We start from the raw sequence: 112384 nt of genomic DNA on the forward strand, positions 1-112384 counted from the left end.
AGCGTGAGGGGACGAGCAGAATGCCAAACGGTGACCGGATCGATGTGATGGATGCCCGCCTGCTTCTGGCGCTGATCGAACGCCCGCGTTCCACCACCGTCGCGCTGGCGGACCAGACCGGCCTCTCACGCAACACCGTGCAGGCCAGACTGGCGAAGCTGGAGGAGGGCGGCGGTCTGGAGTCCTTCGAACGCCGGATCAGCCCCCGGCGGCTCGGCCACCCGCTGACGGTCTTCGCCGCCGTACAGGTGGTGCAACGCATGCTCGACGAGGTCGCGGAGGCCCTGGCCGACATCCCGGAAGTGCTCCAGGTCTACAGCGTGAGCGGCCCGACCGACCTGATGGTGCAGGCCGTCGCGGCCGACGCCGATGACCTGTACCGGATCGCCGGGATGATGCTCGCCATCCCTGGCGTCGAACGCACCACAACGTCACTGGTCACCCGCGAGATCGTCGCCTACCGGACCACTCCTCTGCTCCGACGGCTGCTACAGACGCCCACGTCCTAGACCACTCCACGAAGCCTTCGCCTATCGTGCAAGCGCCCCGCGACGCCGACCGCCACGCCCGGCACCTGCCTCACCGGGCCGGGCCACAGGCACTCCAGGACGCCGCCGAACCCTCCGGGGACCGCCAGCCGCTGAGCCGTGACCGGTGGCGACCCGAACGTCCAGGTACGAGCGGGGGCACGGCCGGGCTCAGCATCGGCCTGTGAGCACCGACCCTCCGACCGCGGCCGGCGCGGCTGACCGGGTCGCCGCGGCGTTGTCCGGCCGCAATCCGGTCCTCGATGAGCGGCGGCGGACGCTGCTGCCCGGTCTGCCAATTCCCGTGGTCGCGCTCACGGTGACCCGGCGTTATGGGGTTGCTTGCAGTGAGATTTGGATATTCCTGGTTCCGTACTTGTGCGCCCTACCGCCGGCCCTCGTCCGTACTCGTGTGCAAATCGTGAAGGTCGTGGATTTGCCGAGAGTGCGGAGGTTGTTGAGCGGGGTGTGCTGACGGCTTCGGAGGGGGTGTGGTTGTCCCCGTGCGCTCTCCGAGAGGGACGAGTCCGACTGCTCACCCCCTCGGGGATGACCCGTGCGATGGCGCCTTCCATCCCAGACCTCCAGACCGACGTGGGCCGCGAATTCGGTGACCACCGATAATGCAAATATGACTCAAAAGAGAAAGGACCGTTCCCGGCGGACCGCATTCGGTCATGGGAATGACGGCGCCATCCCGCCGGACTGGGTGGATACAAGCCGCACGGGTCCACAAGTGGACACCATGGATGCTCATCAATGAAACCGTCTATTGCGCATCCTCCTTTGATCGTTGAGCATTCGGTGCGGTGCCGCCCCCGGAGACGCCGGGGGCCACCCGGACGAGGAGGATCTTCATGCGTCGCCTGATGATCAGGGCCACGATCATGGTGGCCGCCCTTGGACTGCTGGGCTCCGTCACGACCACCGGTGCGTCCGCCGCCACCAAGGACCGCCTCGTGCTGGTGACCGCGGCGAATTCGCCTTTCGGCAAGAGACTCGCCGGCTCCACCATCACGTCCAACGCCAATGGCAGGCTCGTGTCGGCCGAGCTCAACTATGGTCGCGGCGACTACGGCATGCTCCGCGCGCGGGCGGACGTCGCCGCCGAGTGGGAGCGGTTCGATCTGTCCGCGTCCGGCGCGGTCTGGATGATCAAGTCGGATGCCAACCAGAAATTTGTCTCGGCCGAGCTCAACTATGATTGGAAAAACTACGCGATGCTCCGCGCGCGGGCGGACGTGGTCGCCGAATGGGAGAAGTTCAACCTGTACTACAGCCCGTCCCGGGACCTCTACGCGTTCAAGTCGCAGGCCAACGGCAAGTTCGTGTCGGCCGAGCTGAACTACGATGGCGACCGCAACGGGATGCTCCGCGCACGCGCGACCGAGATCGGGCCGTGGGAGTGGTTCCGACTGAACCACCTGTAGCCCTTCGTGTGATGTAATGCGACCAAGCCGAGGAATTCCGTCACCAAATCCGACCAACATCAAATGACCCGAGCAACCCACGGCCCCGGCTCACCTACTCGGTCTGGTGCCCTGCCGAGGGCGACAGCGGGCGTGATTCGGGGGTGGGGTTCGGCCCGAGACCAGCAGTGCCCTCACGAGTCTCCGGACGGCTGGCCGGGCCCGGGTCCCCTGCGGCGCGGCGCGTTCGGCGCCCCACATCCCATGTGCCCGCGCCGAATCAGTGAAGTAGCGGGCCTGGAGTTCGGGAGTCGGCAGCGCCTGGGGTCGCACCGTGCCGACCGCCCGACGGTGATCCCGCCCCCGCCGAGCGCCATATCTGACCGGTCCACCAAGCCGAGGCCCGGAAGCAGCGTCGACGGCCCCCGGCCGCAGTCATGGCTGGCCAGCGAACCCGGCGTAGGCAGAAAGACGGGCTGAGGCGATGGGCTGTGCCGTCGAATCCTGCGCATCGCCAAACCAGCCGAGCAGGGCCTGACCAGCGTGGTCGGCCGCTCCGGGCCCGCCGGTGGCAGTTCTTCCCGCTGTTCGACGTCGTTGCGCTCGACGCCGTCACGGCGGAATGTCCAAGCTCGACGGCCTCCGAGTTCGATCCGGTGCCTGAGGCCCTGGACCCAGGCGGAATCAGATCAATCGGCGGCCAGCACTGCCGCGAGGCCTTCTTGCAGATCCTTGACCCAGTACTCGGGAACCTCCAGCGATGGGAAATGTCCCCCGGTTTCGGGCGACCTCCATCGGATGATATTTCGGTACCGCTCCTGCGCCCAGGCGCGCGGAGACTTCTCGATGTCGTGGAGGTAGACGCTGATTGCCGACGGGACGTCGACCCGAAGCTCGGGGTCGAGCGAAAGGTGGCTTTCATAATAAATGCGAGCCGCCGACGCGCCGGTCCGCGTCAGCCAGTACAGCGTGACGTCGTCGAGGATTCGGTCCCTGGAAATTCTCTCGAACGGGCTATCTTCGGTATCCGTCCAGTCGGCGAACTTGTCAAGGATCCAGGCGAGCAGCCCGACCGGTGAGTCGACGAGCGAGTAGCCGATGGTCTGCGGTCGAGACGCCTGCTGCTTCGCGTACGCCGCGCTGGGCCCGGCCCAGAAATCGCGGGTTTCCTCAGCCCATTTGCGCTCGACCGCCGTCAGCCCGCCCGTCGCCAACCCGGGCGGTGCCTGCGCGGTCGTTGTGTGAATGCCGAGAACGTGCGCCGGGAACCTGCCGCCGAGGACCGTAGTGATCACACCTCCCCAGTCGCCGCCGTGGGCTACGAACTTGCCGTAGCCGAGCCTTCCCATCAGTTCCACCCAAGCGGCCGCGATCTTTTCGATCCCCCACCCGGTGGTTGCCGGTTTGTCGCTGTACCCGAAGCCTGGCAGCGACGGGACCACGACGTGGAACGCCGGCGTGTCGACATCCTTCGGATCCGCCAACTCGTCCACCACATCGACGAACTCAGCAACGCTGCCCGGCCAACCGTGCGTCAAGATCAGAGGAGTGGCCTCCGCGCGCGCGGATCGGCGGTGCAGGAAATGGATTCCCAAACCGTCAATGGTCGTACGGAACTGGCCGATCCGGTTAAGGCGCGTTTCGAACGCCCGCCAATTGTAGCCGGTGCGCCAGTAGTTCACGACATCGACGAGGTCGGCGAGAGGGACGCCCTGGTCCCATCGGCGAGGGCCGGACGCGGCGTGATGGACCGTCTCGGCTTCCGGCAGTCGCGCCGCGGCCAGTCGCGCACGCAGATCCTCAAGTTCGGCTTCAGGCGCATGGGCTTCAAATGCGTGCACGTCGCTGGTTGGACGGTTCATGGACATGAGACCTCCTGATCATCGGAGAACCGGCTTGGACTCGCGAGCCGACCAGGCCCGCTAGGCGGCCATCGCCGAGGATGGCCGTCCAGGCGACGCACCTGGCCGCAGCTACGACCAGTCGGCCCGCGGGATCTAGGTACAGGAGGGCCTTATCTCGGTCACTGCGCTGTCCTTAACTCGGCGGCAGAACAGCGTAACCCGGACACACCCCCCGCTACTTCCCAGGCCAGGCGCCTCCTACCTGGCGACTGAGTCCCTAAGCCCGCTGCCGCGGGTCTGCGCCGGTACCTGCGGACGCGATGCATTGCCGCGCCCAGCACTCGGCCCACCGGACTCGAACGACTCACCCGCGCCCCATCGCCGCCGCCCGCGAACACGGCGTCGCCGTCCGCGCGGCCATCATGCCCAGCCGCACCGGTGGCCGGCCACCAGGACACCCGGGCCTTGGAACTGCCCGTCGCCCTCCACATGCCGGGCAGGGTGACTTCCTGCGCCCCGCCGAAGTGAACAGCGCCGAACCGACCACGCGTGGCCGTAGAGCGCGGCCAGGAGGGCCGGAATCCGCTATGGCCTGGGGCAGTGGAAACGGCGTCGCCCTGCCCCTCGTCGCAGTGAACGGCCTCCGACCTGGTGTCCGAGCGTGGAAGGCGCGGTGGACGGGGCGACGGCGCTGTCGGCCTGGTCCTCCTCGTGACCGCGTCAGCGGCACGACGGCGTCACGACACAACGGCGCGGTACGGTCCCGGAAAGGGTGCTCGCCCAGAAGGGTGGGGTCGGGAAGACGACCAAAACCCTGGAGTCGGCCGCCAAGGCGCCCGAGCCGTGCATGCGGCCTGAGGAGCCGCCCGGGACGGTCGCCGCACGCCGCTAGAGAGTCGATCCTTCTAGCGCGTCAAGCGGCGACAGGGAGCCGGGGTCCGAAGGGGCGGTGAGGGGAGCCAGGAGGGGGAGGTCCTCGCGGCGCTGGACGACGCAGTGCAGCAGATACCGGCTCAGCGCGTCGCGGGCGGGGGCGTTAGCGGGTGCGATCAGGTGCAGGGTGCCGCGGGCGGCGCGGACGGCGAACTGGGTCTTGGTCAGCAGATGCGCGCCGTGCAGGTCGACCACGTCGAGCTCGGACAGGTCCAGCGCCAGGTGCGGTGAGGGGTCGAGGACGATCGTGGTGAGGATCTGGGCCTCGGCGGTCACGGCGGTGTCGGCGGTCAGGCGGCCCGACATCTGCAGCAGCGTGTAGCGGCCGTGGCGACCGGCCTGCACCCTCAGCGCCCTGGCCCCGGAAGGCGCCGTAGGGGCACCCGCGGGAGGGGTGGGGCTGGAGGTCGCCTCCAGCGGCGGTTCGGTCGGTCGCACCAGCATGGAACACCCTCCCAGCGGTGATGAGGCAGCGGACGAGTCGGACACCCCAAGAGTGTTACATGAAATACTATTCGTCAAATTTTTCTCATAGAATCTTGGGTGAACAAGCTCCGCACCTGCCGGGAAGCACACTCTGTCGCCTCCCGGCGGGCAGAGGGGGCCGGGTGCGTACAGGAGGAGTGAGCGGATGGACAGGACGCCGACCCGGCCGGACGCCAAGCCCTGGACGTTCCTGACCAACCACGCGCGAGTACTGATCCAGATCGCCCGCGACCCCGACCTGCGGGTCCGGGAGGTGGCCCAAGAGATCGGGATCACCGAACGCGCGGCGCAGCTCATCATCAACGACCTGGAAGAGGCGGACTACCTCACCCGCACCCGCGTCGGACGCCGCAACACCTACACCATCAACGCCCACCGCCCCTTCCGCTACCCGACCGAGGCCAACCACGACGTCGAAGACCTCATCGACCTGTTCGCCGACCGCGGCACCCCCTGACCACACCCACGCGTGCGGCGGTTCCGGGAGGAGCGCCACCACCTGTGTCGCCAACCCCCGTCGCCGAGCCGCCAGAGCAGGCACGTGACGCGCAGGTCGTCCCCGACGGCAGTCCCCGGCTTCGGGGTCGTCTGGACAGGCGCCAACGACGCGCTCCGAGGGGCCCGACCGGTCTCCCGGAGCGTCCGCGTCCAGGCGAGACCGGACGGCACGCGCCGGTCAGTCGAGGAGGGCGGTCGCCTCGACCTCGACGAGTACATCCGGTTCGAAGAGGTACTCGACGCCGATCAGGGAGGCCGGTGGCGTGGGAAACCGGAGTCCGATCTCCTCGGCGACGCTCTCCACCCCGGCCATGAAGTCGTCGATCTTCTCCGGACTCCACCGGGTCACGTAGAACGTCAGGCGCAGCACGTCCGCGAACGACGCGCCCGCGCCCGCCAGTCCGACGGAGGTGTTGCGCAGCGCCTGGGCGACCTGCCCTGCCAGATCGCCGGGCGCGACCGGTGTCCCGTCGGCCTTGCGTGCGACCTGACCGCTGATGTGGACGTGCTTCGTCCCGGTGCCCACGGCGACGTGGTGGTACGGGACGGGCTGCAGCATGCCTTCCGGCGTGAAGTGCTGAACGGTCATGGCCTTCTCCCTCTCAGAGTAAGTATCTGTAAGCTACCTAGTAGAAGAAAGACACTTCAACGAGACCAGGTTTCGCCATGGATACCGCCGACGAACTCCGCATCGACGCCCCGCACCGCGAGCTGCTCGACCAGGTCCTCGACAAGTGGTCGCTCAGCGTCCTCAACGAGCTCTGTGAACGCCCGTGCCGCTTCAACGAACTGCGCCGAGCGATCCCCCAGGTCACGCAGAAGTCGCTGACCGCGACGCTTCGGCGGCTCGAACGGAACGGCGTGGTCGAGCGCGAGGTCGTCTCCACCCGCCCCGTGGCGATCAGGTATCAGATCACGCCTCTCGGCAAGACCTTCCGGCAGCCCATCGATGTGCTGCTGGCATGGGCCTCGCAGCACATGCCCGCGGTCGAACGCGCACGCGAAGGCTTCGACAAGCGGGAGGAGGCGGGCCTATGACCCGGGGCGACCACCGAGCGCCCACCCGATCCCTCCGCTGGGGCGACACATGCCGCCACGCACCGTCGGACGGCGCAGGTCGGTGTGCTGCGTGGTAAGGGTCGTCCTCAGGATGCCCGGGGATCCGTGGCGGCGTGGGCCTGGCCGCCGCGCGACGCCGGTTCACCTGCCGCGACTGGGTGAACCGCAGGATGTTGCCGGACGGATCGAGGAACGCGCAGTCGCGGACGTCGTCGGGCCGGTCGATCGGTTCCTGGACCACCTCGGCGCCCGCGGCCTCGATGTGCTCGAAGGTGGCGTCGCAGTCGTCGGTCACGAAGACGAGGCATCCCAGCAGGCTCCTGGGGCCGCCAGATCGACGATCGCCCGCCGATCGGCCGGTGAGATCACCGGGTCCGCGCCGGGAAACTGGAGGAGGATCCGCACCTCAGGCTGCGAAGGCGGGCCCACGCTCACCCGCCGCCGCCCTTGGAGATCCGCGTCGGCGCGCACCTCGAAGCCGAGCACGTCACGGTAGAAGCCGAGTGCCTCGTCCAGGTCGCGGACGGCCAAGGCGCACGACGAGAACGTTAACTCCGCGCGGGTCAACGCCGGTCCTGGCCGTCGGCGGGCAGGACCACGATGTCGAGGTCCCGGATCCGATCCGGATCGGTGTCGACGTCGATGCGGGTGATCTTGCCGCCGCCGACGGTGAAGGTGATGACCGCCTTGGGGCGGCCCAGATGTGACCAGACGGCCGCCGGAACACCGTCCACCAGCGCGAGGCGGGCGCCCTGAGCCCGTCCGGCGAAGAAGTCCGCCACCTCCCGGCCACCGCGCAGCTCCCCGACGACGGCGTCCGGATCGAGCAGCTCCAGCAGGGCGGTGAAGTCCCCGCCCCGGGAGGCGGCCAGGAAGGCTTCGACGATCTCCCGCTTCGCGGACCGCGCGGCGCCGGTCGCGCCCGCCGCTCCCTGCACCCGCCGCCGTGCCCGGCTGGCGAGCTGCCGGGCCGCCGCCGGGGAACGGTCGAGGATGGTGCCGATCTCCGCGAACGACAGGGCGAACACATCGTGCAGGACGAACGCCAGCCGCTCGGCCGGAGCCAGCGCGTCCAGCACCACCATCAGCGCGACGCCGACCGAATCGGCCAGTAGCGCCTCATCCTCCGGGTCGTCCTGTCCGGTCGGGCGGATGCTCACGTGCCGCTCCTGGGGCTCGGCCGGTAGCGCTCCGGCCGCGTCCTCACGCCGGTTCCGGCGTGCTTCGAGCATGTTCAGGCAGACCCGGGCGACGATCGTGGTCAGCCACCCTCCCGGGTTCTCCACCTGGCCGGTGTCGGCACGGCTGACCCGCAGCCACGCCTCCTGCACCGCGTCCTCGGCCTCGCCGGACGAGCCGAGCATCCGGTAGGCCATCGCACGCAGGCGGTCCTGATGCTCGGCGAACCGCTCGCCCACCCAATCCCGCTCGACCATCTGTCACATTCCTCCGTCCGGCCGGTCATTACTGATTGACCGGCGAACCCACGCCGATGTGACGACCGGGCCCAGCCCTGGCCGTCCGGCCCGCCGGTCCAGACGACACGAACACCTCAAGTATCAAGGAGACAGACATGAAAGCGCACGTCAGCTCGATCCTCCTCGGCGTCCGGGACATGGAGGCGGCCAAGCGCTTCTACACCGAAGGGCTCGGCTGGACGATCAAGGACGACTACGGCATCTCGGTGTTCTTCGAGTCGGACGGCGCCTCCCCCGTCGGCTTCTACGGCCGTGACGGCCTGGCCGACCAGGTGGGCGTGAGCCCGGAAGGCAGTGGCTTCAGCGGACTCGTCCTCACCTACGTCGTCCGCAGCGAGGCGCGGGTGGACGAGATCATCGCCGAGGCGGAGAAGGCCGGCGCCACGATCCTCAAGCCCGCCGCCGCCCTGCCGTGGGGCGGGTACGGGGGCACCTTCGCGGACCCGGACGGCTACATCTGGAGCCTCGCCTACAGCGCCCAGGGAACCGACCAGCCATACGCGGAATAGCCGTCCAGGAAAGGCGAGAGCGCCGGGCGGCCACCACCGCGTGACCGGCGCGCACGAGCAGGTTCGGCGTCGACACGGAATCGTGCCGGCGCCGAACCGTCCCCCGAAACCACAGGAGAGAACCGTGTCACTTCAGGTGAGCACCATCATGCTCGGCGTCGACGACCTGGTCCGCGCCAAGAGGTTCTACGAGCGCCTGGGCTGCGAGATCGACAAGGACACCCGCCACTTCGTCTCGTTCGTCCTGGGCGAGGGTTCCTCGCGGCTGGCCCTTTACGAATGGGAGGCAGCGGCACAGGACGCCGGCGTCTCTCCGCGGGGATCCGGATTCCGTGGGGTCTCTTTGCACTTCAACCCCGATTCCAGGGAAGTTGTGGACGAGATGATGCACAACGCGGTGGCCGCCGGCGGCAGCGTGGTCAAGGAAGCGGCCGCCGCCCCGTGGGGCGGGTACTTCGGCTACTTCAGCGACCCGGACGGCTACCTGTGGAAGGTCACCACCTATGCGTCCTGAACAACACCGATCGGCAAGGAGCCCATTGTGAAGTTCCGCACCCTCGTCGAGCCGCCCGAGCCCATGCGAGGACTGGAAATCCCACCCGAGGTGGTGGACGCGCTCGGCGGGGGCGCGCGTCCGCCGGTGACGATCACCATCAACGGGCACTCCTGGAAGAGCCGCGTGGCGATCATGCGGGGGCGCCACCTGCTCGGCCTCAGCAACGCCAACCGAGCGGCGGCGGGGGTCGCGGTCGGTGACGAGGTCGAGGTCGACCTGGAGCTCGACACCGAACCGCGCGTCGTCGTCGAACCCGCGGACTTCGCCCGCGCCCTCGACGAGGACCCGTCCGCGCGCGCCGCCTACGACGCTCTCGCGCCGAGCCACAAGCGCAAGCACGTCCACGCCATCGAAAGCGCGAAGAAGCCCGAGACGCGTCAGCGGCGTATCGAGAAGGCCATCGCCGCCCTGCGAAGCTGAAACCCGAGGCGACGACTCCGTCACCATGAGATTCGCCGCGCGGGGGCCCTGCTCAAGCTCCAGAAAGGCGCCACGCATCCCCGCGCACGCAACCGGCGAGGGCGGTCCGCGAGGCACATCTGCGGGCCGCAGAGAACCGTGCGCAAGGAGCGACCGCAGGACGTGATCCAGTCCGCTGCGTCATGTCCCGGACGCTCCGACGAAGGTGTTCAGAAAGCAGCTGCGCTCGCCACGGTCCGGGAGAAGGGCGTGAGCGACACCGCCGCCCAGGCGTCCTGCCGGTCGCTGGGCCAGACGGCCCTTGCCACGGCGTTCCTCATGGCTCAACTCGACGTCCGGTTCGATGCGGACGCCCCCACGGCGACGGCCACCGCGCTGTTCCCGTCCCAGGAACCGCGGCGTGGATGGGTGGGCTCGGGCGGAGATGTTGGACGATCAAGCGGACCGGTCAGGTCGTCGAGCAGGGCCTGGGGTCCTCGATGACCGACCGGACCGAGCATCTCGTCCGCGCGCCCACGGTGCCGGCGCCGTCGACCCCACGCACCAGCTGTTCGGGAATGATCGCGTGTTCCAGCCTTCCGAGGGACGCGCCGTCGCCATCGCTGCCGGACGGCACGTCGCCCCGGGCTCGACGAGCAACCTCGTGCGGTAGTCCAAGCGAACCTCAAGGGCCTCAGCGGCGCGAAATCGGTCAAGACCGACGCTAGCCACCTGGAACAAGCACTCATCGGGCATGAGGGCGCTGACGCCGCATGGCGCAACTCCCGTGGGCTACTCGTCTTTAGCGATGAGCTGGTGAAACAGTAGGAGCCCTGCCGCTGCTGCGGCGCAGCCACTCAAAACGGACTCGGGAAGTCCGCGTCCAGCAGCGCCCGCAAGCAGGCCCGCGCCGACACCGACCAGCACACCGAGCGTGAGCACCAGCGCGGCCCGGACGGTCACCAGGGGCTTGTCAGATTCGGGTGTGGTCATGAACGGCTCCTTCAGGTCGAGGGTCGGTGCCTTCCTGTTGAACGCATAGGACCGTTCGACACCGTGAGCCCATGCGCTGGCCGTGTTGGGACGACTTTCCGCGATGGCGTGGGGTCGGTGCTCGCTGACGCCTATGACTGGAGGAGGCAGAGGGCTGGTGTAGCGGCTCGCGGAAGGCCCCGTGCAGCGGCTCGCGGGTTGCCCCGGGCCCCGGTCGGGTGGATGAGGTGTCGATGGGTGATGTCCCCGAGGACGACGACGGTGCGCGCCACAAAGCCGATCAAGAACTGGTGGAGTTCCTGGCCGCCCACGGTTTCGCGGGGCCGGTGTACACCCGATTCGCCGAGGAGATGGCGGCCTACGCGATCGCCGTCCTCACTGCCTGGCTGCACACGGGGATGATCTTTGTGCGATGCGCCGAGAAAGGGATCAAGTTACCGCGTCCCCCCATGAGCGCCTGGTCGAAGGACGACCAACTGGAGTTGGCCCTGGAGACCGTCGCGGTCGCGACCCGCTCGTTCCAGCAGCGCCTGCGAAGCGGCCATTGGGATCCGGGAAAGGGGGCGAGCCTGCGCACCTATTTCATCGGCCACTGCACTTATCAGTTCCCCGATACCTACAAGAAGTGGCTGCGAGCCTCCGAAGGGTTACGATCCTGCGCCGACGAACTCGACGAACGCTGGCCGGACACCCGCCCGGGGCCTGAGGACCTCATGGCCGACCGCGACCATGCCGACCGTGCGCTGGCGAGCCTGCCAGACCACAACCTGCGAGCCGCTCTCGTCCTGACCACCCTGGGCTACAACCACGCCGAGATCGCCGAGCTGATCGGAGAGGGCGCCACAGCCCGCTCCGTCGAGGGCGCGCTGTATCGCTTCCGTCGGAAGAGGGGAGAGCGATCATGAGCGATGGCCTGGACCTGGAACGGCTCAACGCCTTGCTGGAGGCAAGTTCCCTGGGCGATCCGGCAGCGGCCAAGCTGCGGAAACGCACCTCCGGTGACCTCGCCGAGGCAGCGGTCCAGCGCGCCGACCTCCGCACCGGCGCCGGCGGGCCGGCACCTGAGCAGAGGGGTGTCGAGCGCCCGCCCGACGGGCAAGGAGCCCACCGCTCGCCCGAGAAGCGAGCACGCACGCACCGGCAACAGGTGGATCTGCACGTACACGACCGCATCGCACTGGACGAGATCGAACTCTATGCCGCACTTCTCATCCGCGCGGCGGCGGCCGAGCGGCCGCTGACCCAGAGTGAGATCGACACCGTGCTCGGTGTGGGTTCCGGCGAAGTCGAGGATCCCTCAGGAGTCGGCAGCCCGGACTTTGGCCTCTCCGCGGCGGCCGCGGCGCCCCCCGCGGCGGCCGCGCGGGGCGGCTCCCGCTCATTGGTAGCGGTGGGCGACTCCACCGAAGCCACGCTGGTGCGCCCCTACGTGATCGCCGGCGGCCGGGTCAGGCCCCGCGTTGACCTGGCACTCGAAGCCCTGGTGACCGCAGTGCCCTCCAGTGAGGTCTCCCAGATGACGCCCGAGTACCGGGCGATCATGGATTTGTGCGGGTCGGCGCATTCGGTCGCGGAGGTGTCGGCCCTGCTCCGGCTCCCCCTCGGGGTCACCCGCGTCCTCGTCGCCGACATGATCTTTGAAGGGCTCCTGCGACTGCACCAGTCGGGAACCCCTGGTGTGCAGCCGGACTTCGGCCTGCTCGAAAGGGTGCTCGGTGGACTTCGCAAACTCTGAACGCCCACCGGCGCCAGGGCCAGGGCCGCAGGACCCGGACCTGGTCTCGGTGAAGATCGTCATCGGCGGCGGCCTCGGCGTCGGCAAGACGACCTTCGTCGGGTCGGTGTCGGAGATCATTCCGCTCACGACCGAGGCCGTCATGACCACCGCGAGCGCGGACATGGACGGGCTGCCGGCGGCGCCCGACAAGACCACGGTCACCGTCGACTTCGGCCGCGTGGCGTTGGGCCGTGAGCTGATTCTCTACCTGTTCGGCACGCCCGGCCGGCACCGGTTCTGGTTCATGTGGGACGACCTGGTCAGCGGCGCGATCGGCGCGGTCGTGCTGGTCGACACCCGCCGCCTGGCCGACAGCTTCGCCACGCTCGACTACATCGAACGCGCAGGACTCCCGTTCATCGTCGCCGTCAACGGGTTCCACGGCCAGTTCCAGCACCCGGAAGATGACATCCGTGACGCCCTGGCCCTCGGCCAGCACGTGCCGATCGTCGAGTGCGACGCGCGCAACCGCGAGTCGGCCAAGCAGGTCCTCATCGCCCTCGCCCAGCACGTCATGTCGCTGCATGCCTCGGTGTCACCTTAGAGATCGTTTCCTTTGGCGAACCGGCGGCGGGTGAGCCTTGCCGACCAAGGACAGGACGTGTTCGGCCTTGCGCTGGCAGAAGGCCGCGGTCGGCCAGGCACGCCGCGATCGCTCGACCGCCCAGCGGCGACGTCCCCACGGCCGGGGTGATGCGCTGCCGCGCGTGCGCGATCTGGCCACGTCGTGGCGCGTTGGTGCCGTTTCCCGTAGGCGGCGGACCAGGTCGCAGGAGCAGGTGAGGGCGGTCAGGGCACGGGAGGCGTCAAGGGCCTTGAGCTGAGTGAGTCACAAGGGCCGCCCTCGCAGGAGCGACTCGGGTAGACCTCGCCAGTTGTCGCGCTGATCATCCGGCGGCGATGCGGGCGGAGGTTGGTGTGCGCCGACGTGCTCGAACGGCGTGCCGCGGCCCTCGCCGTTTCATACCGAGGTCCGGTCGGCTCAGATCACGGTGAGGACCTGGTCGGGGTGGACGTAGTAGACGTTGGGGTTGTGATTGTGGGGCCCGTAGCCCGTGGTGCCGGCCAAGAGCAGGTAGGCCCCGACGGGGATGCCGGGCCAGTCGTGGAACCAGGCGTCCTGCGAGGTGCCGTTGGCGTCCCAGACGATGATCGCCTTGGCGCCGGTCCTGGCGCGTTGGTAGACCTGCTCGACGCAGGCGAGGTGGCCGTCTTGCCCGTCGAAACGGCGGAGTTCCGCCACGGCCTGTTGCCGGAGGGCCTCGCGGGCCGCATGCTGTGCCGCCCGCTCGCGGCGTATCCTTCTGACGCCCCAGACGAGGAATGCGATGATCCCGATCCAGGCCAGCGGGGCGATGAGCTCTTTCATGGCGCAGGCCTCCCGGGGCCGCGATCGACTGACTCCGAAATACAACCGCCGATGCGGTCTCATGCGCGGCCAAAGACCTAAACCGGCCGTCTAGATCCAGCGCAAGTCCGCAGCGGGGCCGCCCTGGTATAGAACATTGCTGTTGCTGAAGACGTATCGCAAGGTGAGAAGCCCGTTGTGCCGTACACGCAGCAAGCGCGTGGCAAGGTGAAGCGGTGGTACGAACCAGGAGCGATGGGGTCGACCGGCGTTCGACAGGTGAGCGCATCCATGGGCCAATATTGTTACCAAAACGGGGGGCATCGGCGTAGTCCAAACTCGCCCCGGTGCATTTGCCCGCCCTATCGGGCCGGGGCCCGCTAGGCTTCCTGGCCGGGCTTGGGGTAGTCAGCGCATTGTCCCAGTACTCGTCACCAAGGTGAAAACCGGGCTGGATACCGCCGTGGGTCGAAGGGTTCCCTCCGCGCCACAAGCACCGAGCGCCCGATCCACTGCGCATCCCCCCGAGGAATACCCCTACCTGCGTCGACAGATGCGCGAGGCGGAAGGAAATCTAGCCCAGGCGCCGCTGAAGCGTACCCTCCACCCCGGGCAGGTCGACGCCGTCTGCCATTGTTAAGTGACGCGCTATATCCATACGCTGCCGGGCGAGGACCATTGGCCAGTTCTCCTACTACCCGCTGATAGAAATCCGCAAGGATGCGCGGCGAGCCCTGCGAGAGGAATTGAAAAGCTGGAGACGTTACCCGCAGGTGGATGGCCGGGGGCTGGACCACCCGCCGGGCGGATCGGTGACTGGTGGCGTCGAACTACTGCGGGATGGCAGGACGCCTGTTGTTGCGTCGGCGAAGGCGTCCGGCCGTTTGCCAGATCGTGCACCGGTGCAGGATTTGCGCTGCTCAGGGTCCTGCTGTGCTGTGAGGAATCGGTGGAGGCGAGCCATGTACTCGTCGCGTTCACGTAGGGCATCGACACCGACGAGTAGATGGCGGAGGTGGGCGAGGGGGGATGATTCGGCGAACGAACGCTGGCTCCGGATACGGGTGTGAGTTGACCCCACTTAGCGAGGTTGTACGTGAACTGGCCCTGCCGTAGAGATCGACTCGATCTCGCGTGTTGACCGGCGGGTCGGTTGGCTCGGTGTTTCAGCTCGCATAGTGGGGCGTCTTCAGGATTGAAGGATGGTGTGTTCGCCTTCGTCGCGAGGTTCTTCGAAGCTCATGAGGTAGCGGTCGAGGAGCTCGGGGGAAACGGTGACGCTGCTCGGGCCGTCTTGGGCGTTGCGAATGGCCAGGCGCCGTCGGAGTGTGTCGGGGTCGGCCTTGAGATAGACCAGGATCCAGGTGCTGCCGTGTCCTTCGATCAAGGCCTTGTAGCGGTCGCGGGTGGCTCGGTTCCAAAAGCTCTTGTCCAGGACGACGGGTTGTCTGGCCGCCATGAGCCGGATGAGTTCTTCCTGGAGCTCTTGGTCGGCGGTGGCCTGGTGCTGTTCGTGCTCGGTGGGGTCGAGTAGCGCGGCGTCGTGGCCGATGCGCCGCCAGATGATCTCATCGACCGACAAACGTATGTAGCCGCGGGCTTCCAGGCGACGCGCGTAGGTGGTCTTCCCGGATCCGGCCAGACCGCACATCATGACGACGACGCCGGGTTTGGGTGCCGGGAGCGACCCGATGGGATCGTCTGAGTTCTCGGGCACGGCCATGTAAAGGAGGCTATCTGTCTGGGTGTTGGTCTGGTCGAGCTGTCAACGGTCAGCCGCTGTCCGGCCGGGTACGTGCGCCCATGCCGGTCGGCTCCAGGCGTCGATGGAGGTGGTCGTGGCGGTGCGGCGTCGGCTCGGTGAGCGCCGTCCTTGCCCGGTCGGCAATAGAACGCTTCCAGGCCCTGACAGCAGAACTCGAACCAAATCGACCTCGGCCTCAACAGCGGGCCGGTGGACCTGATTGATCAGCACCTCGGGCGGCGGCCCTCGGCCCGCCTCCGCCATGATCTGCGACGGCGCCAGGCGACTTAGTTGCAGACGGTGGGGTGGGAGGCACTCTCCATCACCTGCTCGGCGACCAGCCGGTTGAAGATCTACCGGACCGTATGCCGCTGCTTGCGCGGGGCATCCGGATCCGCCCGCAGAATCTGGTCGATCACCGGCTTGAACGGATCCAACCGCGACGACCGCAGAGGCGGCTTCTTATGCGGCCCCGACCACGCCGACGCCTCACGCACCGTCCGGCGATACACCCCGTACTTGCGGTCCAGCGCCTGCACCGACAGGCCCCGGCTACACAGCGGGGCCACCACTAACTCGCTCCTCAGCGCCTTTTCCAGAACACGCCCCCTGCCGGCGAGGGCCTACTCGGACTCGGCCTTGACGAGATGCTCCACGACCGTGTCGCTCAGCGCGGCGAGGGCTTGGACCTGCGCGGGCGTCAGCAGGTCGATGAAGTGGCGGCGGACGGACTCGACGTGCCGCGGCGCGGCGGCCTCGATCGTCCGCCGTCCTTCGTCGCTGAGGACGATGACCGACCCGCGGCCGTCGTCCGGGCTGGTTTCACGGGTGACCAGGCCGCGTTGCCGCATCCGTGCCACTTGGTGCGACAGGCGGCTCGGCGACCAGCGCATGTGCGCGGCCAGGTCGGTCAGCCTGATCCGCCCGCCCGGCGTCTCGCCGAGGTTGGACAGGACGTCGTAGTCGGCCTCCGAGAGCTGGGAGTCGGCGGCCAGGTCCCGGGCGAGTTGCCGACCGAGCAGCAGCGACAGGCGCCGGTAGCCGCGCCAGGCGCGGTCCTCGTCGGAATTGAGCCAGCGTGTTTCGTCCATGCCGGACACTCTAGTTGACATGTCACATACTTGGCTCGTAACTTTCTTGACATGTCAAATAGATGGCGGAGGTTGAGCCACCTGTACGGCGGGCTCGCCCTCTTCGGCGTCAGCATCGGGCTGATGGTGCGCGCCGACCTCGGGCTCGCCCCGTGGGACGTCCTGCACCAGGGCCTCGCCGCACGGACGGGGCTCCCGCTCGGCTGGATCGTCAACCTCACCGCCGCCGCCGTCCTGCTGCTCTGGGTCCCGCTGCGCCAGCGGCCCGGCCTCGGCACGGTCAGCAACGTCCTCGTCGTCGGCCTCGCCGCCGACGCGGCGCTGGCGGTCGTCGCCGAGCCGTCCGGGCTCGGCTGGCAGATCTCGCTGCTGGCCGTCGCGATCATCGGCAACGGCGCGGCGACCGGCCTCTACATCGGCGCCGGGTTCGGTCCCGGACCGCGCGACGGCCTCATGACCGGCCTCGCCGCGCGCGGCCACTCCATCCGGGCCGTGCGCACCGCGATCGAGGCGGCCGCGCTCCTGCTCGGCTGGCTCCTCGGCGGGACGGTCGGGATCGGGACCGTCCTGTACGCGGTCGGCATCGGCCCGATCGCGCAGTTCTTCGTTTCCAAGCTGGAGGTACGACCATGCGTTGCGGCCTGAACGTCTCCACGTCGGCGGCGCCCGGCGCCGACCCCGTCGCCCGCGCACGCGAGGCCGAACGGCTCGGCTTCGACTTCGTGTCCGCCTCCGATCATCCGTGCACCGCGCACCCGACCATGGAGACCTGGACGATGCTGTCCTGGATCGCCGCCACGACCAGCACGATCACGATCGCGACCCGCGTCCTCGGCGTCCCGTACCGCAACCCGGCCATGGTCGCGAAGATGGCCGAGACGTTCGACCGGCTCTCAGGCGGGCGTCTGATCCTCGGGCTCGGCGGCGGCTACTCCGACGAGGAGTTCCGCTCCTTCGGCATTCCCGTCCCGACGCCGCGGGAGAAGGTCGACGGCCTGGAGGACGCGATCCGCATCGCCCGCGGCCTGTGGAGCGAGCCGGTCTTCACCCACGCCGGCCGCGTCCACCACGTCGACGCCGCCGACCTCGAACCCAAGCCCGAGCGCGACATCCCGATCTGGCTCGGCACGTTCGGCCCGCGCGCGCTCGACCTCACCGGACGGCTCGCCGACGGCTGGATCCCATCGCTGGGCTTCGCTCCGCCCGAGAGGGCACGGGTCATGTTGGAGCGCATCGCGGCCGCCGCCGAGGACGCCGGACGCGACCCGGCCGACATCACCCGCGCCTACAACGTCGGCGTCCGGATCAGCGAGCGGGTCGAGGACGATCCGGGCCTGGTGAGCGGGCCACCGGACGCCGTCATCGAGCGGCTCCTCGGCTTCGTGGGGATCGGCTTCAACGCCTTCAACTTCATGCCCGCCGGTCCCGGCATGGCCGAACAGGTCGAGCGGCTCGCGCACGAGGTCCTGCCCCCGCTGCGCCAGGAGACCGCCGCGTCCGCGTGGCCCTTCGCCTAACCGTCCATGCGACGGGCCGCACTCCTTGTCAACTACCGGAATTGTAGCCCGGTATGTCATGGGGCTCGATCTCTTTCCAAGGCTTCTTGTAGACGTCGAGGGCGTCAATGATGGCGGCGTAATTGATCGAATCGAGATCGGAGCCGATGGCGTTGAGGACGACGTGCGTGTCGGTGGCCGTCTGCAAGGCGTGAGACGTCGGCGAGAACTCTTCGAGCCTGCACAGTACCTCTGGCCAGCGATCATGTGCGGCGATCCCGATCTCGAACCGGGCCCGTCCGGCTGCGGTCCGCAGTGTTTCCGAGGTCACTTCCCCAAAGCAACCCAGCATGGCTCCGGCGGCCTGGCTCCCGCCGCCACTCCGGTCGGCCGGTCCGACGACCGCGACGGAGCCGATCTCGCGTTCGGCGAGTTCCGCGGCGAGAAACATCCCCAGGGTTCCATTGCCGATGATTAACACATCGACTTGCTTTGTCCCTGAGCTCTGTCGGTCTCATGCTGGCCATCGAGGACGGCTTCGCCATCGAGTTCCCCGAAAGCCACCTCAACGAGGCCACCTTCCGCAGTGTCGAGACCATCGCCGCAGCCGTCGAGCACGCCCTCGCCGAGACCAGCTCACCGGCCTGACGCCCGATGCCCCAACACGAACGCCCGGCGAACCCCCATCCGATCGTTCACTCCCCCAGGCCCCCCGAGTTCCCTCTGTCGGCGGGGCAGGAGCGCCTGTGGTGGCATGACCGGTTCGATGCCACCGGTAAGCGCCAGGATCACGTGACCGAAGGTTGGCGGGTTCCCGGGCCCGTGGACCACCAGGTGCTTTCCACGGCGCTCGCCGGTCTGGTCCAGCGGCACGAGATCCTGCGGACGAGATTCGTCCGGCGGCCCGACGGCACCCCCGCGCAGCGGGTCGACAAGGACGCGACCGTTCCCGTCATCCGGGCGGGCGCACACCCGGAGGACGCCGTTCGGCAGGCCACGGCCGAGCCGTTCGACCTGTCGGCTCCGCCGCTTCTGCGGGTGGTCATCGCCGAGTTGGACGATCACGACACCGGTGTCCTGCTGGTGTTGCACCACATCATCACCGACCGCTGGTCGATGGACGTGATCGCCCGTGACCTCTTCGAGCTCTACGCCGCCGCGCGCGCCGAGCGGACTCCGCGACTGCCCGCCCTCGCGGTCCAGTACGGGGACTACGCGCTGTGGCAGCGGCGGCTCCTGGAAAGCGATCTCGTGCGACCGCGATCGCTCTACTGGAAGCGGGCGCTGGCGGGGTACCGGCGCCCCGGCCCGCCCGCCGATCGGTCGCACCCGGCGGCGAACGAAACGCTGGGCCGGGAAACGACGGTGGAACTGTCGGCCGAGTCCAATGCGGCGTTGACGAGGATGGCCTGGCGAGCCCGTGCGAGTCCGGCCATCGTCGTCACCGCGGCCCTGTGCGCGGCACTGGGCGCCATGACGGACCGAACGGACGTCGTCATCGGCGCGATCGTCTCCGACCGTCCACGACCAGACCTGCAAGAAGTGGTCGGTTGCTTCCTCAACACCGTCGCCCTGAGGGTGGACCTTTCACCGAACACCCTCAGTTTTTGTGAACTCGTCCAGCGCACCCGCGACGTCTGGGGGAGCGCGCACGCCAACCAGGACGTCCCCTTCGAACACCTGGCGGCCGCACTCGAAGTCGGCCCGAACGCTGAGCACGATCCGATCTTCGAGATGCTGGTGAATCACGGAGGCGGCCGGCCCGGCGCCGATCGTCAACCCAATGTGCCGCCGCCGTGGGACCCCGTCGTCCAGGACACAGCGACCTTCGAGTTGTCGCTCTGCACACTGATGGTCAATACCCTGGTCACCGAGAACGGCGGCCTGCGGGTGGCCTTCGTCCACCGGCCGTCATCGTTCGACGACTCCACGACCACCTCCGTCGCCGCGTATTACGTCGACCTGCTCGAACGCGGCGTGACCGCCCCCGACTCGCCCTTTCCGCGCCGTCTTTGACCGCCCTCATGCGTCCGATCCACCGGTCACTGAGACCCGCTCGCCCGCGGTCGCGGTGGTCCCGCCGTCGGGATGAGCTGCCGATCATGGGGTAGGCAGCTCAGATGGCTGTTCTCGCTGTCAACCTACCGGTGCGACGGGTCCTCGCCGTGGCGGTGATTGCGGTGATGGTCTGCGGGGCCTGCGATCGTACCGGTGACAACCGCGATCTACGCCAGGCCGTGCAGACCTTCGTCAGCGCGGTTCAGCGACACGATGGACCTGGCGTGTGCGGGGCCTTGGCACCCGACGCCGCCGAGAGCCTGGAATCGGGCGGAAAGCAGTGTGCCGCACAGGTCACGGGCCTGGATCTGGGATCAGGGGCGATCACGGGTGTTCAGGTATGGGGCGAACGGGCGCAGGCACATCTGAGCGACGACACCGTTTTCCTGGCGCGTTTTCCTGGCGGCTGGAAGGTGACCGCGGCCGGGTGCGAGCCGCAGCCGAAGGGCCCCTACGACTGCGAGGTGGAAGCCTGATGCGCGCCGTCTTCGCTCTCACCATGCTCATCATCGTCAGCGGGCTGGCGTACGTGATGGCCATCGGGCTGATGGGGCGGTGACGACGATGCGCCGGTTCGTTCGCGACAACTCGCTCACCCTGTTCTTCCTGGGCATCCTGCTGCTCGCGCTCGTCGGGCAGGCGCTGTCAGGATGGCACGAGTACAACAACCAGGCGCTCGTCCAGTCCGGGGCCGAGATCTCGCTGCTGCGCTACCTCTCGTCGTCCCAGTTCGGAGTCGACGTCGCTGAGAACTGGCAATCGGAGTACCTGCAGTTCTTCCTCTACATCTTCATGACCGTCTGGCTGCTCCAACGCGGCTCACCCGAGTCCAAGTCACCCGGCAGGGCAGGCGAGGAGTCCGACCAGGACCAGCACGTCGGCCGTCACGCCACCGGCGGCTCGCCCCGCTGGGCGGCCATCGGTGGACTGCGTGGCGCGGTCTTCGCCCGTTCCCTCGGCCTGGCGATGGGGCTGATCTTCCTGGCGTCGTGGCTGGCCCAATCGATCGCCGGTCGCGTCGCCTACAACGCCGAACAGCTCGCCGACTACCAAGACCCGGTCTCCTGGACGGGCTACGTGACCTCTGCCGACTTCTGGAACCGGACCTTGCAGAACTGGCAGTCGGAGTTCCTGGCCGTCGCCTCCATGGCCGCCTTCAGCATCTACCTGCGCCAACGCGGCTCACCCGAGTCCAAGCCCGTCGGAACCTCCCACGAGGCCACCGGTATCGAAGGCTGACCCCGGCAGGTGGCCGCGAAGCATCGGCCACCAGGCGGCCACTTCGACGTGCGCGGACTCCTCCCCCACGGCCGCCTGAAGATCGGACACGCCCGCCTGGACGGCACCCGCACCCTCACCGTCTTCACCGAGGCGCTGACCAGCCACGAAGTCGACTACCTCCACACCGACCGCATGGAACCCGGGGTCATCCGCTCAGCGTCGAAGAGCACAAGGGCCGGCACCCGGGTGCTCCGCAAGGGGATCCCCCACTTCGTCTCGCGGGCCGCTCGGCAGGCCCGACTGGTACCGCCTCCAAGTCCACACCGTCGGCGCGCGAGCTGCTGCGGGCCCATATCCCTTCCCCCGCCTCAGTGATCTTCGACACCTCGGTGCGGTTCCTGTTGAGGATCTGGCTGGTCTGACAGCTGGGTCGGGTGGCGAGGAATCCGCGCCGACCAGCCGTTTGTGGACCTTCCTGTGGGCGGTCACCGACCACGTCAACCAAGCCAAGAAGGACAAGGCCCGGCCCAGTAGAAGCGATCGCTGGTCTCCTTCCACTGCGTCTACGCGCGCTCCTGGGGCGATGTGAAGCACCGCCGGCTGCACCTCGACCAGGCCGAGGAGAGCGCCCTGCAGGACATGCTCCGCTCGTGCTGACCAGAGGGCCCGGCGATAGCCGTCGTTTATTGCCGTGACCTGCGGTGGTGCCTCAGGAAAGGTGCGACAACGGCGTGACTGGTGTCAGTGGGTGCTTGATCACTCGACGTGACCCGAACCGCTCGCTGCTCGGGCCGAACGCCTCCCAACAGCGAGTGCCGGGGAGCCTACGTCTACGGCGCCTGGACGGTGCTGGTGGTTGCGGTATCGCGTGCTCGGCGGCCAGCGCTCAGTACAGAGTCGAGCAGGCCGGGGAACAGTGCGTCGAGGTCCTCTCGGCGCAGCCGTACCAGCCGAGATCGACCCTGCACCTTCGTCCACGTCACGCCGGCCTCGCGCAGCACCCGGTAGTGGTGCGACAGCGTCGTCTGATGCACGTCGATTTCGGCGCCGATCGCGTTGCAGAAGTCCTCGCCCATCCGGTCGAGCCGCAGGACGAGGTCCAGCCGCACCGGATCGGCCAGAGCACGCAGCACCTCCACCAGCCGGATGGCCTCGGTCGCCGGCTGTGACACCTCACGCATCGCCGCCTCCTGGGTTCCGCACACCCGCACGCTACCAACTAATGGATATATGGACAAGTATCCATGTATCGCCTAGGGTTCCGCTCGGTACTTCTGAGGTTCCTCTGGAAAGGCGGCACCGCCCGGTGTTGAAACGACTACTTCCGCTGGCCCTGGCGACATTCGCCGTCGGCACCGACAGCTACGTCATCGCCGGTTTGCTCCCGGCCATCGCCACCGACCTGCAGGTCTCCACTCCCGCCGCCGGGCAACTGGTCACGGTGTTCGCCTTGGTGATGGCCCTGTCGGCGCCCGTCATGGGCGCGCTCACCAGTGGACTGGACAGGCGGTCCGCGCTGCTGGTCGCGTTGAGCATCTTCGTGGTCGGCAACGCTGCCACCGCCCTGGGGACCAGCTACGAGGTAGTGATGATCGCTCGCGTCGTGACCGCGGTCGGGGCCGGGATGATCAACTCCGCCGCCTCCAGCACTGCGGGGGCCATCGCGCCCCCTGAACGCCGCGGCAGGGCCCTGGCCTTCGTGTTGGGCGGCCTCACGCTGGCGACGGCGTTGGGCCTCCCCCTCGGCATGCTGATCGGCCGTACCGACTGGCACATCACCCTGTGGGCCGTCGCCGGGATCGGCCTCGCCGCGCTCCTCGGAATCGCCATAGGACTGCCCAAGGTGACGCTCCCCGCCGCCACACTGGGCGACCGGCTGCGCCCGCTCAAGCAGGGCCGGGTCCTCGCGCTGCTGGCCGTCACCTCACTGGTCTTCCTCGGCGCCTACACCCTCTACACCTACATCGGCCCGGCCCTGGAGGATGCGACCGACGGCTCCGAATCGCTGCTCACCGTCATCCTGCTGACCTGGGGAATCGGCATCCTGGTCGGAAACATCATCGCCGGACGACTGGTCGACCGGTACGACCCCGCACAGGTGTTGACCGGGCCCCTCATCGTCGCCGCCATCGCCCTTGGCCTCACTTCGGTGGCGACCGCCACGCTCGTGTCCACCCTGGTATGGGCCGCGATCTGGGGCGCGGCCCTGGGCGTCGTCGTCGTTCCCCAACAGCACCGACTCATCGCCCTCAGCCCGGCCGCGGCACCGGTTCTCCTCGGCCTCAACTCCTCGGCCATCTACCTCGGGATCGCCCTTGGCGGTGGCTTGGGCGGACTGGCCCAGGAGTGGTTTGCCATGGTGCCCGCCGCGCTGGGTCTGCCCGCCGCCGGCGTCACGATCCTGGCGCTGCTCTACCATCTGACAACCACACGCCACCGTGCCCCCGCAGCACCCCAGCCGACCCCCTCCACCCCGGAGAAGGCCCAGGCGTAACGCCCGACCCCGACCCGGTGGTGCTGGTCGCAGAGTGAGGTCGAGCTGGCACATCGCCGCAGGTAGCGGCCTTATCCGACCGAGATTTCGTCAGTACCACCGGGATCCCGACAAAGGGCGCCCTGATACCACCACGCCATCAACCATTGAAGGTCACAGCTTCCGCCCCGCGCGCGGCCGGATCCGCGGTCCACGCCAGATGCGAGGTCGCCGCGTACAAGGTCAAGGAGTGGTAGGTCAGCAGGCGGTCCAGGGCCCCGTCGCGGTGGTCGGTACCGGCGTGCTACTCGCCCATGATGGTGGCGTACTGGCGGACCAGATCGTGCATGCGCCGCCAGCCGTAGGGGTCACCGGGTTCGATCAGGTGCGCCTCGGCGAGCCGTTCCAGCAGGCGGTGGCCCTCGGGCTCTAGCAGTCACGCGGTCGTGGTGGCCGCAGCGGTGGAGACCTGGGGACCGGGGTTGCAAGTGAGCAGCCGGAACATGCGCTGCTGGTCGACGGAAAGCGCCTGGTAGGACAGGGTGAAGGCGGTGCGCAGGCCCGGCCGATCGTTGTCGATGCGCTCCAAACGGGTGGCCTCGTCGCGCAGCCGCTCGGCCATCACCGCCAGCGGCATGCCCGGATGGGTGGCCAGCAGCGCGGCGACCAGGTGGATCGCCAGGGGCAGACCTGCGCAGGCAGCGGCGGCGTGGTCGGGGTGCTCGGCGGCGCGGGTGTCGCGGGGGCGTTTGGCCGCCAGCAACCGAGCCAGCAGCTCGGCGGTATCGGCGTCGGACAGGACCTCCAAGTCCAGGAGCAGGGCGGGCAGGTCACCGAGGGTGTGGCGGGAGGTCAAGATCGCATGCCCCGCTCCGGGCAGCAGCGCTTGGACGTCGGTCTGGGGCGAGGCGTTGTCCAGCACCAGCAGGACCGGAGCGCCCGCGGCGGTGTAGGCGGTCAGGACCGCTCGGTACATCCGCACCCGCTCATCGAAGGCGGCCGGAACCACCTCATCGGGGACGCCCGGCCCGCGCAGCAGGTTCGCGATCGCCTGCTGGGCGGTGAGCCGGTGGGTGGTGTCGGGTGCGTAGCCGTGCAGGTCGATCGGCAGCACCCACCGGCGAACCAGCCCCTGCCCACCGCGATGTGGTCCGCCTGCACAGCCAGCTCGGTCTTGCCGATCCCGCCCAAGCCCGCCACCGCCGCGGCCACCAGCGTCACCCGCGCCTCGGCACCTGCGCCAGCCACCGACACTCCGCCTGACCCGCCGCCGGTAGGGATGGGCGCGAGGACCTCCAGCAGATCGGCCAAGGCGTCGGCGCGGCCGACGAACTCCGGCGCAGAAGCACGCCAGCCGTTCAGCCCGGAAGGCACCTGAGGCGGGAGTTGCACGATGATATCGCGGCCCTGCACCACCATCCCCGATACCGAACTCACCACCCAACCCGGCCCACCCCGGTGCCCGCCCCGCCGTTCACCCGCCATGACGCGACAGTACGGACACCACCACCCCGCCCGCGCGCCGCCAGCGCGGATCAGCGAGACGGTGACCGGCCCCGGCCACACCGCCCCTGAGCAGGCTCGGGGAGCGGCCGCGTGTGGACGCAGAGGCCCAAGGAGTGCCTTCCGGGCGGACCGGCCCGAACCGATCGCATTCCCCCACCACGCCCGCTCTCTGCTGACCGCGCCTGGCCCACCGCCTGCGGTGAGGCCGCAGCGATCGCGGCGATCATCGCGCGACCGCACGGCGCACACGGTGGTCAAGTCGTTGCGGACCAGGTCGACGATCATGAGGTTCTCGGTGCGGTCCTTCTCGCTCACCGCCAGCTCGCGGCGGAGCGCCGCGTCCCGCCTGGGGCGTCGCACTGCGCGGGCCGCCACCACGCGATCATCATAGTGGCCAGCATGACCGTCCTACCGACCACGGGACGGCGGATGGAACGACTCACCGGGAGCCTGTCATGACCACAGCACTGATCATCGGAGACGTCCAGCGGGGCATCACGAACGGCTACCCGTTCGCCCGGCAGGTCGTACCGCCGCTCACGGAGCTGCTCCCGCGCGCTCGCGCGGCCGGTGCGCTCGTCGCCTTCGTGCACTTCGCCTTCCGCCCCAACGGGGCCGACCTCCCGCCGGGCAATGCCATGTTCAGGTCGTTCTACGAGGCCGGGGACGCCTTCCTGGAGGGATCGGCCGGAGCGGAGATCGATCTGCCGGTCACCGAGGAAGACGTCGTCGTGCTCAAGCGCCGCGCCAGCGCGTTCGCCGGCACGGACCTCGACCTCGTGCTCCGCGCCGGCGGCGTCGACACGATCCTGGTCGCCGGGGTCGCGACCAGCGCGATGGTGGCCGCGACGTGCTACGACGCGGCGGACCGCGGCTACCGGGTGACCGTCCTGCGCGACGGCTGCGCCGATGGCGACGCGGTGATGCACGACTTCTTCATGGACGCCGTGTTCCCCAGTCGCGGGTTCGAGGTCATCACCTGCGCCGACTGGCAAGAGGTACGGGAAGAGTGAACGGCACGGTTCGTGGACCGGGCGGTCCGAGTATTGGCGGCGGTCAGGCTTGCGGGATGGCGGTCAGCCTCCTCCGGCGGTGGCGGTCAGGAACTCGACATGGTCATTGCCGGTCAGGGGTGTACTGCCGTCGCCCTGCGTGAGCCAGCCGCCGATGAAGATCGCATCCCACAGGTCCTCGATCGCGATCATCACCATGGCCTCCTGGTAGTCGACTTGGCGGCCCTCTTCCGAAGCGCCAGCACCTGGTCCCAACACCCCTCGCCAGGACGCACCCTGACCTCGCGCCCGGGAGCTCGCCGCCACGTCGTCATCCACGCGATGCTCGCGGCGGGACGGCCTCACATCCACATGCGGCGGAGCGCCTCCATCCGACTCTCCGCGGCCAACGGTGCCACCACGATCCGACACTCAGCCCTGATGTGGCTCAAAAGCCGAGCGGGGATGGTCCTCGCCGCCGCCGCGGGCAGGCTGAGGCTGATCATCGCGCTCTGAATCAGTGCCGTCACAGGCCCTCCATTCTATTCGCCTCCCCTCCCTACTGATGGACGGACCCGCAACGCATGATCGTCCGGCGGCTCCAGGTCGCGCGCCGAGCTGCGAGCGTCTCCTGATGGCCCACGCGCGTGAGCACGGGCACGGTGGCGGCCGGGCCGGTTCGAGCCGCGCCAGGACCGCTGCCGAGTTAGGCGGGGGACGGATAGGTGGCGGCGAGGTGGTCGTGGAGTTCGGCGTGGCGGAACTGGTAGATCGGGCCGACCGCGCGCAGCAGGCCGAGGCGGCGGCAGTCGTCCAGGAAGGGCATCAGTCGGCGTGGCAGGCGGCGGGTCCGTGCGAGCTGGTAGGTGGCGACCAGGTATGCCAGCCACGCCCGGTGCTCACCATCGGTGATCCCGACCGCGAGGCCGGCTAGGAGCCCGAGCGTAGACCCGAACCCGAGTCCGGCCGCGGGCTCGTACAGGAGCCCGACTGTGAGCCCGACCCCGAGTCCGGTCATGAGCCCGCTGTTGGCGGCGCGGAACAGGTTCAGGGTCCGGTCGGCGTGCCAGTTGCCCATGGGGTCTGGGCGTGACGTGTGTGCGCAGGTGTCTGTGCCCACTGAGTGAGCCCGTCAGCGAGCACGGTCGCGAGCGCGCCGGCGAGCCCGTCTTTGACCGGGGTCGCGAGCCCGCCGGCGAGGTCAGTCCCGAGCATGGCCGCAAGCCCGACTGCGAGCCCTAGCACGAGCCCGAGCAGGAGCCCGCCTACGAGCCTGGCTGCGAGTTCGCGTAGGAGTTCGGTGGTGCGTTGCCGGACGCGCAGGTTGGCATAGCCCGGTCGATCGTGTGCCCAGGTCCGGGCGGTGGCAAAGATGAACAGCCCGCCCATGAGCCCTAGCACGAGCCCGAACGGGAGCCCGAATGCGAGCCCGAGCGGGGACCCGAGCGCGAGCTCGACCGTGAGTTCGCCCGCGGTGGGCAGGAGGGCGAGGGTGATTCGGGTGGTGGGGGTGGTGGCGGCCAGGCGCCACCAGGCCAGGTCGCGGGTTCCGGTGCCGGTTCCCGCGGGGCCGGGTTGGTGGGTGAGGTGGTGGGCCAGGTAGCCCAGCCAGCGGCGGGCCTTTGCGGGGTCGTGTCGGCGGCGGGGGCGGAAGGGGTCGGCGGGGTTGCCTGAGGGTGGGCGGGTGGTGATGAGGGCGGGGACGAGCTGGTCGAGCAGGTGGGCCTTCAGGGCGTCGGCGGTGGGGAAGCGGGCCGGGTCGGTGAGCGGGCTGGGGTCGGTGCGGGGGGTGAGGTAGACGGCGCGCAGCAGCCACAGTCCCAGCGGGGTCTGGGTGACCTCGGCCAGCGCCGCTGCCGGATGGCCGGGGGGACGCTGGCCGGGCGGCGGCGCGTGGCGCAGCGCGGTCAGGGTGTGCTGCCAGGTCGGGCCGGGTGCGGGGGGCAGGCAGGTTTCCAGGTGCTCGGCGGCGGCCGCGGGGTCGAGTGGGCGGGGCTCCAGCACGGCCGCAGAGGTGATCACGTCTCCGGCCTGGGTGACCGCCTGGGTGAACTCGGCGGTGCGGCTGGTGAGGATGAGCTGGTCCTCGCCGCCCAGCGACCGGTTCAGCGCGCCGATGACGGCGGCCTGGGCGGGTAAAGGGAGTTCGTCCATGCCGTCCAGGACGGGCAGCAGATGGCCGCGGGCGGCCAGTGCCCGCACCACCTCCTCGCCGAGTCCGGGTGCGCGCAGCGCGGGATAGTCGGCCAGGAGCCGTTCGGTGAGCCAGTCGTGCAGGCGGGGGTGCCGTTCGGTGTCCCAGCCGGCGATCGGGAGTAGGACGGGAACCGGTTCGCCGGGGTGCTGCGGGCGGGTGGCCAGCAGGTGCAGCAGCAACTGCACCGCCAGGGTGGTCTTGCCCGCCCCCGGGCCGCCCAGGATGACCAGGCGCCGCCGCCGGGTTCGCCGGAACCGGGTGGTGAGCGCGGCGATGTCGGCGCTGGAGGCCGTCCACCACAACCCGCCCCCGGGCGTACTCGCGGCGGTGGGGTCGATGAGGGCGGGATGGTCCATGATCGCCGGGGTGTGCTCGCTGGACGCGGGCGCGCGCCAGCGCACCGGGATCGGATCAGGATCGTCCAACGATCGCAGCCGCGCCTCGTCCTTCCATTGCTCGGCCACCAGCTCGGCCAGCAGCTCCTTGGCGCTCATCAGCGCGTCGGGGGCGGGGACGGCCCGCGCGGCCAGCTCGCGGGTACGCCGCCGGGCCCACCACCATACCGAGATCAGCGGCACCGCGGCGGCCAGCACGAACCCTCCGGTGAGCTGCGCGCGGTTCGCCGAGACCTGCAACCCGTCCCTGCCGGTCAACGGAGCGAACGTCACCGCTGCCAGAACCAGCACCCCCGCCACCGCCGCCAGGAGAACCAGCCACGGCCACCAGGCCCTGCCATTGCGCATGCCCGCCATCCTGGGCTCCTCGCCCGCGACCACGGGCACCACGTCCACAAACGGCCTCAGCCGACCGGGCCGCAGCCCGATCATCAATCATCATTTCCGTGGCCGCCGGTCACCCGATCTTGGCCGCCCGCCGCCGAAGTTCATTTGACCGTCAGCAACGCGAACCAACGTTCCGGCTTCTCACGGTCACAATAACGACTTGATGTCGTGGCCGAGGGCGAGAAAGCGGCGCGGTCCGCGACATCGGGCCGCCCATCTCAGGGCCAAGTCGCCGACCACCAGCACGGCGGAGGGACCGGTGTCTCGTGCCGATCTCCAGCACCAGGGCGCCTCCGCAGGCTCCGACGACCTCCACTTGAACGGCCGGTCTGCGGCCGGGCCGGGCGGCGCCCCGCGGGCCGGTGATAGCCACCCGAGCGTGAACGCAACCCCGGTAGGTCCGGGTGGGCAATGGTCTGGCGCCCGTGGTCGATGCGCATACGGAAGGTCTCGGGGCCCGGCCCGCCCGCGCCGGCGAACGTGCCGCGCCGCTCGTCGCGCGGCGAGGCTCAGCAGTGCTTGGCGGGGCGGCCCCGGGTGGCCCTGATGTAGTAGGCCGACACCCACCCGGATGGTTTGGCGATGCGGTACCACCGCCGGTTTCCGTGGACCCGCCCGCCCTCATCCCAGCACCTGATGCTGATGATCTGGCCCGACTTCAGCCACCCGGCGATCCCGGACTTGGTCGTGGGGCGTTTGTAGACCGCCAGCCGCCCCCGCGAGATCACCTTCTCCATCGCGTGGGCGGCCTGGATGCCCGCGGCGTGCTGCGCGGCCGCCGGCCGCTCCGTGGCCGACGCGGCGGGCACGCTGATCGCTCCGACGCCGACGATCCCGGACGCGATCACCGCCGCGACTATGTGGTGCTGTTTCATGGATTCTCCTCCTGGCGAATGGTGGTGTCCCTTCTAAGGTGAGTCGCGGCGAGAGGGCAAAGCGTTCGCCAAGGCTTTCCCTCTTTCGTGGCGATTGCGCCGGGCGGAATCGGCGACAGTCAAGGCGACGGCAAGGAGCCCCGGGCGATCAAAGGCGCATAACGCCCAAAGGGGGTGGCGGCCTTGGTTCGTGCGGCGCCTCGGGGGGACATTCGTCGTGAATGCGAATGCCAGGGGCGTCAAATCGCCATCAATGCCACAGATCCCAGCGACGCCGGGATGATGGCCGCAGCACGGCGACCAAGCCGCCCGCGGAGCCGTCCGTTCCATCGTCGAGGTGTTCCACCGGGCCCCGGTCGGCGGCGACTTCTGGAGCTCTGCCCGACCGCCGCCCCGCCGGGGCGGCAGGCGACCACCAGGTCGACCCTGCGGCCCGAGCGGGTGCCGGCGTCGAATCGCCGCATGAACTGCTCAACGGAGTCGACCTCATCCCCCGAGGCGGTCTCCGCGGCGTAGGCGTCGAAGTAGAGACTCGACCAGGCCATCGATGGCGCGTGTCCGCGCTGGTTCCAGGCGTCGGAAGGTCAGCTCAGGCCAAGGTGTCATGGCGGGCACCGTATTCGCGGCTCATCGCGGCTGCCACGTCGACGAGTCGACCGGCGAATTCCTCATCACCGGTCTCGCCGAGCGGCCCAGGAGGTTGAGGACCCGGAGGGAAGACACGAGGCCCTCCCACAACCGCAGCGGTCCGGCTTGGCGGACGCGCCAGCCCCGCCCTTCCGACGGCCCGCCCGAAGTGCCGCCAGGAGCGCTGTCGGGGGTGAGGGTGACGGACGACCCGGTGGTGACGTCAACCAAATGCACGGTGTTGCCGTCGGGGTCGGTGAGCTGCTGGGTGTTCGGGGCGGCGAGTTGGGCCAGGAAGCGTGCGAAGAAGCCCTCGTCGGTCGCCTCGTCCATGCGGCCGGGGCTGTGGCGGGCGGGGCGATCTGGGGCGTCGGCGGTGAGGGCGTTCCAGTCGGCGGGGTTGCCGGGTGCGGGTCGTTCCTACAGCGCGGGCCCTTCGGCGGTGCCGGTGGTGGTGAGCAGGACGCGGGCGTAGCCGTACAGCCACCCCGCCAAGGGGGTGAGGATCTTCCCGCCCGGCCCGGTCTGCGCAAGCCACGCCTCCGGAACGGTCCGGACCGAGCAGGCGGCGACGATGCGGTCGTAGGGGGCGTGCGGCCAATACCCGTACAGCCCGTTAGCGACCGCCAGCCCCACCCGTGCCCTCACCACTGCCATGGACGCCCCCGTCACGCTCCTCACCCACCGCCGCACCCCCGAGCGTGCTGGTCGGGCTACGTTGCCTTCCGGTGGCGGTGATCGTCCCACCGTCCGGTGAGATCGGCGTGAGGTGCACCCAGGAGTCCTCCTGCGTCCGGCTCGCAGTTCGCCGCTTGACGGCGAACCCCGCCGCAAGCAGTCAATGGCGGCCGCCCTGCTCTGCTCCCAGGACGGGCAACGGGCCGCCCTTCGCCACCGACCCGCACGAACACCAGGCTCAGGCGAGGTACCGGCGGCGAGACTGGAGCTCGACTGCGGCTTGCCGGCAACTACACAAGGGCACCGGAGATCTCGGAAACGAGGCGGGCACGTGCCCAACTTCCAGTGATTGCATCTTGCCCCTGAGATGATCTCTACGCTACGGCGCCTCGCCACAGGAGCATGACCTTGGCTTCTGCGGCCCGACACGGGCCGCGGAAGCCGAGCCTTGACCAAGGACTTCGAAATGCTGGAAGCGATTACGCTTGAAGTGGGAGTCAACTACCACGCGTTCTTCCTGATCGAAGAGGGATGCAACCCCATCCTGGCAGGCAAGGAAGGGACCGTCAGAATCGGAATCGCCGAGTCCGCCGCACAACGCGCAAACTTTGTCACCGGGAGGAATGACGGCACCGTCCGTCTCGCCGTGGAGATGTCCTCCTCCGACCCGGGCGCACGACTGCACGAATACGAAGATGTTGTCGAACTTCCCTTCGAATCACGTGACGGAGTCATCGCTCTGCACAGCCATTGGGGACTCGGATACCTCAAGATCCTCCCTCCCCTCCCCGACGGCCCCGGCCATTACCGCATCCGCTACCATGCCAAGAACATGGACGAAGCCGAAGCGGACGGCTTTGGGGGTGACGTCATCGACAGCTACTTGATTCAAATATGGCCGAAGCGAACACGCCATGCGAAAATCCTACAAGTGCGCAGCCGCTATGCGCGTACCTGCATTGAGGCCGACTTTCGCCGGTCCTGACAAGCAGGACGCGAAAAGGACGGATGCGCCATGCGACCGTCGCGACCGAGAAACAGGGAAGACCCGGAGCAACCGTGACCCGGCTGGCGAGAGCGGCCGCTGCGGACCAGGCCTGTGCGGTTAGGAGCAGGCGTTGGACCTGGCTCGACAATCGGCGGCCCCCCTGAATGAGCGCACAGGCGGGAGAGAATCACCCGCGCCCCGCCCGCGCTTCTCTGCCGACGCCCAGGACCGCTGGTATCTGCCCAGGGAGATCGACCGCTACAACACCGACATCACCCACATGCAGCAGGCCTTGGCTCTGCAGCACGGCAGAGCCTTGGCCATCAGCACCCCGGGCACCGCCGCGCACATCAGCACGGCAACCCAGTTCCGTGCCGCACGCGCCGGGGTGGACCAACGCTCCCGACAAAGGCGAACCGGTTCTGTGCGTGCGCACTGGAAGCCAGCACCCGACTGCAGGCCGACGACGAGCTGACCCGGCTGCACCACCGGATAGGCCAGGCGGTCCGCCGCCACGAGTTGTTCCCTGGCTGGTCACCTCCGCCTTCGGCTCCGACTTCGGTAAGCCGGACGGCGAGGGCCCCCTGCCCGCTCCACGTGCCGGTACGAGGAGAACCCTCGGCCCGAAGCCGCCTCAGTAGTTCCTCGTTCGGATTCGCCGGAATCTCTGTGCCCCGGTGGCGGGTTTCCCTTGTGGAGCACCGACCATTTTTGGTCGTATTGCTCCTATGAGTGATTTCGCCATGCCGCTCCTCGGCTTGTCGATGTTGGACGGCTCCGCCCTCGTTCTGGTCCTCTCCACCTGATCCGGAACTCCGATGGGCGAGTACGCCGAGGTCCCAGCCGACCCGCCCGCCCTCCGGGCGGCGCTCGGCGCGGCCGACCACGCCGAGGCGCGGACGCCACCTCCTTTAGATAAACGCACGAGGAGACAGCGATGAATCCCTTTCAGAATGACTCGATCTCCGGCACCCCGAACGCCGCACCGCCCGACCACGCACCCCCGCCCGAGCCCCCGGACGGGAGGTTCATTCCTTGCAAGGCCTTGCTGGCTGGTAGCTGCACCAGCGGCGGGCTGGGCGTGATGGTGCTGGTCCTGCAAATTCCGCAGATCGGGATAGCAGTTGGCTCCGGTCTCGCCGCCGCCGGACTGATCTTCACGATCATCACCGGAGGAAAGGATCTCCACTGATCCGAGCGGTCGGAGCGAAAGCCCCCACCTCTGCGCTGCGAGGCCGCGCGATCATGCGGCTGCTCATCGAGACCCTCGACGACGGGCCCGGCGCCGACGCCCGCGCGCAGGTCTGCGGCTGGGCCGAGAGGTACGCCGCGGCTCATGCCGGCGATGTCGACCCGGCCGCAGCCGAGTGGGTCGAGGCGCTGAAGTGGTTCGCCAAGCGGACCAAGGGCGGCAGTCTCAGCATGCTGGTCCACCACACCTTCGTCCGCCGGTCCGGCGTCGCCCCCTACGCCGCGGACGCCTCCGCCAGTTCCAGCATCCTTCACTGACCTGTGACCGCGCAGATCGTCCCGATCCGGGCGGTCACGCTCGGGCGGGCCGCCCGGGAGTTCCCGGCCCGCCGCGACCTCGACGGCGACATCGTGCGCTCCTGCGGTCAGACCATGCGTCGGTAGCCATCGGGGCACCTCCCGACGCTGCTGTCTTCAGCCATGGCCGGACGTGGCCACAGAACTATGCCCGCCACCTTTACCGAAGATCAACTTCACTTTGACCTCGGTAAGTATTCACTTACTGCGCAGGCCGGGACACCCAGTCCTGCGGCGCGCTCCGCATATTGCCCCGGCTGCAGGCTCCGGTCTGTGTCGTAGGGCACAAAGCGCCGAAGTTTCGCACTTGGATCGGGCTTGCCAAAATCCAAAGGTCGACGCGGAAGACGACGCACGTCCTCTATTCCAGGAAACTGAGTCCGGAAATGGAGGCGACTCCCGGCGCCGGCAGGGAGCCACCTCAAGCCGAACCGAGTCCCTTCCACAGAAGTCGGGTTCTCCCATGAGCGCACGTCCGGTCGTGGGCGGTGCACAGCCGCCCGAACAGCTGCCGATCAACAACTCAACCTTGTTGATCATGTTCATCTTGATCGTGGTCGCATTCGCGGCCTATCGGGACCCCAAGCTCGCGACGGCGATCGGCGCGGCGTGTGCTGTCGGCGCGCTGCTGGTCGTCGTCCTGATCGTGTAGGCCTGGATGCAGGGGTTCGGCTCGGGCCGGGCCCCGGGTGTCGCCTGGACATGGCGAGGGCCCGCCGCGCAAGGGGTAGCGGCGGGCCCGTACGCTGCCCTGCTTCAGGACATACCGAACACGTGTTCGATCATCGGTTATCCGCAGACTCGATGTCGAGCCAGGTCACGGGGAGCGCGGAAGTTGAGGACGGCCAACACCATGACAACCGGTGGTCGCCTCTCGACCGGGGTTGAGGCCGGCGAGGAGGTCGGCTGCGGCCCGGGCGGGGGGGTGGGGGCACCGCCGCGGCCGGTCGCGCCACGGTCCCGCCCTGCGACCGGCGAGCCGGGCGTCACAGCGTTCGCCACCACCATCAAGGAGTAGACACGATGCCCGTCCTCGAAATGGTGGAGACCACCACCGACACTACGGTAGAGGAGTTCCTCGCCCAGGTGACCGCCACCGGCCCAGACCTCCCAGCGAGCTGGGACAACCGGCCCACCTGGGACAACTGGACCAAGAGGTAGCCAAGGGGTAGGCCACAACCCGCCGGGCGCACCCCGGGCCGCTCCTCGGGCGGAGGGGTGCGCCCCGGCCCATCCCTGAAGGGTTCGGTATGGACGTCCGGCAGATCCGCCACGCCACGATCCTGCTGCCCTCCGACGACCCTGGCCAACGCACCCGGGGCGACCAGCCGCCCGCCCGGGGCGACATCACCGACCTGCATGTCCACGGCGCCGACTGGTCCCGCCTGCAGGCCACCGAACGCCGAATCTCCGGCTGCCACCTCACCAACGTGAGCCTGGCCCAGGCGCATCTGGAGGACGCCCGGGTCACCAACACCCGCTTCACCGACTGCGACTTGGCCTCGGCCCGCTGGACCAACCTCAAACTCGACCGGTGCGCCTTCAGCGGCACCCGCCTCACCGGCCTGCACGCCACCGGCTCCCTCGCCTTCCTGGACTGCACGCTCCGCGAAGCCACCATCGAAGACTCCCGCCTGGACGGCGCGGTGTTCGCCGACTGCCCCATGCCCCAAACCCAGCTCGCCCGTACCACGATGCGCGGAGCCGATCTGCGCGGCAGCGGCCTCACCGGCCTCGCCGGGGCCGCCTGCCTGGCCGGAGCGATCATCGAGGGCTCCCAGATCCCCCAACTCACCGAGGCGTTCCTGGCCGACCTCGACATCAAGGTTGAACCCTGATGTCGAGGTCACCGCGACCGCCCATCGCACCAACTCACCTCGATCGGCGGCCCTCGCGGCGGATAAGAGCCGCCGTGGCGGCCGTGAAAGGCGTGGCATCCTCGGCGGCGCCAGAACCGGCGGCCGAAGGGGACCAACCGCCACGCGCCACGACCAGTGCGACATCATCACCTGGCTGTGCGGCCGGCTCGACCCACCCATTGATCGACCGGTTCGCTCTGGTCGTTGACCCTGCGGTCGACCGGCGGGTCGGGCGGACGCCTGAGCGCTTGCCTACGTGAGCCTCAGCTCACCGGCATCGCTGTCTGTGCTGAGTGTCCCGGCGTGGGCGGCAGGGGTCAGGGAAGGTGCTCTTGGGCCCAGTCGTCCAGATGGAGCAGTCTGGCCAGGTTCTTCAGCTGCGGGGACATCGTACGGAGGGTGGCAGGACGCGGAGGCGGGTCGAAGACGTGAGCGTGGCGCGCGTCGCCGCTGATGACCGCGCCGGTACCGGTGGCGCCGTGCTCTTGGGCGTGGTCGAGTTTGGCGCGGGCCAAGGTGGCCCAGCGTGACTCCAACTCGATCCCGACCGCCGTGCGGCCCAGATGTGTTCGTCGAGGGCCCTCGGCCGCGCTGGTCCAGCACGGTGCGGACGTCGGTCACCGCCTGGGCGATGGTGTAGCGCGCCGCGCGGGTGCCCTGCCGCAGGTCCTCTGCACCGCCTTCGGCGACTCGGGCGTCGACCGGGCGTGCGGGAGGGTGCGCACGTCATGGCCGACGGCGGTTGCCAGGGCAACCCAGGCGTGATCATGCCGTACCGAAAACTCCGCGACGGCAGCGAGCTGCCCTCGTGGAAGCAGCAGATCAATACCGTTCACAAGCACGTCCGCGCCCGGGTCGAGCACGCGTTCGCGCACATGAACAGCTGGGCCCTCCTGCGCAACTGCCGCCGCAAATGCAGCGGCGTCCACCACGCGACTCGCGGCATCGCCCTCATATCAAGGAACGGGCACTGAGGGTGAGAGCCAGACGACAGCCGGGCCCGAGCCCGATCCTTGTCATTCGAGGTAGAGATGCGATAGCCGGGGCAGGTGGCGGCGCATCTCCTCGGTGTCCTCGAAATCCCAACCGAAGGTGATAGGAGGATAGTTGATCGTGAACGCTTCGGCGGGGAGTTGCTCGCCGGTCTTCTGCCGATAGGCGTTCCAGGCAATGCCCAGCACGGGCTCTCCATCCAGGTCCTCGCCCTTCTCGGCGGCCGCCATCACCGCGGGCATGCCAGCCAGGGCGTCCGGGTCGGCGACGGCCTGGTCGAAGACCTCCCGCCCCTGGCTGATCAACCAGCCGCGGAAATATTCAAAGCCGTCGTCGGAGGCCCCTCCGTTGATCAGATAGGCAGCCGCCCACAGCTCAGCCCGATAGGACTCGGCCATCAGCTCCCACAACGGCTGCGCCGCCCGCACGATCTCCGCAGCAGGCCGCCGGACAAGGACGGCCGACGCACTCTCGGCAACGTTGTCTGCACTCGGCTCCGCTAGGCCCACCCGTGCCTCAGCGATGAGGCTCCAGAACTGATCACGATTCATGGCGCGCAGCGTCCCAGGCTCGCCACGCCCAAGGCAAGCCTTCACGGCGCCCGGAACGGAACAGAGAGTTCGAGAACGGACTTTAGACCGGACCAGCGTCCGAGGCGGCCTTCGGGCCGGTGGGGGCCTGGCCACTATGACTCAGTTGCTCACCCGCCGTGCCCGCGCCGCGCAGTACCGCCAGCAGGTCGCTGCCCCTGGTCGGCGGGCTGCTGAAGGCGGTGAGGACCTACCGCGAGCTGTATTGGCTGGGGATCGCCACGTTCGGCGGCTGCCTGCGCGATCCTTCGCAGGCCCCTTGCGCGCCGTGCCAGCCGGGGTGTCGTGAGCAGCAGAGGTTCCTACGGTCCGCCTCGCAGGGGCGGCTCGTGCCAGAGGTCGGTTTCGGCGGCCGGCCCGAAGGGTCTCCTCAAGGGCGCGGCGTGCGGTGGCCTCGCTGTCCCCCTCGCCGATGTCGGCGAGGATGCCGAGAGTCGCTCTGCCTGCCGCTGCCGCCTCCTCCCACCGCCGTGCCTGCCATAGCACGATTCCCAGATGGGTCAACGCCTCGCCTTCGAAATGGCGCTCGCCGATTTCGCGGGAGACGGCGATCGCGTCAGTGCACGCGGCGATGGCCTCGTCCAGCCGCTGTACCTGCTGTAATGCGCGCCAGAATGGCCAAGGCCGCGCTTTCGACGTTCTGGCCCGTCCGAAGAGTGGGTGTGCACCCGGGGCCCTCGATGGCGCTTTCGCGGAGCGTGCAGTCCAGGAAGGCGACCGAGCCGGTGGCGTGCAGGCCGGTGAGGTTGGCGTAGTCGAGGCGGCACTCCCACAGCCAGCCCTCCCTTTTCTCTCTCTGGTCAAGATCACCCAGGATGTCACTCCGTGACACATAACACAGAGTGATGGACAGGCTCAATCATCCGTCGTGATCGTCATTACTCTGCGCAATGCCACTCGCTGTGATACTCCAGAAGCCTTTCGGGCCCACCCTCACGTGCTGGTGCGCGGGCCCGAAGAAATCACTACCTTCCCGGGACAGTCGCAGTTATATTCCAGACTTGGTTCGGTGCCGGTTTGCCGTCGATCGAGTAGCAGTCCCAGACATGGATCGTGGTGCCGTTGTCCTCTCTGGGCCCCTCGATGTCGAGGCAGCGGCCGCCAGCGAAGTTCTTGAGTTGCCAATACCCGTAGTCGCCGCTAGGAATTGCCTCCCATAGCTGGTTGAAGTGGTAGTTGCACTCGAACTGGTAGACCAGGTTGCCGTTGCCGTTGGGACTGTCCTCGGATTTGTCGAGGCACTTTCCAGAGTGCGCGTTAATAAATCTGTAGACAGGATTACCGCTGGCACTGTGACCCATTAACTCGCGCGACCACCTCTGGTTCCACACGTACGTTTCAGGCGAGAAGTTTCTCCACTCCCACAGGTGCACTCGGCCTCTGTCGCCGGTCGAAAAGTTCGCTACGTCCAGGACCTTGTATGGACGCCACAGGCTTTTAATTCCGAAGCCAAGATCCGCCGCATGCGCGGACGTGGCAGTGCACGTAAGCATCCCCATGACCGCGACTCCAGCCATCGAACCTGCCGCGATACATCTCGCTCTTTTCCGCTTCCACATTCCTGTTACTCTCTCCCGCAAAGTGGGTTGGTCACTGGTAAGGATGCCCAAAATCTCTTCTTGCCCTGCGCACAACGTTGACCTGTGTTGGTCTTAGATGCTTCAAGCGTCACCATTGACGGATACCAATCTTTCGTCTATGTGAGGAAAATTGGCTCGCCGGAGTGAGTAAATCGGCTCGCCCCGAACAGCGAGGTGCCATGGCTGATCGCGAGATGAGTGATCTTGAGACGGCTCTGCGCGCCGCTCTTGAACGGTGGGGCCCGGAGATCGCCGACACGGCGCCGGCCGCCGCGCTGGACACCGCCCGCCGCTTGGACGGCCCGAAGGTCAGCCCGTCGGCTGCGTCGCTGCTGCACGGCCAGCTCCGCCAGTACCTGGCTGACCTGCGGGAACTCGCCCCATCCGGTGAGGAGGGCGACGAGATCGACGAGCTGACCGAGCGCCGCCGCAAGCGCCGGGCCGCGGGCGAGTGATCCCCACCCTCGACAGCGTGGTCGAGGGTGAGGATCTGCACGGTGCCCGACTTCGCCGCCTCGGCCGGTCAGGAGTGCATCGACCTCGCCGCGAAGGCGGGCCTGCATCTCGATCCTTGGCAAACATGGGTCCTACATCGGGCCCTCGGCGAGCGCGACGACGGCCGTTGGAGCGCTTTCGAGGCGGGGCTGATAGCGCCGAGGCAGAACGGGAAAGCCCTCGCTAGGGAAACACCGACCCTGACCGCGAATCGCGGCTGGATCACCATGGCGGACGCCCGCGTCGGCGACAAAGTCTGGCACCCAACTGGGCAGGCCACGGCCGTTACGCACCTCCATGCGGTCCAGACGAACCGCGAGTGCTATCGCGTGACCACGACGGATGGCCGGTCTGTCATCGCCGACGCGGAACACCTGTGGACCGTGACCGACCGGCGGCGGGAGCGGTCCTCAGGGGCGCGGTCGCAGCGGCGGCGATGGTTCGAAACCCGCACACTGAGCACGCGCGAGATGCTCGCCGAGGGGCTCTCGCGGTCCGCCTCCGGCAGTCGTACGTCCACGACGGCCGGCAAGGCGTACCTCACCAATGAGTACCGATTCGGCCTCCCCGTCCAGGAGCCGCTGAGGCCGCCGGACGTCAACCTGCCGCTCGATCCGCACCTGCTCGGTGCCTGGCTCGGGGACGGGCGTTCGGCTTGCGGGGCGCTTACCTGCGACGATGGGGACGCGGCCCACTGGCGCGCGGCGATCCGTGAGGCGGGGTTCATTCCGACCGACTGCGTGTCGCAGAACGCGTGCCAGACCGGCATCACCACATCTCTCGGGCCCGGACGACAGAGCCGCTCGTTCGACGGGCACCTGCGACGCCTCGGCCTGCTACGCAACAAGCACGTCCCGGACCTGTACCTCACCGCCGGGACGGCGCAGCGTGAAGCGCTGCTGCAAGGGCTGATGGACACCAACGGCACGATCGGCGCACGGCGCGGGCAGGCCGAATTCTGCTCGACCAATCGGCGGCTGGCCAACGGCGTGCTGTTCCTGGCGCGCTCGATCGGCTGGCGAGCGACGATGAGGGAGGGCCGCGCGAGCCTGAGCGGTCGCGACTGCGGCCCCAAGTACCGCGTGTGCTTCACGCCCACCCGGCAGGACCCGTTCACGCCGGTCCGGATGCCGCGCAAGGCAGAGCGCATCAGAGCGGCCGATGGCGGCAAGGGTCGGGCTGCGGTCAGCGTCGCGAGCATCGAGCGAGTGGAGTCGGTGCCCGTCTGGTGCATCACCGTCGCCTCGCCGGACGGCCTCTACCTGGCCGGACGGGACCTGATCGCGACGCACAACAGCGCGATCTTCGAGGCGCGCACCCTCGCTGGCTTGTTCCTCTTCCACGAGGAACTGATCATCTACAGCGCCCATGAGTTCAAGACCAGCCAGGAGATCTTCCGGCGCATCCTGGCGCTGATGCAGCGCCGCGCGGCCTTCCGCAAGCGGATCAAGGCCGTGAGCAGGAGTAAGGGCGACGAGGGCATTGAGCTGTGGCCGACCGAGGAGTGCCCGAACGGGCAGCGGTTGCGGTTCGTGGCCCGTTCCGGTGGCTCGGGCCGCGGCTTCAGCGGCGACACGGTGTTCTGGGACGAGTGCCAGAACCTCAGTGACGCCCCAGTGGACGCCCTCATACCGACGATGCTGGCGCGCGAGAACCCCCAACTCTGGTACGGCGGGTCCGCGCCGGACAAGGACATCGCCCCGTGCGAGCAGATCGCCAGGGTCCGCAACCGGGCGCTCACGGGCGGGGAGACGGCCCGCAAGCTGGCCTACTTCGAGTGGTCGGTCGAGGTGCACACCTCCGACTGCGAGAGCGGGTGCGCCGAGCACGATGACCGCGACGATCCCGCCACCTGGGCGAAGACCAACCCCGGCCTGCACGTCCGCGTGTCGCTGGAGATGATCCAGCACCTGCACGACTCCATGTCGATGAAGGGCTTCGACCGAGAGATCCTCTCGGTCGGCAACTACCCGGCGGTCGACGGCGGCTGGCAGGTCATCTCCCAGGCCGCGTTCGAGGCGGTCGAGGACGCCGAGTCCCGCGCGCTCGACCCGATCGCGTTCGCGATCGAGGTCGCCCCGGACCGGCAGGCCGCGTCCGTCGCCGCGGTCGGGCTGCGCGAGGACGGCCTGCTGCACGGCGAGATCGTCGCCTATGAGGCTGGCACGGCGTGGGTTGCCCCGTGGATCGAGGCACGGGTTCGCAGGTTGCGGCCGCTGGCGGTGGCGATCGCCCCGGCCGGCCCGACCGGGAGCCTGGAACCGGACCTGGACGACGCGCTCGCCGAGGCCCAGGAGGACCTGGACGAGGGCGCCCGGATCGAACTGACGCTTGTCAGGGGGATGGACACGGACGCGGCATGCGGTGGCCTGTATGACGCGATCGTCCGGCCTCGTAACGCGCCCCCCGACTGGGAGCCCAGCGTCCGCATCCGTCCGCACCCGGCGCTCACGGCGGCCGTGGCGGGCGCTACCAAGCGATACATCGGCGACGCGTGGGTGTGGGATCGGCGCGACACGAGTGTGGACCCGTCACCGGTGATCGCGCTGACCGTCGGCCGGTGGGTGTTCCTGACCCGCCCGCCTGAGGAGAACAAGTCCGCGCAGCCGTGGGCTATGTATGTGAGAAGCGGGCAACTCAGGGAGACGTACGTTACTCAGGGCGGCGCTCCGAAGACCGACCTTGACCCCGACCGCTCCTTCTCAATGCGAGCAAGGCCACGATTGTCGCACCAGCGGTCCCGATTAGACTATTCACCCAGGTGATTTGATTCTTCAAAAACAGGCCGACTTTCGAAGCGCCTTGCGCATTACCCACCGACTTTTCTTTGATGGTCAGTGAGATCGGGAATTCGAGGGTAGGCCCCGTTGCCTCATTTGACCTGCGTTCAAGCGGCGTCAACGTTAAAACAGCGAGATAGTGTCCCGCCTTGCTAGACCTCACCGTCCAGTACCACTGAAGGTATTCGGTCTCTTCGTTGATAACCTCGACCGGCTCCCCATAGCTACTCACCACCACCGCGGGCGAATCGACCTTTAAGTCTGCTTTCACCCTGGCACTGACTCCCACTAGGCTACCCCACCTGGGGCGCGATGTAGCGCCAGGATACGTAGGCGGCCCTGACCAGCGCGGCGGACACGAATCCGCCAAAATAGCTGCAGCCGGACAAACATACGCGCGAATAATTGAACTCTCCAGCACTTCTTGACTTTCACCTGAAAGTATAACCACGTTGGAACGGGCGAATTCGCCCTTTTTTCCAGGTAGTTCTAGGCGCGGAACTGACGGCGACATTCCACCAGGCGGTGGAGGCGCAGACGCCTTATCCGCCGGGGACTTTTGAAGAATCGCCGTCATCACTCCAGCCACCAAGGAGAGAACCGTCATCACTAAGTAAAATATTAGCATCTTGTGGAACCCTGAGACTCTTGAGGGCTCTGTTTGCTGCGGGTTTTTCACTCTTTATTTGTAGCTCAGATCAATAGATCAGAATGCCCCTCCGCGCAACTTGCTTTGGCCGTCACCGGACATCGAGCGCAGGAGATCGCGACAGCAAGAGCTTGGAGGGGGAAAGTGACGATTGTCCTATTCAGCCGTGCAGGCCGGATGGCCGGCCATGTGCGCGAGGAGGCCAGGCGGCTCGACCCGGTAAGGGCCGCGCGGTCCGCCCGGTAGCTCTTAGGGGCACAGACGAAAGTCGTAGCCCACAGTGACGAAACGACCCCGGAGCTGGCAAGCTTCGGGTCTTTGTCCTTACGGGGGCTGTGATCGCCGGAACCAAGGGGACAGGCACGCGGGAGAGCGCCTCAACCCTTGGGCCTGGTCTGTGGTGGTGTGGCAGCGGGGTGAGCGCCGGTCGTAGGTGGGCCGGTAGCCGAGCCTGCGCAGAGGGATCTGCCAGTCGGCGGCGATCGAGTTGTTGCAGGCGGTGTCGGCGGCCAGTCTCCTCGCGACTTCGTCCAGGTAGGCCAGTGGCCGCACGCCGTCCGCGCCGATCACTACGCCGCAGCGGTCGCACAGTCGAGCGCCTGGCGGTTGGCCGAGGCTATGGCGGACTGGCGGCTGAGAGCGAACCGCCTGGCGCGTGCGAGCGGGGTGTCGAGGACGTCGCGAGAGCGGAAGAGGTCGTTGACCAGGCGGTTGATGCGGTCGCGTTCCACGGCGAGCTCTCCGACGAGCTTCGGAGTGGCGGTCTCGCTCGGAGGGCACCCTCGCTGCGCCGCGCCAGTTCGCCGATCCGCGTTCCGCGCCCCGTCTGGAGGACGACTTGAATCTGACACTGGTGTGAACTCCTACCTTGCCATCGCGACGAGCGGATCGTCCATGGAGGGGGAGGGCTCATGAGTGATCTAACGGGCAAGGTGGCGCTGGTGACCGGAGGCAGCCGCGGAATCGGCGCGGCGGTGGCGCGGCGGCTGGCCGGCGCGGGCGCGGCGGTAGCGGTGACCTACGTCAAGGGGGCGGACCAGGCGCGGGAGGTGGCCGAGGGGATCGAGGCGGACGGCGGCAGGGCCGTGGTCCTCCAGGCCGACCTCACCCGACCCGACGCCGCGGCGCGGGCCGTGGAGCGGACGGTGCGGGAACTGGGCCGCATCGACATCCTGGTGAACAACGCGGGGTTCCTCGCCTACGGCCCGCTGGCGGAGGTGACGGCGGCGGAACTGGACCGGGTCCTTGCCGTGGACGTCCGGTCGGTCTTCCTGGCAGCCCAGGCGGCCGCGCGCCACATGGGCGAAGGCGGGCGGATCATCAGTATCGGGTCGTGCTTCAACGGGCGTGTTCCCGGCGCGAACTTCGTCCTGCAGGCGACGGCCAAGTCCGCTCTCGTCGGATTGACGAAGGGGCTCGCGCGGGAGCTGGGGCCGCGCGGGATCACCGCCACCGTCGTGGACCCGGGGCCGATCGACACCGACATGAACCCGGCCGGCGGCGAGACCGCCGACTTCCAGCGCTCCCTCACCGCGCTGGGGCGGTACGGGGAGGCCGAGGACATCGCCACCGCTGTGGTCTACCTGGCCGGGCCGGGCGGCCGCTACGTCACCGGCACCGCCCTGGCCGTGGACGGCGGCTACACCGTCTGACGACCGTCCGGTGCCGGCACGTCAGCCGGCCGTGTCGAAGACTTCGCGGTTGGCGGCGATGGCGGGCTGGTGGGCCCGCACCCAGAGGACGAGGTGGTCGACGGCCTGCGCGAGCGAGCGGCCGAGCGCGGTGAGTTCGTACTCGACCCGTGGGGGGACCTCGGGGTAGGCGGTCCGGGTGACCAGGCCGTCGCGGTGCAGCGCGCGCAGGGTGTGTCCGAGCATGCGCTGGGAGATGCCGCTGACCTTCTCGTGCAGGGCGGTGTAGCGCATCGGGCCGGACGCCAGCTCCGTGACGATGAGGACGGTCCATTTGTCACCGACGCGGGCCAGGACGTCGCGGACGAGCCCGATGGTCTCGACGCAGTCGGGCGCGATCCCTCGGGCGGTCAGTTCGGCGCGGAGCACGGTGTCCATGCGATTGGGCCTTCCCGGTGCGTGGCGTACTTCAAAGTGCGTATCGGCTAGGGGGATTTAAGCCCTGTCAGGCCGCGTTTCCTACCGATCGTAGGCGCCGTGGTCCGCTGCGGCGGCCATCGAACGGAGGACACGGATGAGCGATCAGGACAGCACACGGGGGCATCCGGCCGGAGGAGGCGACGTTCGGCACGACACCTTCACGATCGCCCGGCGCCTGGACGCGCCCCTGGCCGAAGTCTTCGCCGCCTTCGCCGACACCCACGTCCGGCGCCGCTGGGCCAGGCTTCCCGGGTCGGGGTCGGCATACCACCACGAGTTTCGCGTCGGTGGCGGCGAGACCGCCCGGAGCACCTTCACCGTTCTGGACGCGCCCCCGGAGCATCTCGACTACCGGTCGCGCTATCTCGACATCGTGCCAGACCGCCGCATCGTCTACGTCTACGCATCCACGGTCAACGACGTGCTGCGCTGGACTTCCCTCGTGACGGTCCAGTTGGACGGCGGCGCCGGATCGACCGACCTGGCCTGGACCGAGCAGGTCGCCTTCCTCGCCCGCACCGGCGACGGCTCGGCGGACCTTCCGCACCTGCGCGGCGCCACGGCGCTTCGCCTGAACGGCCTGGCGGTGACGCTCCGGCCGCCGGAAAGGCCCGGTGCCCCCACTTCCTTCACCCATGTCCTCGACCAAAGGAGCACATCATGACCAGAATCGGTATCGTCCTCGGCACCACGCGCCCGGGGCGTGTGGGTCCGCAGGTGGCGAACTGGGTCCAGCGGACGGCGCGCGAACACTCCGGCACCGAGTGGGAGACCGTGGACATCGCCGACTACGACCTTCCCCTGTTCGACGAGCCGCGCTCTCCGCTCATGGGCGACTACGAGCATCCTCACACGCGCAAGTGGAGCGCGAAGATCGCCGAGTTCGACGGTTTCGTGTTCGTCACCCCGGAGTACAACCGCTCGATCCCGTCCGCGCTGAAGAACGCCATCGACTACCTCTATGCCGAGTGGACCAACAAGGCCGCCGGCTTCGTCGCCTATGGCAGCAACGTCGGCGGCGCCCGCGCCGCCGAGCATCTGCGCCTCATCGCCGCGGGCCTGCATATCGCGACGGTCCGCACTCAGCTCAACCTCTCGCTGATCAGCGATTTCGAGTCCTTCACCACTTTCGTCCCTACCGACCGCCACACCGCGACCCTCCACCAGATGCTGACCGAGGTCATCGCCTGGAGCGGGGCTCTCGCGCCATTGCGCGCCGCCTGAAGGAGCCCACATGCCGAGCTCGACGTCCTACGCCGAACCGGCGCGTTCGCTGGAGGGCGGCTTCGTCGGCCGCCGCGCAGAGGTCGGGCAGTCGCCAGCGGCCAGCGCCTCGGGTGTCCTGGGGCCCCACGGCACTGGGGGTCAGGGGCGTGGACAGCTCGCGGGAGCCGGTGCGTGCGGCGCATAGATCCGTCGCGCCGCCGGCGGCTATGGGCACGGCGCCAGACTCGCCGGCGGCTCCACGCCGGTGCTGGCCGTACCGGGGGAACTGCTAGCGCCGACAGCCATACCTCCGGGAGGAGGCAGGGCGTTCACTGAGCGAGCAGACCCGGGACCCTACGGAGAGCCGTCGCTCACCGGAGAGTGACAGATGATCTTGCTCTGCGTGGAAACGGTGGGGCAGGACCCCGTGCGTTGTCGCTGATCAAAGAGTTTCGTCAGTGGCCCTCTTATGCGCCGCAGCGTGCTCGCCGGGGTCTTGGCCGGGCCGCAGGGCATCGGGGGTGTTTCGGCCAGCGGGGCGGCGAGGTCAAGGAATGATGCACCCATTGGGGACTTGGTGGCAGACGCGGCCTTTCAGGTCGGTGTGCAGGGCCTTGAGGCTGACGGCCGCGGTGTCGGTATCCAGGCCGGCGCCGTCCCGCTCGGCCTCGTGCTCGGTGCCGGTCATGGATCGTGCTCGCGGAAGCTCTCAAGGTAGTCGGCCATGGGCGGAAGGCCCACCGCGGCGCGGCGGTCGTCGACCGTCTGGGGCTCCTCCAGCGGAGCCGGAACCACCTCACCGTCGTCGGTGATGGTCACCTGGGTTCCATACAGTTGGGGTCGTTCGGAGTTGCGTCGGCATCGGTCTTCGAGGTAGGCCAGGTCCGCCGGTCGCGCTTGGCCGTCGGCGGTGGCTTGGCGCATCAAGGCCAGGAACCTTTGCTGCTGGGCGGGGGCGGCGTCGGCGTGCTGGGCGATCAACCATGCCGCGTGGGCTGCGGCTTCGCCGACCTGGTCGGTGCGAGGCCAGCCGTGCTCGGCCACCAGTGCGGCCAGCCACCGGGTGTTGTCGGCATCCACCCCACGGGCGTGGTCGCGTTCCCGCTGGGTCCACCGGCCGGCTGGGGCGTTCCTGCGGGCCTGCTGATCGAGGTCTCGCCGCCGGACCAACTCGGCGGCCACATCATCGACGTCCACACATCCTCCGCTGCGTGTCCGGGCCTACACCGATACCGGCGCCGAGGGGTCGTCGAGCCAGACCCGCGATCTGCCCTCGCTGATGTCCAGGCCGAACCGTTCACGTCCGGGCAGGCCGCGGCGCAGCCACCACCGGTAGGCGGCCTCGGCCTCGTCCCACAGGCGCCGCTCACCCTGCTGCAGGACGTGGTATTCGTCGGCGCCGGGCGGTGCGGTGCACCTGGCGGCCGAGTCGCCGACCGACAGGGTCGCCTCATACCCCCAGCCCTCGCCGGTGCGGACGGCGGCGGTGTCGATGGTGAGGCCGCCCGGGACCAGCGCGGCGATCGCCAGTTGCGCGCCGCCCTGGGCGGCGGCGATGAGCCGCGGATCGGTGCGGGTGACCCTCTGCTCGGCTGTACTCGTCTGCACCGCGGCGCCCGAGCGGGGGTGGCGTTGGGAGCGGAGCATCATGAACCCGCCGCCGCCGGTGAAGCGGCCGACCGCGTTGTGCGCGTCCAGGACGTGCAGCACGAGTTGGTGGCCGTAGGCGCCGCCGATCGGCATGTAGGGCGCCACGATCACCCCGCCGGGGCGGGTCTGGGCCAGCCACGCGCCCGGGACCTCGCGGATGCCGCAGGTGACATGGACCCGGTCATAGGGGCCGCGGGCCGCGTATCCTTCGGCGCCGTCGCCGGTGATGACCTGCGGCTGCCACTCGATCCGGGCGAGGTTGGCCCGGGCGGTCTCGGCGAGGTCCTTGTCGACCTCCACCGTGACGATGTTGTCGGCCTCGACCCGCCAGGCCAGCATCGCGGCCGTCCACCCGGTCCCTGTCCCGATCTCCAGCACCCGGTGGTGGCGCTCCAGAGCGAGCAGTTCCAGATACTCCATGGCGATGTGCGGGCACGACAGCGAGCACGTCGGCGTCCCGGCGGTGTCGGTCGGGTCGGTCGCTCCGTCGTCGCGTTGGGTGATGATGGAGAAGTTGCGGTACACCGCGTTCAGCCAGCCGGCCCGGTCGATGGACCGGTCGATGACGTGGTCGGACTCCTCAGGCAGGTAGGAGGCGGCGTAGGCGCGGGCCGGGACGAACCGCCCGCGGGGCACCTCGTGCAGCGCCGCCCGCCATCGCGGATCGGTGAGCACCCCGGCGTCGGTGAGGAAGTCGGCGAGCGCTTCCACGCGCGCGTGGAAGCTCGGGTCGCGGCGGGCCATCAGGGTCAGTCCTCGGGCATGCAGGGGATTTGGTGCCGCGTTGTGCGGGTGGTGTCGCTCAGGGGTTCACGGTGGTGGCGGGGTCGTCGAGCCAGAGGTGCTGGCCTTGGGGGGTGAGGGTGAGGCCGAAGCGGTGCAGCGCAGGGCGCCCCCACCGCAGCCATTGGACGTAGGCGACCTCGGCCTCCTCCCACAGCCGCCGCTCCCCCGCCTGCTCCACCGCGAACTCCTTGCTGCCGGGGGCGTAGTCCACCGAGGCCCACGAGCCGCCCGGCCCGCAGGCCTCCAACAGCCACAACGTGGCCTCGCCGGTAGGTTCGCTGTCGTGGAACAACGCGGCGCGGACACCGGGGACCAGGCCGCTCATGGCCGCCTCCAAACCGCCGCCGGGGGTGTGCCACAGCAGCCGCGGGTCCATCCGGGTGGTCGAGGCGGCGAACTCGGGAACGGCCGCAGGCCACTCCTTCGCCGGGGTGGCGCGGTGGCGGCGTTGGGAGCGCAGCATCATGTAGCCGGCCGACCCCGCCAACCGCCCGGTCGCGGTCCCATCGGGCAGCACGTCCAGCCGGACCCGGTAGCCGTAGGAGAAGTCCGGCATCCACGGGAAGGCGATCGCGCCGCCCGGCCGCATCCGCTCCACCCAACCGTAGGGAACGGCGGTCACCCCGCACGTCACGTGGATCAGGTCGAAGTCCTGCTCCTCGCCGAGGTCGACGGCGGCGTCGCCGGTCCGCAGCTGGGGTCTGAACCCGGCCTCGTGCAGGTTCGCCGCGGCCTGCGCGGCGACGCCCTCGTCGATGTCGATCGACACCACGTGCGCGTCGCCGACCCGCTCGCACAGCAGGCCCGCGGTCCACCCCGTCCCCGTCCCCACATCCAGCACCCGCTGCCCCCCGAAGGGATGCAGCAGTTCCAGAAACGGCACCACGATCTCCGGCGCCGACAACGACGAGGTGGGAACGCGCGGGTCCCGGGATGCTGCGCCCTCGGATGCGGCGCCGTCGTCGAACTGGGTCAGCACCGCCGTGCCCGGCTCATACACCGCCTCCCACCAGGCGACCGGGTCCTTGCGAGCATCGATCCTGTAGCGCGGGCCGTCCTCGGGCGCGGCCCAGGCCACCGGGGGCGCGAACAGGTGCCGGGGCACCTCACCCAGCACCCCACGCCAGGAAGGGTCGGTCAAAGCGCCGCGCGCGGCGAGCTGATCGGCCATCGCGGCGATACGCGCGGCCACATCCGGCACATCCACCATCCGAGGCGTCATCTGCCCGGTCATCTGCCGCGTTTCCCGCCGCCCTTACCGGTGTCCTTGGGCGGAACCGGGCGGCCCTGCTGCCGCCCGTCGCCCTCGATCTCCTTCTGGTCCCCGTCCTCGTGCTTGCCCACTCGAACCTCCATGTACGGATTCCTCACCCGCGCCCTGCACCATCGGCCGCGGACTCACCTCGCCACGATGACGGCCTGGGCGGAAGGAGCAGCATCAGCGCCGCGAAGACCGAGCTCAACTCGCGTGTACGACAGCGGCCTCCCCGGGAGCCGGCCGGTCCTACATCGACACGACGCTCCTTTTCCAGACGTCGGTCCCAATGAGCTTTACCTCAAGGGGCTTACCTCTCCGACAGTCCTCGACCGATGCCACACCGTGACGCTATCTCGTGATGGTGTGGCCGGAAGGTGAGAAAGACGAACTCCCTGACCGAGCCGGCCCAGGAGGACCCACGCGGGCTCGATGCGCGCCGCCAGGTGATCGAGAGGATGTGCTGTCATGAACCCGATGGACATCGAGCACCTCGACGGCGACGCCACCCGCGACCGGTTCGACGAGATCCAGGCGGTGTACGCCGAGTCGTTCCCGCGCTACGACCTGGGCGACTACCGGACCCGCATGAGGCGTCAGCTCGCCGCTCCGGGGTTCGAGGCGGTGACGGCGCGGCACGAGGGCGCGCTGGCCGGTTTCGTCTACGGGCTGCCGTTGTCGGCCAGGACCTCCTGGTGGGAGGGCCTGGATCCTGCTCCGCCCGCGGGGTTCACCCAGGAGACCGGGCGCCGCACGTTCGCCGTCATCGACCTGGCCGTGCGGCCGGCGCATCGCCGCCGAGGTCTCGGGCGGCGCCTGCTGGAGGAGCTGCTCGCGGGACGGCCCGAGGAGCGCGCCGTCCTGGCCACCGCCCCGCACGAGCACCAGACGCAGGCGATGTACCGGCGGTGGGGCTGGCGGCCGGTCGGTCGTGCGCCGGGCGCGGCAGCCGCGACCCAACCGTGGTTCGACCTCTATCTGATCGCCCTGCGCTCCGCGCCCAGCAGTTCCCGGTAGGCGACCAGGGCAGCGGCGGCGCGGCCACCGCCTGGGACGGCGTCGACCACCCGATGGGCCAGCGGCGTGGGTGGGCAAGGTGTACCGCCGGGTGGTGTCGAGCCGGACGTGGCGATCGGGCCTCAGCCGGATCCCGTCCTAAGGCCCCCATGATCCGGCGGAGGTGGTCCCGGGCCGGCGGCTCGATCCGCTCTTCCCGCAGGCGCCCCAACGGCACGGCGCAGACCCGGTCGACCTGCCTTCCTTCGCGCACACCTTGACGGCCAGCCAGTCCGCGACCGTGTCGGCGTCGGCGACCGTGCACTCACTGAATCCGAAGTACCTGCGGATGCCCGCGCGATGCGCCTTGATTTCCGGCCATCCCACTCATACAGCCCGACCTCAGACGCTGGAACGTTGACCAGGCGGACGACGTAGGAGGCGGCTTGGTCGGGGATCTCGGCCGTCGGGGACCTGCCGTTTACCACGACGAACCGCAGCAGCAACGCAAGCCCGAATTTCGTCGCACCCCGCCGGCCGGACAGCTGATCCGGCTCGCCCCCGACCAGCGCCCGGTTCCCGACAAGCTCGTCCCCGACCAGCACACGCACCACGCGGCACAAAGACCTCTCACGAAACGGGCAGCCAAATCACCACACGCCCATGAATCTGGATCAATACTGGCCGTACACGATCACCCACGCACCACGATCAAGGAAAGTCGCTCCACGGCTCTCAAAGCACTCCCGCGGCGACTGAGCGCTTCAGTCGGCCGGATGGCACACGTGCAAGGGTAAGGGAAAACGAGCCCCGGAGGTCAGCAGACAACCGTATTGAGGTGACATATCCTCCAAATGCCTTACCTCATCAGTTGGGCAGGCCGGGCCGACGTCAGTCGGCGGGTGATTGGGCGCCGCCGACAGTCGGCGGCCCGGCCCATATCCAAGATGAGGTGAGGTGGGCAGACATGGCGAAGGAACGAGCTCCTGATCGAAAGGGGCGAAGTCTGGAGTGGTTTGGACGGTTGGGAGTCGCCCTCGGCGCGCGAGCGCTCTGGGCCCTGATCGAGAAACTGCTCGTCCGCCATGGGATCGGCTCTTGAATCCGTAAGGATCAAGACCGATCCAGCAGAGAGGGCCCCCGCGCACAGCCCAGTCATGCGTGGGGGCCTTTCCTTTCGCCCACTACTCCGCCATAACCGCTGAACTGGGCGAACTCAATCGCGTACACCTGGTGGCACCAGACTTACCGGCGCTCCTACACGACGTGGGCGTGGCGGACGCCCTCGGACACATCGCCCGCCCGCACGTGACCGGCGACACGCAGCAGGTCGAGGTGGACAGGCATGCGCGGCTTGTCGGCAGGCAGGATCTGCCTGCCGTCGGCCACGCGGCGTCGAGTCGCTCGCGGTCACCGGTGCAGGCGTCACCCATTCCTGGGCGTAGCGCAGCCGGTCCTCGGCCCACCCGGCGACCGACCGCAGGTCGTGGTCACCGGCGCTGGCAGCCGCACGAAGACTGTCTCACAGGCGCGTAGCTCGCTGGCGGCCTCACTGACGGCGGCCTACGGTGATCGGTCAACGGCGAGCAGTGGGGTGCACGCTGCCCGGTTCCGTCGGAGGCGGCCGCCGCCACAAGACACCGGGCGCCCCGGCGTTCCGCCCAGCGCACCGAGTCGCGCTCTGGGTCGTGATGGTCAGGCTTTGGTAGCCGACACGGAGTGCAGGGGCAGGTCGATCATCATCACGTCGAAGTGCGGGGAGTCGGGGAAGGGTTGTGCCCTCGCCGCCTTGTGCCAGCCCCAGCGCGCGTACGCGCGCTGCGCCGCTTGGTTGTCCTCGCGGACCAGCAGCGTGGCCCGCTGCTCACTCCTGCCCTCCAGCAGGGCATTGTGCAGGGCGTGCGCCACGCCCTTGCCCTGCCACTGCGGGATGACCATCAGCTCGTTGAGCGCGAAGGTCCGCGTCCCGGTCTCGATGGTGAATCCGTCCGGGACCGGCGTCGTCAGGCTGTTCCACCAGCGCGTCTTCACCGGCAAGGTGCAGCCGAACGCCTGCCCCACTGGCTCAGTGCCCGAGCGGGCGACGACGATCTGGAATCCGGGCACCTTGACGTAGCCGGGGAAGCGTTCGATGAACCGGTCGGCGGTGTAGAACGGCTGGTCGATGACGTCCTGGTGGGATGCAACGAAGACCGGCGCGATGACGCTGTCGAGGATGTCCTCCGCGTCGGCTGGGCCGTAGCGGGTGAAGGTGAGGTCCGCGGTCACCGGTCTCCTGTCGCCGCGAGTAGTTCCCGCACCTGTCGTATCGACGGCCGCTCAGCCTCCGCAGGGGCCGCGAGCCGCAGCGAAGTCATCGCGCTGCCCTGGAGAAGTCCGTCGTTGCGTTTTTCGGCCGGCAGGTTCTCCAATACCCGCCTCATGTGGCGGGCGCCCTCGTCGATGTCTCCGGTCACGAACAGGGCTCCGGCGCGGTGCATCTCGATCTGTCCGCGGAACTTCCAGCTCTGCTCTGAGGAAGCGCCCAACGCGGCATCCTGGGCGCCCATCGCCGCTTCCACGTTTCCACCCGTGGTGTGGACGAGGCTGGTGACGAAGTGCAGACGGCCGGCCGACCAGCCCCAACAGCTTCGTTCGGTCAGCACCGCCTCGGGCAGCCGCTCGAACACGCCGCGCAGGTCATCGAGAGCGTCCTTGGCCTCGACATGGCGGCCGAGTTCGGCGAGCGCCTGAGCCTTGGCGGCGTGCCCGCTCACGACGCTTTCGGGTGCGCCACGTCCTAGTTCGATCGCTTCCTCGGCCGCCTCCAGGACCGACAGGCGGGGCGTCTGCGTGTAGAGGGAGATGACGGCGGCGCGGCCGCGGATGCGTGCCGCAGCGGTGTGATCCCCGGTCTGGTCGGCAGCGCGAGCAGCGGTGCGCCACCAGCGGCGCGCGGAGCGCCCCTCCCCCAGGTTGGTCAGATTGATCGCGATGAGCGCGGCCATTTGCGCGGCCACGTGGACCAGGCGGGTCTTGGCGGTTCCCTGGGCGGATGAGAGCAGGTTCGTCAGTTCGGTGAAATCCGCTGCGAGTTCCGGCTGGAGGACCGTCGCCGGGGACTGGCCGACCTCATGAGCGTAGTCGTATGCGAGGCGTTCCCATGTGTCGGCGTCGCGGTCGCTGGCGTCTGCGGCGACCGCGGCCTCGAACGCCTCACGCAGCGGCTCGGCGTCTCGGGCGAGCGAGCCAGCGGTAGCGGCGGTGGCCACGAGGCCACCAAGAAGGGTGCGACGTTTCACGCTCTCATTGTCGTCGCCCGCGATCGGTGGTCCAGGGGTCCCGGCCTCCAGTGCGGTCCGGGCAAGACCCACAAGGCGACCATCACCGCCGTAGATCTCGTCAGAGCGTTCGGCCCTCGCTTCTTCGAGGTCGCCTCCGCCGTCCCGTGAGGTGCCTGCTGCCTCTTCATGCGGACCTGGCTGAAGTCCCAGGAGCCGACCGGGAATACCGAGCCCGTCGCGGAAGGATTCGAGGTCTTCGATCGAGTAGCGCTTCCGGACGCCGCGCCATATCCGGGAAACGTTGGCCTGCTGCGTGTTGATCAAAAACCCGACGGCCTCCTGCGTCAGCCCCGTCGCCTTCACATAGATCCGCAACACCGTCTGAAGGTCTTTGCGGTCCAAGGCTTCCCGCATCGGCGACTCGGTCCAGAAATCGGCCGGGAGCGCGGGGCGCTCGCCTACCCGGGCGCGGGCCTCCCACGCGCAGGACCCGCAGCGTTCACCAGGACTGTAGCGGTTGAGCCGTTCTCCACATTGGGAACACTTCGACGATTCAGGCATTTCACGCAACCCCTGACCAGGACGTATACACATCCTCATAGTCACATGAGTGTTGTTGGCGTGCACGCAAGTTCGCTTCACTCGGAAGCACGGGGCCACACACCAACCACTCATCCCGTAGTGGCCTGATGAATCACCTCGGTGTGTGGCCTCGCCCCCACAGACAGATCGGTCCCGCACGCGGCGCTCTGACCACCGGCCGGGATCTGACCGGAAGCGAGGCCCGACTGTGAGAAAGCTACAGCAGTCGCCACCAACCGACGCAGACAGAACCTCACCGCGTGCGGCTTCTCCGGACTGGTCGCTCCTCCACACCGATTCCGGCCGGTGGTGGACGACGCGACCGACCGGACACACCCCTCCAGGCAGACCACCGGCGCGCGTCCACGTCCGCACCGAACCGCGCGCCGCCTGCACCGATCGGGTCGTTCAGGGCGCACGCCCCCACGCCCTCGCCGCGCCCAATGGCCAGCCGCGCCGATCCGGTTCCCCTCGGGGCATGCGGCGCGAGTCGGCCCCCGGCCGAGAGCGGGTGAACGACCGGTCCGCCCCAGCGGCCCAGAGCGTGCGGCGCACCGCCGATGACGGCCGACAGCCTCGCCCTGGGGTTGCCCTCACTCGCTGGGAGCCGGCGGCGGTGTGCGGGCCGTCTTCGAACTCACGTTGAACTTGTGGACATGGCCGCGTCCGCCGCGAGCTTCCGGTGTGTCCACGCCCTGGTCCCGGGTCGCGTTCCCGGGGCCGGGTCGGGCGGCCTGGCGGTACAGGTGACCGCTCGGACCGCACGGGCTGCCCGGCCCTTCTAGCGGCGGTGGCGGGACGCTCTCCCAAAGCAGTCCCGCCACCGCTCTCCACTCCGCCTTAAGCCTCCGTCTATGTCAGGTGATTTCGCCATGCCCATGTTCAGTTCTGGCTTCGCCGGGGGCGGCCCGGGCCGCAGGGGGCGGCCAGGAAGGTGCTGCAGTGCTGGCTGCCGCGTTCGTCGCTACCGCTGGCTGAACCACCGGAGGACGGTCGTTTCAGAGAGTTCGGAGGGACAGGTAGGGCTGCGGGCCGAGGATTGAAGGGGCATCGCCTCGTCGCACGCCCGGTAAACATGGGTGGCCAGGTATTCGGCCGGCGGTGTCGAGGTGGGATCGGGGAGAAATCCGATTTCTCTATTGGTCGAATGCGGCCTCCGTGGGCGGCTCTTCAGCTAGTCGCGAAGGCCGAGCCAGTGGGCGAATCCTCGGACGGTTCCTTTTGCTTGGCGTTCTGTGCGTCCGATCATTTGCATGGTCTCTCTCACCTGTGGGTGGAAGCGGGTGTGTTGCGGAGAGATGCTGCGGGCCTGGTAGAGGCATTGCAGGGCTGCTTGTGCATCGCCTCGCCATGCGTGGGCGCGCGACACATCGATCCAGTGGTGGGAGCTGCGTTCGCGTGGAGCCGATTCTGGGAGATGTACGTTGTCTGCCCGGTTGAGTGCGGCGGCGTCGTCGCACAGTTCTACGGCCAGGCTGACGCCCCAGATGGCCACGTTGGTGGGGCCGAAGTAGAGGCGGTAGTCGTCGCGGTCGACGCCGACGATCTGTGCGGCTTGTTCGGCGTGGCCGTAGTACTGCCAGGTGGCCAGCTCGGCGTCGGGCTGGCCGGAGCGGGCAGCGACCAGGGCGGCTTTGAGGTGGAGGTTGCCCCATACCGACCATACGCGTGGTCGTTCCTGCTGTTGGGCTGTGGCCAGGTGGGGTTCCAGTCGCCCCAGCGAGGCGTCCATCAGAGCGGCGGCCGAGGAGCAGTCACCGGCGACCATCAACTCTCCGGCGCGCAGGTATTCACCGACATGCACCGCCAGGGGGTCCCCGGAGCGTTCCGCGACCCATTCGTAGCGGTCGGTGGTGAGGCTGGACAGGTCGATGTAGCCCATCTTGTAGGCCAGTTGACCGGCGGCGGCATAGGTCTCGGCCAGCAGGCCGTAGACCTGCTCCTGGAGGCGGCTCTGGTAGGTGTGGGCGGCCATGCGGAGGTCCTGCAGAAGGCCCGGCAGTATCTCGCCGAGCGTCAGCAGATTGACGCCGTGCCGCAGTTGCGCGAGGTCGGCGACGGCCGCTCGCAGTTCGTCGAGCGATTTGGGCGCGCGGTCATGCGTGGGCGGCAGATTGTAGGCCGACAACTCGCGCCGCAATACCGCGACGTGTTCGTGCATTTGCGCGTCGGTGGGCGAGTCGGGCGCGTACGGCTGCCCGGTGATCTGAGCGATGTCGACCTTCAAGGCCCGAGCTGCGGCCGAGATGAACCCTGGCGTGGCTGGAGTATGCCCCGATTCGACCTTGGTGACCATGCTCAGCGAGTAGCCCGAACTCGTGGCCAGGCCAGCTTGCTTCATGCCCTGCGCCTTGCGCAGAGCCGCGATCCGAGCGCCGGCCGAGTCTTCGATCAGCACGGATCCTCCTCCCTTGTCACCTGTGACGATCATTACTTGGGCGGTCCCTGTCAGTGTGCCCCGTTTGTCGCCTCGCGACTTTCAACAACATTGAAAGTCGTTGCTCTTCTGGCGCATCTACAGTCCCGGTATCCACGTCGCCGCAACCAGCACCATGGTGAGGAGAGCCGTGATGGGCGAGCGCGAAGCACTCGAACAACTCCGCCGCAAGCTGGGCGAACACGGTGTGGCGACCTGCGCCCTGCGACCAATGCCCGACGGCCTGTCGTTGACGGTTCTGGTGAACCTGATGGTCACGCACGACGGCACCGACTATCGCTGGCGGGAGGGTCGGAAAGAGGCCTCCCATCCCGGCAACGACCCAGGGGGCGCGGCGGCCGCTCTGGCCTCGCTGGCCCGGCGGCTGCGCGTTCCAGCGTTCCAGGAGGCCCCCGAGCAGCTCGCGGACGACGCACCATGACCACCTTGCCACCATCCGCCTGTCTCAGCTCCCACCCTCCGCGCAGTGTGCCCCGCCACCACGCTGGGCGGGACGATACGAGCGCCGCCCGGTACGACGAGCACCTTCCCGGCAAACCGTCCTACCCCGCGGACGGTGCCGCATGAGCTTGAACAAGCAGCCACGAGACACATACCGGCCCCAGAGCGCGGACCTGGAGGTCGGGCGGGCCAGTGCGGCGGGAATGTACAACGTGTACCAGGGCGGCCTGGGACTGGTGTGGGCCGACTGGGACGCGGCGCAGAAGGTGATGCGCGCCGGGCGCGGCGAGGTGCCGATCGCGGCGCGGGAGAACGCCCGGTTCGCGGCGCGGGCGGCGGCGTGGGCCGCGCGGGCCTACGGGATCGAGCAGGTCCTGGACATCGGCGTGAGCCTGGTGGAGGGCATCCAGGTGCCCACGGTCGAGGAGGCCGTCCGCGGGGCGGTCCCGGCGGCGCGGGTGCTGGCCTGCGACAACAACCCGGTCGTGATCCGCCACGCCCAAGCCTGGCGCGGATCCCCGGACTCGGGGTATGAGCATGTGTTCCTCGGCGACGTGCGCGCCGTCGAGCAGATCCTGTCGCACCCGGAGCTGACCCGCCGGTTCCGCCGGGACCGGCCCGTGCTGGTCGCCCTGGTGGCGGTACTGCATTTCGTCGCCGAGGCCGAGGACCCGGTGGGGATCCTCACGCGCCTGGGTGAGGGGCTGCCTGAGGGGTCGGTGCTGGTGTTCTCCCACGCCTGCGCCCCCGAGGCCGACCCGGCCGCGGCCGCGATGGCCGCCGGATACGAGAACGCCAGCAGCGACCTGACCTTCCGCACCGAGCCGGCCGTGGCCGCGATGTTGCAGGAGGCGGGCTGGGAAGTGACCGACCCGGGCGTGACCGATGTGCAGCGGTGGGCGCCGCCCGGCGAACGCTACCGGGGTGAGCCCAGTCCTTCGGTGCGGGTGGTGGGCGCGGTGGCGACCCGGCCTCGGGTGGGCGGCCGCGCGGAAAGCCGCGCACGAGCGGCCCGATCGGAGCGGCGGCCATGACCGGCGCGGGCGCGGGCACCGGCGCGGCGCTCGCCGGCAGCGTGGCCGACGGCGGGGCGCGGACGCCGCGGCTGTCGATGGCGCGGGTGTGGGCCGCTTGGGCGGGCGATCCCCGTTCCTTCGCGCCTGAACAGGGTTTCGGTGCGCGGGTGCTGGAGCGCTACCCGCAGGTCGCGCAGGTGGCGGCGCGGCGGGTGCGGTTCGGTACCGCGGCGGTGCGGGCGATGCTCGCCGAGCACGGCATCGAGCAGTTGCTGGTCGCCGACGCCGACCTACCGCCCCGCGCACGATCGCATCACCAGGTCCACCAGGTCGTCCAGGCCATAAATCCGCGGGCCCGGACCGTGTACGCCAGCGGCGACCCGATGGTCATCGCGGCCCTGACCAACGCCGTCGGCAAAGCCGGGGCAAGCTGCGCGTTCGTCGCCGCCGGGCTGGAGTCCTGGCGCGACATGCTCAACAAGGCGTTCCCGCTGTTGGACCTGCGCCGTCCCGTGGGCGTCGTTTTGATCAACAGCCTGGATCCGCTGCCCGGCGACCAGGCCGCGGCCATGCTGCAGACGCTGCGGGGGGTGCTGGCCACCGGCAGCGTGCTGGCGCTCTGCCATCTGACCGGCGACCCCGACTTGGACCTGGCGCTGCAGGACGCCGCCGCCAACGAACACGTGACTGACCCGCCGACGGTGCGCAGCCCCGCGACACTGGAGGCGCTCACCGAAGGCATGGACGACCTCACCTCCGACAACCTCGCATCCGACACCGCCCCCCAAGGTGTGACGCCGGAGGGGACGGCCTCCGGCGGTACTGCTCCCGGTGTCGAGCCCAGGCCGCACCGGGACCTCCCCACGCCCCAAGGGGCGGGTGAGCCTACGGTCGGGTTGTGGTGTGCGCTGCTGCGCGTCCCCGTTGCCCTCCCCGAGGGGTGGGCCGAGCCGCACCCGCTGGCCTCGATGGTGGTGGGCTCCCCGCCCGCCGGCCGGGACTGGGCCTCAGGGTCGATCCCGACGGACTGGATGACCGCCAGGGTCGGCCCCGAGCGGCCGAACTGGCCGCGGATGTGGCAGTGGTGGCTGGGCGGCGCCGACGGCTACGCCGCCGACCAGCACGCGGCCCGGGTCTTCGCCGGGCTGGTCCCCGGGCTCGTTGCCGCCGTCCGCCGCGCCCGCCGGTTCCAGGCCCGGCTCGTGCGGCACCTGGCCCAGCAGGGCCTCACGCAGTTCCTGGACGTCGGTGTCGGGCTGCCCGTGCCCGGCGACACCTTGCAGGTCGCCCGGCAGGTCACCCCGCACGCGCGGGTGGTGTTCCTCGACCGCGACCCGGTGGTGATGGCGCACGCGCGGGCGCTCCTGGCCGGCGACCGCGACGACCAGGGCGGCGTCGGGTTCGTGGAGGCCGACGCCGCCGACACCGCCGCCGTCCTCGACCAGGCCGCCGCGACGTTGGATCTGGACCGGCCGGTGGCGGTGCTGCTCCTCAACATCCTCCACGGACTCGACCGGGAGCAGGCCCGCGCGGTCGTGACCGGGCTGGCCGCGCCGCTGGCGCCGGGCAGCCACCTCGCGATCGCCGACCTGACCTGCGAGGGGCCGGGCGAGGCGATCGCCCATGCGATACGCGCGGTGCAGGAGTTGGGCGCCGACCCCATCCTGGTGCGCCCGGCCGGTGACTTGGCGGACCTGCTGGGCGGGGTGGAGGGGCTGCGGGTGCTGGATCCGGTGATGCCGGTCGCCCGATGGCGGCCCGACCTCGCCCTGGACGAAGGCCCCTGGCCCGCCTGGCCCGCGCGGCCCGCAGCGAGGGATGGACGCGATTGGCGTGAGCGACTCGATCAACTCCACTGCAACACCCCCGCCCCCTCCTCCACCTCTGACCGCGACGCCGCCGGCACGGCCAACGCCGCCGACGCCGATACGGGCGCCGATGCGCAGGCCGAGGCAAGCGGCGACGTCACCGATGCGGTGGACGCCTCGTGCGTGCTGGCCCGCAAGAGCGGCCAGGCACCATGACCCCGCCCACGACTGCACCCACGACCGTGCCGACGACCGCGCCCACGACCGTGCCGAGGACCGTCGCCCCAGACCCAAGCCCCGGCCTAGGCCTTGGCCCATGCCCGCGCCGCGCCCCCAGCCCGCCCGTCCCCGCACCCCAAGGAACCAACGTGGCCTCCACCCCTGAGCGCGAGCCCGACACAGGAGCCGACACCGGAACCGCTGCCGGGGCGCAGGATCCGCGCATCGATACCTCGGTGCCGCATTCGGCGCGGATCTGGAATTTCTGGCTGGGCGGTAAGGAGAACTACCCGGTCGACCGGGCGGCCGGGGAGGCCTACCTCCGCGTGTTCCCCGGCATCGTGGACCTCGCCCTGGCCCAACGCCTGTTCCTCAGACGCGTGGTGCGCGAGTTGTCCACGCGGGGCATCCGGCAGTTCCTGGACCTGGGCACCGGGCTGCCGACCCTCGACAACACCCACGAGGTCGCCCAGCGCATCACCCCCGACGCCCGGATCGTCTACGTCGACAACGACCCGCTGGTGCTGGCGCACGCCCGCGCGCTGCTCACCTCCACCCCGCAAGGCGCCGCCGCCTACCTCGACGCCGACGCGTGCGACCCCGACCTGATCTTGGAGCGCGCCGCGCGGACGCTGGACTTCGACCGGCCGGTCGCGGTGATGCTGCTGGGCATCCTGGGCCACATCCACGACACCGCGCAGGCCCGCGAGGTCGTCGACGAGCTCGCGAGGCATCTGACGTCCGGGTCGTATGTGGCGGTGTGCGACGGGATCGCCGCCAGCTCGGGCCGCTCCCAGGCCCACGCCCACTACACCGCCACCGGCGCCCTCCCCTACCGGCTGCGCACCCCCGAGGAGATCGCCGCGTTCCTGGACGGACTGAACGTGCTCGACCCCGGGGTGGTCGCGCCGAACCTGTGGCGCCCCGAAACCGAAGCGCTGGGGCCGGTGGCCGTGGTCGAGGCCCGCGCCGGGGTGGGGAGGGTGCGGTGAGCGGCGCCGATGACCTGGGCCGGACACCCCCGTCCCGGGCGCTGCCGGGGCCGGAGACGCCGCCGCCCTTCATGGCGCGGCTGTGGGAGCTGTCCACCCGCGACGGGGTCGACTGGGTGGCCCTCACCCGCAATCTGCTGGGGAGCGCCATCGATGACACGGTGCCCCACCCCCCGCGGTTGTGGAACCACTGGTGCGGCGGCAAGGACGCCTTTGCCATCGACAAGGAGTTCTGCGCCTACGCCGAACACTGGTACCCGCACATCACCGCCGTGGCGGCGGCGCGCAGAACCTTCCGCGCCCGCGCGGTCCAGGTGATGCTCAACGACTTGGAGGTGGACCAGCTGCTGGTGGCCGGCACCGACCTGCCGCTGTTCCCCGAGGTCCGCGACGAGGTGCACCAGGTCGTCGAGGACCACGCGCCCTGGGCCCGGATCGTGTACGCCGACGCCGACCCGCACGTGATGCAGCTCGCCCGGGTACGCCTGCCCGGCGACCTGGACGAAGGCGAGGCAGGCGGGCACATCGACGCGGGCCTGGAGGATCCCGGCGCGGTGCTGCGGGGCGCCGCCCAGGCGCTGGACTTCACCCAGCCGGTCGGGGTGCTGCTGTCCACCAGCCTGGACCTGCTGGACGACGTGCAGGCCGTGCACGCCCTGCGCGCCCTGCGGGAGGCGCTGGCGCCCGGCAGCCCCCTGGCGATCAGCCACCTGGCCGCCCTCACCGACCAGGGATTCGGGGCCCTGTGCCACAGCCCGCCCGGCGACCCCGCACACGCCGAACGCATGTCGGGACTGCCCCGGCCCCGCACCCACGAAGGCGTGCGCGCGCTGTGCGCCGGCCTGGACCTGCTCCAGCCCGGCATCGTCCCGGCCAACCGGTGGCGCCCCACCCAGCGGGACCTGGCGCAAGAGCCCATCGATCTGTGGTGCGCAATCGGCCAGATCCCGACCCCCACGGCCACGGCATGACCAGGCCGCGCGACCGATGGGATGAGAGCGCGGCGATGTGGACCGGCCCGATCTGTGGAGGGGCTTGATGACGGCGGCCGAGCGGGACCGCGAGGAGCACGCGGCCGAGTACGCGCGGCGGTTGGTGGAGTGCCTGACCGGCCGCGGGCTGCACGCGAGCATCCAGCCCGCCCCGGGCCTGCTGGAGGCGACGATGGGGGTGCGTGCGGTGGCGCCGGAGCAGACGGTGGTGGCGGTGGTGGCGGCGCGTGATGCCCGCCCCGCACCCCACCAGGCCCGCTGGGTGGCGCTGCGACCGGCACCGCAGCCGGCACCGCAGCCCCCGGCGCCGTCGGCGCGGGTGCCGGGGGGCGGTCGCGCTCGCGGGTTGTTCTGGCATTGGCCGCGGCCCTTGCACGGGCACTCCGGCGCCGGGCGGTACTGGTTCCAGCCGTTGCTTCCGGCCGCCGATGTCGAGGGGGCCGCCGCCGCGATCGCGGTGGTGCTGGAGGTCCAGGCGCGTGAGCGGGCCCGCGCCGCGCACACGCCGGCCTCGGGGATGCCGGTGGCGGAGGAGGCCGACAGCGAGGTGCTGGACTACGTCGGGCGCGGCGTGCATGCGCTGACCAGCCGGACGCTGGAGCGCCTCAAGGGCGCCCAGAACGATCTGGAGGACCCCGACCTCCTCGACCACCTCTACCACGTCGACCATCTGGTGACGCAGATCCGCCGGGCGGCCGAACGGCTCGCGGTGCTGGCGGGCCGCACGGCGCGGCGCGCGAGCGTGCCGCTGCCGGTCTCCACGGTGCTGCAGCAGGCGATGGCCGAGGTCGAGGCGTTCCACCGGGTGAGGGTGAGGCTGCCCGAGCGGGACATCACGCTGGTGGGGCACGCCGGACCGGCCGTGATCCATGTGCTGGCCGAGCTGCTGGAGAACGCGACCCGGTTCTCCCCACCCGACACCACGGTGCAGATGAGGTCGCTGCCCACCCCTGATGGCCTGGGAGTCGAGATCTGCGACCAGGGCCTGACACCCTCGCCGCGCAAACTCCAGGACCTGCAGCAGATCCTGACCGCACCGCACCAGATCAGCGCACGCGACCAGGTCCGCCAAGGGCAGATCGGCCTCCTGGTCGCCGCGCTGCTGGCCGCCCGGCACGGCATCCAGATCCACCTGCGCCCCCAGCCCCCCGGCACACGCGCCCTGGTCATCCTCCCGCCGACCCTGCTGACCTCCGCGCCCGCGACCAGGCTCTGGCCCTCGCCCCCTCCTGCCCCTCCTGCCCCTCCTACTGTGCGGATCTCACCCGCCCTCACCACCGACGCCCGCAGCACGGCCCCGCCCGGCCCGCCCGCCCCGCCCGGCCCGGCTGTCGCCCCCACGCCTTCGCCGGTTCCAACACCGGCCGGGCCGCCCTCACGCCCCGCGCAAGAGGGCCGCCCTCCCCTTCCCCAGCGCCGCCGTCCACCGGCCGCCTCCCCCCGACCGGGAACGGACCCGGGATCTGAACCGGGTCCAGCCCCGGGGGCAGGGTCAAGGTCGGCGCCCTCGCCGGATCTGGCGGCGCGGTTCACCGTCGGCGCCGAGCGCGGACACACCGCCGGGCGTCCAGAGCCCGCCGCGCACACCGAACACGTCCAGCCCGTCCAGCACACCGAACCCGTCGACGACTGACGCCCGGCCATGCCGGCCATGCCGACCGCGCCCACTCCTTCGACCACACGGTTCCTTCCCCACGGAGACACAGTGCCCTTCACCTCCCCGCCCGCCGGGCCGTCGCCCACCCAGCCCCCGGTGCCCGCAGAACCGGGCCCGACGAACAAAACAGATCACGCAGACAGGGCGGACACGGTGGTCCCAGACCAGAGCGCCGCCTCGGCCTTGCAGCCGGTCCCCCACCCGGTCCCCCAGCAGCGCATGCACCAGTTGAGCGGGATCCTGCAGAACTTCACCGGGCGGGTCGCCGGGGTCACCGGCGCACTACTGGTGGGGCGGGACGGGCTGAAGAGCGCGTTCACCGGCATCGACCTCGACCAGGCCGATCGGGCGGCCGCGTGGCTGAGCTCCATTCACTCCCTGGCCCGGGTGGCCGCTCAGCAGGGCGGGTTCGAGGGCGGCGGGCTCCGGCAGGCCGTCGTGGAGCACGATATGGCCCTGGTGTTCCTGATGAGCACCGACCACGCCGTCCTGGACCTGGGCGGGGACGTGGTGGGATCCGTGCTGGGGGTCTGGGCCAGGCCGGACGCCGACGTCGGCGTCATCGCCCACCAGATGAGCCTGCTGGTGCGGAGCGTGGCCGAGCACCTGGTCGAGGCGACCCGCGGCGGCGACCGCACCCACGACGGCCACTGAGATGGCCACCGACACCCCCGCCACCCCCGCCACCCCCGACGTCCCAGGCCGCGACCCGCGGCACCCATTTGGTGGCACGACTCCGCCCGCGCCGCGTCCGCCGTGGGACGCGCCCTGGGCCAGCTACCCCGTCGAGCAGGTGCGGCCGTTCGCGCTCATCGGCGGCCGCACCCGCCCCCGGCACCCGATCCAGCTCATCACCCTGCTCAGCGCCAACAACCCAGCCGACCAGGCGGCAGATGACACCTTCGGCGGCGCGCCTGGCAACGCGGGAGGTGGCGCGGGCCGTGGCGCGGCCGGTGACGCGGGCGGTGAGGTGGCGGCCGGTGTGCTAGTCCAGGGGCGGGTGCCGGAGGCCGATCTGGTCGTCGGATTGTGCCGGGAGCGGCCCCGCTCGCTTGCCGAGATCGCCGCGCGGATCGGCCTGCCCGTCCAGGCCGCCAAGATCATCGTCAGTGATCTGCTGGACGCCGGTGCACTGGTCGTGCCCCCGCCGCTCCCCGAGGACCGCGATCGCCGGCAGCTGCTGGAAGCGCTGCTGACCGGCCTGGAGGCGATGTCCGATGTCGCCTGACCACAACCCCACCCCCGGCCCCTGCACCCCGATGAAGATCATCATCAGTGGCGGCTTCGGGGTCGGGAAGACCACCATGGTCGGCGCGGTCAGCGAGATCGAGCCGCTGTCCACCGAGGAACGCCTCACCCAGGCCAGCGGCGGCCTGGACCCGCTGACCGGGATCGAGGGCAAGACCACCACGACCGTGGCGCTGGACTTCGGCCGCCGCACCCTGCACCGCCAGCGCATCGAGTTGTACCTGTTCGGCACCCCCGGCCAGCCCCGGTTCTGGTTCCTGTGGGAGGACCTAGTCACCGACGCCTGCGGCGCCGTGATCCTGATCGACACCCGCCGCCTCGCCGACAGCTTCGAACCGATCGGCTTCTTCGAGCACCGCGCCATCCCCTTCATCATCGCGATCAACGACTTCGCCGACGACCCGCACCGCTACTCCCCCGACGAGGTCGCCCACGCCCTGCACCTGCCCGCGCACGTACCCGTCGTGCGCTGCGACGCCCGCGAACGCCACTCCACGGCCCGGGTGCTGGCGGCCCTGATCACCCACACCCTCACCCACCAGCACCAGCACACGCCATCCCCGTCCCCATCGCCCGATGGAGTCCCCACGTGAACTACGACACCGACTCCGGTCTGCCGGTCTCCCGCTGGCACGACCAGGCCGCGCAGCGCGCGGCACTGCACGCCGAACTCGGCCTAGGCGCACCCGACACCCGATTCGATGAGTTCGCCGACCGCATGGCCGCCGCGTTCGTCACCGCGCTCGGCCGGCACGGCCAGAGGCTGTACGCCATGGTGAACCTGTTCACCGATCACCAGCAGCTGTTCGTCGGCCTGCACACCCCGCCGGGCCTGCGGCCGGTGAGCCGCACGATGAGCCCCGACCACGGGTTCTGCCCCGCCCTGCTCGCCCGCACCAAGGCCCTCGCCCTCGCCGACGTGTGCGCCAATCCCCAGTTCGCCTCCAACCCGGTCGTCGACGGCCTGGGGATCCGCACCTACACCGGCGCACCCCTGATCCACCCGCCCACCGGCACCGTGCTGGGCACCGTCTGCGTCATCGGCCCCGACCCCGCCCCCCGACACACCCGCGCCACCGCGCTGGCGCTGATCAAGCAGCACCGCGACGCGCTCCTGGACGAATTCATCACCCCCACCGCACCCACCGCAGCAATGGCGGGCGGTGCGGCGGGCGGTGCGGCGGGCGGTGCGGCGGGCGGCGCAGGCCGCGAGCGGCCCCGCTGAGCGGCGCCGCAGCGGCACCCCGCCCTCTCACCGGCCCCGGCCACGGCCACGGCCACCGGCAACGCCTCCCTGCAGGGACCCTCACGCGCATATGAAAGGGACGTCGATGTCCGACACCGAGTTCGAGACCGAGTTCGAGACCGACGACCACCGGCGGCTCCGCGAGCAGGTCCGCGAGTTCGCCCTCGGCGAGGTCGCGCCCCGCATCGCCCACATGCAAGCCCACCCCGCCGACGTCGACACCCACCTCGGCGCGCTGATCGCCCAGAACGGCTGGATCGGGGCGACCATCCCCACCCGCTACGGCGGGATGGGCGCCGGGCACCTGGCCAAAACACTGATCATCGAGGAGCTGTCGCGGGTCAGCGGCGCGGCGGGCATGATCGCCCAGGCCTCCCAGCTCGGCGTCGCCAAGATCCTGCACTTCGGCAGCCCGGAGCAGCAGCAGACCTGGCTGCCGCTCATCGCCGCCGGCGAGTGCCTGCCCACCATCGCCGTCACCGAACCCGAATCGGGCGGGCACGTGCTGGGCATGCGCGCCACCGCCCGCCGCGACGGCCACGACTGGGTCCTCAACGGCCGCAAGGTCTACATCGGCAACTCCCACATCGGCCACCTGCACGGCGTGGTGACCCGCACCGACGACACCACCCCCGACCCCCGCCGGGACGACGCCTCGGCACTGTCGGCGTTCCTAGTGGAGGCCGACCGGCCCGGCGTGCACCTGGAGCCCCACCAGCCCGCCACGGGAGTCCACGGGTTCAGCTTCGGCGACCTGGTCCTGCGCGAGGTCCGCGTCCCCGCCGCCAACATGATCGGCCGACCCGGCGACGGCCTGGCCGTCGCCTACAGCTCCTCCATCCTGTACGGGCGACCCAACCTCACCGCCGTCGCCTTAGGCCTGCACCAGGCCATCACCGAGTTGACCCTGCGATTTGCGCAAACCCGCCGCCGCTACGGCGCTCCCCTGGCCGACCTGCCCACCATCCAGCACAAGATCGGGCAACTCCACCACCGGCTGATGACCGCTCGCCACCTGGCCTACCAGGCCGTCCACCGCCTCGACCACCTCCACCACCACCCGCTGCAGGACGGGCGCCCCCGCCCCTGCGACGACGAGTTGATCAACGCCAAGTACTGGGGCGTGCAGGCAGTCCAGGACGCCGCGCGCACGGCGATGAGCATCCACGGCGCGGCCGGGCTCCGCACCCACTACCCGCTGGAGCGCCTGGTCCGCGACACCTGGCACCTGGACGCACCCGCCGGGACCAGCGACATCCAACTCCACCGGCTCGCCCAGACCGCGCTGGGCGGCACCGGCCACCCCGCCTGGTCACAGCGACTCGCCCACCTCATCACACCGCCCGCCCCCGAGCCCGAGCCTGAGCCTGAGCCTGAGCGCGCCGCCTAGCGCGCCTCCTGCCTTCAAGCCGCCGCAGAGGCCGGGGACCCCACCCCGCACCTGAGCTCCCCGCGCTCTACGGCCCCCCGTGACCACCGTGCGCAACGAAAGCGAGCCCACCTGTGTCCGATCCCGGCATCGAACACGCCGCAGCGATCAGCCGCCTCATGCAGGCCGCCGTCAAGACCGGCGCCGTCTGGGCGCGCACCTTCGCGGTCGCCGCCCCCGGCGGCCCGCCCACCGACGAGATCATGGCGACACAGCTCAACCACCTGGAGCGCGGCCTGCCCCCGCTCGCGGTGGTCTGGGTCCGGCACGCCCGCTCCTTCACCGGCCACAGCGAGTACCGGATCGTCTGCGGCGGCGACAGCCACGAAACCCTGACCACCTACCACCGGTGGACCCTGGAACTGGCCGACCTGGTCGAGCGCAGCTCCACCCCCTGGAACCGGCTCCAGGCCGCCTGGCTGCGGCGCACCGCCGCCCACCACCTCGCCCTGCAGTTCCACAACACGGCGCGCGGCGAAATCGGGCTCCTGGACGACACCGAGCTGACCGAACTAGACGCCCTCATCTTCCAGGGCGGAATGGGCTCCCTCACCGCCGCCGACCTCACCGCCCTCCGCACAGACCGGCCCGCCCCGACCCCGCAGCACTCCCACGACCCGCACGCGCGGGCAAGGCCACCCGCGCCCCCGACACCGCAACCCCCGCCCCAGCCGCCCCAGCCAGCCCAGCCGCCGGGCCGAACCCACCCCCACAACGCCGCCGATGCCGACCACTGACACCCCCGCCCGAGCCGCCGCTCCCCGACACCACCCCACCGACCCCACCGACACCACCGACACCGGCCGACCGCACGCCGCCCACACCGCTCCCCAGATCCAGGCAACCCGGCAGGTCCGCCCCCTGCCCAGCCGCGGCCCGGCCGCCGAACCGTGCGCCCGCGCCATGCCGGAAGGTGACCGATGAGCACGCTCCCGGACCGCTACCGGCAGCTTCTGCGGGTCCTGGCCGCGTTGAACATCACGCTGGTGCGCGCCGAGCCCGCCAGCGACCAGGTGCCCCGCGGTGAATGGCCGATCGCGTCCCACCCCTCGCTGGCGGTGCGGGAACTGCTGGAGGAGGCGCTGATCGCCGACGCCTACTTCACCACCGGCCGCACCCGCCCGGTGGAGCTGCCCTACGGCACCTACATCAGGCACGTCTACGCAGCCTCCGCGCTCATCGACGCCGCCGCGTTCGCCACCACGCCGGCCACTGCGCCGTCCGGCTCGCCGCTGACGGACTGGATCCACCAGCCCATGACCGACACCCCCGACGGCAACCGCGATCGCGCCCGGCACCTGCTGCGCACCGTGGCCGCCGGCCACCGCGCCGAGCACGCCCGCTCCCAGCAGCCAGGCCTGACCGGACCCGAACGCCGACTGGCGGCAGCCCACCTTGAGGGACAACGCCAAGCCTTGGACGCGCTCGCCGCCGCCCTCGCCCACATGCCCGACATGCCCGCCACCGACGTCGACCTGCTGGACCCGCCGCCCGACGCCGCCCCCAGCACCCCAGACCCCGCAGACCCCGCCCAGCCCGACGCAGCGCAGCCCCGGCGGGTCGTCCGCTCGATCGTCTCCGGATGGGAACCGCTCACCTGACCCCACACCGCCTCCCGAACTGCCGCTCCAGGGGACGCCCGTCACGGCGGTCACCTGCGGCGCGACGCCCATGATCCTTCCTCACCCAGAAAGCGAGACCTTGTTCTTGTCGCCGACCCATCCGCCCCTGCCAACGCGCACGGCGGCCCTCACGGTGTCCACCGGCGCGGGCCCGGTCGCCCCGCGCATCACCGTCCCCACCCCGAGCAGGCCGTTCCCGACCATGCCGTCCCTGACCGGGCCTTCCCTGAGCGGGCCGTCCCTGACCACCGACCGGGAGGGCTGGTCGTAATGCCACTCGGCAGCACATCAAAGCGGCCCGGACGCCCCTCTTCGCCTCCTGCCGATGCGGCGCCGCCGTCGGCGACCCCCGGTGCCCGCACAGCCACCCCGGTGAGCCGGTGGCTGGACTCGCCACCGTCGGCCCGCGATCTTCCCCCGCTCACCGGCCTCCGGGGCTACCTGACCGCCTGCGCCCTGCTCGCCGTGCTGCTGGGACCTGACCTGGTCAAGCGGATCGCGGTCGGCGCCCACCTGGCTGGCGCGCCCGCCTGGGTGACCTGGCCCCGCCACTGGCCCGCCGCAGCGATCTACGGGGCGGTCCTGACCGCCACCGCGGTCTGGCTGCTGGCCCTGGAGGGGCGCCGTGCCCGCCGCGCCGATCCCGACGGCTGCCGCCCCGTGCTGCCGACGGCCGCGGCGGGCGGGGTGGGCCTGCTGGGGGTGGCACTGTGCGCCCTCACCGGAACCGGCCGGGGACAGACGTGGGCCGACATCATCGGTGTGGTGGCGGTGGCGGGCGCCGGAGTGTGGCTGTGCCTGGGGGTCGCCCGTGATCGCGGCATCAGCGCCGCGCAGATGGGGATCGCCCCGCCCTGGGCCGCCGACCGGCCCGGCCGCATCCAAGCGGTCACCATCGCCGCGATCTCGCTGTCAGCGTGCGTCATCGGCACCAAGCTCCTCATCCCCCACCAGATGAGCTTGCCGGTCCCGACCATGACCACCAGCCAAGCCGACCTTCTCGGCGGCACGGACCTGAGCTTCCGCGTCATGGGCCTGGCCGCCGGGTTCCGCGAGGAGACGGTGTTCGTCGCGGCCACCGCGGTCATGCTCACCGCAGCCGGGCGCCCCCTGCGGGAGCTCTACGCGGTGAGCATGACCGCGCGGATCCTCTGGCACGCCTACATCGGCGTCCCCGCACTGGGCGTGGCCCTGTTCGCCGTAGCCAACCTGTGGCTGTTCACCCGCACCCGCCGACTCACCCCCCTCATCACCGTGCATCTGGCCTACAACGCCCTTTTGGACTACTGGCCCCAAGGCCTCACCTACGTCCTGGTCCTACTGATCTTGGCGGCCCTGCTCCTGCAGGCCGACGCCAGGCCCGCACACCGGTCCGGGAAAACCCCATGACCAAGCCCAGCGACAACGCGGCATCGGCCCTCACCACCACCGCCATGACCGGCGCCGCCGGTGAGGCCACCCGCCCGCTCATGGTCTCCGCCGCCGACCCCCGACACCCATCGGCCTGTCCGCCCTGCCAGACCAGTAGGACGCCCCCGCCCTCCCCCTCCCGACCGCGCGGAGCACGCCAGTGATCACCCGCACCACCTGCATCACCTTCGACTACGGCGGCACCCTGAGCGACCTCTACGCGCACCCGGACCCCGAGCTGGGCATGCGCCCCGTCACCGCGGAGGCCATCGACACGGTCCGGGCGCTGGCGGGTCAGGGCTACCGGCTGGTGCTGCTGTCCAACACCGGCCCCAGCCAGGACCGGACCCGCGCGCTGGACCGCGCCGGGGTCCTGGATGTGTTCACCGCACTGCTGCAATCCCACCAAACGGGGATTCTCAAGCCTGACCCGCTCGCCTACGCCGCGGTCTGCCACGCCGCCGGGTGCCCGCCCGAGCAGGTGATGGTGGTTGGCGACAACTACACCAACGACGTCGCCGGCCCCCTCGCCTACGGCATGCGCGCCGCCGTGCTGCGGCCCGGCGGACTCGGCCCAGACGAACACCTGCCCTACGGCCTCCACCTGCTCCGCCGCCTCACCGACCTCCCCCCGCTGCTCGCCCGTGAACGCCAGGGGCACCGCCCATGAGACACCCGCGCCGCCCCGAGCCAGACGCCCACCCAGCTCGCCCCCCTCGGGCATCGGTCGACCCAGGTCGCAAGCCGCGCTGCGACGCGCCCGGCTTGCGCACCCCGCTGCCGAGGCCCTGCGGTGCGGGGTTGGCGAGGCCAAGGCCGATGACCACCAGCGCCGACGCCTTAGCCGCGCTCAGGCACCGCGCCGTGCACCGCGCCATCGTCCATGCCGTGGTCGATGTCCCCCTCCCCGCTGGTGGGGGCACGGAGGCGGCATGGCCGGAGGCTCGCTGGTCGCCGAACCGGTCGCGCGCGGCCCGCCGAATGCGGGCCACGCCCACCCAACCTGTTCACTTGGGCCGTCGGCGACCCGCGTGCCCGGCGCGTCCAGCGCGTCCGGCGTGCGCTGACACCAGTCGGCGCGCGCTGGCACGGTCGTCCCCTTTTTGGTCCATGGGTGCGCCCGGCCGTGGTTCCCGCGGTCGGGCACGCCCGGGGTCCCGTTTCGCACCGTTTCGCATCACCGATGTCAAAGGGAGCCTGTTTCGTGGTCGCCACAGCGAACGCGGGTGTTGAGCCGCCGGGTGGGGTGGGCCGGTGAGGGCGGTGGGGTTGCTGCCGCACCAGCGGGAGGCGGTCGGGAAGGCGGTGCGTGCGCTGGCGGGCGGCGGGCGGGCGCAGCTGCTGTCGCCGTGCGGGACGGGCAAGACCATCACCGCCTCAGCGGTGGATGAGGAGCTGGCCGCCGCTGGGCGGACGTTGGTGACCGTGCCGACGCTGGAGTTGGCCGCCCAGACCCTGCGCGAATGGCGGAGCAAAGGCGGCCGGTCCCTGGGTACCGTCGTGGTGGCGTGCTCGGATCCGGCGGTGCTGACCGGCCGTGAGGTCGAGCTGGACACGGCGGCGGTGGTCACCACCAGCCCGGAGCAGATCGCGGCCGCCGGCGCGGTGCCCGGCCGGGTCACGATGGTCTCCACCTACGACAGCGCGCCCATGGTGGCCGCCGCGCACACAAATCACGATCTGCCCGCATGGGACCTGCTGGTGGTCGATGAGGCGCACCGGACCGTCGGCGCGCCCGGCCGCCCATGGAGCGTGGTGCACCACGACGCCCAGATCCCGGCGCTGCGGCGTCTCTATATGACCGCCACCCCGCGGATCTCGGGGACCTCTGATTCCGACACCGTCGCGATGGACGACCACCAGGTGTTCGGGCCGGTGTGCTCCCGGATGAGTTTCGGCACCGCCATCAGCCGGGGGCTGCTGGCGGACTACCGGCTGGTCGTGGCGGTGGTCACCAACCAGCAGGTGCTCGCGGCGGTCGATCCGGCGTCGGCGATCTTCTGGCAGGTCGGCCGGGCCGGTGTGCGGCCCGACACCCTGGCGGTGCAGGTCGCGGTGCTGCGGGCGATGGGCGAGTTCGACATCCGCCGCGCGATCAGCTTCCACCCCCGCATCCAGGACGCGCGGATGTGGTCGATCGTGCTCCCGCAGGCCACCGGCCTGGTTCCCGAGGGGCCGCAGCAGGTGTGGACCGCGCATCTGGAGGCCGAGCACACCGGCGCCGAACGCCGCCGTGTGCTGGCCCGGCTGGGCAGGGCCGGGGACGAGGTGTGCCTGGTGGCCAACGCCCGGGTGCTCACCGAGGGCGTGGACGTGCCCGCCGTCGACGGTGTGGTGTTCACCTCCGCCAACGCCTCGCCGGTGGACACCGTCCAGGCCATCGGCCGTGCGCTGCGCACCGGCGGCGTCACCGGCAAGGTCGCCTCGATCATCGTCCCGCTGCTGGTCGGCGACGGCGAGGACCCGCACCAGGCGGCGCTGCGCTCGGACTGGGCACCGGTATGGCGAGTGGTGCGGGCGCTGCGCGACCACGACGAACGCCTGGAGACCGCTCTGACCGACCTGCGCCGCGGCCAAGGAGCCCGCGTGCCGGCGCCGGACGGCGAACCGGCCCGGGAACTGCCGCGCTGGTTCCAGGTGCGCGGCATCCCCGTCCCCCCCGATTTCGCGGACGCCATCACCGTCCGCGCGGTCGAGGCCACCACTCCCAAATGGGAGGTCTACTACGGCGCCCTCAAAGCCTTCCGCGACCGGCACGGCCACCTGGACCTACCCCGACATCACCAGGTGCGGGCCGGGGCCCTGGACCTGGACGTGGGCGACTTCGTCAGTTGGATGCGGACCTACAAACGGCGCGGCGAGCTCTCCCGTGAACGCGAGAAGCTCCTTGACGCGATCGGCATGGTCTGGAACGCCCAAGATCTCCGCTGGGAACGCAAGTACGCCCTCGCGGCCGCGTTCTACCGCGAACACGGCCACCTGCTCATCCCCGACAGCCATGTCGCCGCCGACCAGGACGGCAAAGAACACAAGCTCGGAAAATGGATCAGCGTACAGCGCCAATACTGGGCCGATGGCCGGATCCGCCCAGCCCGGAAGAACAAGCTCGACACGATCGGCATGATCTGGGAGGTTCAGGAACACCTTTGGGAGCAGGGCTACGACGAAGCTAAAGCTTTTGTCCGCCGCAACGGAAATCTGCAGGTCGGAATCGACTACCAGTCGCCGCGCAGCGGTTATCCGCTCGGGAAATGGCTCTACACCCAAAGCCGCCAGCTCACCGATGGGGTCCTTCCGCAGAAAAGGCGCCGCAGACTCGACGCCCTCGACCCCGGCTGGGCCCGCAGGCCGCCCCGACGACGCCCGGCCGGGAAGACGTCACGGTGAGCGGCCACGCCACCCACGAGCACGGCCGCGCCGCGATCCGCGCCGCCCTCAGGCGCCCGGATCTGGCTCCCGCCCCCGCCCCGCCGACCGTCGATCGCATCTGGGCCTACATCGAGGCGAACTTCGCTGCACCGATCGGGGTAGGCGACATCGCCGCAGGTGCGGGGCTGGGAGTCCGGCAGCTCCAGATCACCTGCAAGGCGCACTTCGGCCTGTCCCCGCTGCAACTGCTACGTGAGGTGCGGCTGCAACTCGCCCACCACCTGCTGGCCCACCGCAAGCGCGCGCCCAGCACCGGGGCCATCACCCAGGTCGCCGAGTCCGTCGGCTACACCGACCTGACCCGGTTCGGGCTGCACTACCGGCGCCGGTTCGGCGAACCCCCCTCCCAGACGCTGAGGGCTCTGGTCCCCTCGCCCGCCCGGACGGCGCCGCGGCGGGTGGCGATGGACCGCTACCGGACGGCCGCCGGATTGCTCGCGGCGCCGGTCCCCCCACCCAACGGTTGCCAGTCGCCCGCACCCGAGCGGGAGTGGGACCGGCTCGACACCGAGTTCACGCAGGTGCGTGCCGACGCCGAGTTGGGCGCGCTGTTCGAGCTGCCCGCCGGGACCGAGCTGCTGCGCCGCCGTTTCGTCTCCCACACCGGCGGCGAGGCACAGCAGATCGCGGTCAGCTTCCTGCCGTGGTCCCTGGTCTCGGGCACTCCCGTCGCCGATCCGGCGTGCGAGCCGCGGCCGGGCGGAACGCTCGCGCAGCTCACCCACCTCGGGCACCCGCCGACCCGGGTGCAGGAGACCGTCCGCTCCCGCATGCCCACCCTGTTGGAGGCTCAGACGCTGCGGCTGCCCGGCGGCGTCCCGGTCCTGGCGGTCACGCGGCGGATGATCTCCCACGGCGCCGCAGTGGAGGTGTGCGACCGCGTGCTGCCCGCCGACCGCGTCGTCCTGGACTACTCCATCGACCTCTGACGTCCCGCCTCCGGCCCCGCCCGGGGCGCCGGAGTGAACCGCCCCAACCAGAAGGGATCCCCGTCTTCGTGACCGCACCCATCGAGCCCGCACCCCAGGACCGCTACACCACCCTGAGCGCCCCCGAGCAGCGCGCCTACCGGCTGCTCCCCCTGGTCCCCGGCCCCTACCTCACCCCCGCTGCGGCCGGTGCCGCGCTGCGCACCGGCCCCGCCACCACCGACCGGCTGCTCGACGCGCTCCACCAGGCCGCGCTGCTGGACCGGCTGCCCGGCGGCGAGCCTGAGGTCCGGTGGCGGATGCCCGAAGACGTCGCCGAGCACGCCGCCTCCCTCCCCGACCCCGACGGACCGGACCCGGACGGGCCGGACGGGCCGCTCGCCGTGCTCGCACGCACTGTCCGCTCCCGGCTGGTGCGGGCCGCGCGGCTGGACCGCGTGATCGCCCCCGGCCGCCGCCGCTACGCCCCCGCATTCGGAGCGGAGGCCGACCCCCGCGCCGACGTCGACTCCGACATCGGCGCGGGTGACGAGCGGCGCGCGGTCCGGCGCGTCCAGCAGATCCTCCAGGAGCTGCTCGCCGACCAGGCGGCCGCGTCCGCGGCCGGGCTGCACCACCTGGCCTGGCAACATGGCGACGTGCTGTGGGGGTTCCTGCGGCTCACCAAGCCCTACGCGGAGTGGGGCCGCGTCTGCGAGATCGCGTTGGACTCGGCCGGGCGGTGCGGTGACCCGGGCGCCCTGGCCCGCATCCACCTGCTCGCGGGCCTGCGCGCGCGCCGCGCCGGAGACCTCGCCGGAGCCTTGGACCACCACCAGGCCGCCGTCCGCGCCGCACGGCGGGCCGGTGACGGCCTGACGGAAGCCGCCTGCGCCGAGCACCACGGCGCCACCCTGATCGAGATGGGCGAGCACGACCAGGCGTTGCGGATCCTCACCGAGGGCTGGGAGCTGTACCGGGTACTGCCGCCGCACCCGCGCGGGAAGGCCCTGCTCCAACGCCAGCTCGGCATCGCCCACAGCCTGGCCGACCAGCACGACCAGGCCGACCAGCACTTCGCCGCCGCCCAGCAGACCTTCACCGGACTCGGCGAGCCCTACCTGCTGGCCCGGCTATCGACCAACCGGGCCGAGACCGCCCTCCGGGTCGGCGCACCCGACCGGGCGCTGGCGCACCTGAACCGCGCCGCCGAACACCTCCCCCACCGCACCGGGTCCGACGCCGCCTACCTGGAGGTCCTGCGGGCCACCGCCGAAGCCGACGCAGGCGACCCGGACACCGCCCGCCAGACCCTGGACCGCGCCCGGCACCTGTCCGAGGGTCTGCCCGAGAGGCACCCGACCATCGCCCTGGGACGCCAGTTGGCTGATCGGCTCCGCGTCGCCCCTGAAAGCCAGTCGTCGCAGGACCCGGCCGATCGCAACCCCCGCCACCGGCGATGATCCATGAGCCAGGAGGGGCCTCCCACCTTCGGGAGGGCGGCCCCCTCCCCTGCCGGCGCGGCCAATCGTCGCCCTCGGGAGACCCGGCGGCGCCCTGAGCTCGGCCGTCGGTGCCACTCTGTGTGGCCGCCCGAGTTCCAGGGTCACCTCCGGCGGCCGCTGATCCGGCTGGCGGCCTCGTGATCTATCGAGTCCAGTTGCCTCCTCCCCGGGACCCGCCCCGCAGCCAGGGGCTTCGGAGAGGTGGGGCTGTACCGCCCGAGACCGCACCGCGGCATGTCACAGGCCGCATGTCGGGACGACCGCTGCCCTCTGCCCGACGCGGTCGTTAGAACCGAGTGGTGGCGTCGGTCTTGGCTACCTTGCGCACTTGCTCGGCTGAAACTCCCTCGCTTCCGCGCAGGTCCGCGCCACGCAGGTCCGCGTCGTTCAGGATGGCGCCGCGCAGGTCCGCGCCGCGCAGGTCCGCGTCGTTCAGGATGGCGCCGCGCAGGTCCGCGCCGTTCAGGTTTGCACTGCGCAGGTAAGCACCGATCAGGTGAGCACCGAACAGGTCCGCGTCGCGTAGCTCCGCGCCGCCCAGGTCCGCGAGGTCCAGGGTCGCGCCGCGCAGCTTCGCGGCGTACAGGTTCGCGCCGGGCAGCCTAGCGTTGTACAGAGACGCGCGAGTCAGGTCCGCGCGGGTCAGGTCCGCGCCGCCTAGATTCGCTCCGATCACTCTTCCGAGGTCATCGGATTCCTTCGGGAATCGGGCGTTCGGGACGCGGACGTTGTGCAGGTCGAGTTCTGCCGAGCTGGGTGGATCGGCAGTGCGGCGAGCTAGGACGATGAGCGCCGCGTCGACGTCAGTGTCGGGCTCCCTCGGGAGCTTTGAGGTCTTAGTGCTGGGACCTGGGTCGTGTTCGCGAACGAATGCGGCCAAGACGTCGCGGATGGTGAGGCGGTCGCGGGGCGAATCTGCGGCGATGCGTTCCAGGGCGTAGATGGCGCCGGTGCGGACCTCTCGCTTGGACGAGCCGAGCTGTTCGACGGCTTTGGTGTAGCGGTCGGTGACTTGTCCTTGCCGGGTGGTGTCCAGGGTGCGGGCGGTGTAGAGCAGCCCGGCCGCGGTGAACACCACACCGACGATCACCACCAGGCCGGTGACCGACTGCATCAGCGCCGAGCGGGCGTGGTTGACCGCCTCGACCCGCTCGGCCGGCGACAGCGTGCTGCGTTCGGCCGCGGTCAGTTCGGTACGTTCTCCCGACAGCCGCCGCGCCGCCGGACCCAGCAGCCCCCACATCGCCAGGGCCGCGGCACCGGTCACCGCGCCCCCGCCCAGCAGCCACCGCGCCGTGTCCGAGGGCGCCCACACCAGCGCGCCCCACAAGGCCGCGAGCACCCCCAGCGCCAGTAATGCCGCCACCACATCTGCCGTCTTCGGTCGCTGCATCATCGTCCCTCGTGCCCGGCATCACCCGTGTTCTCGCCAATTAGACCCCTCCGCCAGTTCCAGCGGTTCACCCTCAAGCGGCCCGTGATGCCTCCGTTAGCCGCAGCCCAGGACGATCACCCCTCAAAGCACTGCTGCCGCGAAACGATCTGATGCTTTCCGGCGGCCGTTGGGCCCTCACCGCACGGTTCACCAGAACCGCTTGCCCGGAGCTGGCTGCGATGATGAACACGACGCCGTGGGTGTTCAGTGGTAGGCGGCCACGGCGGCGAAGTACAAACCGAGCGCGGTGGCGGCCGCGCCGGCGCCGGTGAGGACCGCGTGGGCGGTGCCGGCGCCGGTGCGGCGGGCGGTGAAAGCTGCGGCGGTGGCCAGGTGCAGGGCGATCGACAGGGCCAGCAGCAGGGACAGGATCTGGACCGGGTTCATCAGGTCTCCCCTCGTGTGGTGCCCGACCCCCGGCGGGCGGGGGCGCTGATGGGGACGAGGTTTGCTGTCCAGTGGGGTGTCCTGCTGCGGTCAGGTGGCGGGGTGGACACCTTCCCTGAGGGCGGCTGGTGACAGGCTTGGGGTGGCACCACGGCAGCGGGTCACCGGGCGGGTGTCCGGTAGGTGTCTGGACGGTCCTGCTCGGGCGGGCCGGGCTCGGACAAGGAGTGGAATGGCGGCTGCGGATCTAAAACCGGATCGACATTCACGCCTGAGCGCGCTGCTGGGCGAGTTGGCGGAGTTTCGCACCCTCGCCTTGGAGGGGGAGCCGTCGGACCGGGCTCTGGCCAGGGTCGCCGGGGTCAGCCCGACCACCGTGGGCACGTGGCTGCGCGGCGGCGCCTTCCCCCAGCAGATCGACCCTGTCATCACGATCGTGGAAGCGGTCCGGGCGCACGCTCACCGGACCGGGCGGGCCGGTAAGGCAACCGGGCTCTGGGACCTCCAGCGGTGGCGCGAAGCGCACTTCGCCGAGGCCCAGCGGCGCGCCGGGGCCACCGGCCAGGCCGTGCAGGCGGCGCAGGCGCAGGCGGTGGTGGAGGCGGCGCGGCCGGGTACGCCGCTGGAACAGGTGACCGATCCGTTCGCGGTGGAGGTGCACCGGCCGATCACCGTCGACGGCGCCACCACCGGGCTGCTTCCGCCCTATGTGCGGCGCGAGCACGACGAGCGGCTGGACCGGGTGGTCGCCCGGGTGCTGGACGGTGCCAGTGCGGTGACGGTGCTGGTGGCCGGGTCGTCGGCGGGCAAGACCCGCGCATGCTGGGAGGCGTTGAAGCCGCTGCGGCGGGCGGGCGGGTGGCGGTTGTGGCACCCCTATGACCCGACCCGGCCCGAGGCGGCGCTGCAGGAGCTGGACCGGGTCGGACCACGCACCGTGGTGTGGTTGAACGAGACCCAGGACTACCTGGGCGGCGAGGCCGGAGAACGGGTCGCGGCCAAGCTCCGCGCCCTGCTGACCGATGCCTCCCGGGGGCCGGTGCTGGTGCTGGGCACCCTGTGGCCCGAACACCACGCCGCCCTTACTGGCCGTCCCGGGTCGCAGGTGCGGCAGGTACTGGGCGGCGCGGTCATCGGGGTGCCCGGCACCTTCACCGGCATCGACCTGGCCGCCTTGGGGCAGACCGCCAGTACTGACCGACGGCTGGCCGAGGCGATCGAGCACGCTGAGGACGGCCATGTCACCCAGTACCTGGCGGGTGGGCCGGAACTGCTGGAGCGGCTCGCCACCGCCGACCCGGCGGCCAAGGCGGTCATGTGGGCGGCGATGGACGCCCGCCGCCTGGGCCACCGCAACGCCCTACCCCTGCCCCTACTGGAGCAGGCCGCACCGGCCTACCTCACCGACCTGCAGCACGACCAGCTCGGCGAAGACTGGCTCGAACAAGCCCTGGCCTACACCTCCCGCCCCTGCAAAGGCGCCCGGGGGCCGCTCACCCGGATCCGCCCCCGCCCCTCCCGCACCGCCCCTTCCCGCCGCGCACGCGACCGCCATTCCAATCCGGACGAAGACCACGGGAACGTGCCGGTGTACCGGCTGGCCGACTACCTCGACCAGCATGCTCGCGACACCCGCGCCGACCAGATCCCGCCCATCGGCTTCTGGGTCGCCGCAGCCGCCCACGCCCACCCCGGCGACCAGCACACACTCGGGCACGCCGCTCGGGCCCGCGGCCTGTACCGCGACGCCGCCCAACTCCACAAGAACGCCACCACCCACGGCAACCCCCACGCGGCAGCCGCGCTCGTGGACCACCTGCACGCGGTGCACCCGGCCGACCACCGCCCCGCCGACTACGCCCTCGCGCACCTCGCCTTCGACGACCCGGGCGCCGTCGACCGCCTTCTGTACCGATTGCGGGAGATCGGGGCGCAGGAGCAGGTGGCGGCGCTGGCCGACCTGATCGTCGCGCACGCCGCCATCGACGACCCGGACGGCGTCGCCACATTCTTAGACTCGCTGCAGAGGGCCAGGGTGGAGGAGCAGGTGGCGGCGCTGGCCGACCGAGCCGCCGCGCACACCGCCCTCGACGACCCGGGCGCCGTCGACCGCCTTCTGTACCGATTGCGGGAGATCGGGGCGCAGGAGCAGGTGGCGGCGCTGGCCGACCGGGTCGTCGCGCACGCCGCCATCGCCGGCCCGGGCGCCGTCGCCAGCTTGCTGGACCGGTTGCGGCTGGTCGGCGCGCAGGAGCAGGCGGTGGCGCTGGCCGACCTGATCGTCGCGCACGCCGCCCTTGACGACCCGCACGAGGTCGCTCACCTGCTGCGTCGGTTGCGGTGGATCGGAGCGGACGAGCAGGTGGTGGCGCTGATGGGCCGCGACCCCGCCGCACACGTTGCGCTCGGCGACTCAGACGCCGTTGCCCACCTGCTGGTCGGCTTATGGGAGATCGGAGCGCAGGAGCAGGTGGCCGCGCTGGTGGCTCGTGACCCCGCCGCGCACGTCGCACTGGAGAACTCGGCCGCCATCACGTTCATGCTGAGCCAGCTTCGGACGGTCGGGGCCGATGGGCAGGTGGTCGCACTCGCCGACCGGGTCCTCGCGCACACCGCCGTGGACAACCCGTCCGCCGTCGCGTCCCTGCTAAAGGGGTTGTGGAATGTCGGCGCGCACGGGCAGATTGCCGCGCTGCTGGCCCGCTCCCCCGCCACACACGTCGCCTTGGACGACCCGATCGCCATCGGCTTCCTGCTGCACATGCTGCAGGTGGTCAGGGCGGATGAGCAGCTGGTCGCGCTGGCCGACCGGGCCGTCGCGCACACCGCCCTCGACAACCCCTCCGCCGTCCCTGCGTTGCTGGGCCGGTTGTGGAAGGCCGGGGCGCAGGGGCAGGCGGTCGCGCTGGCCGACCGTGCCGCCCCACGCGTCGCCGTCAACAACCCCTACAGTGTCGCCGACCTGCTGGGCCAGCTGTGGCAGATCGGCGCCCACGAGCAGATGGCCGCACTGGCCGATCGGGGCCTCGCGTGCACCGCCCTCCACTACCCGCGCAGCATCACCGACGTGCTGGACCGGTTGCGGCAGATCAGCGCGGACGGGGAGGTGACCGTGCTGGTGGCCGACCGGGTCGCCGCGAACCTCGCTGTCGAGGACCCGGACGGCGTCGCGTCCGTGCTGGGCCGGTTGTGGAAGGCCGGGGCGCAGGAGCAGGCGGTCGCGCTGGCCGACCGTGCCGCCCCACGCGTCGCCCTCGACAACCCGCACCACGTCGCCGACCTGTTGAAGCGGTTGCAGGAGATCGGCGCGCACAAGCAGGCAGTGGCGCTGGCCGACCGAGCCGCCGCACACACCGCCCTCCACGACCCGATCGCCGTCGCGTCCCTGCTGGGCCGGTTCCGGGAGATCGGGGCACAGGGACAGATCGCCGCGCTGGTGGCCCACGACCCCGCCGCGCACGCCGCCGTCGACTACCCCTACGGCGTCGACCGGCTGTTGGAGCAGTTGCAGGAGATCGGCGCGCACAAGCAGGCGCTGGCGCTGGCCGACCGAGCCGCCGCACACACCGCCCTCGACAACCCGCACCACGTCGCCGACCTGGTGGAGCGGTTGCGGGAGATCGGGGCGCAGGAGCAGGTGGCGGCGCTGGCCGACCGGGTCGTCGCACATGCCGCCATCGCCGGCCCGGGCGCCGTCGCCAGCTTGCTGGACCGGTTGTGGCTGGTCGGCGCGCGGGAGCAGGCGGTGGCGCTGGCCGACCGGTTGCCTGCCGTGGGCATGTTCGCTGAGTTTTTGCAGATCGCTGATCACCGTGTGCGGTATCGATTCGGGCGGACTCCCGACGGACGTCCCGCTCACCGGTGGGGATGGGAGAACCTGGAGTGACACGGTCCCAGAGTCTCCGGCGACGCCGTGGTCATCTGCAGCCCGCCCTGCAGGTGAAAGAGCGACTCGTGCCAGGGAAGGCGAGATGCACGACCACTAGCCCAACTCGGGGATCCCCATCGGCAGCCATGCCGAGACCCACAAGCTCAATCACCGTGCCCATGTACTCGCCTGGCCGCTTCGCCACCTGTCCATCCTCAGCCGCTCCATCCTCGGCAGCCCCCGAAGCCGCCGGGGCGAGGCGAAACTATCGAGCGCTGGCGGCGTGGCGGCTGGTGACCGACATATACCCGTGCGCAGTCATCTCAGCAGCGGCTCCAGCAGGTGGGGGTGCTCGGCGTTGTCGAAGATCACCAGCCACCGGTCGTGGGCGGCCAGCCGCGCCAGTGCCCACGCGGCGGCCTCGGGGCGGGGGGCCTGCACGGCGGCCGAGCCCAGCGGTGTGCATAACGCCCAGCGCAGCTCGCCCAGCCCCGCCCGCCCGTCCTGGGCGGTCTCGGCGATCAGCCACCACACCAACCGGCACTCATCGCGGTGCCGGTCGGCGAACTGCAACGCCACCTCGCTCTTGCCGACACCGCCCCACCCCGCCACCACCTGCACGACCGGCCACGGCGCTTCGGCCTGCAGCGTCCGCCGCAGCTCATCGAGCACCAGGTCGCGGCCGACAAACACCCGCGCGGGACGGCGCTGCAACCAAACCCGGTCAGCCCATGCGCGAGCACCTGCGCCACCGGCGGCAGATCGGGCGCTGCTGCACGGTGATGCCGCCGATGTCGCGGGCCTGAATCACCGGGCCAGCCGCTCGGCCATGGAACAGGTTGGCGCTCTTGTCCACCTGGTCAGCTCCGATGATGGATGAGGGATCGGCGCTCACGTTACGAGCCCAACCGCCCGGAGTACCGGGGTCGGGGCACCCGGACCGCTTTGGGCCGCCACCGGTCACGACTCAAGGTGGAGTCAGGAGTGGCGGTGGTCACTGAAAGGGTTCACTAACGAGGAGGACTCGGGCGCGTTGTTCGGCGGCGGCGCGTTCGCGTCGCGGTGGAGCAGAAGTCGGACCATGCCACATGGCATTCATCGAACGAACTTGGGCTCAAGGAGTCAGTCCATCACCACCTGGTCCCGGCTCCAGCCCAAGGCCTGCCCGCATGCGCCAGTACGCCAGGTTGCTGCGGATTTCCAAGGTATGTGGATGGCTGGGGCCCAGCACCCGCAAGAACTCGGCCAGCAACTCCTGGAAGGCGGCGGCCGCGCCGACCGCGTCGCCCGCCTCGCCCCGCCAGTACGCCAAGTTGTTGCGGGCGGTCAGGGTGTCGGGGTGGTCGGGGCCCAACACCCTCGACCGGTCGGTCAGCAGGTCCTGGAAGGCTGCGGCTGCGCCGGCCGCGTCGCCCGCCCGTCCCCGCCAGGACGCCAGGTTGTTGCGGGTGTTCAGGGTGCGGGGGTGGTGGGAGCCAAAGATCCGCAAGTAGTCGGCCAGCAGCTCCTGGAAGGCGGCGGCTGCGCCGGCCGCGTCGCCCGCTTCGCCCCGCCAGTACGCCAAGTTGTTGCGGGCGGTCAGGGTGTCGGGGTGATCGGGGCCCAACACCCTCGACCGGTCGGTCAGCAGGTCCTGAAGGGCTGCGGCTGCGCCGGCCGCGTCGCCCGCTTCGCCCCGCCAGTACGCCAAGTTGTTGCGGGCGGTAAGGGTGTGGGGGTGGCGGGGGCCAAAGACCCGCAAGAACTCGGCCAGCAGCTCCTGGAAGGCGGCGGCTGCGCCGGCCGCGTCGCCCGCTTCGCCCCGCCAGGACGCCAGGTTACTGCGGGTGGTCAGGGTCTCGGGGTGGTCGGGGCCCAACACCCGCATCTGGTCGGCGAGCAGATCCTGGGAGGCGGCGGCTGCGCCAGCCGCGTCCCCCGTCTCTCCCTGCCCCTTGGCCAGGTTGTTGCGGATGGCCAGGGTGTGGGGGTGGTCGGGGCCGAGGTGGTGCAGGGCGGTGGCGTGCAGGGTGGTGTAGGCGTCGCGGGCTGCGGCGGCCTGTCCGGTTTCGCCGAGGCTGGTGGCGGCTTTGAACAGGACGTGATGACCGCCGGTGTCGGGATTCCATAATGCTGGCTCGGCGGCGCGGGTCAGCGCGGTGGTGTTGGCCCGCAGGATCTGGCCGAACTCGTCCCGTTCTGCCTGCGGCCACACCGCCAGCAGGGCGTCGGCAGCGGTGTCGGCGAGCGCGGTGAACAACTCGGGCCCCAGGTCGGGGTGGGCGGCGAGTGCCTCGCGAGTGGCGCGTTGAACGAGTTGGTGGACGCGGATCTCGCGGGGGGCGGCGGTGCGGTCGTGGTCGATCAGGCTGTGCCGGTGCAGCACCCGCAGCGCCTCATCGACCATCTCACCGCTCACCTGAGAGGCCTGCTCGACGGTGTGCGCCGGTTGGTCGGGCAGGTAGCCGGTCAGGTAGTCCAGTGCTGGCGGGCTGCCTAGGACTGTCTGAGGGATGCCGGCCGGATCGAGGACGCTGGCCAGTTGCAGCACCGGCCGGGCCAGCCCGACCGGCTCGGCCCGGTCGGCCTGGTCGATGGACAACTCCCAGGTGGCCGCCACGATGCGTTCATGGTCGTCGGGCAACTCCTCACCCGAGGGCATGGCCCGGCGGAGCAGATGGGTGGCGAGCCGTTCCCGGTAGGCGGCGATGGTGATGTCGGCATCGAGGATGTAGGCGGCGGCCTGCGCCAGCGCCAGTGGCAGGTGGCCCAGATCGGCGGCCAGCGCCTCGACCTGCCCGGCATTGGTGGCGCGGGGGCCGAGTTTGGCCCGCAGATAGGAGCGGGCCTCCCCAGTGGTGAAGGTGTCGACGGTGACCATGCGGCGGTCGGCTCCCTCCAGCGCGGCATGGCGGAGCCGGGTGGTGACCACCACCTGCCCTCCGGCCGCCGACGCGGCCGCCGGCGGCCACAACCCCCGCAGATCACTCGGGCTGCGGACGTCATCGAGCACCACCAGCCACCAGCACCGGGTCGTCGTCTCCGCCCAGGACAAAAACTCCCGCGCCGACTGGTCCGGGTCCTCCCGGTCGGCCAGCGGCAGACCCAGCTTGACTGCGGTGTCGGCGTAGGCGGAGACCACCCCGTCGCGGGTGGCGGCGTTCACCCACACCAGCACCCCCACCCCCTGCTCCCAGGCATGGCGCGCGTAGGCGGCGGCCAGCTGGGTCTTGCCGACCCCGCCCATCCCCGCCAGCACCTGCGTCGACTCCCGCCCCGGTTCCTGTGTCGACTCCTGGTCGTCCTGCTGGGTGAGCACCACCGTGCCGTCCCGCTCGACGGCCCGCTCCAACCGGCCTGCCACCGCCCGGTCCTGGAAGCAGTCCGCCGCCCGCGGCACCACCCCCACCCGTACCTGCTCCCACACCACCGGCGGCGCAGAATGATGCGGGCCAGGCGGGCGGCCGCCCCGGCCACGCCGCTCCTCGCGCGCCTGCCCCCACATCTGCCGCCACCACAAATCAGACTCGGACACGAACGCCGGGGTCCGCTGCCGGGCCCTGCCGCGCAGGAACGCCACCAGCCAGGCCGCGATCGCCGGGTCGGCGGGGACGTTCTTACCGCCCAGCCAATCGCTCCACGACTGCGAACTCACCTTCAACGGCGGCACCTGCCCGGCGGCCTGCCGCTTGATCACCGCACCCGTCGGTGTCCCCGCCGCCTCCCACAACGCCCGCAGCGCGGCCGCCCACACCCCGGTCGCATCCATCGGCCCACCCATTCGCCGGCCCCCTCCCCGGATCCGGACCGTAAACCGTCCGGAAAACCCAACCCGTCCTCCGCCCCTCAGTTCACCAGCCTGCCCCGCCCCACCACCCGAAGATGGCCCAAACCGGAAAACCCACCGGACAAGCCTCATCGACGGCACCAGGCCACCGGCACACCACGCCAGGCCGCCGCCGAAAAGGGGCCACACCATGACGCACCACAACCGCGACCACCCGCACCGCGACCGCCTGCACCGGCTCGCCCGCACCGCCGCCCAAGCCGCCTTCCGTAGCACCGTCACCGCCGCCGGCTTCACCGGGTGCTCCCTTCGTGCGGTGCCCGCCCCCTTCAAGGGCACTGAGCTGATGGAGATGAGGTTCGCCGCCCGGTGGGATGTCCTGCAGTGGTCAGATCGCAGGTTGGACACCGTGCTCGATAGCGGCCGGTGACAGGCTGGAGGCGGCGCCGGACGACGGGCGCATCGAGCGGGTGTCGGCGAGGTGGGCGGACAGCCCGGGTATGGGCGGTCGCGCCCGTGCGAGGGTGAGCGCAGGCAACAGGGGTGGGATGGCGGCTTCGGATCGGCGACCGGGTTTGCGTGCGCTGCTGGGCGAGTTGGCGGAGTTCCGCGCGGTCACCTTGGAGGGGGCGCCGTCGGATAGGGCCTTGGCCAAGGCCGCCGGGGTCAGCCCGACCACGGTCGGGACGTGGCTGCGCGGCGCCGCGTTCCCCCAGCGGATCGAGCTTGTGGTGGCGATCGTGGAGGCGGTCCGGGCCCACGCCCACCGGCTCGGGAAGGCCGAGGCGGTGCGGCGGCCGGGCTCTGGGACCTTCCGAAGTGGCGCGAGGCCCGCTTCGCCGAGGCTCAGCGGCGCGCCGACACCACCGGCCAGGCGGTGCAAGGCGCGCAGGCGCGGGCGGTGCTGGAGGCGGCGCGGCCGGGCACGCCGCTGGAGCAGGTGACCGATCCGTTCACGGTGGAGGTGCACCGGCCGATCACCGTGAACGGCGCCACCACCGGACTGCTTCCCCCCTATGTGCGGCGCGGGCACGATGACCGGCTGGGCCAGGTGGTCGAACAGGTCCTGGGCGGCGGCAGCGCGATGGCGGTGCTGGTGGCCGGGTCGTCGGCGGGCAAGACCCGCGCATGCTGGGAGGCGTTGAAGCCGCTGCGGCGAGCGGGCGGGTGACGGCTGTGGCACCCCTATGACCCGACCCGGCCCGAGGCGGCGCTGCAGGAGCTGGACCGGGTCGGACCGCGCACCGTGGTGTGGTTGAACGAGACCCAGGACTACCTGGGCGGCGAGGCCGGAGAACGGGTCGCCGCCGGGCTGCGCGCCCTGCTCACCGACGCCTCCCGGGGGCCGGTGCTGGTACTGGGCACCCTGTGGCCCGAGCACCACGCGGCGCTCACCAGCCGTCCCGGGTCGCAGGTCCGGCACCTGCTGGACGGCGTGGTCATCGAGGTGCCCGAGACCTTCGCCGACATCGATCCAGCCGCTCTGCGGCAGGCCGCCGGCACCGACCTGCGGCTGGCCGAGGCGATCGAGCAGGCCGAAGACGGGCATGTGACCCAGTATCTGGCAGGTGGGCCGGAACTGCTGGACCGGCTCGCCACCGCCGACCCGGCGGCCAAGGCGCTGATGTGGGCGGCGATGGACGCCCGCCGCCTGGGCCACCGCACCGCCCTACCCCTGCCGCTGCTGGAGCAGGCCGCACCGGCCTACCTCACCGACCTGCAATACGACCAGTTGGGCGAGGACTGGCTGGAACAGGCCCTGGCCTACACCTCCCGTCCCTGCAAAGGCGCCCGGGGAGCGCTCACCCGGATCCGCGCCGCCCCCTCCCGCCGCGCACGCGGCCGCCGCCCCGGCCCGGCCGGGGAACACGCTGAGGTGCCGGTGTACCGGCTGGCCGACTACCTCGACCAGCACGCCCGCGCCACTCGCTGCAGCCTGATCCCACCCATCGGCTTCTGGGCCGCCGCGGCCGCCCACGCCCGCCCCGGCGACCAGGAAGCGCTCGGGGATGCCGCCTGGGCCCGCGGCCTGTACCGCGACGCCACCCAACTCCACAAGAACGCCACCACCGGCGGCAGGCCCAAGGCAGCACTCACGCTCGTAAACCACCTGCACACCCTGCACCCAGGCGACCATCGCCCAGCTGACCACGTCGCCGCACACGCCTCCCTCCGCGACCTGGACGCCATCGACACCCTGCTGAGCCGACTGCAGGAGGTCGGGGCGGACGAGCAGGTCGCCGTGCTGGCCCACCGGGCCGCCGCGCACGCCCCCCTCGACACCCCCGACGCCGTCGCCTCCCTGCTGATCCGGTTGAAGTGGGCCGGGGCCGACGAGCAGGTCGCCGCGCTGGCCGACCGCGCCGCCGCGCACGTCACCCTCGACGCCCCGACGGCCGTCGCCTCCCTGCTGAGCCGGTTGAAGTGGGCCGGTGCGGAGGAGCAGGTGGGCGTGTTGGCCGACCGGGTCGCCGCGCACATCGCCCTCGACAACACCTACGCCGTTGCCACCCTGCTGAAAGGGCTGCGGGAGGTCGGCGCGGACGAGCAGGTGACCGCGCTGCTGGCCCGCGACCCCGCCACACACATCACCCCCGACCACCCGGCCGCCGTCGCTGTGCTGCTCAACCATCTAGGGCCAGTGGGGGCCGAGGACCAGGTGGCCGCGCTGCTGGCGCGCGACCCCGCCGCACACATCACTCTCGACGACCGCTACTTCGTCGGCGCGCTACTGACCCAGCTACAGGTGATGGGGGCGGACGAGCAGGTGGCCGCGCTGACTGATCGGTTGCCGGCTGAGGGCCTGTTCGATGAGTTTCTGCGAGTTGCTGATCACCGTGTGCGGTACCGGTTCGGGCGAGAACCAGACGGGCGTCCCGCTCACGAGTGGGGGTGGGATGACCTGGAGTGACACGGCCCCGGGTGCCGGGCATTCGGCCACCGCGCGGACCAGGTCGGCAGGATGCCGGACGCCGAGCACGGCCGGGGCGCACAATGGCCGGATGTTGCGGATGCGGCTTGCGACCGGCGGTGATCGTGACCAGGTGGCCCGGATGGCGGGGGCTCGGTGCGCCTGGCTGGAGGAGCGCGGACTGGAGAGCTGGCGGGGCGCGGTCGAGGGCTTGGTCGAGGAGTGCGACAACCCGGCCGGGGATGTGTGGGTGCTGGACTGCGAGGAGCAGGGTGTGGTCGGGCGGATGCTCGTGCAGGATGTCGGTCCGCCGTGGGGCTGGACCGACGCCGAGCGCGCCGAACCGGCCTGGTACCTGTCGGGCTCACTCACGGTGCCCGGCCTCCGATCACGGAGGCCGGGCACGGTGATGGCCTGGTGGGCGGTCGATCGCGCGGCCCGGTCGGGGGTGGGGTGGGTGCGGCGGCACTGCCATTTCGAGGGTGTCGCCCGCTACAACCTCTCCCAGGGGTTCACGCTGGTGAGAACGGAGCAGCGCACCAACGCCCGGCTGTTCATGATGGCGCGGCGGGCCGAATGCCTGGACCTGTCGGACTGGCTCGCCGAAGGCGTCAGTTCAGATCACCAGCGCTGACCCCTCAAGCTGGTTCACCTCTCACGACGTCCACCAAGAGCTGCGGCGTCATCGCCACCGGCGCGGTCGCGCCGGCCAGACCGTCCCCGAATCCGGCAGCGGCACTGCCAGCGCGCGCGGGCGGGTCCGGCCTGCCCGTGCTCCCTACGATGACCTGTAGGAGACCGCCCGCGCGGAGGCGATGACACCTCGGCGGTCGGACACGACCAGAGGATGGGCACCGCCGGCGGGAAGATCGCCGAAGCGGTGCACGGTGCGATGGGCAGCAGCCAACGCAAGGGCGCCTCCCGCACCTGGAACGACGTCGCCGACCGAACCGCCGACGTCATCCTCCTGGTGATGAGCCTGCTGAAGCGGCTGTCGCTGGATGGCGAGCAGATCTTCGCCGCGCGGCTCGCGAGCGTCGCCGAACGCTCCGGCGCCCCGCCTGTCCGCTGCACCACCACGCACGAGGATGGCAGCGGCGCGCCCCACAGCATCCGCTCCCCCGGCGGTCAACGCCCCGCGCCCCGCTGCGGGATTTCACAAGAGCCGTGCCCCCTCCACCGCCCCGGAGCCTGTGCTCCGGGACGGCCAGCCAGAGCGTCCACATCTTGCGCGCAAAGGTCTGGTGGCCCTTTCCGGTCGATACGGCGGAACCGTCCCCTCCATGCGATGGCGAGCCGTAGAACGGCTGACATGGCGACCACCATCCCGACGCGCTGCCCGAAAGAGTCTCTGCGTCCTTCGGCGAGCCCAGAGGAGCTGTGCGGTGCCGCGCCGGTGGTCGACGGGCATTGCCTGGCCCACCTCAGCTCCGACCAGCTTCAGGCCTACCTGGCCAATCTCGCGACAGGCGCCGACATCCACACTCGCAACGTCGTCTTCACCTCAGACTTGCTGCAACGCCTACTCCGCGCCGTAGCTGGCCGTTCATCAGAACTCGGAAAGGCCGACTTCCGCGGCGCGACCTTCTCCGAGCGCGTTTCCTTCCGCGAGGCGACCTTCACCGGGCACACCAACTTCCGCGGCGCGACCTTCTGCGAGGACACCGACTTCGGCAACGTGACCTTCACCGGGCACACCGACTTCCGCGGCGCGACCTTCACCAAGGACACCGACTTCGGCAACGTGACCTTCACCGGGCACACCGACTTCCGCGGCGCGACCTTCACCAAGGACACCAACTTCAGCGACGCATTCTTCTACGAGCACGCCGACTTCGGCGGCGCGACCTTCACCAAGGACACCAACTTCAGCGACGTGACCTTCACCGAGGACGCCTCCTTCAGCAGCGCGGCCTTCACCGGGCACGCCTCGTTCCGCGACGCGACCTTCACCAAGAACGCCGACTTCAGCGGGGGGAGGGTGGAGGGGAGGGCGGAGATGGTGGGTTGCGCTGCCTCAGGGCTGGTGTGGGCGAGGGCCCGGATCGCCGGGGAGTTGGTAGTGGAGGCCGCTGCAGCGCGGGTGGATCTGTCGGGGGTGCGGGCGTCAGGTCGGGTGGGGCTGCGGTTGCGGGGCGCCCGGGTCGATCTGAGCGAGGCGGTGTTCACCGGCCCGGTGACCGTGCACGGCCTGCAGACGGCGATAGCCGGGGTCGATGAGACGACGATCGCCTGGGAGGGCACCGAGCCGGGCGGGCCCGCGCCGAGGGTGAAAATGGTGTCGCTGCGCAATGCCGACGCCGAGCGGCTGGTGCTGACCGATGTGGACCTGAGCGAGTGCCGGTTCGCCGGCATGCAGCAACTGGAGAAGATCACCCTGGACGGCCGGTGCCGGTTGGCCACCGACCCGCGCGGCACCCGGCAGGTTCTGGCCGAGGAGCACCACTGGCGGGCAGCGAGACCCCGACCGCGGCCCCGGAAGACCCGGCTCGCCACCCGGTGGAGGGCCGCACCCGACGGGGTGGCCGTGGTTGACGCCGCGCGGCTGGAGGTACTGTATCGGCAGCTGCGCAAGGCGCTGGAGGACTCCAAGAACGAGCCGGGCGCGGCCGACTTCTACTACGGCGAGATGCAGATGCGCCGCCACAGCGGCCGCGGGTTCGCCGAGCGGGCGCTGGTGTGGACCTACTGGCTGGTGGCGGGCTACGGCCTGCGGGCCTGGCGCGCGATCGCCGCCCTGGCCGTGCTCGTCGCGCTGGTCGCGGTCGCGGTGAAGTACGCCGGGTTCCCCGGCGAACCGGTCCCCTACATCGACGCGCTCCTCTACAGCCTCCGCTCGGCCTTCCTCATCAACGTCAAGAGCGCCCACGTGCCCGAAACCGTCACCCGCTGGGGCGAGGTCTTCCGCATCGTGTTGCGCATTACCGTCCCGCTCCTGCTCGGCTTGGCGGGCCTGGCCATCCGCAACCGTGTCAAACGCTGACCGGCCCCGCACGCCTCGCCGCTGCCGGCCTCAGTTGGCCTTGGCGACCTGCCACCTCACCCGATTGCCTACCGACGCCCTCTGCGCGGGTCGTTGAGGATCCGCAGAAGCCGGGAGGACGCGACGCACGCCGAGAAAGCCCACCGGGTCTCCGACCGCCAGGTCTCCGACCGCCAGGTCTCCGACCGCCAGGACGAGCACCCATGTGCTAGCGACCCCGGCCCCGCTCGACCGCGCGCAGCTGGGGCGAACATCAGCAGGTCGTGAGGGCCCCAGGCGGACGTCATCCGGTCCGAGGTCACCTTGGCGCAGGTCTCGGCGCGGCGGCGGATCTGCTGGCGGCCGGGCCCGGCGATCATCAGGGGCGCGGTGTTGAGGCGGCCGGGCCAGCGGCGGGCCATGCGGGTTCTGGCCGAACCCGCCTCCAGGCCGCCCGGTCAGGTGTACCAGGGTGACGTCCGGTTCGAGCGGGCGGGCGTTCAGGGCGAGGTCCAGCCCGCGGCGAACGCGTGCAGCACTTCGGCGTCGACTACGGCGCGGTCGGCCCGCTCGCGCGGCTAGGCATGCACGGCAGGACCGGGGTAGCCGCTGAGCAGGTCGCCCCTGGCGATCGCCGCGTGCGGGGAGTTCTCGGTGGCGAGCGCCTCGATTCGGCGAGCTGCGCTGCCTGTGGATGGGGCACCGCCGGCATCTTCTCGCGCGGGTGCCGCGAGCAGGATGTAGCGGGGCGGGCACTCCCCCCACCCCATAGGCCACTCATAGTGAATGAGTCAGCACCATCTGTCACCATGGGAGGTCGACTCGTGCCCCGCTCGATCCTGCTGCGCCGCTTCACGCCCCTGACCGCCGCGCTGATCGGCATCACCGCCCAGGGCATCCCAGCCTCGGCCAGCACCGGCGGCCCCGCCAACGGCCCTGCGCAGACCCGGTCCCAGGCCGCATCATCGGCGGCATCGCCGGGCGCGGCGCCCGCCCCCCTGTCCGTGGCCCCGCCGCCGGCGACCCGGCGCGAGTCGTGCGCGAACAAGAAGTACCTGAAGAAGAACGACACGATCACCGACGGTGGGTGTTCAGAACCGATGCCCGCGGCCGCCCCAAGACCGCCACCGCCAAGCCCCTGGCCGCGGGCGCCGGACACCCCGACCCCCAGTGCCGCGCCGACGTCGGCCACTTCGGCGGCACCGGCTATGACGGCGGTCATCTCATCGCCCAGACCCTGCGGGGCCCCACCAGGCGCCACAACCTGGTCCCGCAGTGGCACACGATCAACCGGGGGATCTACCACTCCTTCGAGAACGCCGCCAAAAAGTGCCTGGCCAAAGGCCAGGTGCAGGTCTACACCGCCACCGTGTTCTACCCCCGCAGCGGCGACAGCGTGATCCCGGACCATTTCAAGACCAGCATGACCGTCAAAGCGCCCAACTTCCACGCCAAGAAGATCACCCTGAAGAACATCCCGAACTCCAACGCCAACACCGACGCGCTGAAGACCCAGCTCGACAACGACGTCAAGGCCGCCGGCTGCACCAGCTAGATGCGGCAGCGCGCGAGGTTGATTCCGCGGCTGCCACAGGTCCTCCCTGGCCTCCAGGTCTGTCCACTCCGCAACGTCACCGATACAACCATCAGCCGGGGCTGACGAGCGTGGAAGGATCCCTGGTACCAAGGCCCATACTGGAACGAACGGGATGAGGCCACGCAGGAGCTATAAGCCACTACCGCAGAGGTGAGCGTTCGCCGCGCCGGCAAGTCGCAATGTGGCCTTTCGAGCTGTTGCGGAAAGGAACGCTACATGTGCGAGATTGTCCTGATGTCCGATCCTCGCGTTACTGCGGTCTCGATAAGCGAATGCGGTGAGACGCTCTCCGATCTTCGGCGGCACGAGGGGCTGCTGGTGGACCCCCGTAAGCGGAGCGAGTCTGACACCTACTTCTACCTGCGTCAGGGACTGGCCGATCGTCTGGAGGAAGCGGAGGCGCTACTGCCCAGCGGTATGCGATTCCTCATCGTCGAAGGGTATCGATCACTAGCACTCCAGCGTCGTTATTTCGATGAGTACGCGAGCAGACTCCGCACCGAGAATCCCGACTGGGACGAACAGCTGGTCCGGTCGGCGACCAGCCGCTTCGTGTCACCGCCAGAGGTCGCGCCACACTGCATGGGAGCAGCTGTGGATCTGACGTTGGCCGACGATGACGGCAACGAGTTCGACCTCGGCACAATGATGAACGCTACCCCGGAGGAAAGCACCGGCGCCTGTTACACCCACGCTCCGAACATCAGCAACCAAGCGCGAGAGCTTCGCAGCATCCTCGGGAAGGCACTGAACGCCGTGGAGTTGGTGAATTATCCGACCGAATGATGGCACTGGTCCTACGGTGACAGCTACTGGGCGTTTATGACCGACGCGGCACACACTATTTATGGGCCAGTCTGACGAGATCGCGGTCGGGCGAACTGATCTTCCTCACCGGGTTCGGCTGAGGAGCGGCCAGGGTGCGGCGAGGGGTGGCCGGTCCCCAAGATCGTCAGCGCATTGGCTGCTGGCCGACCCCCTATCGATCACCGATACCGGCGGTTGGACTTGAAGTCGGCGACGCGATCGCATCAGCCAGACCAGTATGCGCTCCACCACCCAACGGCGCGGGGCCACGATGAACCCGATGGCACACCGCGGCCGCAAGAGCGCAGGCAGGCTGGCCCTAGAGGATCGCGAGCCAAGATGCCATGGGCTCATGAGGGTCGATCGGCAGCCGCACGTACGGTTCGTCCTGCGGGACCGTCTCATCGGGTGGCGGCTGGTCGGCCTGCTCGCGATCATCGTCGGTGAAGGGCGTCGTCATGCGAACTCTCCGGTGGCGACTTCAGAACATGGCGATGAGCTTGTTGTTTAACCTGCCGGGGTCTGCGGATCAGTCTTCGTCGAACGCGAGAACGGTGACGATGATGCCGTTGCCGACGCCGACCACCACTGCGTCGAAGACGTGTCGCGTCACGGGGTTCCAGGCGGGGGCGTCGGTGGTGGTCCACCAGCGGGTGTCGTGGCCGAGCAGGTAGAGCAGTGAACCGAAGACATCTTTGGCCTTGACCTCGTCGTATCGCCCGGGAGTGCGGTAGGCCAGAGTGGTCGAGACAATGCTGATCAGTCTGTGCAGGGCGCCGTCCTCGTCGGTTTCGGCGAGGCGGGCGGCAAGATCGACGGGTGATTCCAGGATGTCACCGGGCGCGTCGGGACGCCTGGGTTGAGACGAGTCGAGGCCGTCAATCAGCTGGAACACCTCGCGGGGCATTCCTTCGGCATTGCCGAGGTTGGCCCAGGCGTGCAACTCGCCATTGCTGAGCGGGCCTGTCAAGCCAGACAACAGGGCACGGATGCGGCCGAGTCGGTTGGAAACAGTGAGCCCATCGGTGTTCATGCCCTCCAGCCTGCCTTATGGCGAGTGAGCCCGAGCCAGGCACCGGCCGTTCACCTCTGGTTCTGCCCTTGACCTTGGTCGGTGAGCGATTGGTGACGTTTCACCGCATAGCGGATTGTGGCCGTTGCGTCATGGTGTGTCGCCGTGCACGGAGGCGGCCACCGTCTCATCTTCGGGTCGGATGCTGTTCCGAACAGGAGGCGGTGGCTGTGGACTCCACGATGGCACGGGGGCCGGTCGACGGTGCGCAAGTAGGCGACGGTGGGACTGGCGGAAACGGGGCTCTGGCGGTGCTGTCGAGGTTTCGGACCGAGTTCTACGACTGCTTGTCGGCTCGTTCCGACGAGCTGTTCGAGCTGGCTGACGCGGTGCTGTGCACCGATGGTCCGGTCAAGACGCTGGTCGACCTGGCGCTGGCGCCCGAGCACAGGCGCGGGCACGGTGCCTTGTACGGCGGGTTGAACCGTGGCCGGATCGAGGCCGAGCGGCTGCGGTGGGCGCTGGCGGCGCTGCCACTGCCCCGCGCCGCCGACGGCCGGATCGTGCTGGCGGTCGACATCTCGCCGTGGCTGCGGCCCGACGCCGCCACCTCGCCGGATCGCTCGTTCTGCCACACCTATGGGCGCGGCAAGGATCAGCACCACATGATCCCGGGCTGGCCGTACTCCATCGTCGCCGCGTTGGAAACCGGCCGGACTTCCTGGACCGCGCTATTGGACGCGGTCCGCCTGGAGCCTGGCGCCGACGTCGCGGCCGTCACCGTCGCCCAAATCCGCCAGATCGTCGGGCGGCTGCTGGCCACCGACCAGCGCACCGGCGGCGACCTCGACATTCTCATCGTGCTGGATGCCGGATACGACGTGCCCCGCATCGCGTTCCTGCTCGATGATCTGCCGGTCGAGGTGCTCGGACGGATGCGCAGCGATCGCGTGCTGCGCCGGGCCACCCCGCCCTGGACCTACAACTTCGAGGGCGGCCGCCCGCCCAAACACGGCACCGAGTTCGTCTTCGGCGATCCGGCCACCTGGGACGCGCCGCAGACCGAGACCACCACCGCCACCACCCGCTACGGCACCGCAGTCGCCACCGCATGGGACCGGCTGCACCCCCGGCTCACCCGCCGTGCCGCCTGGGAAGGCTTCGCCGGCGAGCTGCCCATCATCGCCGGCACCGTAACCCGCCTGCAGGTCGACCACCTGCCCGCCGGCGGCGACCCCAAGCCGGTCTGGCTGTGGTGGTCCGGCGTCGATGCCACCGACACCGACGTCGACCGGCTCTGGCAGGCGTTCCTGCGACGCTTCGACATCGAACACACCTTCCGAATGCTCAAGCAGACCCTCGGGTGGACCCGGCCCAAGCTCCGCGACCCCCAAGCCGCGGACCGCTGGACCTGGATCATCATCGCCGCCCACACCGAACTGCGTCTGGCCCGGCCACTCGCCGCCGACCTGCGCCGCCCCTGGGAACGCCCAACCCCGCCTGGCAGGCTCACCCCCGCCCGGGTGCGCAGGGGGTTTCGGAACCTGCGCGTGAAAGCCACCGGTCCGGCGCGTGCACCAAAACCCTCCCGGCCCAGCCCCGGACGGCCACTTAGCTCCCGGCATCGCCCCGCACCACGGCACCAGGTCGGCCGCGTCCTGGCCACCGGCGAAGCTCACAAACGCCCAGCTCACCACCAGAAAGGCACCAAACCCCGACGCAAGACCTGACTCCGCCACAGACAGCAACAGTCCGTTATGCCAGCAATGCCACGAACACGCAGATCAGAGGTTTAACGGCAAGATGAGTGCCTGTTCCACAACATGGACCCTCGTTAAGGGCGGTGCTATACGCCGCAAGTCCGGCGTCTTCGTGCGGCCACGGACGTGAGACGTCGTGGATTGCGCAAGCCTCAGGACCCAGACGAGGGGGAGGTCCCCGCCTGCACGAAGCGGCCCCCAGTCCCCCCGACCGGTTGGATCTCCCACCCGGCCGGAATCTGGTGCACCAGCCTGACATCCGCCACCGTCGCCGCTTCCAGGTCGACCCCACGCGAGAAGGTCGCCTTGCTGAACCCGGCGTTCCCGGTGAAAGTCGCCACGCTGAACCAGGCGTCCCCGGTGAAGGTCGCCTCGTCGAACCCGGCGGTCTCGGTGAAGGTCGCCTTGTGGAACCCGGCGGTCCTGGTGAAGGTCGCCTTGTCGAACCTGGCGGTCTCGGTGAAGGTCGCCTTGCTGAACTCGGCGGTCCTGGTGAAGGTCGCCTTGTCGAACCGAGCGTCCCCGGTGAAGGTGGCCTCGCTGAACACGGCGTCCCGGGTGAAGGTCGCCTTGCTGAACCCGGCGTTCCCGGTGAAAGTCGCCACGCTGAACCAGGCGTCCCCGGTGAAGGTCGCCTTGTCGAACCCGGCGTCCCCGGTGAAGGTCGCCTCGCTGAACACGGCGGTCCTGGTGAAGGTCGCCTCGTCGAACCGAGCGTCCCCGGTGAAGGTCGCCTCGCTGAACCAGGCGTCCCCGGTGAAGGTCGCCTGGTTGAACCGGGCGTTCCCGGTGAAGGTCGCCTTGCTGAACACGGCGTTCCCGGTGAAGGTCGCCTTGTTGAACCAGGCGTTCCCGGTGAAGATCGCCTCGCTGAACACGGCGTTCCCGGTGAAGGTCGCCTGGTTGAACCAGGCGTTCCTGGTGAAGGTCGTGCTACTGAAGTCGGCGGTGTTCAGGCGGCAGCCGGTGAGGGTGAAGTTGGTGAGGGTGGCGCCGGTCAGGTCCAGGGAGATCTCGCCCCAGTGGACGGCGGCGTCGGGTTGCAGGTGGGTGTGCAGGAGGCGTTGCGCGGTGAGGCGGACCTGGAGTTCCTCGTGCGGGTCGGGTCCTGGTAGCGGCTGTGCGGGCTCGGGTCGGCCTTGGCGGGCGGCGCGGTAGCGGGCGGCGCTGCGGCGGGCCCGCTCGCGGTGTTCCTCCTCCGGGCCGGCAGCAGCGGGCGGGGTGAACGGCATCCTCAGATACGCGCAGATGATATTGACGATGGTCTGCCGGTGCCGCTCGTTGTCGTCGGCGAGGCGCTCCAGGGTGTACAGGGCGGTCAGGCGGACCGGGGCCTTGTCCGAGCCGAGCTGCTCGGCGGCGGCGTTGTACAGCTCGGTGATCCGGCGCTCGGCCGCGTCGTGCTCGGCGGCGGCGTTCACGGCGGTCTGGTGGTTGTGCGCGCGTTCTTGCAGCCATTGGCGGCGGGCGTTGATGAGCAGCGCGAACGCGCCACCCGCGCCGAGCCCGACCGTCAGCCCGGTCCGGATCGCCTCGATCCGCAGCTTGGCGTCCCCACCGGCCTCGGCCAGCAGCCACCAGACCGCCAGCCCCATCAGCGCCACCGCCACGGCCGCGCTCAGCGTGTAGGCCCACCACGGCAGCACCCGCACCGCCGGACGCGGCACCTCCCCAACCCGGTCCACGGTGCCGCGCATGGGGCCGCGTCCGCTCTGCCCGCCCGCACCGTTGGACGCCGCGCTCGCCGTTTTCTCACCCACGAGCCGACCGTAGGGACCACGCCTTGACGCCGTCTTGGGCAACGGCGATCTGCCCACAACCGGACGCCCGCGCCTTGCGCAGACGACGCCGCCCCGCGGCGTACTTCACCGTTAACGACAGCCCAACATCGCTGGTGGAGTGATGTGCCTGGGCGGGGCATGGTGAGACCGGTCTCGAGGGTCGCGCAGCTCAAGCTCAGCGACAAACGGACCGACGGTCTCGACCTCTTCTTCCTGGAGGAGGTCGTGCAGTTCGACGAAGTTGTCAAGCTGTCCCAGCTCAAGCCTCCGCAGTTCAAAACCCCTGAGCTCACCAGCCTCCACGAGCCGCCGCAGTACACCGAAGAGGTCATCGCAGGCGAGACTGCGGTGCCCTGGTTCTTCGTGAGGAACGATGGCGGAAAGGCTGATGAATGGCGTGCCATGAACTCGCCCTACTACATCATGCGGGATGGCGGTGGGGGTGTAGGTGATCTGGTCTTGGACGGGCCGCCAGTCCAGCAGCGTGGTCCCGGTGATACGGGCGGCGAACAGCCGCGGCCCGACAGCGGTGACGCGGACGCTGGTTCCGTGCACGATCGGCTGGAACGTCGAGGCGGCCGCCAGCTCGGCGGGCAGGCCGTCGGTGTCGGCGGTGGTCGCGACGACCATCGTGTCGGGGTCGGCGCTGGCGGCGTGGAAGGCCTTGTAGAGGATGGCGCGTCCGGCCGCCCAGGCGGGGACGGGCGCGCCGCTGGTGGTGATGAGGGTGTCAGGGACGGGCAGCCCGCAGCGGTGCGCGGTGACCAGTTGCCCCGGTTTGTCATTGGCGAGGCTGATGGCGGCGGGGTGGTTGATCCAGCGGGCGGGCAGCGTCCGCAGGATCCCCCGCAGCGCCAGCAGGTCCTCGCGGGCGGCCCAGGCGCGCGGCCGGGTCGCCGATGTCCGGATGCCCGGCGGGCAGGCCGGGCCAGCGCCACAGCACCGAGACGACCTCGTCCAGGCGCACGGCGCGGTGCTCGTCACCGACCAGGCCGCGCCACCGGTCGCCGTCCAAACGGGCGTCGAGGTGGATGGGTCCGGCGCCGGGGTCCAGGCGGACGACGGACGCGTCGCGTCGCTGGAGTTCGTGGACGATGAGGTCGACGGTCTGGTCGTCGGTGTCGGTGAGGATGAGCACCGTGCCGCGGTTCATCAGGCGCCCCGGGTTCAGCCGTTGTTGTCGGTCTTGTTGTCGCGGTCGGTGGTGCCCCAGGTGACCGACCGGGCCGCCAGCAGGTCGGGCCGCTCGGCCAGCGGACGTCCACCGGCCAGGGTCTGCTGCCGGTGCGGGCAGTAGGCCAGGTCCGGCGCCAGGGTGATGTGGGCAGGCAACCGTTGGGCGCAGCGCAGCCCGTAGGGCGACAGCGCCGGGCCGGCAGCAGGAGCGGCGGCAGCGGGTGCGGGGGCGGTGGGAGTGGGGGTTTGGGTGGAGAGCATGTCGGATTCCTTCCTGCAAGGGAGGGCGCCGTCGGCGCCGCTGCCCTCAACCGGACTACGCCGCCGCCGGATCGGGCGGGTGCCGTGCAGACGTTGAAGGGGATTGCAGGATCTGCACAGGGATCTGGGCACCACCCAGTAGATCTCGTAGCGTGGTGTGAGCTGAACTCTCGGTGACGGCCGTGGGGGCGCAGGTGAAGGGCGATCCGTTCTGGGGAGGCGCCGTGGTGACGGCGCTGGTGGGCGCCGGGGAGCTGGGCCAGGTGATCCGGCTCGCGCGTGAACGGCTTGGATGGCGGCAGTGCGACCTGGGGGCGGCCGCGAATTACTCGGCCGCGACCATCTCCCGCCTGGAAGCGGGCCGCTACGCCTCCCTGGACCTGGCGAAGGCTCAGCGGTCGCCGAGATCGTCGGAATACCGCGCGATGTACTCGCCGCGTTACTGGGCGTCGGCGCACGGCCGGAGGTTACGGTGGTCACCACAGGGGCCACCGATACCCGGGAGGATCCGATGCGACGACGCTCGCTTCTCGCCGCCGGCCTGGCCGCCGTGCCGGTGGCGGCGCTGGCGCGGCTGGATGACGCGCTCGCGCTCACCCTCGGACGCGGCCGGGCCCCTCACACGCGGGCAACTCGCCGCGCAGCTCCAGCACCGGTGGCGACTATATGACGCCGGGCGTCTCCGCGACCTGGTCGAGGACCTGCCGGGGCTGCTCGCCAACGCCCATCAGGCCGCCGCCGACAGCGCCGACGAACCGGCGACCTGGGCGCTGCTGGCGGGCGTGTACGACCTGGCGACCGAAGTGCTCCACAAGGTCGGCGCCGCGCAGGCCCGCGTCACCGCCGACCGGGCGATGACGTATGCGGCGCGCTCAGAAGACCCGCTCGCGCAGGCGACCGCCGCACGCTCGCTGGGCATCGTGCTCCGCCACGAAGGCCGCGAAACGGTCGCGCAGCGCCTCACCACCCGAGCCGCCGACCGGCTGGAACAGACTGGACTCAACGACCCGGCGCAGGCCTCGGCCTACGCCTCGACGCTCTGCACGACCGCCTACAACTCGGCGATGGCGGGCCGCCGCGAGGACGCGCTGGCGATGATGGCCCAGGCGCGCGAGGTGGCGGTCAGGCTGCCGGAGCAGATGCCCGCGCTGCCGCCCACCGTTCACCGGCTCCAGGCCACTCCCGCGCAGGTCGCGCTGTACGACGTGGGCGTGCGGTGGGGACGGGGCGACGCCGGCGCGGCACTGGCCGCCGGACGAGGACTACGCGCCGAGCAGTTCCCCACCGCCGAGCGGCGCGCACGCCTGCACACTGACTTGGCCCGCGCACACGTCCTCCGGCAAGAGCCCGAACCCGCGATCGCCCGGCTGCTGGCGGCCTACCAGCACGCACCCGGCGAGGTCCGGGACCGCACCTCCATCCGCGGCGTCGCCGTGGAGCTGGTCCGGCGGCACCGGCGGACGCCTGGAGCGCGGAAGCTCGCCGCCTTGCTGTAAACACGCTCCCGCGGCGACCATTCCCCTGTTCCACCGGCTGGGTGAGCAGCGCAAAACATCGTGAACCGGAGTCCCCCTGGCACCCCTACGGGCGACGTGGGGCGCAGGGCGCGCCAGCACACCCCAGCAGGAGGAGACCACGTCCCTGCTCGACCCCCAGCCTCTCGTGTGCACCTTGGAGCCGAGCAGGGTCGCCGAGTACGCTGCCGCGCGGCTACTGGGTTATAGGCAGAACCAGCCGTTTTGGACGTAGCCATGGGCGTTGACGTCGCCGTAGGCGAATCCGTAGACCCACTCGCTGCCGAACTCGGCATCGACGCCCTGAACGGTGAACGTCTGGGGCTTGCCGAGATAGCCGAACGCGGCTCCGCCTCGGGTGTGGCGCACCTCCAGACTGTCAGCGCAGACCGTGAGGCGACGTTGATAGTAGGCGTCTTCAGCAGTGGCCCATCGATAGGGACCACCGGCTTGCGTAACCGGCGCCGCGTACGCGGCGCCATTGGCCGCCGGTTGAGCGGCGGCCGGTTGGCGGGCTTGTGCCGCCGTCGCGGGCACTAACGAGGCGGCCAGCACGGCTGCGATGACCATCGCTCGTATCCGCATGAGGCGTCTCCTTGGTCGGGTTGGCCGCCCAGGACGGGACCCTGATCGATCCACGCCTCCGCGCAGCACTGAGGTTGCTCAGCAGCCACGACGAAACACGCAGTGACCACAGGGGTCAATGGTCTCCGCAGGAGCAAAGCCATGCCCACGACGCAACGTTTACCGGCCTGCGGACGGGCGTTCGACGCTACGACCTGCCGTAAGCGAGGCCGCCGAGCTGCGCACTGAGCTGGACCACCTCCACGCTGGTACCTCCACCGACCCGGCCCAGATCGCCGGGTGGCTGTGGGCCGCAAGATCCTCACCCTGCCCTTCCACCAGCACCTGACCCCGCCCCGGTCGAGCGCGTCGCCTCTCTCCTGGCCCCGGCCGTCACCGGCTAGCCCCGGGGCCCGCCCACGGCGCCCCCGGTGCGCGAGACGGCGCTGACCCGGTCCTAGCGGCCGGTCACGGGGCGGCGTGGGCGGCGGCCAAGGCCACCGCCGCCAGCCGATCGGCCGCGTCCGGGACGCCGTGGCTGCGAGCGCGCACAGCCATCACGGCGCGGCGTCCCGGATCAGCCAGCAGCGGCATGACCGCCTCGTGTAGGTCCGCGCATCGCGGCGCCGCCCGCTCGGAGCGCCGCGGGCATCCCCGCACAACGACGAGTCCCACACCTAGAGCCCTTCCTGGCCTCAGCCGTACCGAGATGAGGCAGGACCGCCGCGACCATCCCCTAGCCACCAAAAGCCCTCCCCACGGGTGGCAGGAGCGGACGGAAGCCATACCCAGCACCCCCCTGCGGCGCCTTGGCCCTACGAAGGCCCGAGCAACAACGTCTTAAGGCTGGGGAAGGCGACGGGAACTGGACGCGGTGAAAAAAGTCGGGGCCAGCCTTCTCATCGATCTTGGTTCTGCTGGCAGTACTACGACCTGGGGCACGGATTTTGCAACTACGCCTTCTTCGAGCAGTGCCCCCACCGGATGGCATGCGCAAAGTGCGATTTCTACACCCCAAAGGACTCCTCGAAGGAACTGCTCCTGGAGGCCAAGACAATCTGCAGCGCATGCTTGCGGCCGTTCCCCTCACCGACGACGAACGCGCAGCCGTTGACGACAGCCAGAACGCCCTGGACAAACTCCTCGACCAGCTCTCCGATATCCCGACCCCGGCCGGGCCCACGACCGCGGCAGATCGGCGTCCCATCGACCGTAACGCTCCTGCCCATCGTCGACGTCCACCAAGGTGCTAGCGGTCACTGAGTTCTGGCTCTGTCTCACTCCATGGGGCGTGATTGTTGAAGGTGACGTCGGGCACTGGTGAGTTGGTAGCGATCTCGTAACTCGTTGCGCATAGAAACGGCCGTTCTGTCATGGTCTGGATCCTCAAGATCTGATCATGAAGAACGGCCGTAGGGGTGTCATTGTGCTGCCCGAGGTCGGCGCCATGGAAGTCCGCATGTTGCACCTGTTGTTCCCGCACCTGGCGGGGCTGGTTCTGGACCTGGTGACGGACCTGGGGGATCGGGTGGGGTCACGGCCCGGACCGGTTCGGGGATGGTGGCTTGTCGTGGTTGCGGGACCTCGTCGGCTCGGGTGCACGACCGGTATCGGCGGCGTCTGCAGGACGTGTCCTGTGGCGGTCGGCCGGTCCAGGTCGAACCGGAGGTGCGCCGGTTCATCTGCGGTAACACCGCATGCGGGGTGGTGACGTTCGCCGAGCAGGTCGAAGGGGTGGCCCAGTGGCGGCAGCGCCGAACGCCGGGGCTGAGGGCCGTCTTGGAGCGGGTCGCGCTGGCGTTGGCCGGACGGGCGGGAGCCCGATTGGCGACGGCTCTGGGGGCGGCGGTGTCGCGGTGCGCACTGCTCAGGCTGATACGTGCCCTGCCCAACCCCGAGGTCGGCCAGGTCACCGTCCTGGGAGTGGACGAATTCACCAAGCGCAAGGGACAGAACTACGCCACATCCTGGTCGACATGGACACCCACCGGCCCGTCGACCTGCTGGATGGCAGGGGGCCCAGGTACTGGCCGACTGGCTTGCCGTCCATCCGGGGGTGGGCACCGTGTGCCGTGACCGCGCGGGCGGGTATGCCGAAGGCGCCCGCCTGGGAGCACCGGATGCCCGCCAATGCGCCGATCGCTGGCACCTGCGGGCCGCCGCGCGGTTTCAGGTCTCGCCGACCACCGCCAAGCGGTGGGCAGACCGGTACCGCAGGCCGGAGCTCCCCCGCGTCCGAGTGAGGCAGCCGCCAGGAACTGGCTCGGCTATCCTGCCCGGGCGGAACCGGGAAACGGGGAAGCTCCGTCTGACCTGGGTTCGCTGGAAGTGCGCGTTACCGGCGCAGTCTAATCGAATTGACCGGAGTCAAATCTACCCAGCGGTAGAAGCCAGCGGCAGGACCTGGGAAGCAGTTGGTGCCGTTGGAGTTGTAGCACAGATCGACGTGTGCGTCCCCGGTCTGGTTGTTGTCCACGATCCACCAGCCGTATTTCCCGCTCAGCTTGTAGGTTCCGTAATGGAAGTACTTGTTCGCGATGACGAATTTGTCGTTTATCAGGCACACATCACCGGAAGGGCAGTCGAATCCGTCGCCGGCCGTGGTTACACGCCCATGGTCTGGTTGGGTGTGGGAGGGCACGGCGTGAGCGGACGTGGCATAGCCGACGGGCAGGGCCGTTGCGGCGGCTACGGTGGCGGTGGTTGCGAGGACGGTGCGTAACTTGCGCATTCTTGCCTCCTGTGAGATCGCTGTCCAGCGCTGGTGTTGAATGATTGCCTTCAGGCATCTTTCAACGAATCCAGCGGTGCTCGGGGCCAGGCATCAGAGCCCTCTTCTTCGTGACTCCGATGCGCCGATACATTGCAACTAAATCCGGATGGGCGCGGTGTTGTCTGCTGCGCAGATGCGCGGACGCGTTTGGGAGGGCGCACGTGCGCACTACCGCGCACGTGCGCACTTGTACGAACCAGCTGTGCCGGGTGAGTCTGAAGGCGTGACTCGTGGCCAGGGCTTGAAACGTCAACTTCCCTATCCCTATGACCAGGACCTGTCGGGAGTACTGCGGCAGTTGAACCGGCGTACACCGGCCAGTAGGGGCAGGCTGGCCAATGATCCGGTCACTGCGGCCTACCTGGCGGCCGGCATGCGGTTGATCGAAACCCATCTGGGGCCGCAAGCCGTCCGGACGCCAGTGGACCCCGATGATGAGAACTCGATCGAGCGGCCCCTACTCAGCTTCCTGTCACAGCGCTCCGTGGCCGCCGAGGTCGGCAACAATCCGGCCCCCTTCCCTCAGCGGGGGAGCGTGTCGACGCTGCGATCCGCCTGGAGCCACCACTCGGACTACGTCGCCGACCTGCTGCGATTCGGCCTGTGGGCCTACCATCCCAACCACTGCGACGCCACAGAAGCAGCCGACATCCTCGCCCAGATCCTCGACGGACCGCACTTTGTCGAGGCCATCCACCGGATGGGGTTCTGGAATGTACTGACCCTGGTCGACCGTCCCCGGTTCCGCCTAGAACTGATCGCCACCGCTGCGGCCGAGGGCGATGAGGTGATCCAAAAGGCGATGACCGAGACCTACCAGGAGATCCTGGAGCCGTGGAAGGACATCTGCGCCGAACTGTTATCGGCCCGGGGAACCCAGTTACGCGCCGGGATCACGATCGAGACCTTCGTCGACCTGATCACGGCGGTCATGGAAGGGGTCGCCCTACACGCGCTGGCCGCCCCCGACACGCCATCATCGACCGCGCCAGAGGGCGAACCTTGGCAGGAACAGCCCTCCTCGCGCTTATCCGGGGATGCGTCGAGCGAGTCGGCCAAGCCGACGGACTGACCCTGGAGCAGGCCGTCGAGGCGCTGATCTACGACCACCCCATGCAGACTGCCCCACTCCAGGGGACCTGGAGTGACCTTGCCACCATATGGCGTTACATGCCCCCCACGTCATCGTGAAGGATGTTGACAGGCCCGTGAGGAAGCGATCCACCCTTCGCCACAGCAGCGAAAAGGGCATAAAGGAGCTCGGCGGGCGCCCCTTGTCGTGACTGGTCGTTCCGTTGCGGGTGGCGTCGGATGGGTGAGGGTTGTTGTAACAGTTTGGTCGCTGTAAGTAGATAATCTGCTGGTTGGTTCTACTTTGCGGGCCACGCCCCCACTGGTCCGCTTTCCGGCGGACCACATTCCGCTCCCCGCAACCGGAGGAGCCTGGACGCCGCGCCGAGCGCGGCTCCCCGGGATCTCTTTGTGCCGCGCTGGACGACCTGGTGGCCGTGCATTGGACGGTGACGAGCGGTGGATGCTCGCGCGGGTGGTGGCGCTGATCAAGGAGCTGTTCGGCGTCGACTACACCCGGCCCGGGCGACGGGGGCGGTCAGGGCGAGCGGCAAGGCCGCACTGAGGGCGGTGAGCACGATGAGCGGCGTGGAGCGTGACGTCCGCATCGGCGGGTTCCTCCTGTGTGGTGACGATGGGGGTCGGCGGACATCGGACCTCCATCTCATCACTGTCAGTAAATATCCATAACAAATAGCGAGCTATCTCTGTGTGACGCCGACGCCGGGACGCCTCACCATGGCAGCGTGCGCAGCGCAACGGCCGGCCCGGGACGATTACCTCCCCTGGCCGCTGCCACAAGGCCCAACGCGCTGACCTGCGGCGCTTGACAGCAACCGATTCCACATAATCGGCGGCAACCTGGGCCTGCTCGGCTCCGCCGAACAGGCGCCGCGGGTGCTGGCCGGCCTCGCCCGCCTCGCCAACCCCGGCGCGCAGATCCTGGCCAACGGCCACGCCCCCGCGCCGTCGACGACCCCGACCACACCCGCTACCACCACAACAACACCGCCGCCGAGCGGCTGCCCGGACAGGTCCGGATGCGCGTGCGCTACCGGCGGTGGGCCTCCCCTGGTTCGACCGGCTCCTGCTCAGCGCCGCCGAACTCGCCGACCTGGTCGACGGCAGCCCCTGGGCGCTGGAGTCGTGCTCGGCCTGCGACCCCACCGGCTTCTACCTCGCCCACCTGACCCTGCGCGGCCCCGGCCAGGAACGCACCGCCTCGGCGATCCGGCTGGAACAGCTGGTGGAGGACCACCGCAGCGAGGTGTCGTTGCTGGACATCGTCACCAAGGTGGCGCACTGGGTGCCGTGGTGGCGGCCGTTCGGTCCGCTGTCAGGATCAGATCCCAAGCTGCGCAACCCGCGGGCCCGCTACAGCCTGGTGACCTTCACCTACGGCACCAACATGGGCCCTTACCAGATGGCCAGGCATCTGCGCGGGCAGGTGTCGGCGCATGAGATCTCGGTGCCGGGCGACAAGCACATCACCGCGGCGAACCTGGTGACCGCGTCGGGCCGGCTGGCCGATGAGTACATGCGGCTGGACGTGGCGCAGCTGTGGGGCGACGGCACCAAGGTCGGCGCCGACGGCACCCAGATGGACACCTGGGACGACAACCTCCTCGCCGAGACCAGCGTCCGATATGGGGGCTACGGCGGCATTGCATACAGGCACATCGCCGATTCCTACATCGCCTTGTTCTCAAGATTCATTCCCTGTGGGGTGTGGGAGGCGGTGCACCTGTTCGAGGGGCTGCTGGACAACGAGTCCGAACAGGTCGACCCCGAGCAGATCCATGCGGACACGCAAGGGCAGTCGCTGCCGGTCTTCGGCCTGGCCACGATGCTGGGGGTGGAGTTGCTGCCGCGCATCCGCGACTGGAAGGACCTGGTCTTCTACAAGCACAGCGCCAACGCCTCCTTCGCCCACATCGGGCCGCTGTTCGGCGACGACGACACCTTCGGCGGCGACAACACCTCGCAGGTCATCAACTGGGACCTGATCGAGGAACACTGGATCGACCTGCCGCGCGTGATGATCTCCATCCGGGAGGGGAAGATCTCCTCCTCGGTGCTGCTGCGGCGGCTGGGCAACGAGTCCCGCAAGAACCGCATCTACAAGGCGTTCCGCGAACTGGGCCGGGTGACCAGGACGATCGTGCTGCTCCGGTTCCTCTCCGAACCCGAGCTCAGAGAGTCGATCACCGCGATCACCAACCGGGTCGAGGCTTCCACGGCTTCGCCAAGTGGCTGGGGTTCGGCCACGACGGCGTACTGACCGACAACGACCCCGACCACATGGAGAAGCTGGTCAAATTCAACGAGCTGCTGGCCAACATCGTGATCTACTACAACGCCGCGGAGCTGACGGCGATCCTCAACCAGCTGCGCACCGAACGCGACGACCAGGGCAACAAGTACGTGCTCAAGCCCGAGGACATCGCCGTGCTGTCGCCGTACGCGCGGGCCCACATCCGCCGTTTCGGCGACTACACCCTGGACGACACCCCGCCTGACGGGACTGTGGAACACCACCTCGACCTCGATGACGACGACGCCGGAGAGGACACCGTGAGTGGTGTCGCGGACGCGTCCGCCGCGTGAGGCCAGTGATCACGGCCTAGTTCGCGGGTGTCAGGAGGAGGCAGGCCCGGCCTCGGTCGAAGGCCCGCCCGCACCCGCTGGGCCCAGCACACCGTCCGTCTGCACCACGCCGGCACCAAGACCTTCCACCACCCGACAGTCGGCGACCTCACCCTCGACTACGAATCCATCGACCTGCACGCCGACCCCGGCCTGAACCTGACCGTTTACGCCGCCGCCCCCGACAGCCCCTCCCATGACGCCCTGCGCCTGCTCGCGAGCTGGGCCGCCACCCTCGACGCCGCTTCCCACCTCCCGCAAGAGGACCAACCGCACCACCAGGGCCAGTAGCCCGACCTGCCGGGCAGGGCCGCGAAGACCGTCCGCGCCGGCACGAGAACTCCCTCACCGGATCGAGCGCCCGTGAGGCCGGTCCGGCCATGCGTCCAGCCGCGCAGGAAACGCAGATCAGCGGCCCGGCGGAAGCGACCTGGCCTGCTCCATCGACCATCTGAAAGGAACGTGCCCGTGCTACCGACGACCCTTATCGTCGGGTCGCTCGCGATGCTGCTCGCCCTCACCGGGTGCGCCGTCACCGGCCCGGCACCCGCGGCTTCCGGACCGGACGCTTCGGCATCCACGCCGCTGGCCTCCTCGCCCGCGACCGCCGGCATGACGGACACCCCGAACGCCACCCCGGCCCGTGCGTCTTCGGCCACCGCCTCCCTCCCGCGCCAGGTCGAAGGCAGCATCGTGCGCTTCACCGCGCGCGGCGTCTCCGTCGACGTGGTCATCGGCGCCGACAGCGCCACCACCCGGGACTTCCTCTCGATGCTCCCGCTGACCCTCACCTTGGAGGAGTTCAGCGGCCGCGAGAAGATCGGCTACCTCCCGCGCAAGCTGGATACGGCCGGCTCACCCGGATCAGACCCCGAGGACGGCGACCTCATCTACTTCGTGCCCTGGCGCACCCTCGGCTTCTACTACAACACCGCCGGCATCGGCCACTCCGACCAAGTGATCCACCTTGGCACCTACAAAGCCACCGCCGAACTGCTCGAAAAGCTTCAGGGCGGCGACGTGACCGTCACCTGGCCGGGTGAAGCCCGGTCTCGCGACCCATGCCTGGTTCCAATCAAAGAGCTGGGTCAGTTCAGATCTTCAGTGATCGTCCAGTTGCGGAGCACAAACCCCGAGGTGCACAGCCTGAAGGATCTGATTGGCGATCTCGCTCGCATGCACCGGACCACCAGCGGCGGCGACCGCGGCGTCGAGCCTGAGCAGATCCAAGCCGACCTGGCTGCGCTGGAACGTGACGGCTACGTCGTCCTGGCCGACCGGCTCAGCCGCGATGAATTCGACAGTCTTCGCGCCGAACTCATCACGCTGCTTGGCCAGACAGGACGCAACGCCTTCGAGGGCCACCGCGCCCAGCGGATCCACAGCGTGCTCAACAAGACCCGTTGTGTTCAACCCGGCGAGGATGCCCAGCTGCTGCACCCCGACGATGGCTTCTATCCGGTTCCCCGCCCCCGACCGGAGCTGTCGGTGGCCACCATTTGGGCAATCGACGACTTCACCGAGGCCAACGGCGCAACCGTTCTCATCCCCGGGAGTCATCGCTGGCCGGACGGCAGGACCCCGACCGGCGCGGACTCCCGCCTGGCCGCCGCAATGCCCGCTGGCTCTTGCGCCTGTTCGTCGGCACCCTCTGGCACGGCGGCGGCGCCAACCACAGTGCCACACCACGCCTTGCCGCCACCGCCCAGTACTGTCAGCCCTGGCTGCGGGCCCAGGAGGCGTTCACCCTCTCCACCAGCCACGACGCCGCCGGCGTGGTCAACGGCATGCACCCCGAACGCCTCATGGACCGCCGCTGACCTCCTGCTCGGACCGGGACTGGCGCCGACGACGTCGCAGTGGCCGGGGATCATCGCGCGGGTTCTCGGCGGTCAGCGGCCGCATCGCCTCGATCCAACGGAGGGACCCCGGTTCCGGTATCGGATTCCGTATCGACTCAGGTCACGACGAGCACGGCTTACGTTATATGAGCCGTGCAGCCCGTCCTCGGCCCCCAGAAGGTCTACCTCTCTGCGAGGCTACTCAGCGTCGTTCGTACGTCGTCCTCGTTGTTGAAGTAGTGGAAACCGAAACGCACGCGGTCGCCGAGCGCGGTCGCTCGCACGCCTTGTTCGCGCAGCCGCGCGGACAGGCGGTCAGCGTGGTCGGTGTGCAGCACGACGATCTGCGAGAGCGGGCCGCTCACCACGCGCCGGTAGCCGATGCCTGCCGCCTGCGCGGTGAGCTGCCCGGCGAGGTCGAGGCAGTGCCGCTCGACGCGGTCGGCGTCCAGCGAGCCGAGCAGGCGCAGCGCCGCGCAGGCGCCGAGCCAGGAGAACCAGGCGGGGAACGTGTCGCACCGGCCGGCGTCGTCGGCCAGCCGCATGGGGCCGCCGAAGTAGCCGTGCGGCGGGCTGGTGGACTTCCAGCTCGGCGCGAGCGCCGTCAGCTCGCCGAGCCGGTCCGGCCTGGTGACGAGCCAGGCCGCGCCACGCGGGCACAGCCTCCATTTGTAGCCGTGCACGGCCAGGTGATCTGGACGCACGGCCGCCGGGTCGAAGCGCAGCGCGCCCAGCGACTGCGTCAGGTTGACGAACAGTCGCGCGCCCACCCGGTCGGTCGCCTCCCGCAGGGCGGCCAGGTCGAGCCGCTGCCCTTCCCTGCTGGTCACCTCGCTGACCGCGAGGAGCACGGTGTCGTGGTCCAGCGCAGCGATCAGGTCCTCCACCCGGGTCGCGCCGTCGCGGGCCCGGACGGCAACCACGTCATGCTGTGCCAGCCACGGGAACAGGTTGCTGCGGAACTCCTCGGCCGCCACCACGACCCGGCCGCGCGGCAGGGAGCCCG

111 protein-coding genes and 4 pseudogenes (1 of these 115 running past the window's edge) are annotated in these 112384 nt (G+C 70.0%); 65 read left to right on the top strand and 50 right to left on the bottom strand.

Going from position 1 to position 112384, the window contains the following annotated elements; translation table 11 throughout:
- The first annotated feature begins 20 nt into the window (after window positions 1-20).
- Window positions 21-509 carry an Lrp/AsnC family transcriptional regulator gene (locus GNZ18_RS34165; RefSeq protein ID WP_156220779.1) on the top strand — a complete coding sequence of 163 codons (489 nt, stop codon included), beginning with the start codon at window positions 21-23 and terminating at the stop codon, window positions 507-509.
- An 875-nt stretch (window positions 510-1384) separates the two neighbouring features.
- Window positions 1385-1957: a fascin domain-containing protein gene (locus tag GNZ18_RS34170; protein WP_156220780.1), complete on the top strand. Its 573-nt coding sequence runs from the start codon at window positions 1385-1387 to the stop codon at window positions 1955-1957.
- Window positions 1958-2625: 668 nt separating this feature from the next.
- Here GNZ18_RS34170 and GNZ18_RS34175 read toward each other — a convergent pair.
- Both GNZ18_RS34175 and GNZ18_RS34180 read right to left on the bottom strand, forming a co-directional pair.
- A complete protein-coding gene (locus tag GNZ18_RS34175) occupies window positions 2626-3804 on the bottom strand; it encodes an epoxide hydrolase family protein (RefSeq protein WP_246250951.1) in 1179 nt (392 codons plus the stop codon).
- Between the two features lie 864 nt (window positions 3805-4668).
- The gene (locus GNZ18_RS34180) at window positions 4669-5157 is read right to left on the bottom strand and encodes an STAS domain-containing protein (protein WP_156220781.1); all 489 of its coding nucleotides are present in this window, start codon (window positions 5155-5157) and stop codon (window positions 4669-4671) included.
- 187 nt (window positions 5158-5344) lie between these two features.
- Between GNZ18_RS34180 and GNZ18_RS34185 the strand changes: the two genes are divergently transcribed.
- On the top strand, window positions 5345-5656 hold the full coding sequence (locus tag GNZ18_RS34185) for a helix-turn-helix transcriptional regulator (protein WP_156220782.1): 312 nt from the start codon (window positions 5345-5347) through the stop codon (window positions 5654-5656).
- A gap of 219 nt (window positions 5657-5875) precedes the next feature.
- Here GNZ18_RS34185 and GNZ18_RS34190 read toward each other — a convergent pair whose 3' ends face one another.
- On the bottom strand, window positions 5876-6286 hold the full coding sequence (locus GNZ18_RS34190) for a RidA family protein (RefSeq protein WP_156220783.1): 411 nt from the start codon (window positions 6284-6286) through the stop codon (window positions 5876-5878).
- A gap of 77 nt (window positions 6287-6363) precedes the next feature.
- On the opposite strand from GNZ18_RS34190, the gene GNZ18_RS34195 reads away from it, so the two are divergent.
- The gene (locus tag GNZ18_RS34195) at window positions 6364-6735 is read left to right on the top strand and encodes a winged helix-turn-helix transcriptional regulator (protein WP_156220784.1); all 372 of its coding nucleotides are present in this window, start codon (window positions 6364-6366) and stop codon (window positions 6733-6735) included.
- A 244-nt stretch (window positions 6736-6979) separates the two neighbouring features.
- Here the strand turns inward: GNZ18_RS34195 and GNZ18_RS43405 are convergent.
- The 3 genes and pseudogenes from GNZ18_RS43405 to GNZ18_RS34205 form a co-directional block, all read right to left on the bottom strand.
- Window positions 6980-7051 (bottom strand): annotated as a pseudogene (locus GNZ18_RS43405) (VOC family protein); the annotation flags it as partial.
- Window positions 7048-7323, bottom strand: coding sequence for a VOC family protein (locus GNZ18_RS34200; protein ID WP_281378211.1), 276 nt, complete (start codon window positions 7321-7323; stop codon window positions 7048-7050). The gene GNZ18_RS34200 and the pseudogene GNZ18_RS43405, both read right to left, overlap by 4 nt.
- Window positions 7320-8192 carry a sigma-70 family RNA polymerase sigma factor gene (locus GNZ18_RS34205; protein ID WP_156220785.1) on the bottom strand — a complete coding sequence of 291 codons (873 nt, stop codon included), beginning with the start codon at window positions 8190-8192 and terminating at the stop codon, window positions 7320-7322. The genes GNZ18_RS34200 and GNZ18_RS34205 overlap by 4 nt, the downstream gene beginning before the upstream one ends.
- Before the next feature lie 137 nt (window positions 8193-8329).
- Here GNZ18_RS34205 and GNZ18_RS34210 point away from each other — a divergent pair, with 137 nt between their 5' ends.
- The 3 genes from GNZ18_RS34210 (at window position 8330) to GNZ18_RS34220 (ending at window position 9719) form a co-directional block, all read left to right on the top strand.
- Entirely contained in the window at window positions 8330-8743 is a 414-nt protein-coding gene (locus GNZ18_RS34210) for a VOC family protein (RefSeq protein ID WP_156220786.1), read from the top strand.
- Between the two features lie 136 nt (window positions 8744-8879).
- On the top strand, window positions 8880-9257 hold the full coding sequence (locus tag GNZ18_RS34215; RefSeq protein ID WP_216651533.1) for a VOC family protein: 378 nt from the start codon (window positions 8880-8882) through the stop codon (window positions 9255-9257).
- Window positions 9258-9284: 27 nt separating this feature from the next.
- On the top strand, window positions 9285-9719 hold the full coding sequence (locus GNZ18_RS34220) for a YdeI/OmpD-associated family protein (protein ID WP_214620363.1): 435 nt from the start codon (window positions 9285-9287) through the stop codon (window positions 9717-9719).
- Between the two features lie 771 nt (window positions 9720-10490).
- Here GNZ18_RS34220 and GNZ18_RS34225 read toward each other — a convergent pair.
- The gene (locus GNZ18_RS34225) at window positions 10491-10691 is read right to left on the bottom strand and encodes a hypothetical protein (RefSeq protein ID WP_156220787.1); all 201 of its coding nucleotides are present in this window, start codon (window positions 10689-10691) and stop codon (window positions 10491-10493) included.
- Window positions 10692-10924: 233 nt separating this feature from the next.
- Between GNZ18_RS34225 and GNZ18_RS34230 the strand changes: the two genes are divergently transcribed.
- Genes GNZ18_RS34230 through GNZ18_RS34240 form a run of 3 tightly spaced genes read left to right on the top strand, consistent with a single transcriptional unit; the run spans window position 10925 to window position 13012 of the window.
- Entirely contained in the window at window positions 10925-11596 is a 672-nt protein-coding gene (locus GNZ18_RS34230) for an RNA polymerase sigma factor (RefSeq protein WP_156220788.1), read from the top strand.
- Window positions 11593-12426, top strand: coding sequence for a DUF742 domain-containing protein (locus tag GNZ18_RS42740; protein ID WP_156220789.1), 834 nt, complete (start codon window positions 11593-11595; stop codon window positions 12424-12426). The genes GNZ18_RS34230 and GNZ18_RS42740 overlap by 4 nt, the downstream gene beginning before the upstream one ends.
- A gap of 40 nt (window positions 12427-12466) precedes the next feature.
- Window positions 12467-13012, top strand: coding sequence for a GTP-binding protein (locus GNZ18_RS34240; protein WP_156220918.1), 546 nt, complete (start codon window positions 12467-12469; stop codon window positions 13010-13012).
- Between the two features lie 438 nt (window positions 13013-13450).
- Here the strand turns inward: GNZ18_RS34240 and GNZ18_RS34245 are convergent, their stop codons facing one another.
- From GNZ18_RS34245 to GNZ18_RS34260, 4 genes are all read right to left on the bottom strand, one after another.
- Window positions 13451-13837, bottom strand: a complete 387-nt coding sequence (locus tag GNZ18_RS34245) for a hypothetical protein (protein WP_156220790.1) — start codon at window positions 13835-13837, stop codon at window positions 13451-13453.
- A gap of 1168 nt (window positions 13838-15005) precedes the next feature.
- A complete protein-coding gene (locus GNZ18_RS34250; protein WP_156220791.1) occupies window positions 15006-15539 on the bottom strand; it encodes a P-loop nucleotide/nucleoside kinase family protein in 534 nt (177 codons plus the stop codon).
- 374 nt (window positions 15540-15913) lie between these two features.
- Entirely contained in the window at window positions 15914-16132 is a 219-nt protein-coding gene (locus tag GNZ18_RS34255; protein ID WP_156220792.1) for a hypothetical protein, read from the bottom strand.
- A gap of 51 nt (window positions 16133-16183) precedes the next feature.
- Window positions 16184-16651, bottom strand: coding sequence for a MarR family winged helix-turn-helix transcriptional regulator (locus GNZ18_RS34260; RefSeq protein WP_156220793.1), 468 nt, complete (start codon window positions 16649-16651; stop codon window positions 16184-16186).
- 51 nt (window positions 16652-16702) lie between these two features.
- On the opposite strand from GNZ18_RS34260, the gene yczE reads away from it, so the two are divergent.
- Both yczE and GNZ18_RS41010 read left to right on the top strand, forming a co-directional pair.
- Window positions 16703-17296, top strand: coding sequence for a membrane protein YczE (yczE, locus tag GNZ18_RS41005; protein WP_173390973.1), 594 nt, complete (start codon window positions 16703-16705; stop codon window positions 17294-17296).
- Window positions 17281-18168 (top strand): LLM class flavin-dependent oxidoreductase, encoded by an 888-nt coding sequence (locus tag GNZ18_RS41010; RefSeq protein WP_173390974.1) that lies wholly within the window; start codon window positions 17281-17283, stop codon window positions 18166-18168. Before yczE ends, GNZ18_RS41010 begins: the two co-directional genes overlap by 16 nt.
- Window positions 18169-18196: 28 nt before the next feature.
- Here GNZ18_RS41010 and GNZ18_RS34270 read toward each other — a convergent pair whose 3' ends face one another.
- Window positions 18197-18628, bottom strand: a complete 432-nt coding sequence (locus GNZ18_RS34270; RefSeq protein WP_156220794.1) for an FAD-dependent oxidoreductase — start codon at window positions 18626-18628, stop codon at window positions 18197-18199.
- Between the two features lie 35 nt (window positions 18629-18663).
- On the opposite strand from GNZ18_RS34270, the gene GNZ18_RS43410 reads away from it, so the two are divergent.
- The 4 genes from GNZ18_RS43410 (at window position 18664) to GNZ18_RS34285 (ending at window position 21444) form a co-directional block, all read left to right on the top strand.
- Window positions 18664-18795 carry an acyl carrier protein gene (locus tag GNZ18_RS43410; RefSeq protein WP_281378212.1) on the top strand — a complete coding sequence of 44 codons (132 nt, stop codon included), beginning with the start codon at window positions 18664-18666 and terminating at the stop codon, window positions 18793-18795.
- Between the two features lie 6 nt (window positions 18796-18801).
- Window positions 18802-20163, top strand: a complete 1362-nt coding sequence (locus GNZ18_RS34275; RefSeq protein ID WP_156220795.1) for a condensation domain-containing protein — start codon at window positions 18802-18804, stop codon at window positions 20161-20163.
- A 104-nt stretch (window positions 20164-20267) separates the two neighbouring features.
- The gene (locus GNZ18_RS34280) at window positions 20268-20681 is read left to right on the top strand and encodes a hypothetical protein (RefSeq protein ID WP_156220796.1); all 414 of its coding nucleotides are present in this window, start codon (window positions 20268-20270) and stop codon (window positions 20679-20681) included.
- Between the two features lie 88 nt (window positions 20682-20769).
- A complete protein-coding gene (locus GNZ18_RS34285; protein WP_156220797.1) occupies window positions 20770-21444 on the top strand; it encodes a DUF6766 family protein in 675 nt (224 codons plus the stop codon).
- A gap of 812 nt (window positions 21445-22256) precedes the next feature.
- Here GNZ18_RS34285 and GNZ18_RS34290 read toward each other — a convergent pair.
- Window positions 22257-22607, bottom strand: coding sequence for an ArsR/SmtB family transcription factor (locus GNZ18_RS34290; RefSeq protein ID WP_156220798.1), 351 nt, complete (start codon window positions 22605-22607; stop codon window positions 22257-22259).
- A 125-nt stretch (window positions 22608-22732) separates the two neighbouring features.
- Between GNZ18_RS34290 and GNZ18_RS34295 the strand changes: the two genes are divergently transcribed.
- A complete protein-coding gene (locus GNZ18_RS34295) occupies window positions 22733-23920 on the top strand; it encodes an MFS transporter (RefSeq protein ID WP_216651534.1) in 1188 nt (395 codons plus the stop codon).
- A 415-nt stretch (window positions 23921-24335) separates the two neighbouring features.
- Here the strand turns inward: GNZ18_RS34295 and GNZ18_RS41015 are convergent, their stop codons facing one another.
- Window positions 24336-25013 carry a tetratricopeptide repeat-containing protein gene (locus tag GNZ18_RS41015; protein ID WP_246251043.1) on the bottom strand — a complete coding sequence of 226 codons (678 nt, stop codon included), beginning with the start codon at window positions 25011-25013 and terminating at the stop codon, window positions 24336-24338.
- A 683-nt stretch (window positions 25014-25696) separates the two neighbouring features.
- Window positions 25697-25783, bottom strand: a pseudogene (locus GNZ18_RS44220) (hypothetical protein); the annotation flags it as partial.
- Between the two features lie 77 nt (window positions 25784-25860).
- On the opposite strand from GNZ18_RS44220, the gene GNZ18_RS34305 reads away from it, so the two are divergent.
- Window positions 25861-26418 (top strand): cysteine hydrolase family protein, encoded by a 558-nt coding sequence (locus tag GNZ18_RS34305; RefSeq protein WP_156220800.1) that lies wholly within the window; start codon window positions 25861-25863, stop codon window positions 26416-26418.
- Between the two features lie 63 nt (window positions 26419-26481).
- Here GNZ18_RS34305 and GNZ18_RS43420 read toward each other — a convergent pair whose 3' ends face one another.
- From GNZ18_RS43420 to GNZ18_RS41555, 6 genes are all read right to left on the bottom strand, one after another.
- Window positions 26482-26610 carry a hypothetical protein gene (locus tag GNZ18_RS43420; RefSeq protein WP_281378213.1) on the bottom strand — a complete coding sequence of 43 codons (129 nt, stop codon included), beginning with the start codon at window positions 26608-26610 and terminating at the stop codon, window positions 26482-26484.
- A gap of 493 nt (window positions 26611-27103) precedes the next feature.
- On the bottom strand, window positions 27104-27475 hold the full coding sequence (locus tag GNZ18_RS34310; protein WP_156220801.1) for a hypothetical protein: 372 nt from the start codon (window positions 27473-27475) through the stop codon (window positions 27104-27106).
- A complete protein-coding gene (locus tag GNZ18_RS34315; RefSeq protein WP_156220802.1) occupies window positions 27445-29421 on the bottom strand; it encodes an NACHT domain-containing protein in 1977 nt (658 codons plus the stop codon). Before GNZ18_RS34315 ends, GNZ18_RS34310 begins: the two co-directional genes overlap by 31 nt.
- Before the next feature lie 464 nt (window positions 29422-29885).
- On the bottom strand, window positions 29886-30251 hold the full coding sequence (locus tag GNZ18_RS34320; RefSeq protein ID WP_156220803.1) for an SH3 domain-containing protein: 366 nt from the start codon (window positions 30249-30251) through the stop codon (window positions 29886-29888).
- Window positions 30252-30878: 627 nt separating this feature from the next.
- Window positions 30879-31211 carry a hypothetical protein gene (locus GNZ18_RS41550; RefSeq protein ID WP_216651535.1) on the bottom strand — a complete coding sequence of 111 codons (333 nt, stop codon included), beginning with the start codon at window positions 31209-31211 and terminating at the stop codon, window positions 30879-30881.
- Between the two features lie 87 nt (window positions 31212-31298).
- On the bottom strand, window positions 31299-31535 hold the full coding sequence (locus GNZ18_RS41555; protein ID WP_216651536.1) for a hypothetical protein: 237 nt from the start codon (window positions 31533-31535) through the stop codon (window positions 31299-31301).
- A gap of 469 nt (window positions 31536-32004) precedes the next feature.
- Between GNZ18_RS41555 and GNZ18_RS34330 the strand changes: the two genes are divergently transcribed.
- On the top strand, window positions 32005-32541 hold the full coding sequence (locus tag GNZ18_RS34330; RefSeq protein WP_156220804.1) for a hypothetical protein: 537 nt from the start codon (window positions 32005-32007) through the stop codon (window positions 32539-32541).
- Window positions 32542-32802: 261 nt separating this feature from the next.
- On the opposite strand, the gene GNZ18_RS34335 is transcribed toward GNZ18_RS34330, so the two are convergent.
- Window positions 32803-33060, bottom strand: a complete 258-nt coding sequence (locus GNZ18_RS34335) for a hypothetical protein (RefSeq protein WP_156220805.1) — start codon at window positions 33058-33060, stop codon at window positions 32803-32805.
- Window positions 33061-33481: 421 nt separating this feature from the next.
- On the opposite strand from GNZ18_RS34335, the gene GNZ18_RS34340 reads away from it, so the two are divergent.
- The 5 genes from GNZ18_RS34340 to GNZ18_RS34355 all read left to right on the top strand — a co-directional run bounded on the left by GNZ18_RS34340 (window position 33482) and on the right by GNZ18_RS34355 (window position 35930).
- Window positions 33482-33736, top strand: coding sequence for a hypothetical protein (locus tag GNZ18_RS34340; protein ID WP_156220806.1), 255 nt, complete (start codon window positions 33482-33484; stop codon window positions 33734-33736).
- 53 nt (window positions 33737-33789) lie between these two features.
- The gene (locus GNZ18_RS34345) at window positions 33790-34053 is read left to right on the top strand and encodes a hypothetical protein (RefSeq protein ID WP_156220807.1); all 264 of its coding nucleotides are present in this window, start codon (window positions 33790-33792) and stop codon (window positions 34051-34053) included.
- 3 nt (window positions 34054-34056) lie between these two features.
- A complete protein-coding gene (locus GNZ18_RS43425; protein ID WP_281378214.1) occupies window positions 34057-34179 on the top strand; it encodes a hypothetical protein in 123 nt (40 codons plus the stop codon).
- Between the two features lie 376 nt (window positions 34180-34555).
- A complete protein-coding gene (locus tag GNZ18_RS34350) occupies window positions 34556-34744 on the top strand; it encodes a hypothetical protein (protein WP_156220808.1) in 189 nt (62 codons plus the stop codon).
- A gap of 598 nt (window positions 34745-35342) precedes the next feature.
- A complete protein-coding gene (locus GNZ18_RS34355) occupies window positions 35343-35930 on the top strand; it encodes a pentapeptide repeat-containing protein (RefSeq protein ID WP_156220809.1) in 588 nt (195 codons plus the stop codon).
- Between the two features lie 338 nt (window positions 35931-36268).
- Here GNZ18_RS34355 and GNZ18_RS34360 read toward each other — a convergent pair whose 3' ends face one another.
- Window positions 36269-36487 carry a hypothetical protein gene (locus GNZ18_RS34360; protein WP_156220810.1) on the bottom strand — a complete coding sequence of 73 codons (219 nt, stop codon included), beginning with the start codon at window positions 36485-36487 and terminating at the stop codon, window positions 36269-36271.
- A 27-nt stretch (window positions 36488-36514) separates the two neighbouring features.
- Here GNZ18_RS34360 and GNZ18_RS44135 point away from each other — a divergent pair, with 27 nt between their 5' ends.
- Window positions 36515-36925 (top strand): transposase family protein, encoded by a 411-nt coding sequence (locus GNZ18_RS44135; RefSeq protein WP_156220811.1) that lies wholly within the window; start codon window positions 36515-36517, stop codon window positions 36923-36925.
- A gap of 42 nt (window positions 36926-36967) precedes the next feature.
- Here the strand turns inward: GNZ18_RS44135 and GNZ18_RS34370 are convergent, their stop codons facing one another.
- The 3 genes from GNZ18_RS34370 to GNZ18_RS34375 all read right to left on the bottom strand — a co-directional run bounded on the left by GNZ18_RS34370 (window position 36968) and on the right by GNZ18_RS34375 (window position 38907).
- The gene (locus tag GNZ18_RS34370; protein ID WP_156220812.1) at window positions 36968-37495 is read right to left on the bottom strand and encodes a DUF4240 domain-containing protein; all 528 of its coding nucleotides are present in this window, start codon (window positions 37493-37495) and stop codon (window positions 36968-36970) included.
- A 141-nt stretch (window positions 37496-37636) separates the two neighbouring features.
- Window positions 37637-38368, bottom strand: a complete 732-nt coding sequence (locus tag GNZ18_RS44140; protein WP_376766294.1) for a tetratricopeptide repeat protein — start codon at window positions 38366-38368, stop codon at window positions 37637-37639.
- 131 nt (window positions 38369-38499) lie between these two features.
- Entirely contained in the window at window positions 38500-38907 is a 408-nt protein-coding gene (locus GNZ18_RS34375) for an RICIN domain-containing protein (protein ID WP_173390977.1), read from the bottom strand.
- 401 nt (window positions 38908-39308) lie between these two features.
- On the opposite strand from GNZ18_RS34375, the gene GNZ18_RS34380 reads away from it, so the two are divergent.
- Together GNZ18_RS34380 and GNZ18_RS34385 are read left to right on the top strand one after the other, a co-directional pair.
- Entirely contained in the window at window positions 39309-39569 is a 261-nt protein-coding gene (locus GNZ18_RS34380) for a hypothetical protein (RefSeq protein ID WP_156220814.1), read from the top strand.
- A gap of 42 nt (window positions 39570-39611) precedes the next feature.
- Window positions 39612-42374, top strand: coding sequence for a Hint domain-containing protein (locus tag GNZ18_RS34385; RefSeq protein WP_156220815.1), 2763 nt, complete (start codon window positions 39612-39614; stop codon window positions 42372-42374).
- Between the two features lie 1233 nt (window positions 42375-43607).
- Here the strand turns inward: GNZ18_RS34385 and GNZ18_RS34390 are convergent.
- On the bottom strand, window positions 43608-43769 hold the full coding sequence (locus tag GNZ18_RS34390) for a hypothetical protein (RefSeq protein WP_156220816.1): 162 nt from the start codon (window positions 43767-43769) through the stop codon (window positions 43608-43610).
- A 180-nt stretch (window positions 43770-43949) separates the two neighbouring features.
- Between GNZ18_RS34390 and GNZ18_RS34395 the strand changes: the two genes are divergently transcribed.
- Window positions 43950-44690, top strand: coding sequence for an SDR family NAD(P)-dependent oxidoreductase (locus tag GNZ18_RS34395; RefSeq protein WP_156220817.1), 741 nt, complete (start codon window positions 43950-43952; stop codon window positions 44688-44690).
- A 21-nt stretch (window positions 44691-44711) separates the two neighbouring features.
- Here GNZ18_RS34395 and GNZ18_RS34400 read toward each other — a convergent pair whose 3' ends face one another.
- Window positions 44712-45107: a winged helix-turn-helix transcriptional regulator gene (locus GNZ18_RS34400; protein ID WP_156220818.1), complete on the bottom strand. Its 396-nt coding sequence runs from the start codon at window positions 45105-45107 to the stop codon at window positions 44712-44714.
- 136 nt (window positions 45108-45243) lie between these two features.
- Here GNZ18_RS34400 and GNZ18_RS34405 point away from each other — a divergent pair, with 136 nt between their 5' ends.
- Window positions 45244-45813 carry an SRPBCC domain-containing protein gene (locus tag GNZ18_RS34405; protein WP_156220819.1) on the top strand — a complete coding sequence of 190 codons (570 nt, stop codon included), beginning with the start codon at window positions 45244-45246 and terminating at the stop codon, window positions 45811-45813.
- The gene (locus GNZ18_RS34410; RefSeq protein WP_156220820.1) at window positions 45810-46373 is read left to right on the top strand and encodes an NADPH-dependent FMN reductase; all 564 of its coding nucleotides are present in this window, start codon (window positions 45810-45812) and stop codon (window positions 46371-46373) included. Before GNZ18_RS34405 ends, GNZ18_RS34410 begins: the two co-directional genes overlap by 4 nt.
- 529 nt (window positions 46374-46902) lie before the next feature.
- On the opposite strand, the gene GNZ18_RS34415 is transcribed toward GNZ18_RS34410, so the two are convergent.
- From GNZ18_RS34415 to GNZ18_RS43430, 5 genes are read right to left on the bottom strand one after another with little or no spacing between them, the layout of a single operon-like run.
- On the bottom strand, window positions 46903-47043 hold the full coding sequence (locus GNZ18_RS34415; protein ID WP_156220821.1) for a hypothetical protein: 141 nt from the start codon (window positions 47041-47043) through the stop codon (window positions 46903-46905).
- Entirely contained in the window at window positions 47040-47552 is a 513-nt protein-coding gene (locus tag GNZ18_RS34420; protein ID WP_216651537.1) for a DUF6624 domain-containing protein, read from the bottom strand. Before GNZ18_RS34420 ends, GNZ18_RS34415 begins: the two co-directional genes overlap by 4 nt.
- A 24-nt stretch (window positions 47553-47576) precedes the next feature.
- Window positions 47577-48749, bottom strand: a complete 1173-nt coding sequence (locus GNZ18_RS34425) for a methyltransferase domain-containing protein (RefSeq protein ID WP_156220822.1) — start codon at window positions 48747-48749, stop codon at window positions 47577-47579.
- 58 nt (window positions 48750-48807) lie between these two features.
- Entirely contained in the window at window positions 48808-49983 is a 1176-nt protein-coding gene (locus GNZ18_RS34430; RefSeq protein ID WP_312874899.1) for a methyltransferase domain-containing protein, read from the bottom strand.
- Window positions 49984-50021: 38 nt separating this feature from the next.
- A complete protein-coding gene (locus GNZ18_RS43430) occupies window positions 50022-50147 on the bottom strand; it encodes a hypothetical protein (RefSeq protein WP_281378215.1) in 126 nt (41 codons plus the stop codon).
- A 367-nt stretch (window positions 50148-50514) separates the two neighbouring features.
- Between GNZ18_RS43430 and GNZ18_RS34435 the strand changes: the two genes are divergently transcribed.
- On the top strand, window positions 50515-51063 hold the full coding sequence (locus GNZ18_RS34435; RefSeq protein WP_156220824.1) for a GNAT family N-acetyltransferase: 549 nt from the start codon (window positions 50515-50517) through the stop codon (window positions 51061-51063).
- A 1674-nt stretch (window positions 51064-52737) separates the two neighbouring features.
- On the opposite strand, the gene GNZ18_RS42750 is transcribed toward GNZ18_RS34435, so the two are convergent.
- The 3 genes from GNZ18_RS42750 to GNZ18_RS34450 all read right to left on the bottom strand — a co-directional run bounded on the left by GNZ18_RS42750 (window position 52738) and on the right by GNZ18_RS34450 (window position 57285).
- Window positions 52738-53310 carry a GNAT family N-acetyltransferase gene (locus GNZ18_RS42750; RefSeq protein WP_216651538.1) on the bottom strand — a complete coding sequence of 191 codons (573 nt, stop codon included), beginning with the start codon at window positions 53308-53310 and terminating at the stop codon, window positions 52738-52740.
- Entirely contained in the window at window positions 53307-54719 is a 1413-nt protein-coding gene (locus tag GNZ18_RS34445) for a hypothetical protein (protein ID WP_156220825.1), read from the bottom strand. Before GNZ18_RS34445 ends, GNZ18_RS42750 begins: the two co-directional genes overlap by 4 nt.
- 1342 nt (window positions 54720-56061) lie before the next feature.
- Entirely contained in the window at window positions 56062-57285 is a 1224-nt protein-coding gene (locus GNZ18_RS34450; RefSeq protein ID WP_216651539.1) for a helix-turn-helix domain-containing protein, read from the bottom strand.
- A 172-nt stretch (window positions 57286-57457) separates the two neighbouring features.
- Between GNZ18_RS34450 and GNZ18_RS34455 the strand changes: the two genes are divergently transcribed.
- From GNZ18_RS34455 to GNZ18_RS34540, 18 genes are all read left to right on the top strand, one after another.
- On the top strand, window positions 57458-57745 hold the full coding sequence (locus tag GNZ18_RS34455; protein ID WP_156220827.1) for a hypothetical protein: 288 nt from the start codon (window positions 57458-57460) through the stop codon (window positions 57743-57745).
- Window positions 57746-57887: 142 nt separating this feature from the next.
- Window positions 57888-58799, top strand: a complete 912-nt coding sequence (locus tag GNZ18_RS34460) for an SAM-dependent methyltransferase (protein WP_156220828.1) — start codon at window positions 57888-57890, stop codon at window positions 58797-58799.
- Window positions 58796-60805: an SAM-dependent methyltransferase gene (locus GNZ18_RS34465; RefSeq protein ID WP_156220829.1), complete on the top strand. Its 2010-nt coding sequence runs from the start codon at window positions 58796-58798 to the stop codon at window positions 60803-60805. The genes GNZ18_RS34460 and GNZ18_RS34465 overlap by 4 nt, the downstream gene beginning before the upstream one ends.
- Window positions 60806-60957: 152 nt before the next feature.
- Window positions 60958-61800, top strand: coding sequence for an SAM-dependent methyltransferase (locus tag GNZ18_RS34470; protein WP_312874900.1), 843 nt, complete (start codon window positions 60958-60960; stop codon window positions 61798-61800).
- A complete protein-coding gene (locus GNZ18_RS34475) occupies window positions 61797-62771 on the top strand; it encodes an SAM-dependent methyltransferase (protein ID WP_156220831.1) in 975 nt (324 codons plus the stop codon). Before GNZ18_RS34470 ends, GNZ18_RS34475 begins: the two co-directional genes overlap by 4 nt.
- A 67-nt stretch (window positions 62772-62838) precedes the next feature.
- Window positions 62839-64425 carry an ATP-binding protein gene (locus GNZ18_RS34480; RefSeq protein ID WP_156220832.1) on the top strand — a complete coding sequence of 529 codons (1587 nt, stop codon included), beginning with the start codon at window positions 62839-62841 and terminating at the stop codon, window positions 64423-64425.
- 177 nt (window positions 64426-64602) lie between these two features.
- A complete protein-coding gene (locus GNZ18_RS34485) occupies window positions 64603-65103 on the top strand; it encodes a roadblock/LC7 domain-containing protein (protein WP_173390978.1) in 501 nt (166 codons plus the stop codon).
- Between the two features lies 1 nt (window position 65104).
- The gene (locus tag GNZ18_RS34490) at window positions 65105-65677 is read left to right on the top strand and encodes a DUF742 domain-containing protein (RefSeq protein ID WP_156220834.1); all 573 of its coding nucleotides are present in this window, start codon (window positions 65105-65107) and stop codon (window positions 65675-65677) included.
- Complete coding sequence (locus GNZ18_RS34495; protein ID WP_246250955.1) at window positions 65667-66290, top strand: GTP-binding protein; 624 nt, start codon at window positions 65667-65669, stop codon at window positions 66288-66290. The genes GNZ18_RS34490 and GNZ18_RS34495 overlap by 11 nt, the downstream gene beginning before the upstream one ends.
- Window positions 66287-66922, top strand: a complete 636-nt coding sequence (locus tag GNZ18_RS34500) for a GAF domain-containing protein (protein ID WP_216651540.1) — start codon at window positions 66287-66289, stop codon at window positions 66920-66922. The genes GNZ18_RS34495 and GNZ18_RS34500 overlap by 4 nt, the downstream gene beginning before the upstream one ends.
- A gap of 106 nt (window positions 66923-67028) precedes the next feature.
- Window positions 67029-68333 (top strand): acyl-CoA dehydrogenase family protein, encoded by a 1305-nt coding sequence (locus tag GNZ18_RS34505; protein WP_156220835.1) that lies wholly within the window; start codon window positions 67029-67031, stop codon window positions 68331-68333.
- A gap of 113 nt (window positions 68334-68446) precedes the next feature.
- Window positions 68447-69109: a hypothetical protein gene (locus GNZ18_RS34510; RefSeq protein WP_156220836.1), complete on the top strand. Its 663-nt coding sequence runs from the start codon at window positions 68447-68449 to the stop codon at window positions 69107-69109.
- Window positions 69110-69292: 183 nt separating this feature from the next.
- Entirely contained in the window at window positions 69293-69973 is a 681-nt protein-coding gene (locus GNZ18_RS34515) for a hypothetical protein (RefSeq protein WP_156220837.1), read from the top strand.
- A 393-nt stretch (window positions 69974-70366) separates the two neighbouring features.
- Complete coding sequence (locus GNZ18_RS34520; protein WP_173390979.1) at window positions 70367-71383, top strand: CPBP family glutamic-type intramembrane protease; 1017 nt, start codon at window positions 70367-70369, stop codon at window positions 71381-71383.
- 181 nt (window positions 71384-71564) lie between these two features.
- The gene (locus GNZ18_RS34525) at window positions 71565-72074 is read left to right on the top strand and encodes an HAD family hydrolase (RefSeq protein WP_156220839.1); all 510 of its coding nucleotides are present in this window, start codon (window positions 71565-71567) and stop codon (window positions 72072-72074) included.
- A gap of 584 nt (window positions 72075-72658) precedes the next feature.
- Window positions 72659-74791 (top strand): DEAD/DEAH box helicase, encoded by a 2133-nt coding sequence (locus tag GNZ18_RS34530; protein WP_156220840.1) that lies wholly within the window; start codon window positions 72659-72661, stop codon window positions 74789-74791.
- The gene (locus GNZ18_RS34535) at window positions 74788-75762 is read left to right on the top strand and encodes a helix-turn-helix domain-containing protein (RefSeq protein WP_173390980.1); all 975 of its coding nucleotides are present in this window, start codon (window positions 74788-74790) and stop codon (window positions 75760-75762) included. The genes GNZ18_RS34530 and GNZ18_RS34535 overlap by 4 nt, the downstream gene beginning before the upstream one ends.
- 68 nt (window positions 75763-75830) lie before the next feature.
- On the top strand, window positions 75831-77204 hold the full coding sequence (locus GNZ18_RS34540) for a hypothetical protein (RefSeq protein WP_156220842.1): 1374 nt from the start codon (window positions 75831-75833) through the stop codon (window positions 77202-77204).
- A 328-nt stretch (window positions 77205-77532) separates the two neighbouring features.
- Here the strand turns inward: GNZ18_RS34540 and GNZ18_RS34545 are convergent, their stop codons facing one another.
- Both GNZ18_RS34545 and GNZ18_RS34550 read right to left on the bottom strand, forming a co-directional pair.
- A complete protein-coding gene (locus GNZ18_RS34545; RefSeq protein ID WP_156220843.1) occupies window positions 77533-78642 on the bottom strand; it encodes a pentapeptide repeat-containing protein in 1110 nt (369 codons plus the stop codon).
- Window positions 78643-78885: 243 nt separating this feature from the next.
- Complete coding sequence (locus GNZ18_RS34550; RefSeq protein ID WP_156220844.1) at window positions 78886-79068, bottom strand: hypothetical protein; 183 nt, start codon at window positions 79066-79068, stop codon at window positions 78886-78888.
- A 292-nt stretch (window positions 79069-79360) separates the two neighbouring features.
- Here GNZ18_RS34550 and GNZ18_RS34555 point away from each other — a divergent pair, with 292 nt between their 5' ends.
- Window positions 79361-82954, top strand: a complete 3594-nt coding sequence (locus GNZ18_RS34555) for a hypothetical protein (protein WP_156220845.1) — start codon at window positions 79361-79363, stop codon at window positions 82952-82954.
- A 300-nt stretch (window positions 82955-83254) separates the two neighbouring features.
- On the opposite strand, the gene GNZ18_RS34560 is transcribed toward GNZ18_RS34555, so the two are convergent.
- The 3 genes from GNZ18_RS34560 to fxsT all read right to left on the bottom strand — a co-directional run bounded on the left by GNZ18_RS34560 (window position 83255) and on the right by fxsT (window position 86684).
- A complete protein-coding gene (locus tag GNZ18_RS34560) occupies window positions 83255-83650 on the bottom strand; it encodes a hypothetical protein (RefSeq protein WP_156220846.1) in 396 nt (131 codons plus the stop codon).
- A gap of 10 nt (window positions 83651-83660) precedes the next feature.
- Complete coding sequence (locus GNZ18_RS34565; RefSeq protein ID WP_156220847.1) at window positions 83661-83831, bottom strand: hypothetical protein; 171 nt, start codon at window positions 83829-83831, stop codon at window positions 83661-83663.
- A gap of 219 nt (window positions 83832-84050) precedes the next feature.
- On the bottom strand, window positions 84051-86684 hold the full coding sequence (fxsT, locus tag GNZ18_RS34570; protein ID WP_216651541.1) for an FxSxx-COOH system tetratricopeptide repeat protein: 2634 nt from the start codon (window positions 86682-86684) through the stop codon (window positions 84051-84053).
- Between the two features lie 208 nt (window positions 86685-86892).
- Here fxsT and GNZ18_RS34575 point away from each other — a divergent pair, with 208 nt between their 5' ends.
- The 7 genes from GNZ18_RS34575 (at window position 86893) to GNZ18_RS34605 (ending at window position 94958) form a co-directional block, all read left to right on the top strand.
- Entirely contained in the window at window positions 86893-87132 is a 240-nt protein-coding gene (locus tag GNZ18_RS34575; RefSeq protein WP_156220848.1) for a hypothetical protein, read from the top strand.
- A gap of 447 nt (window positions 87133-87579) precedes the next feature.
- The gene (locus GNZ18_RS34580) at window positions 87580-87873 is read left to right on the top strand and encodes a hypothetical protein (RefSeq protein WP_156220849.1); all 294 of its coding nucleotides are present in this window, start codon (window positions 87580-87582) and stop codon (window positions 87871-87873) included.
- 84 nt (window positions 87874-87957) lie between these two features.
- Entirely contained in the window at window positions 87958-89613 is a 1656-nt protein-coding gene (locus GNZ18_RS34585; RefSeq protein WP_156220850.1) for a hypothetical protein, read from the top strand.
- Window positions 89614-89755: 142 nt separating this feature from the next.
- Complete coding sequence (locus GNZ18_RS34590) at window positions 89756-90247, top strand: GNAT family N-acetyltransferase (protein WP_246250958.1); 492 nt, start codon at window positions 89756-89758, stop codon at window positions 90245-90247.
- 213 nt (window positions 90248-90460) lie between these two features.
- Window positions 90461-92596: a pentapeptide repeat-containing protein gene (locus GNZ18_RS34595; protein WP_156220852.1), complete on the top strand. Its 2136-nt coding sequence runs from the start codon at window positions 90461-90463 to the stop codon at window positions 92594-92596.
- Between the two features lie 1066 nt (window positions 92597-93662).
- Window positions 93663-94130 (top strand): DNA/RNA non-specific endonuclease, encoded by a 468-nt coding sequence (locus GNZ18_RS34600; RefSeq protein ID WP_312874901.1) that lies wholly within the window; start codon window positions 93663-93665, stop codon window positions 94128-94130.
- 258 nt (window positions 94131-94388) lie between these two features.
- A complete protein-coding gene (locus GNZ18_RS34605) occupies window positions 94389-94958 on the top strand; it encodes a M15 family metallopeptidase domain-containing protein (RefSeq protein WP_156220854.1) in 570 nt (189 codons plus the stop codon).
- A 340-nt stretch (window positions 94959-95298) separates the two neighbouring features.
- Here GNZ18_RS34605 and GNZ18_RS34610 read toward each other — a convergent pair whose 3' ends face one another.
- Window positions 95299-95439 (bottom strand): hypothetical protein, encoded by a 141-nt coding sequence (locus tag GNZ18_RS34610; RefSeq protein ID WP_156220855.1) that lies wholly within the window; start codon window positions 95437-95439, stop codon window positions 95299-95301.
- A gap of 69 nt (window positions 95440-95508) precedes the next feature.
- The gene (locus GNZ18_RS34615) at window positions 95509-96012 is read right to left on the bottom strand and encodes a hypothetical protein (RefSeq protein ID WP_156220856.1); all 504 of its coding nucleotides are present in this window, start codon (window positions 96010-96012) and stop codon (window positions 95509-95511) included.
- Between the two features lie 209 nt (window positions 96013-96221).
- On the opposite strand from GNZ18_RS34615, the gene GNZ18_RS34620 reads away from it, so the two are divergent.
- Window positions 96222-97721 (top strand): NF041680 family putative transposase, encoded by a 1500-nt coding sequence (locus GNZ18_RS34620; RefSeq protein WP_312874902.1) that lies wholly within the window; start codon window positions 96222-96224, stop codon window positions 97719-97721.
- 182 nt (window positions 97722-97903) lie between these two features.
- On the opposite strand, the gene GNZ18_RS34625 is transcribed toward GNZ18_RS34620, so the two are convergent.
- The 4 genes from GNZ18_RS34625 to GNZ18_RS34640 form a co-directional block, all read right to left on the bottom strand.
- On the bottom strand, window positions 97904-99511 hold the full coding sequence (locus tag GNZ18_RS34625; protein ID WP_216651542.1) for a pentapeptide repeat-containing protein: 1608 nt from the start codon (window positions 99509-99511) through the stop codon (window positions 97904-97906).
- 111 nt (window positions 99512-99622) lie between these two features.
- Window positions 99623-100162, bottom strand: a complete 540-nt coding sequence (locus tag GNZ18_RS34630) for a hypothetical protein (RefSeq protein ID WP_156220858.1) — start codon at window positions 100160-100162, stop codon at window positions 99623-99625.
- A 151-nt stretch (window positions 100163-100313) separates the two neighbouring features.
- Window positions 100314-100685: an MvdC/MvdD family ATP grasp protein gene (locus tag GNZ18_RS34635; RefSeq protein ID WP_156220860.1), complete on the bottom strand. Its 372-nt coding sequence runs from the start codon at window positions 100683-100685 to the stop codon at window positions 100314-100316.
- A 14-nt stretch (window positions 100686-100699) separates the two neighbouring features.
- Window positions 100700-100969, bottom strand: a complete 270-nt coding sequence (locus tag GNZ18_RS34640; RefSeq protein ID WP_156220861.1) for a hypothetical protein — start codon at window positions 100967-100969, stop codon at window positions 100700-100702.
- A gap of 263 nt (window positions 100970-101232) precedes the next feature.
- Between GNZ18_RS34640 and GNZ18_RS44145 the strand changes: the two are divergent.
- Window positions 101233-101328 (top strand): annotated as a pseudogene (locus GNZ18_RS44145) (helix-turn-helix domain-containing protein); the annotation flags it as partial.
- 219 nt (window positions 101329-101547) lie between these two features.
- Window positions 101548-102465, top strand: coding sequence for a hypothetical protein (locus GNZ18_RS34645; RefSeq protein WP_246250961.1), 918 nt, complete (start codon window positions 101548-101550; stop codon window positions 102463-102465).
- 222 nt (window positions 102466-102687) lie between these two features.
- Here GNZ18_RS34645 and GNZ18_RS34650 read toward each other — a convergent pair whose 3' ends face one another.
- Window positions 102688-103068: a hypothetical protein gene (locus GNZ18_RS34650; protein WP_156220863.1), complete on the bottom strand. Its 381-nt coding sequence runs from the start codon at window positions 103066-103068 to the stop codon at window positions 102688-102690.
- Between the two features lie 1536 nt (window positions 103069-104604).
- Here GNZ18_RS34650 and GNZ18_RS44150 point away from each other — a divergent pair.
- On the top strand, window positions 104605-105123 hold the full coding sequence (locus GNZ18_RS44150; RefSeq protein ID WP_156220865.1) for a transposase family protein: 519 nt from the start codon (window positions 104605-104607) through the stop codon (window positions 105121-105123).
- 259 nt (window positions 105124-105382) lie between these two features.
- Here GNZ18_RS44150 and GNZ18_RS34660 read toward each other — a convergent pair whose 3' ends face one another.
- Entirely contained in the window at window positions 105383-105778 is a 396-nt protein-coding gene (locus GNZ18_RS34660; RefSeq protein WP_156220867.1) for a hypothetical protein, read from the bottom strand.
- Window positions 105779-106022: 244 nt separating this feature from the next.
- Between GNZ18_RS34660 and GNZ18_RS34665 the strand changes: the two genes are divergently transcribed.
- From GNZ18_RS34665 to GNZ18_RS41560, 4 genes and pseudogenes are all read left to right on the top strand, one after another.
- Window positions 106023-106892, top strand: a complete 870-nt coding sequence (locus GNZ18_RS34665; RefSeq protein ID WP_156220868.1) for a hypothetical protein — start codon at window positions 106023-106025, stop codon at window positions 106890-106892.
- Window positions 106893-108197: 1305 nt separating this feature from the next.
- A pseudogene (locus tag GNZ18_RS34670) lies at window positions 108198-109498 on the top strand (Tn3 family transposase).
- 27 nt (window positions 109499-109525) lie between these two features.
- Window positions 109526-109828, top strand: a complete 303-nt coding sequence (locus GNZ18_RS34680) for an MmyB family transcriptional regulator (RefSeq protein ID WP_156220872.1) — start codon at window positions 109526-109528, stop codon at window positions 109826-109828.
- 177 nt (window positions 109829-110005) lie between these two features.
- Entirely contained in the window at window positions 110006-111613 is a 1608-nt protein-coding gene (locus tag GNZ18_RS41560) for a cyclophilin-like fold protein (protein WP_216651544.1), read from the top strand.
- Here GNZ18_RS41560 and GNZ18_RS34695 read toward each other — a convergent pair.
- Window positions 111561-112384: the 3' portion of an aminotransferase class V-fold PLP-dependent enzyme gene (locus GNZ18_RS34695; protein WP_156220873.1), read on the bottom strand. The gene runs 262 nt beyond the window's last position; 824 of the gene's 1086 nt are visible here — the last part of the coding sequence; its start codon lies beyond the right edge, outside the window — the gene reads right to left on this strand; it ends in the stop codon at window positions 111561-111563. The two genes, GNZ18_RS41560 and GNZ18_RS34695, sit on opposite strands and share 53 nt — an antisense overlap.

The sequence above is a fragment of the Actinomadura litoris genome (genome assembly GCF_009733595.1).
Classification (GTDB): domain Bacteria; phylum Actinomycetota; class Actinomycetes; order Streptosporangiales; family Streptosporangiaceae; genus Spirillospora; species Spirillospora litoris.

Excerpts from the sequence above, each read along its gene's own strand:
- GNZ18_RS34165 (WP_156220779.1), top strand. The coding sequence starts at position 21 with ATGCCAAACGGTGACCGGATCGATGTGATGGATGCCCGCCTGCTTCTG.
- GNZ18_RS34170 (WP_156220780.1), top strand. The coding sequence starts at position 1,385 with ATGCGTCGCCTGATGATCAGGGCCACGATCATGGTGGCCGCCCTTGGA.
- GNZ18_RS34175 (WP_246250951.1), bottom strand. The coding sequence starts at position 3,804 with ATGTCCATGAACCGTCCAACCAGCGACGTGCACGCATTTGAAGCCCAT.
- GNZ18_RS34180 (WP_156220781.1), bottom strand. The coding sequence starts at position 5,157 with ATGCTGGTGCGACCGACCGAACCGCCGCTGGAGGCGACCTCCAGCCCC.
- GNZ18_RS34185 (WP_156220782.1), top strand. The coding sequence starts at position 5,345 with ATGGACAGGACGCCGACCCGGCCGGACGCCAAGCCCTGGACGTTCCTG.
- GNZ18_RS34190 (WP_156220783.1), bottom strand. The coding sequence starts at position 6,286 with ATGACCGTTCAGCACTTCACGCCGGAAGGCATGCTGCAGCCCGTCCCG.
- GNZ18_RS34195 (WP_156220784.1), top strand. The coding sequence starts at position 6,364 with ATGGATACCGCCGACGAACTCCGCATCGACGCCCCGCACCGCGAGCTG.
- GNZ18_RS34205 (WP_156220785.1), bottom strand. The coding sequence starts at position 8,192 with ATGGTCGAGCGGGATTGGGTGGGCGAGCGGTTCGCCGAGCATCAGGAC.
- GNZ18_RS34210 (WP_156220786.1), top strand. The coding sequence starts at position 8,330 with ATGAAAGCGCACGTCAGCTCGATCCTCCTCGGCGTCCGGGACATGGAG.
- GNZ18_RS34225 (WP_156220787.1), bottom strand. The coding sequence starts at position 10,691 with ATGACCACACCCGAATCTGACAAGCCCCTGGTGACCGTCCGGGCCGCG.
- GNZ18_RS34230 (WP_156220788.1), top strand. The coding sequence starts at position 10,925 with ATGGGTGATGTCCCCGAGGACGACGACGGTGCGCGCCACAAAGCCGAT.
- GNZ18_RS42740 (WP_156220789.1), top strand. The coding sequence starts at position 11,593 with ATGAGCGATGGCCTGGACCTGGAACGGCTCAACGCCTTGCTGGAGGCA.
- GNZ18_RS34245 (WP_156220790.1), bottom strand. The coding sequence starts at position 13,837 with ATGAAAGAGCTCATCGCCCCGCTGGCCTGGATCGGGATCATCGCATTC.
- GNZ18_RS34250 (WP_156220791.1), bottom strand. The coding sequence starts at position 15,539 with ATGGCCGTGCCCGAGAACTCAGACGATCCCATCGGGTCGCTCCCGGCA.
- GNZ18_RS34260 (WP_156220793.1), bottom strand. The coding sequence starts at position 16,651 with ATGGACGAAACACGCTGGCTCAATTCCGACGAGGACCGCGCCTGGCGC.
- yczE (WP_173390973.1), top strand. The coding sequence starts at position 16,703 with ATGTCAAATAGATGGCGGAGGTTGAGCCACCTGTACGGCGGGCTCGCC.
- GNZ18_RS41010 (WP_173390974.1), top strand. The coding sequence starts at position 17,281 with ATGCGTTGCGGCCTGAACGTCTCCACGTCGGCGGCGCCCGGCGCCGAC.
- GNZ18_RS43410 (WP_281378212.1), top strand. The coding sequence starts at position 18,664 with ATGCTGGCCATCGAGGACGGCTTCGCCATCGAGTTCCCCGAAAGCCAC.
- GNZ18_RS34275 (WP_156220795.1), top strand. The coding sequence starts at position 18,802 with ATGCCCCAACACGAACGCCCGGCGAACCCCCATCCGATCGTTCACTCC.
- GNZ18_RS34280 (WP_156220796.1), top strand. The coding sequence starts at position 20,268 with ATGGCTGTTCTCGCTGTCAACCTACCGGTGCGACGGGTCCTCGCCGTG.
- GNZ18_RS34285 (WP_156220797.1), top strand. The coding sequence starts at position 20,770 with ATGCGCCGGTTCGTTCGCGACAACTCGCTCACCCTGTTCTTCCTGGGC.
- GNZ18_RS34290 (WP_156220798.1), bottom strand. The coding sequence starts at position 22,607 with ATGCGTGAGGTGTCACAGCCGGCGACCGAGGCCATCCGGCTGGTGGAG.
- GNZ18_RS34305 (WP_156220800.1), top strand. The coding sequence starts at position 25,861 with ATGACCACAGCACTGATCATCGGAGACGTCCAGCGGGGCATCACGAAC.
- GNZ18_RS43420 (WP_281378213.1), bottom strand. The coding sequence starts at position 26,610 with ATGATCGCGATCGAGGACCTGTGGGATGCGATCTTCATCGGCGGCTGG.
- GNZ18_RS34310 (WP_156220801.1), bottom strand. The coding sequence starts at position 27,475 with ATGGGCAACTGGCACGCCGACCGGACCCTGAACCTGTTCCGCGCCGCC.
- GNZ18_RS34315 (WP_156220802.1), bottom strand. The coding sequence starts at position 29,421 with ATGATCGGGCTGCGGCCCGGTCGGCTGAGGCCGTTTGTGGACGTGGTG.
- GNZ18_RS34320 (WP_156220803.1), bottom strand. The coding sequence starts at position 30,251 with ATGAAACAGCACCACATAGTCGCGGCGGTGATCGCGTCCGGGATCGTC.
- GNZ18_RS41550 (WP_216651535.1), bottom strand. The coding sequence starts at position 31,211 with ATGGACGAGGCGACCGACGAGGGCTTCTTCGCACGCTTCCTGGCCCAA.
- GNZ18_RS41555 (WP_216651536.1), bottom strand. The coding sequence starts at position 31,535 with ATGGCAGTGGTGAGGGCACGGGTGGGGCTGGCGGTCGCTAACGGGCTG.
- GNZ18_RS34340 (WP_156220806.1), top strand. The coding sequence starts at position 33,482 with ATGAATCCCTTTCAGAATGACTCGATCTCCGGCACCCCGAACGCCGCA.
- GNZ18_RS34345 (WP_156220807.1), top strand. The coding sequence starts at position 33,790 with ATGCGGCTGCTCATCGAGACCCTCGACGACGGGCCCGGCGCCGACGCC.
- GNZ18_RS34350 (WP_156220808.1), top strand. The coding sequence starts at position 34,556 with ATGAGCGCACGTCCGGTCGTGGGCGGTGCACAGCCGCCCGAACAGCTG.
- GNZ18_RS34355 (WP_156220809.1), top strand. The coding sequence starts at position 35,343 with ATGGACGTCCGGCAGATCCGCCACGCCACGATCCTGCTGCCCTCCGAC.
- GNZ18_RS44135 (WP_156220811.1), top strand. The coding sequence starts at position 36,515 with ATGTGTTCGTCGAGGGCCCTCGGCCGCGCTGGTCCAGCACGGTGCGGA.
- GNZ18_RS34370 (WP_156220812.1), bottom strand. The coding sequence starts at position 37,495 with ATGAATCGTGATCAGTTCTGGAGCCTCATCGCTGAGGCACGGGTGGGC.
- GNZ18_RS44140 (WP_376766294.1), bottom strand. The coding sequence starts at position 38,368 with ATGTGTCACGGAGTGACATCCTGGGTGATCTTGACCAGAGAGAGAAAA.
- GNZ18_RS34380 (WP_156220814.1), top strand. The coding sequence starts at position 39,309 with ATGAGTGATCTTGAGACGGCTCTGCGCGCCGCTCTTGAACGGTGGGGC.
- GNZ18_RS34395 (WP_156220817.1), top strand. The coding sequence starts at position 43,950 with ATGAGTGATCTAACGGGCAAGGTGGCGCTGGTGACCGGAGGCAGCCGC.
- GNZ18_RS34400 (WP_156220818.1), bottom strand. The coding sequence starts at position 45,107 with ATGGACACCGTGCTCCGCGCCGAACTGACCGCCCGAGGGATCGCGCCC.
- GNZ18_RS34405 (WP_156220819.1), top strand. The coding sequence starts at position 45,244 with ATGAGCGATCAGGACAGCACACGGGGGCATCCGGCCGGAGGAGGCGAC.
- GNZ18_RS34410 (WP_156220820.1), top strand. The coding sequence starts at position 45,810 with ATGACCAGAATCGGTATCGTCCTCGGCACCACGCGCCCGGGGCGTGTG.
- GNZ18_RS34415 (WP_156220821.1), bottom strand. The coding sequence starts at position 47,043 with ATGACCGGCACCGAGCACGAGGCCGAGCGGGACGGCGCCGGCCTGGAT.
- GNZ18_RS34425 (WP_156220822.1), bottom strand. The coding sequence starts at position 48,749 with ATGGCCCGCCGCGACCCGAGCTTCCACGCGCGCGTGGAAGCGCTCGCC.
- GNZ18_RS43430 (WP_281378215.1), bottom strand. The coding sequence starts at position 50,147 with ATGGAGGTTCGAGTGGGCAAGCACGAGGACGGGGACCAGAAGGAGATC.
- GNZ18_RS34435 (WP_156220824.1), top strand. The coding sequence starts at position 50,515 with ATGAACCCGATGGACATCGAGCACCTCGACGGCGACGCCACCCGCGAC.
- GNZ18_RS34445 (WP_156220825.1), bottom strand. The coding sequence starts at position 54,719 with ATGCGGGAAGCCTTGGACCGCAAAGACCTTCAGACGGTGTTGCGGATC.
- GNZ18_RS34455 (WP_156220827.1), top strand. The coding sequence starts at position 57,458 with ATGGGCGAGCGCGAAGCACTCGAACAACTCCGCCGCAAGCTGGGCGAA.
- GNZ18_RS34460 (WP_156220828.1), top strand. The coding sequence starts at position 57,888 with ATGAGCTTGAACAAGCAGCCACGAGACACATACCGGCCCCAGAGCGCG.
- GNZ18_RS34465 (WP_156220829.1), top strand. The coding sequence starts at position 58,796 with ATGACCGGCGCGGGCGCGGGCACCGGCGCGGCGCTCGCCGGCAGCGTG.
- GNZ18_RS34480 (WP_156220832.1), top strand. The coding sequence starts at position 62,839 with ATGACGGCGGCCGAGCGGGACCGCGAGGAGCACGCGGCCGAGTACGCG.
- GNZ18_RS34490 (WP_156220834.1), top strand. The coding sequence starts at position 65,105 with ATGGCCACCGACACCCCCGCCACCCCCGCCACCCCCGACGTCCCAGGC.
- GNZ18_RS34495 (WP_246250955.1), top strand. The coding sequence starts at position 65,667 with ATGTCGCCTGACCACAACCCCACCCCCGGCCCCTGCACCCCGATGAAG.
- GNZ18_RS34505 (WP_156220835.1), top strand. The coding sequence starts at position 67,029 with ATGTCCGACACCGAGTTCGAGACCGAGTTCGAGACCGACGACCACCGG.
- GNZ18_RS34515 (WP_156220837.1), top strand. The coding sequence starts at position 69,293 with ATGAGCACGCTCCCGGACCGCTACCGGCAGCTTCTGCGGGTCCTGGCC.
- GNZ18_RS34545 (WP_156220843.1), bottom strand. The coding sequence starts at position 78,642 with ATGATGCAGCGACCGAAGACGGCAGATGTGGTGGCGGCATTACTGGCG.
- GNZ18_RS34550 (WP_156220844.1), bottom strand. The coding sequence starts at position 79,068 with ATGAACCCGGTCCAGATCCTGTCCCTGCTGCTGGCCCTGTCGATCGCC.
- fxsT (WP_216651541.1), bottom strand. The coding sequence starts at position 86,684 with ATGGATGCGACCGGGGTGTGGGCGGCCGCGCTGCGGGCGTTGTGGGAG.
- GNZ18_RS34575 (WP_156220848.1), top strand. The coding sequence starts at position 86,893 with ATGACGCACCACAACCGCGACCACCCGCACCGCGACCGCCTGCACCGG.
- GNZ18_RS34590 (WP_246250958.1), top strand. The coding sequence starts at position 89,756 with ATGGCGGGGGCTCGGTGCGCCTGGCTGGAGGAGCGCGGACTGGAGAGC.
- GNZ18_RS34595 (WP_156220852.1), top strand. The coding sequence starts at position 90,461 with ATGGGCACCGCCGGCGGGAAGATCGCCGAAGCGGTGCACGGTGCGATG.
- GNZ18_RS34605 (WP_156220854.1), top strand. The coding sequence starts at position 94,389 with ATGTGCGAGATTGTCCTGATGTCCGATCCTCGCGTTACTGCGGTCTCG.
- GNZ18_RS34610 (WP_156220855.1), bottom strand. The coding sequence starts at position 95,439 with ATGACGACGCCCTTCACCGACGATGATCGCGAGCAGGCCGACCAGCCG.
- GNZ18_RS34615 (WP_156220856.1), bottom strand. The coding sequence starts at position 96,012 with ATGAACACCGATGGGCTCACTGTTTCCAACCGACTCGGCCGCATCCGT.
- GNZ18_RS34630 (WP_156220858.1), bottom strand. The coding sequence starts at position 100,162 with ATGGTCGTCGCGACCACCGCCGACACCGACGGCCTGCCCGCCGAGCTG.
- GNZ18_RS34635 (WP_156220860.1), bottom strand. The coding sequence starts at position 100,685 with ATGAACCGCGGCACGGTGCTCATCCTCACCGACACCGACGACCAGACC.
- GNZ18_RS34640 (WP_156220861.1), bottom strand. The coding sequence starts at position 100,969 with ATGCTCTCCACCCAAACCCCCACTCCCACCGCCCCCGCACCCGCTGCC.
- GNZ18_RS34645 (WP_246250961.1), top strand. The coding sequence starts at position 101,548 with ATGACGCGCTCGCGCTCACCCTCGGACGCGGCCGGGCCCCTCACACGC.
- GNZ18_RS34650 (WP_156220863.1), bottom strand. The coding sequence starts at position 103,068 with ATGCGGATACGAGCGATGGTCATCGCAGCCGTGCTGGCCGCCTCGTTA.
- GNZ18_RS44150 (WP_156220865.1), top strand. The coding sequence starts at position 104,605 with ATGGTGGCTTGTCGTGGTTGCGGGACCTCGTCGGCTCGGGTGCACGAC.
- GNZ18_RS34660 (WP_156220867.1), bottom strand. The coding sequence starts at position 105,778 with ATGCGCAAGTTACGCACCGTCCTCGCAACCACCGCCACCGTAGCCGCC.